Genomic DNA, 102,043 nt, shown 5'->3' on the forward strand with positions numbered 1-102,043 from the left:
CATGTTTACTGTCACAAAAATACAAATTCTATTATTTATTTTTCATTACAAATGATTAAATACGCATAATTAACTCATAATCAAAAAATTAACATTATTTCTATTTTACCAAATTTGACCAATTTCGTATAGTAGCATTGTTAAATTTGATCAATTCCGATATGCTTTTCTTGTATCAGCAAAAAAGCCACTGCATCTTTGCTCCAGGTAAAAACACAATGATATTTTATTTTTTGTATGTGTACAGTACAAAAACTTAAATATAAAAGCTGATCGGCAAAACCCCATGCCAGGGATTATATGGCAAAATTAATTATCATAAAAAACAAAATTATCATGAACAAAAAAATTAGAAATTCAGTTTTCGCAGGTGGAATGGCATTCGTATTTGCATTAAATTTTTTAGTACCTAATGTAGTTAAAGCACAAGGTATCGCCTATGGAGATCAAGTACAGTCTTCTAACACTTCACGCCAGGCGCTACCTCCGGGTTCAAGTGTATCTGCTGTTGCCGCTAGCGTTCTTCTTGCTGTAATGGTTGTTTCAGCTATAGTAGATGGTCTTCACGCTACAGATGATGTTTCAGCAAACGTCCAGAACTTAGACTAATAATGATTTAATGGCTCATTGTATTAATGAGCCATTTTTTTCCTGCCAGTTATGAAAAAAGCAATTAAAATATTTATCGTTACCTGTGTATCAATTTATTGGCTTTTTACATTTTTATATAATTCACCCAATAATTTTATAAAGATTGAGTATCAAAAAGAAATGAAAATATTTTCTACTTTTTTTGCTCAGAAATGGAGTTTTTTTGCACCTCCGCCGCAATTTAACTACAAACTTTATTTTACTTATCTGGATGAGAATAAAAATGAAATTGCAGCTTTCGAAGTCTATTCTTCAATTATAGAATCAAAACGAAATACAAGGCCATTTAATGGAAGAGCCGAAATGGTAGATTATACAATTTATGGATCTATAGAAGGTATCGTTAATACAATAGTGAAAGAAAGAACTGAAATAAACACCCAACAACCCGAGCTAAGTCTTAACAATGCCAATCTTCTGGCAGTACAAAAACTCAATGAAGCTCCTGAACAAGTTCAGGGTTTTCTTCTCTTGAAAGACTATGCGAAGATTGTTGGAAAAGATAAAATGTCTGCAGATAAGTTAAAGTCAGTAAAATATGTAACAATAAATATAAATTCCGAGGAAATTAAAAAGTTTGCTAACAGAGAAAGTAAAAAGCCAAATGTTGAATCTAAAGTAATTGCTTTCAGCCCATATCCTTTTTAAAATGAAAAAACTATTCCATTCAAATCACTATATATATCTTTCGATTTTCAGGATACTGATATCAATACATGTATTTAAAAAATATTTACAATTATTTTTCAATAAGGATCTCATCACCGATGCTACATTTTTGAAAGCAGCACCTGTTAATCCCATATTTCAGATATTTGGAATTCAGCAATCCACTATTTTTCAAAATATTAACATTATTCTTAGTATTATAATGTTGCTAAGTATTTTATTTGCCTTTGGGATTTTCAGATATTTCACTCCCTTATTGTTATATATTTCCGTTGAAATTGTTCAAAGAGCATATCCTTTTATATTAAATGGTGGTGATAATTTATTGAAATTTCTCTTACTGTACATGATTTTTACGGATTGCTACAGATATTTCACATTAAATAACAGTACCGGGCAAAAAAAAGACAGTATCAGCTATTTTGTAAATCAAATATCTGTTTTATCTATAAAAATTCATTTATCTTTGATTTATTTCGTTTCTGCCATATTTAAACTCAATGCTAAAGTCTGGTTCAGTGGTGTTGCCACTTATTATACTTTACAATTAGAAAGATTTAAGGGAACTGAAATGAATAATATACTAGCAAAAAATGGAATTTTTGTGACACTCTCTACCTATATTACTTTAATCTGGGAGTTAGCATTTCCTTTTCTTGCATGGCATAAAACCGGCAAATATGTGGTGTTCGCTCTTGGAATAATGATTCATCTGGGGATATACATTTTTATGATGATCCATGATTTTGAGATCCTATTTATGATGTGTTATGGTTTTTTCATAAGTGATGAAGAATGGAAAAAGGCTGGAGCCTATTTTCAAAAAATTACATTGCTATTCAAAAGAAAAATATTTAGTAAAGAATATGCTTAAGAGATATCTGAAACTGAGATTAAAATTATTATTTAAAGCATCAAACCAGAGTATGGATATTGGTGTTTTAGTGAGTATAATGCTTTTATTTTTATTTTTATTTAAAACGAATCATAATGGCTATTATGCATTAATTTCATCAACAGTTTTATTTATCATTCATTTTACGCGAAAGGATATTAATTTTTTAAAAAATATTTTAGGAAAGCAATTCTATATAAGCCTTGCATTAGAATATTTGATAATTTGGGTTTTTATAAATTTATTTTTCGTTTTCAAAGAAAATAACTTTATCTTTTTAGGAAATGTTTTTATATGTTTTGTTTTACCTTTTATAAAGCTAAAAAAATACATCGCAAATCCAGGATTTATTAACAAAATCCCTAATGCATTATTAGAGTGGAAAGCCTATATACGAAAGAATATTATAATTTTCTTTTCCTTTGTATTACTTTCCGGTTTCTTAGGATATCATCCTGCAACTTTGATAATATTAGGATTATGCTGGTTACATATTCTTTTGCATGTTTATTCGCTACAGGAAAATAAAGAAATTCTCATTCTGCAATTTTCAAGATTAAGATTAGAAAAAAAAATCATATACTCTTTTCTGATGTGCCTGATGATCTCAATTCCTGCTGTAATCAACTTTGCGTTTTTAAATCCTTTGCAAAAAGATTATATAATTTATTTCATTCTTTATGTTTTTCTTTCAAATTATGTTATTGTTATTAATAAGTATGTAAATTATAATGAAAAAGTAAAGGTAATCCATGTTAATGATGCAGACTTTTTCAAATTTACACTTATTATTGGATTACTAATTCCAGCAATAATTTATATAATACACAACAGAAAATCAGCCTTAAAGAAAATTGCAAAGTATGTTTAGTATACAAAATATCACATTGAATTATAACTCCAAAAAAGTTTTAGACAACCTTAGTTTAAATATAAATGAAGGGAACATATTTGGTGTTCTAGGAAGAAATGGTGCAGGAAAAACAACTTTATTTGAATCTATTTTTCAAAATACAAAATACAATGGACAAATATTATTACAAAACCAACCTATAAATAAAAGAGATATTTCGTATTTGGAATCTGAAAATTACTTTTATCCTTATCTGTCAGTTAACGATATTTTAAATCTGTTCATTCATGAGAACGAAGATGAAAAGGTAACAAAACTTACAAGTTTCTTTAATATTCCAACAGACTCTATTGTTGAAAAACTTTCATTAGGAACAAAGAAGAAACTTGCCATCCTTTGTAATATTTTAATTGATAGACCCATATACTTATTTGACGAGCCATTTAACGGACTTGATTTTGAAAGTGTCGAAAAGTTCTATTTTATCATTGATGAACTAAAAAAAAGAAATAAGATCGTTTTAATAAGTTCTCATATTATGGAAACTCTTACAAATTGTTGTGATCATATCGGACATTTACAAAATGGAAAATTCGCTAAAATTTATCTTTCAGAAGAATACCATTTAATAAGAACGCATCTTACAGAAGATATTCAGAAAGATTGGGTCTCTTACATCAACATTTAGCATTTAAAAACTAATTTCTATGGACAACAACCTTCTTTCATTGGAGTATATTTTTATTACTTCAATAGTTATCGCTTTATCCTTTACAGGATGTATTTATGGCATTGCATACTCTATTTCTTATGATAATTTTAGTATGACTGCCGTTGCTTTTTTTCCTATTCTTTCAATGTTTATTGCCTTTGTGCTTGCTGCTACTATTTTGTTTCTGTCATTAAAGAAATATAAGAATGAAAAAAAAGTAAATCATATCGCCAATTTTTATTATGTGACTTGTACATTTATTCTTAGTGGCATCATGATTTTTTTGATCGATGTTTTCGTGTATGCTTTAATTGATAAAACTTTATCTTTAAAATATGCTGAAACTTTGCAAATGATATCCAGACAATATGCGGTAACCTCAAAAAATATTGATTACGTGAAAAAAATTCCATTTATTCTTCAAAGTGGAATCATGATATTTACAGGCCTGTTGGCAGGGTCATTTTCGTCGTTATTCATTTTATCACAATATAAAAGCCTAAAAAAACAGCCAGACTTACAATCCATTTAAAAATTCACAAAATGAAAGTTATTATTTATGATTCTGAATGTAAGTTTTGTACGAGGTTTTCTCAATGGAGCCAATCTCATGTTAAAACGCTGGAAATTATTTCTGTAAGAAGCAAAGAAGCAAGAAAAATTCTTCGTGATAAAGGAATAAAGTTTATAGATCTCCAAACAATCTATTTTGTGAATGATAATGAAGTTTGGGTACGGTCAAAGGCAATATTTGAAATATTTGCACACTTTACTTCTCCCTGGAAAATTATTTCTTTTTTCTCTTTTTTACCTAATTCTTTCACGGATTTCTGGTATAAAATTTTTGCAAAATACAGATACAACTTTTAAAAATAAACCTATGAAATACTTATTGATACTACCGTTATTCTTTTTAATAACTATCAAAACCAAAGCTCAGGAGATCAATCGTTTTTTCTATGAAGTACAATATAAACCTAAAAAAGATTCTACAAGAAATGAAACTGCAATGATGGTTTTAGATATTAAAAAAGATCAATCGATCTTTAAAGATTATCAATTAATCGTTTCAGATTCAATCTCCAACGAAGTATTTAAAAAAATGCAAAAAACAGGCATTTACGAAAATCAGTCAGCACCTCCGAATGTCAGATTTACCTATTCGGTAACAAAAAAATATCCTGATATGGAAGTTCAATATACTGAAGATATTATGAACGGATTAACTCCTCTTACCTTTGGTTATCAGGAAAAAATAAATTTTGATTGGAAAATTCAGAAAGAAAAGCAAAAAATCGGTGAATATAATGCCCAAAAAGCAATGTTAAATTTTGCGGGAAGAAAATGGATTGCCTGGTTTTGTCATGATCTTCCTTTTAATGATGGTCCCTATAAATTTAATGGTTTACCTGGACTAATTGTAAAAATAGAAGATGATCAAAACAATTATTCATTTACCTTAAAAGGAAATAAAAAAGCGAAAGATAACAGTGAAGATTCCCTTATTAAAAAGTTCACTAATGGTAATGTGAAAATAGTAGAAAAAGTAAAATTTACAAAAACATTCGAAAATTACAAACAAGACCCTTTAGCTGCTATGAGAAATGAGTTAACTCCTCAATTATTAAGTATGACAATGCCTGGAACTGATATGAAGGTAAAAGACTTCATTGAGAAACAAGGGAAAGAAATAAAAGAATCTTACAAGCTAAACAATAATCCTATTGAAAAAGAATAATAAAGTATTTAATAAAAATTATATGAAGGGCAGTATTGCCCTTCTTTTTTTAAAGAAGCTTTTATTAAACCTGATTCTATACTCAGTGCTATGATTTTTGGAAACAAAAAAGCACCTACATTTCTGTAAGTGCTTGATTTAAAAAGTGGTCCCACCTGGGCTCGAACCAGGGACCACCTGATTATGAGTCAGGTGCTCTAACCAACTGAGCTATAGGACCTCAAAACTTGGTTAAATTTTGTGTTTGCAAAAATAGTAAAATTTCTTTCACTACAAAACTTTTTATTGCTTTTCTTGGCAAAGTTCTACCAGCACGCCGTTGGTAGACTTAGGATGAAGAAATACAACTAATTTGTTATCAGCACCTTCTTTCGGTTCTTCGGAGATAAACTGAAATCCTTCTTTTTTTAATCTTTCTACTTCCTCAAGGATATTTTCAACCCCAAATGCGAGATGATGGATACCTTCTCCCTTTTTATCAATAAATTTAGAGATCGGACTTTCTGGATTACTGGCTTCTAGAAGCTCAATTTTACTTTCTCCTGTTTCATAAAAAGAAGTAACCACACCTTCCCTTTCTACGGATTCTTTTTTATAGGATTCTTTCCCTAATAATCTGGCAAAAAGCTCATCAGAAATACCTAAAGACTTTACAGCAATACCAATATGTTCTAGTTTCATAAATACTAATCAATATAATTAAATCGTAAATTTGATACTGTAGTTGAATTTCAAAGTATCAATTCAAACAAAAGTACTAAATTTGCAGAAATTATGGAAAGTAACAGACAAAGAAAAGTAGCACAGATCATTCAGGAAGACTTCGCGGAGCTTTTCCGCAAACAGGCTTCAGAAAGCAAACAGAGCATATTGGTATCTGTTTCAGATGTAAAAGTAACTGCCGACTTAGGAATTGCCAAGATTTATTTAAGCATTTTCCCACAGGAATTCCGTACCGCTGTGATGAAGGAGATTGAAGAAAACAAACCTCAATACAGAAACTTCATTGGCCAGAAAATGGCAAAGCAGGTTCGTATTATTCCACAACTTAACTTTTACCTGGATACCGCTCTTGATGATGTTGAAAGACTGGAAAGAGAATTAAGAGGCGAAGGCGACAATCCTGTTTTATAGATCTTGAAGAATATTGCATTTTACATAGCGTCCAGATACCTTTTGGCTAAAAAAGGGAGTACTGCCGTTACGTTCATTACGTGGCTGGCAGTAGGTGCCATGACGGTTGCTGTGGCTGCAATGTTCGTCATTATTTCGGTTTTTTCAGGACTTGAAGGCCTGAACAAAGACCTTATTTCCAATCTTCATGCTGACCTTACTTTAAAAAGCACTTCCGGAAAAACGATCAAAAATCTTGATAATGTTGCTAAAATTCTGACCAGCAATAAAGAAATCAGCAGCTTCTCCCGTGTTATTGAAGAAAAAGTATACATCAGTTTCAACGGAAAGGGTGACATTGCTTACTTAAGGGGGGTAGATTCTGCCTATGTGAAGGTAAATCCTATTAATAAAGAGGTATTCTATGGAACTTATCCAAGTTTCAAATACTCCAATGAGGTATTAATGGAGAATAGTCTTGACAACAGGCTTTCAATTCCTGTAGATTCTTCCAATCATTATGCAACAGTCTTCATGCCGAAACCAGGAACGGGGATTATCAGTAAGGAAGAAGATATCTATAATAAAAGAGATATTCTGGTAACAGGTGTATTCCCTGGGAAAGACCAGCTGGACAGTTATATTGTTTCTCCTATTGAGCTTACAGAAGAATTGCTTAATCTTCCTAAAAAGTCAGCTTACCAGATTGTTATTAAACTGAAAAATCCGGAAAATGCAGATGCAGTAAAACAAAGCCTGCTTTCTTCACTCGGAAAGAATATCGAAATCAAAACCAAGGAAGAGGAAAATGCCGCTTTCTGGAAAATGATTAACACAGAAAAACTTTTTATTTACCTGATCTTTGCATTGGTCATCTTTATTACCACCTTCAATCTTGCCGGAGCAATTATTATCCTTCAGCTTGATAAAAAAGAGCAGGCAAAATCATTGATATCACTTGGTTTTCCTTTAAGCCATTTGAGAATGACCTATTTCTATACCGGACTCCTGATTGTTATTTCAGGTGTGATTACCGGATTAATTCTCGGAACAGCACTTTGCTACTTCCAGCTTTACACAGAATTCTTCAGAGCCAATGAGGTTCTGCCATTCCCAGTGAAAATTGTAGGAAAAAACTATCTTATCGTAGCCCTTACAGCTTCCCTGTTTGGAATCACTATTTCATGGTTTTTTTCAAAAATCAGCAAGGAATATATTACTAAAAACTAATATACCGACTTTATATATTACATACAATTAACATACTTCAGTTTCATTTTTTCGTATCTTTACGCCCCAATTTTAAAAAATGAAACAACTTTTATCTTTCTTTCTTTTAAGCGTGACATTTATTGGCGCTTTGGCACAGGCTCCGGCAGGATATTATAATCAATCGCCAAGCTTAACAGGTGCAGCTCTTAAAACAGCCCTTAAAACCATTATCAGTAATGGACACATAGACAATGGTTATGGTGGCCTATGGACAGGATACGCTACCACAGACCGCGATTATTTCTATGAAAATGACGGAACAATTCTGGATATTTATTCTGAAAATCCAAATGGGCCGGATCAGTATAATTTCACATATGGCCCTACAGATCAATGTGGATCGGCAGGATATTCTAATGAAGGTGACTGCTACAACAGAGAGCACGTTATCCCTCAGAGTTTATTTAGCAGTGCTTCTCCTATGGTAGCTGATATTCATTTTATCCGGGCTACAGATGGAAAAGTAAACGGAATGAGATCCAACTACCCTTTCGGAATTGTTGGTAACACTTCTTTCACCTCTAAAAACGGATCAAAGCTAGGCACATCTGTATCTGCAGGATATGCAGGTACTGTATTTGAACCCATTGATGCTTTCAAAGGTGATATTGCAAGAATGATTCTTTATTTTGTAACAAGATATGAAGATAACCTTCCCGGTTTCTCTACGGGTGATATGCTTGGCAGCACAGCATTTCCAGGGCTACAGCCTTGGGCACTTAACCAGTATTTAATCTGGAATGCAATGGATCCGGTATCTCCGGAAGAAATTGCAAGAAACAATGCTTCTTATACTTATCAGGGAAACAGAAACCCTTTCATTGATCACCCTGAATATGTTACCCAGATCTGGGGCGCTCCGGTTGTTGATAACCAGGCTCCTACAGCAGCAACCAACCTTGTTGCCAGCAATCCAACTTCAAACTCTATTGCTTTAAGCTGGACAGCCGCTACGGATAACGTGGGAGTAACTTCGTACCAGATTTACGCCAACGGAACATTAAAAACTACAGTTTCAGGTACTACAACGTCTACTATTGTTTCAGGGTTATCACCACTTACTCAATATACATTCTATATAATTGCTAAAGATGCTTTCGCAAACTCTTCTCCACAAAGCACAACAGCTACAGAAACCACTCTTGACACACCTGCCGGAGGAGGAAGCTGCGGAACTGAAAATTTTGAAATGATCACCGGCCCTGTAAATACATACATGACAGTAAACTGGACCAACAATGGAATTTCATGGACTGCTACGGACGCAAGAGTTGACCAGACCATCAATAATAAAGCTATTACCATAAAAAATGGAACTTTAACAAGTTCAACTTTCTCAGGTGGAGTTCAGAGTTTAACATTAACAACTCAATTGAAATTCTCCGGAAGTGCAGGATACTTTAATGTTCTTGTAAATGACGTCAATGTAGGAACTATTCCTTACAGTAATGTTGTTACTACAACTACCATTAATAATATAAATGTAAGCGGAAATGCTGTCATTAAACTGACCAATTCTTCTCTTACCAACAGAGTTGCTCTGGATGATCTTAGCTGGACATGTGCTACAACATTAGCAACGGCAGAAACTAAAAATGACAAATCAGCATTTATTATTTACCCCAACCCGGTAAAAAATAATGAATTATCTGTAAAAGGAGAAAACCTTGGCAAAATTTCAAAAGCTGATATCTATGATCTTTCCGGGAAATTAATTGAAACAATTACCAACCCTTTCAGACATTCAAACAAGATCAACCTTAAAGGTTTGGCTAAAGGAATTTATATTCTGAAAACAGATAATTTCTCTACTAAATTTATCGTAGATTAATTATTAAAAAATATTTCAAACCAAGGCCGGATTTTTCCGGTCTTTTTTTTACTTTTGATCTATGGATTCCAATAAAAAATTAGGATTGATAGGCAGAAACATTTCCTATTCTTTTTCTAAAAAATTCTTCGAAAACAAGTTCCAGAAGCTCATGCTGAAGAACTTCTCCTATGATATTTTTGATCTGAACGAAATCAGTGAAGTAGAAAAACTTTTTGCTTCTCCGGATCTGTTAGGATTCAATGTAACCATTCCTTATAAAGAGAAAATAATTGATTATCTGGATGAATTAAGTGATGAAGCTGAGAAAATAGGTGCCGTAAACTGCGTTCTTATTCAGGATGGAAAAAAAACTGGTTACAATACGGATGCGTTCGGTTTTGAAAAGACGCTTCTTTTACACAAAAAACCCACACAGGATAAAGCTTTAATCTTAGGAAACGGAGGCGCTGCAAAGGCAGTAAAATATGCATTAGACAAACATAATATTCCATCTGTAACCATTTCCAGAAGTACAGAAATCAATTTTGAAAATCTTGATCACGAAACCGTTGCTGAGCATAAAATTATCATCCAGTGTACACCGGTAGGTACTTTCCCGAATGTGAAAGACTGTCTGAATTTTCCTTTTGACGGACTTTCTCCAGATCATCTGGTTATCGATCTGATTTACAATCCCAACTACACCCAATTCATCATCAATGCCTCTGAAAAAGGAGCAAAAACCGTGAATGGATACTATATGCTTGAACAGCAAGCAGAAAAAGCCTGGGAAATTTGGAATTTTCAAAAAAAATAACATAAATTAGTGCTTTAATTGGCCTTTCAGCTATATTTAAAGGATATTAACGCCACTCACATAAAAGATTTGCTATGACTACAGAAAACAATCTTTCTGAAAACGAAGAAAAGAAAAATCCAAACGAAGTATCTCAGGACCCATCAGAAAACACCGTTTCTCATGATGCAAACCAACATGAGGATGATGCTGAGCACCTGGATGAACATGAAGAAGAAATCTCCCTTGCCGATGCTTTAAAGGAAATGGAAAAAATCATCAACACTCCCAACGCCGGAGAGAATTTCAAAAGATTCAACCAACTGAGGGAAAAAGCAAGTCATTATATCCATGATGAAGTGGAGGACAAAAAGCATGAATATGTAGAAGCCGGAAATCCTGCCGAAAATTTCAGCTATGAACACCCTTCTCAGGCTAAGTATTCTGCACTGGTCAATATCTTCAGAGAAAAACATGACGACTTCCAGAAAGGACAGGAAGAAGAGCAAAAGAAAAATCTTGACCATCGTCAAAACATAATCGAAAGACTTAAAAATCTATACACCAGCTCTGAACCAGGAATTAATCTTTTCAGATCTATCCGTGAGATTAAAGAAGACTGGTCAAAAGCCGGACAGGTTGCCAAGTCTGAATTCAAAATTCTTAACAATAACTATTTCCACCACCTGAATCAGTTTTATCAGATGCTGGATCTGAATAAAGAGTTTTTGGAACAGGAATACAGCCACAACCTGGAAAAGAGAGAGCATATCATTGCCCGTGCTAAAGAACTGGAAAACGAACCGGTAATTCAGAAAGCGTTAAATGAGCTTCAGTATCTTCATAAACTATGGAAAGAAGAAGCGGAACCTGTGGCCGAAGAGTTCCGTGAAAAGACATGGGAAGAATTCAAAGAAATTTCCAATAAAATTCACGAAAGAAAATCTGAACTTTCTGCTTCTATTGAAAAAGAGCAGACGGTTAACCTTGAAAAGAAGAATGAAATCATCGCTGAAATCAGGAAACTGTCTGAACCTTCGGAAACACCTAACCACAATTACTGGCAGAACGCCATTAAAAGAGTGGAAGATCTGCGTTCTGAATTTCTGAAGACAGGAAGTGTTCCAAGAAAACTTTCCAACCAAAACTGGAATGATTTCAAAACAACTTTAAGAGGCTTTAATACAACGAAAAACAATTACTACAAATCGTTGAAAGGCTCTCAGCAGACTAACCTTGAAGAAAAATTAAAGCTGATCCAGACGGCACAGGACAATATGAATAATGAGGAATGGGATATTGCCGTTCCGTTATTCAAAAAACTTCAGGAAGACTGGAAAAAAATCGGCCACGTTCCCAAAAGCATGACCAATAAAATCTGGGATGAATTCCGTGATGCCTGTAATGCATTCTTCAACAACTACAGAGAGAAAAGCAATACTTCTACGGACAACTGGAAAGAAAACTATAAAAACAAAAAAGCCCTTCTTGATGAATTGAAAGAGGTTTCCAATGAAGAAGGCAGCATCGAAAAAATCGAGCAGATCAAGACTTCATGGAATAACATAGGAAAAGTTCCAAGAGATAAAATTTCAATCAACTCTGAATTCAACAAAACATTGAGAGAGAAATTGAAAATAAACAAGATCAACGAACTTGAACTGAAAGAAGAAGGCCTATCTGAAAATCAGCTAACCGATAAAGCAAGAAAGATCAAAAATCAAATATCTGATCTTGAGGCAGAAATCGTTAAACTGGAAAACAACCTTTCTTTCTTCAACAAACCGTCCAGAGAAAATCCTCTGTTAAAAGACACTTACAATACCATTGATGAGAAAAAAGCTCATCTGGAAACGTTAAAACAAAATCTTCACAGCATTATCAGTGGAGATTAACAGATAACAAAATAAATAAAGGCGGAGCAAAGCAATTTGTCTTCGCTTTTTCTTTTTATACATATGAACAACGACGAATTTTATATTAAAAGATGCATCGAGCTGGCCCAAAAAGCTCTTGGCAACACCTACCCTAACCCTCTTGTTGGAAGTGTGATTGTTCACAACGGAGAGATCATTGGCGAGGGATATCATCACAAAGCAGGAGAAAATCATGCGGAAATCAATGCGATCAATTCCGTTAAAAATAAAAAACTAATCCCGGAATCAACAATTTATGTATCTCTGGAACCCTGTGCGCATTATGGAAAAACTCCGCCCTGTGCTTTAAAAATTAAAGAACTGGGATTAAAAAAAGTGGTGATTGGCGCTATGGACTCTCATGATAAAGTGAATGGCAAAGGGAAGAAAATCTTTCAGGATGCAGGCATTGAAGCCGTTTCAGGAATGCTGGAAAAAGAATGTATTAAACTCAACAAGAGATTCTTCACTTACCATGAAAAGAAAAGACCTTATATCATTTTAAAATGGGCAGAATCCGGTGATGGCTTTCTTGATAAAGATTTTAAACCTACTGCCGTTTCCAATACACTGGTCAATCAGTTCGTTCATCAATTGAGAGCCGACGAACATGCTATTTTAGTGGGAACTCAAACTGCTTTAAATGACAACCCAAGCTTAACAGTCAGAAATATAGAAGGAACAAATCCAATCAGGATTTTAATTGATTTTGATCTGAAAGTTCCTGCCAGCTTTAATATTTATAACAATGAAGCAAGAACATTGGTTTTAAATTCTGTGAAAGAAGGCACTGAAGGACACGTTCAATTCATTCAAATCAATAAGGATCATTTTCTGCCGGAACTCATGGAAGCACTATATAAAGAGCAGATACAATCAGTTATTATTGAAGGCGGCCGTTTTACCCTGCAAGAGTTTATCAATACCAATCTCTGGGATGAAGCAATAGTAATTAAAAATGAAAATCTCATCCTTGAAAACGGAACAAAAGCCCCGGAATTTAATTATACAATAACAAAAACAGAAGTATTCAGAGATAATATCGTTTCATTCTACAATTTAAAACAAAACTATTCTATCACCGATAAATGAAATAAATTCTTTACATTAGTTTTACCAAATTAAAACTACCATGAAAAATTTGAAAAAATTATCAAGAACCGGTTTAAAAACAATCCAGGGGGGAGTTTTTGTAATATGTACACTCCCTAATGGACAACCTACCAGATGCAGAGATCAATGTCCTCAGGATTTTTGCGGTACAACAAGTTATATGTGCCTGATCCCGATGGATCTTTGCGGAGATCAAATGTAAGACCGTAATTTTATATCAAAAAACAGATAAGCCGTCAAGATTTGACGGCTTAATTTATGATTATGGTGCAGAATAGTAAAGCATTTAATATTTTTGCATAAACAAAGCAGGAACCTCCAATGACGTTTGAATACAAAACCATAGAAAAGCCTATAGAAAATACTCTTTTAAAAGAAAAAGGAAGCAAATTCATCGGATTTGCTTACCCGGTAAATAATGAAAAAGAACTAAAAGCAGCCTTGGAAAAGATAAGAGAAGAACATCCGAAAGCTACTCATCACTGCTATGCTTTCAGAATGGGATTAAATGGTGAGAATTATCGCGCCAATGATGACGGTGAGCCTTCCGGAAGTGCGGGATTACCTATTTACAACCAGCTTCTGGCTCATGAAATTACAAATGTTCTTGTCATTGTTGTTCGTTATTATGGAGGAACTAAATTAGGTGTTTCAGGGTTGGTGAAAACCTATAAGGAATCTGCCAGGATCACATTAGAAGAGGGCAGTATTATCACCAGAGAACTGGAAACAGAAGTAGAGATTCAATTTAAATTCAATCAGCAGAATACGATTTTCACCCTGCTTTCAAAATTTGATGCTAAAGTTTTGAACTTCGATGCTCATGAAAACTGTATTCTTACTGCATCCCTGAAACTGGCTCAAAAAGAAAACATCTCAGAAAAACTTTCTGAGATGCAATATGTTTCATTTGAATTTAATGATTAATCCCTTCGTCCACCAAGAAGCAAAGATCCCCAGTAAAGAAGCTGTGCCAGAGAACCTAATGCGGCTACCACATAAGTTCTTGCTGCCCATTTCAAACTATCCTGTACTCCTACGAATTCTTCTGCAGTTACAGTTCCCGTATCCTTAAGCCACTTCATTGCTCTGTTACTCGCATCGTATTCCACGGGAAGTGTTACAAAAGCAAAAAGCGTGGTCATTGCAAACATCGCTACGCCAATGGCAAGAACAGTTGTATTTCCATTTGGATTCTCAATTGTTCTTGACGCAGCCATTACCGCGATACCCGCGATAAGAACAAACTGCATCAGATTAGAACTTATATTCACAATAGGAACCAACTTTGATCGTAAATTCAACATGGAATATCCTACTGCATGCTGCACTGCATGTCCGCACTCGTGAGCTGCTACTGCCGCCGCCGCCGCGTTTCTCTGCATATAAACTCCTTCAGAAAGGTTCACTGTTTTATCTGCCGGATTATAGTGGTCCGTCAATTGTCCGGGTACCGATATTACCTGAACATCATTTATTCCGTTATCTCTCAACATCTTTTCCGCTACCTCTTTGCCCGAAAGGCCATTTCGAAGGTGTACATTGGAATAATATTCAAATTTCGATTTCAATCTGGACGAAACCCACCAGCTCACCAACATCGAAATACCAATAATGATATAATAACCCCCCATTTTATATAAATTTTGTGTTTAATTTTACCCATAATCATATAAAAACTGTGCCAAAGTATACAATATTATTATTTATATTTGTCCTTTAATTCCTCTCAAAAAACATGTCTACAGTTTCAATTATTGAAGTAAAAACAGCGGGTCAGCTCAAGCAATTCGTAAGATTTCCAATGGATTTGTATAAAAACAATCCCTACTATGTTCCGTCCTTTATCAATGACGAAATCAACATCTGGAATGCTGATGAAAATCCTGCGCTTCAATATTCTGAGGCAAAGCAGTATCTGGCCTATAAGAATGACAAGATTGCAGGAAGAATTGCCGTTCTGATTAATCATAAGGAAGAAAGAGAATTAGGCATTAAAAAGGTACGTTTTGGATGGATCGACTTTATTGATGATGCTGAAGTTTCAAAGGCATTAATTCAAAAAGCAGTTGATTATGCCAAAGAAAAAAATATTGATAAAATTGAAGGACCTATGGGGTTCACCAATCTTGACAAAGCCGGGATGCTGGTAAAAGGTTTTGATCAGCTGGCAACTATGATTGGGATTTACAACCACGAGTACTATCCAAGACATCTTGAAAATCTGGGGTTAATCAAAGAAAAAGAATGGGTGGAGTTTGAAATCATTTTCCCTGAAACCTTGCCTGAAAAAATCCACAAGTTCAATCAGCTTATTTCTGAAAAGTATAAACTGAAGGTTTTAAAATTCAAAACAAAAGAAGAGATTATTCAGTATGTAGATCCGATGTTTGATCTTCTGGATGAAACGTACAAACACCTTTCTACCTACACGCCTATTTCAGATGAGCAGCGTAAGACCTACAAAGAGAAATATTTTAAGCTCATCGATAAAGATTTTATTGTATGTATCGCTGATGAACACAACAATTTGATCTCATTTGCTATTACCATGCCTTCTTATTCCAAAGCACTGCAGAAATCCGGTGGAAAGCTGCTTCCATTCGGCTGGTGGCATTTCCTGCAAGCAGGTAAGAAAAATGACAGGGCTAACTTCTACCTGATCGGCATCCATCCCGACTATCAAAGAAGAGGAGTTACTTCTATTATTTTCAAAGAAATCTGGAATATCTTCAGAAAAAAGGGCGTAAAATACCTGGAAACCAACCCGGAACTGGAAGAAAATAAAAGCATTCAGCTCTTATGGCAGGATTACAATCCGGTGAATCATAAAAGAAGAAGAACGTATTCAATGGAAATCAAATAATTGATACTGTAATTTGTACAACGTAAACTTAAAATCTAAACTTTGAATTTTATGAAACCACAACTTATCATATTTGCTGTTTTAATCGCTGGATTTATCAGTTACAATGTCTTTTTCCAGTCACCTGATGACAAAACAAACACCGTAATCAATATTCTTTTTGCGAGTATTCTTTTTGGATACATCTCCTTTATGGCCTACACTCTTCTTAGAAAAATGAAAAAATAAGACCATAAAACAGCATCAGTGCGTGGTTTGATATGAACCTCTATTCAGTTTCAATGAATTCAAAATATTCCAAATGCAGAGAATGAGGGCCCATTTTTCCACAGTTTCTATAAAAAAAAGGGGGAAAAGACGATAAAAAAATAATCATAAAAAGCTAATTTTTATTGATTCTAAATTACCGATTTAACTCATTTTCATCCGACTTTTAAGCTGATAAATTTCATGCTTTCTTGTTTATTCGCTAAATTTGCAAATTGAGATAATAATGCAAAAATGAATTTACCTGAAAGTTATATTCCAATCCTTATCCAGGCTGGTGTAGCAGTAGGATTTGTAGCTGTTTCTTTGCTTGGGGCACATTTCTTAGGCCCACAGCAGAAAAAAGGAAACTCTGTAAAAAACCAAAGCTGGGAATGTGGGGTTCCTGTAGAAGGAAATGCCAGAACACCGTTTTCTATCAAGTACTTCCTGACTGCGGTATTGTTCGTACTATTCGATATTGAAATCGTATTCTTTTATCCTTATGCTGTTAATTTCAGAGAGTTCGGTATGGAAGGATTCCTTGCCGTACTTACATTCGTTGCAATTTTCTTCGTAGCGTTTTTCTACGTCTGGAAACGCGGTGCGCTGGATTGGGATAAATAAAGTAATTATAAATTTTAAATTAAACATTTTAGATGGTGATTTTAAGTTATACCGGTAAGAATTAATTTAAAATCTAAAATTTAAAATCTAAAATCATCTACAAGATGTCAGATAAAAAACCAGTAATAAGAACAGATGCACCTGCTCCCGAAGGCTATGAAGGAGAAGGGTTTTTCGCAACAAAACTGAGCAGTGTAATCGGGATGGCAAGAAAGTTTTCGCTTTGGCCGTTACCATTTGCAACCTCTTGTTGTGGTATCGAGTTTATGGCTACCCTGAACCCTACATATGATGCTTCAAGATTTGGTATGGAAAGAAACTCTTTCTCTCCAAGACAGGCAGATATGCTGATGGTTTGCGGAACTATATCAAAGAAATTAGGACCTGTCCTGAAAGAAGTGTACACTCAGATGGCTGAGCCGAAATGGGTGGTAGCAGTGGGAGCTTGTGCTTCCAGCGGTGGTATTTTTGATACATATTCTGTACTCCAGGGAATTGATAAAATTATTCCGGTAGACGTTTACGTTCCCGGATGTCCTCCAAGACCTGAACAGATCATTGAGGGCGTAATGCAGGTACAGGCTCTTGCGGAAAGTGAAAGCATAAGAAGAAGAGACATGCCTGAATATCAGAAATTATTAGATTCTTACAACATAAGCAACTAAACGGAAATGACAAACGAATTTGTATTAGAAGCAATCACAAGAGAATTTCCGGAATCTGTTATTTCAAGTTCAGAACCTTATGGAATGCTGACCATTGAAGTGAAGAAAGAAGATATCAAGAAGATTATTCATTATCTGAAAGATTCATCACTGGAATTTAATTTCCTTACGGATATCTGCGGTATTCATTATCCTGAATTCCCTGAAAAGGAAATTGGTGTTGTCTACCATTTGCATAATATGATGGCCAATTTCAGATTACGTCTGAAAATCTTCATGTCCAGAGAAAATATTGAAGTAGATTCTCTTGTAGATCTTTATGTGGGAGCCAACTGGATGGAAAGAGAAACGTATGATTTTTATGGGATTAAATTTAAAGGACACCCGGATCTGAGGCCTATTCTGAATATGGAAGACCTGGGATACCACCCAATGTTGAAGGAATATCGCCTTGAAGACGGTACAAGAACCGACAAGAACGATAGCATGTTCGGAAGATAAAAAATAATGCAATAAGCAGTAAGCAGTAAGCATTTAGCTTAAAGCCTATAGCCTATCGCCTAAAGCATTTAAATTATGAAAGATAACTCATTATCTAATATATTAAACCAGTACGAAAGTAAGGAACAGATTGACGGACAATTATATACCCTGAATCTGGGACCTACCCACCCTGCTACGCACGGGATTTTCCAGAATATCTTAACGATGGACGGAGAGAGAATCCTTCACGCTGAGCAAACAGTAGGATACATCCACAGAGCATTTGAGAAAATTTCCGAAAGAAGAAACTACTCTCAGATCACTACCCTTACGGACCGTATGAATTACTGTTCTGCACCCATCAATAACTTAGGTTGGCACATGACCGTAGAAAAACTGATTGGCGTAGAAGTTCCCAAGCGTGTAGACTATATGCGTGTTATCCTGATGGAGCTTGCCAGAATCGGTGACCACCTGATCTGTAACGGGGTAACCGGGATGGACTCAGGAGCAATTACAGGTCTTACTTATATGTTCATCGAAAGAGAACGTATTTATGATATGTATGAGCAGATCTGCGGAGCCAGAATGACTACCAATATGGGAAGAATCGGAGGATTTGAAAGAGATTTCACGCCTAAGTTTCATGAGTTGTTGAAAGACTTCTTAAAAACTTTCCCGCCAAGATTCAAAGAATTCTGTACTTTATTAGAAAGAAACAGAATTTTCATGGACAGAACCATCGGTACAGGAGCTATCTCTGCCGAACGAGCTTTAAGCTACGGTTTCACAGGTCCAAACTTACGTGCAGCAGGTGTAGATTACGATGTTAGAGTTGCACAGCCTTATTCTTCATACCAGGATTTCGACTTCATTATTCCGGTAGGAACTTCAGGAGACACTTACGACCGTTTCATGGTTCGTCAGCAGGAAGTCTGGGAATCCATCAAAATTATCAAACAAGCATACGAAAATCTTCCGGAAGGGCCATTCCATGCGGATGTTCCTGATTTTTATCTTCCTGAAAAGGCAGATGTATATCAGAAAATGGAAGCATTGATCTACCATTTCAAAATTGTAATGGGAGAAACCGATGTACCGAAAGGAGAAGTTTACCATGCTGTAGAAGGTGGAAACGGAGAATTAGGTTTCTATCTTGTGAGTGACGGAGGAAGAAGCCCTTACAGACTTCACTTCAGAAGACCATGCTTCATCTACTATCAGGCATACCCTGAAATGATTACAGGTTCTGTAATCTCAGATGCTATTGTAACGATGTGTAGTATGAATATTATTGCGGGAGAATTAGACGCATAACTGGAATTATAAATTTTGAATTATAAATTATAAATTGATTTTAGACCATTATTCAGTTAGAATTTAAAATCTAAAATCTAAAATTTCAAAAATGAGCGAAACAATAGCTTTTAAACCGGAAAGTTTAGCACAGGTACACAAAATTATCGCAAGATATCCTGAAGGAAGACAGAAATCTGCTCTTCTTCCTGTACTTCACCTGGCACAGAAAGAATTCGGAGGATGGTTAGATGTTCCTGTGATGGATTATGTTGCCGGACTATTAAGTATCCAACCGATCGAAGTATATGAAGTGGCTACTTTTTATACCATGTTCAATATGAAGCCGGTAGGTAAATATGTTTTGGAAGTCTGCAGAACCGGACCTTGTATGGTTTGTGGAAGCGAAAAAATCCTGAATCATATCAGAACCAAACTGAATATTAAAGACGGAGAGACTACTGAGGACGGTATGTTCACTTTAAAACCAGCTGAATGTCTTGGAGCATGCGGGTACGCACCCATGATGCAGCTTGGAAAATTCTTTCATGAAAATTTAACGATAGAAAAAGTAGATGAAATCCTTGATCTTTGCAGACAGGGACAAGTTGCTTTAGACTAATAGAAATTTTAAATTCTAGGTTTTAGATTTTAAATTATTCACTTAACGTTTAATCATAATTAATGCAAAAAGCCCAAAGCTAATTGCAATAAGCAAATAACAATGAGTAAAAAACTTTTACTTAAAGACGCACATATAGAAGGTATCCGCTACTTTGAAACCTACCGTAAACAGGGAGGTTACACAGCTGCTGAGAAAGCCTTGAAAATGACTCCTGACGAAATTCTTGAAGAAGTAAAAGCTTCAGGACTAAGAGGTCGTGGTGGAGCTGGATTCCCAACAGGAATGAAATGGAGCTTTTTGGCAAAGCCTGAAGGCGTTCCAAGACACCTTGTTGTGAATGCGGATGAATCTGAACCCGGAACATTCAAGGACAGATATCTGATGGAGTTCCTTCCTCATTTATTGATCGAGGGAATGCTGATTTCTTCTTACTGTTTAGGTTCCAATACTTCTTATATCTACATCCGTGGAGAATATTCATGGATTCCGGATATCCTTGAAGAAGCTATTGAAGAAGCCAAAGCAGCAGGATTTTTAGGTAAAAATATTTTAGGAACCGGTTTCGATCTTGAAATCTATGTACAGAGAGGTGGTGGAGCATATATCTGCGGTGAAGAAACTGCTTTGCTTGAATCCCTTGAAGGAAAAAGAGGTAACCCAAGATTAAAACCGCCATTCCCGGCTGTAAAAGGTCTTTGGGAAAGACCAACGGTGGTAAACAACGTTGAATCTATTGCGGCAGTAGTTCCGATCATTGATATTACAGGTGCTGAGTATGCTAAAATCGGAGTGGGAAGATCTACAGGAACGAAATTAATTTCTGCTTGTGGAAACATCAACAAACCGGGGGTATACGAAATCGATATGACGATCACTGTGGAAGAATTCATCTATTCTGATGAATATTGCGGTGGTATTAAAGACGGTAAAAGATTAAAGGCTTGTATTCCCGGAGGAAGTTCTGTTCCGATTGTTCCGGCAAACTTATTGTTGAGAACCGTAAACGGAGAGCCAAGATATATGAACTATGAATCATTGGCAGATGGTGGTTTTGCTACCGGAACCATGATGGGTTCAGGAGGTTTCATCGTTTTGGATGAAGACCAGTGTATTGTAGAACATACCATGACCTTGGCAAGATTCTACAACCACGAAAGCTGCGGACAATGTACTCCTTGCCGTGAAGGAACGGGATGGATGTACAAGATTTTAAAGAAAATCGAGAAAGGAGAAGGAAAAATGGAAGATATCGATCTGCTTTGGGATATCCAGAGAAAAATCGAAGGAAATACGATCTGTCCATTAGGTGATGCAGCGGCTTGGCCAGTTGCAGCAGCCATTCGTCACTTCAGAGATGAATTTGAGTGGCATGTGAAAAACCCGGAATTGTCTCAGACACAAAACTATGGATTGGCACATTATGCAGATCCTATCCCGGCTGTTGAAAAGAACGCATAGGTAAGATGAAAAAATTATTGGTTGTCGGCTTAATGATGTCGAATTTTGTATTTGCACAGAATAAGAAAACTGATACTGCAAATTATAACAGATCTGTTGAAGAGGATTTGTCATATTTAGTGAACGAGAAAGAGCAGATTAAAGCTGAGAGAAAGGAAAAGCCTTTACCATTAAGCAAAAAAGGTCAGGTTTTCGTATTTTACGGATGGAACAGAGCGGCTTACAGCAATTCTGATATCCACTTTAGCGGAAACGGATACGATTTTCAATTGAATAATGTAACCGCAAAAGACAGACCTACAAAATTTGGAATTGTCTATTTTGATCCAAGCTGGTTTACCGTAACACAGTATAATTTCAGAATAGGATATTTCATTAAAGACAATTTAGCATTGGTACTGGGGATAGACCATATGAAATATGTAATGGATCAGAACCAGACTGTAGGTTTCAAAGGTCATATTTCAGATCCAGAATATGCAGCAATGGTTCAGAACGGGCAGGTTAATCTTGCAGATGAGAAGTTCCTTACTTTCGAACATACTGATGGACTTAATTATGAAAACTTAGGTCTTGAGAAATACAAAAACCTTGTTCATAAGAAAAATATAGATTTAGTATGGTCTTATGGAGCCGGAATCGGGTTTATGTTTCCGAAAAGTAATGTAAAACTTTTTGGTAACGAAAGAAGTGACCGCTTTCACGTTGCTGGTATGGGAACCGATATCAGATCCAGTCTTAACTTGGTATTCTGGAAAAACTGGATGCTGAGATTAGAAGGAAAAGCAGGTTATATTAATATGTGGGACATTAAAACCACTTTGAATAACAAGCCGGACAAAGCACGTCAGGATTTTGTTTTCGGACAGGTTCTTGGAGGAATTGGATATACATTTAATACAAAGAAATATAAATAACAAAGCCTATTGCTTAACGCATAAAGCTTAAAGCATATCATATGAGCGAAGAAGTTAAAAAATTCAAAATAACTATAGACGGACAGACTACTGAAGTTTTGCCTGGTACTTCTATTCTGGAAGCTGCAAGACAAATCGGTGGTAAATCTGTACCTCCTGCAATGTGCTACTACAGCAAGTTGGAAACCAGTGGAGGAAGATGCAGAACTTGTCTGGTAGAAGTTTCTAAAGGATCTGAAGCAGACCCACGTCCTATGCCAAAATTAGTAGCAAGCTGCAGAACTAATGTAATGGACGGGATGGAAGTAAAAAATCTTACTTCTGAGAAAGCTCAGGAAGGAAGAAAAGCGGTTACCGAATTCCTTTTGGTAAATCACCCGCTGGACTGCCCTATCTGCGACCAGGCAGGAGAATGTCATCTTCAGGACTTAGGATATGAGCATGGTGTGGAAAACACAAGAACAGAATTCGAAAGAAACACTTACGAAGCTGATGATCTTGGGCCGAACATCAAACTAAATATGAACCGTTGTATTCTTTGCGCAAGATGCGTACTGACAGCCAACCAGCTTACAGAAACACGAGAACACGGTATCCTTTTCAGAGGAGATCACGCTGAAATTTCAACGTATTTAAATAAAGCTTTAGACAATGACTTCATCGGAAACGTTATTGACGTTTGCCCTGTAGGAGCATTAACAGACAGAACAGCCCGTTTTGCAAGCAGAGTCTGGTTTACAAAACCTATGAATGCTACTTGTAAGTGTGATAAATGTTCCGGAAAAGCTGTAGTCTGGATGAAAGGTGACGAAATTGTAAGAGTTACCGCAAGAAAAGACCAATGGGGAGAAGTGGAAGAATTCATCTGTGATACATGTCGTTTTGAAAGAAAAGCTTTATCAGACTGGAACATCGAAGGTCCTAGACATATTGACAGACATTCTGTAATTTCATTGAATCACTACGAAAAGCCAAAAGATGAGCTAAGAGTTTTAGACAATCCGATGGCTAAAGAAATCAGTGAAAAAGACGAAAAATAGAATAGTTGGAAGTTAGGAAGCTGGAAGCTGGGAGTTTAATAAATCCCCTAAATTTCAGTTTTAATTTTAGCTGTTTTAATAAAATATAAAAAATTTGGTAATGTGATGAAGAGTTGATGCCACGACGTGATAAACTTCCAGCTTCCAGCTCCCATCTTCAAACATTTAAAATAAAAAATGGATTTACTTACATTTAAACTTATACTTGTACTAGCGCTTTTCCTGCTGTCACTTACGATTGCAGCCTACTCTACATGGGCAGAAAGAAAAGTTGCCTCTATCATGCAGGATAGAATTGGTCCCAACAGAGCCGGACCTTTCGGATTGCTGCAGCCTCTTGCTGACGGTGGAAAATTCTTCTTTAAAGAAGACTTTACGCCTGCCAATGCAGAAAAATTCCTTTTCGTATTAGGGCCGGCTTTGGTGATGTTTATTTCATTGATTACAGGAGCTGTGATTCCTTGGGGTAAAAGTTTAAATATTGCAGGTACTTCTTTTGATCTTCAGGTAGCTAATATTGACGTTGGTGTACTTTTCATCATCGGTATGGCTTCCATAGGGGTTTACGGAATTATGATCGGAGGTTGGGCTTCGAACAACAAGTATTCATTATTAGGTGCTATCCGTGCTTCTTCTCAGATGATTTCTTATGAACTGGCAATGGGACTAGCACTTCTTTCAATCATCATGATGGCTGGAAGTTTAGACTTGAAAGAAATTACTGAAAGTCAGACTACCGGAAAATTATGGGGCGTTATTCCTTGGGTTTCAGGATTGAACTGGAACATTTTCTACCAGCCGATCGCTTTCCTTGTTTTCTTTGTAGCAGCCTTAGCTGAAACCAACAGACACCCGTTCGATTTACCTGAGTGTGAATCTGAATTGGTAACAGGATACTCTACAGAATACTCTTCCATGAAGTTAGGTTTATATATGTTCGGAGAATATGTGAACATGTTTATCTCTAATGCTTTCATGGTCGTTCTTTTCTTCGGAGGGTACAACTATCCTGGTATTGAATGGGTAACTCAGAACTGGGGAGAAAACACAGCAGGAATTTTAAGTATCGTAGCATTCCTTACGAAAACAGTAATCGGAATTCTGATCTTTATGTGGATCAGATGGACACTTCCAAGATTCAGATATGATCAGTTAATGCACTTAGGATGGAAAACTTTAATCCCAATGGCATTGGTAAACCTATTAATTACAGGAGCTGTAATTTTAGCGTTTGGAAATTAAATTATCTAAACCTAACAGATTTTTGAAACCTGTTAGGTTTGTGTAAATATTGAATATTAAAAATTAAGATAACAGACAAGATTAGTCTAAAATCTGGTGTCTAACATCTAATATCTATAATTAAATGAAACTTACAAACAGATCAAAAGTTGTTTCCAATAAAGAAATGACCCTTGCTGAAAAAATCTACCTTCCTGCCATCTTTACAGGAATGGGGATTACATTTAAGCATGCTGTAAGAACCGTGATAAAGGGTGCTCCCGCAGTATATTCGTATCCGGAAGTACAGAAACCAAGAACGACTATCTGGAGAGGCCAGCACGTTTTGAAAAGAGACGAGGAAGGCAGAGAAAGATGTACAGCTTGCGGACTTTGTGCGGTAGCTTGTCCTGCAGAAGCCATTACAATGACTGCTGCTGAAAGAACTAAAGAGGAAAAAGGTCTTTACAGAGAAGAGAAATATGCATCAGTATATGAAATCAATATGCTAAGATGTATCTTTTGCGGTATGTGTGAAGAAGCCTGTCCTAAATCGGCCATCTATCTTACCGACAGATTGGTAGACGTGGAAACCAACAGAGGTTCTTTCATTTACGGAAAAGATAAATTAGTTGAAAAAATAAATGAAAGGATTGATATCACAACAAGACAATCCGAGAAACAAAAAAATGCGGTAAAATAATGGATCAGTTTTTATTTTTCTTGGTGGCGTTTTTAGCAGTGGCAAGTGCTGTTTACTTTGTATTTGCAAGAAATCCTCTTTATGCTATTTTGTCATTAATTGTTACGATGTTTTCAATTGCCGGAATGTACATTCTTCTCAATGCACAGTTCCTGGCAATCATCCAGATTATTGTTTACGCAGGTGCTATCATGGTACTTTTCCTTTATATCTTAATGATGCTTAACCTTAATAAACAAGACGAAAGTAAGAAGAACAATACTTTAAAATTTGTTGGAGTTTTTACGGCAGGTCTTCTTTTGGTAGGTGTATTGGGAGTTTTCAGAGGAGTAAAAGACAATCACATTGTTGTTGAAAATGTAGACAGAGGGGTTGGTCTTACCAAAAATCTGGGTAGACTTTTGTTTAATGAATATGTTTTACCGTTTGAGCTTGCTTCCATCCTAATTCTGGCAGGTATTGTAGGTGCGGTATTAATCGGTAAAAAAGATTTATAAAATTATGGGAGAAGTAAATACATTTATACAAAGCATCCCTTTGGACTACTTCATCATTCTTTCCTCAGTATTGTTCTGTCTGGGAGTAATGGGAGTATTGCTTAGAAAAAATGCTATTGTGATTCTGGGCTGTGTAGAGCTTATGCTGAATTCTGTAAACCTTTTATTGGCAGCTTTTTCAGCATACAAAGGCAACGGCGACGGACAACTTTTAGTTTTCTTCATTATGGTGGTAGCAGCTGCTGAAGTAGCAGTAGGTCTGGCAATTATTGCGATGCTATATAGAAACACCCGTTCTGTAGATGTGAGTATATTTAATAAATTAAGAGGATAAGAATGGAGAATCTAGTATATGCAATAGTACTTTTACCACTTTTAGGGTTTCTTATTAACGGGCTGTTCGGAAAAAATCTTCCCAAAATATTGGTAGGATCTTTGGCTACTTTGATGGTTTTTGGATCTTTCTGTATTGCAGTAAGTATTTTCATGAATTTCAATTCTGAAAGCCAGCCTGTTATTGTAAAAGCTTTTGAATGGTTTAGAGTAAATGGAGTTCAAATCAATTTTGGATTCCAGATAGATCAGCTTTCTTTAATGATGGTAATGATCATTACGGGTATCGGTTCACTGATCCACTTATACTCTATCGGATATATGAGTCATGATAAAGGATTCTACAAGTTTTTTACTTATCTGAATCTTTTCATCTTCTCGATGTTACTTTTAGTAATGGGAAGCAACTACCTTATCCTGTTCATCGGATGGGAAGGTGTAGGTCTGTGTTCTTACCTGTTGATCGGATTCTGGTATACCAATGAAGAATACGGTAAAGCGGCAAGAAAAGCTTTCATCATGAACAGAATTGGTGACCTTGCGTTATTGATCGGTATCTTCATGATCGCTTCTCAGACCAATGCTGTAGATTATCTTTCTGTAGCAGAAAACGCTTCAAAATTTGAATTGGACGGAACAGTGATCATCTTTATCACAGCGAGTTTATTCATCGGTGCTACCGGTAAATCTGCTCAGGTTCCATTATATACATGGTTACCGGATGCGATGGCCGGGCCAACACCAGTATCAGCGTTGATCCACGCAGCAACAATGGTAACAGCGGGTATCTATTTAGTAGTAAGATCCAACTTCTTATTTACTTTAGCACCTACTGTGCAGGGAGTAATTTTATTCATCGGATTCTTAACGGCTGCTTTAGCAGGATTCTATGCTCTTCGTCAGAACGACATCAAAAAAGTACTGGCATACTCTACCGTTTCACAGCTTGGATTTATGTTTATCGCTTTAGGTCTGGGAGCGTATACAACGGCTATGTTCCACGTAATGACACACGCATTCTTTAAGGCCTTGTTATTCTTAGGTGCAGGTTCAGTAATCCACGCTATGAGCAACGAACAGGATATGCGTTTCATGGGAGGTCTTAAGAAATATATTCCTCTCACCCACGCTACATTCCTTATCGGAACATTAGCCATCTCAGGTTTCCCTTTATTATCAGGGATGATCTCTAAAGACGAAATTTTAGTAGCAGCTTTCGCTAAAAACCCTGTTTACTGGGTAATCTTATTTGTTTTAGCGGCAATGACTGCAACCTATATGTTCAGACTTTACTATTTGACATTCCACGGAGAATTCAGAGGTACTGAAGAACAGAAACACCACTTACACGAAAGCCCGTCTAATATGACATTACCATTGATCGTATTGGCTATTCTTTCTGTAATCGGAGGTTTTATCAACCTGCCACACTTCATCGGTCACGGGCATTATGCTAAACTGATGGAATGGTTAAAGCCAGTTCTTACAGAACAAAGCTACAGCCAGATGGAAGCTACTCTTTCAGGAGTACCTTTTAATACTGAAATGATATTATTAGCAGCAACAATCCTGATGTTCTTCACTGTATGGTTCATCGTTAGAAATACTTATGTAAGTAAGAAAAAGATGGCTGTTGCAGAGGAAAACTATACCGGATGGGAAAAGCTTTCTGCTAAGAAATTATACGTTGACGAACTTTACAACGCATTGATTGTAAAAACTGTTGAAGGATTAGGACGCGGAGGAAAAATGTTTGATAAGGGTATCTTAGACCGTTTTGTAAACTTTGTAGGTGATGGTGCTGAAGACAGCGGAAAAGCTATGAAGCGTGTACAGAACGGAAATGTAGAGACATATATCCTTATCATGTCTTTAGCGGTGGGAATTATATTAATTGTTAACTTTTTATTACAATAATAATGTCTTGTTTGTTATTAACATTATTACTATTACCTCTAGTAGGTTCGGGATTAGTTTTTGCCTGGAAGAGTAATTCCAGCAAATATTTGGCGCTTGGAATCGCATTGGTACAAATGCTCCTTACGTTCTATATGCTTTCGGATTTTGATTTTACTCCGACAGTAGACAGCGTATTGCAGCATGAGATCAATTATCCATGGTCACAATTTATGAAGAGCTCTCTTCACTTCGGTGTTGACGGAATGAGCATGCTTCTTTTATTACTGACCAATATTCTGGCTCCAATCATTATTTTATCATCTTTCAACGAAAGTGTAAACTACAGAAATACATTCTACGGATTGATTCTGTTGATGCAGTTCGGTCTTGTAGGGGTATTTACTTCTTTAGACGGATTGTTGTTCTACATTTTCTGGGAAGTCACTTTGATTCCAATTTGGTTCATCGCCGGACTTTGGGGACAGGAGAATAAAAGGTTCGAGTTCACTACGAAATTCTTCGTATATACATTCGTGGGATCATTATTTATGTTAGCCGGATTGATCTATGTGTACAACCACTCTGCATCATTCGCTTTAACAGATTTATATAATGCCCAGCTTAACGAAGTACAGCAGACTGTGGTATTCTGGTTTATTTTCTTTGCTTTTGCAGTGAAATTACCGGTATTCCCTTTCCATACATGGCAGCCTGATACCTATACCTACTCTCCTACTCAAGGATCGATGTTATTATCAGGGATCATGCTGAAGATGGCAGTATATGGGGTAATGCGTTATTTACTTCCAATCACTCCGCTTCCGATAGCAGGAATTTCCGGGCAGATTGTGATTATTCTTGCCATTGTAGGAATTGTTCATGGTGCTTTGATCGCTATTATCCAAACGGATATGAAGAGAATCATTGCGTATTCATCTTTCTCTCACGTAGGATTGATGGTAGCAGGGATCTTCGCTTCTGCAGTAGTTACTCTTAGAGGAACTTTCAATGTGGAAGGAGCTGAAGGAGCATTGGTACAGACTTTTGCCCACGGTATCAACGTAGTAGGATTATTCTACTGTTGTGATATTTTATACAAGAGATTTAAATCAAGAGACATCAGACAGATGGGTGGTTTAGCTAAAGTAGCTCCTAAGTTTGCTGTATTGTTCCTGATCATTATATTAGGTTCAATGGGAGTTCCATTGACCAATGGATTCATCGGAGAATTTATTTTGTTGAAATCAGTATATGATTTTAACGGAACAGCAGCAGTAATTGCTGGTCTTACGGTAATTCTTTGTGCGGTGTATTTATTGAGATTCTACGGAAAAGCAATGTTTGGAGAAGGAGATGAAGCCGTTTTAAGTACAGCAAAAGATTTATCGAGTGTAGAGTTTTCTGTATTGGCAAGTTTAGCGGTTTTTGTGATTTTACTAGGTATTTTCCCACAACCGGTAATTGACATGGTGAGTAGTTCGGTGAAGTTTATCTACCAATCAATGGTAAGTTAATTTGATATTTTAAGAAATGAGTGTTTTAATTATTGTTTTCCTAACGGCAGTTATTGCGTTATTTTCAGGAGTTTTTGAACAAGGAAAATTCGCAAGATACATTGGGATTTTGGGATTAATCATTGCATTGTATGTAAGTTTTATGCCGGAATGTTCGTTCTTCGACCATTACAAGCATATGTATGAGTACAGTGACAATACCGCATTATTCACTAAAATATCAATCGTAACAACTTTATTGTTATTCTTCCTTGGAGGTTTTGCATTCAGCAATCACAGAAGCCACCAGTCGGAATTATATGCATTGATGCTATTTGCATTATGTGGAGGGATCATCCTTTTCGGATACCAGAACCTGGTAACGATGTTCTTAGGAGTTGAGATCCTTTCTATTCCATTATATGTAATGGCTGGAGCTAACAAAACTGATTTGAGATCCAACGAAGCTTCTATTAAATATTTCCTTATGGGTGCCTTTGCAACAGGTTTCTTACTGTTCGGGATTGCGTTCATCTACGGAAGTGCAGGAAGTTTTGATCTTTACAAGATTCATGATTTTGGAGTAGCAAATGCTGGAAATGTAATGTTCATCTTAGGGGTATTACTGATTCTTTGTGCATTGGCATTCAAGGTAGCTCTGGCACCTTTCCACATGTGGAGTCCTGATGTATATGCAGGTTCACCTTCATTAATCACAGCATTCATGGCGAGTGTGGTAAAGATCTCAGGATTCTTTGCCCTGTTCAGATTGATGACGCTTGGTTTCGCTGGGGTAACCCACGAATGGATCAATGTTTTAGGAGTATTCCTAATCATTACTTTGCTTTTGGCAAACGTTATGGGTCTTGCTCAGACGAATGCAAAAAGAATGCTGGCATACTCTTCAGTTTCCCACGCAGGATATATCGGGTTGGTATTCTTCGGAATGACAAGCCTTTCTACTTATAACCTTGCATTCTATTTATTTGCTTATTCTTTATCTACAGTAGGGGTTTTCATGTGTCTGATCTGGGTAGAGAAATTAAAGAGAGAAACCTCTTTCGGAGCATTCAAAGGATTGGCAAAAACCGAACCTTTATTAGCCACTGTAGCAACGATCTCTATGCTTTCAATGGCAGGAGTTCCGTTAACAGCTGGTTTCATGGGGAAATTTGCTTTATTCTCCCAGGCTATGAACGGTGCTGCTTTCTTAGTACTGGTAGCTGTGTTAGGTTCTGCCCTATCTATTGCTTACTATTTAAGACTGATCATTGCGATGTTCTTCTTTAAAGAATCAACATTCAAATCGTCAGAAAAAGTAACCCTTACTTACAACATCATCGCAGTAGTTGTTATTGCTTTGATCATTATCCTTGGAGTTTTCCCGGATTTATTTGCAAGAATGTTCGGATTGTAAAACCTGAATTCTAACATATAAAAAAGCACAACTTCTCAGTTGTGCTTTTTTATGTTCATATCTGAATAATGAATATCACAAAATAGTATTTTTTATTCAAATTATTCAAAAAAAAAAAACACAATTTACTAATCAGTAACATTGATCATCATCCGTTCAAAAAAACAGCAAAGAATAGTAAAATACGTTATAAAATTTCCGAAATGCATAAATAAATTATGTACGATAAAATAAAAACATCCTCCTATTAATATTCTCCTTTTTTCATAACTTTACTCTAAATTTTTCAGCTCTTGGCTAATCTCTATAAAAAAGACTCTCCCTTTCAGGTTTATATATCATTCAAAAAATATTTGGATGTTCTGGAACATATCCGATATAATGACAGACTGGAATACAGAGTCAATTATGCAGAGTCTCTGATTGAGAGTACAAGAAATTTCAAAGAGCTCAGAGAAGGCTTTCAGGACACCGCCCTTCTTGAAAAATACGAAGACCTCATCAGACTGCTTCTTGCTGATCTTTTCCCAACAGGCCTTACCAGAAACGAAATAAAAGCGGCAAGCATTCCGCTTTCCAACATTACCTTCAACTATACTGAAAGGTTTAAAGATATTCTGAAAGATGCCGGAAAAGACTTCGAAATAGAACTCAGGAATATTTCAGATAATGAATTTTATGTGTTCTGCTGCTGTCTGATTCTTCAAAGCTATTTCAAAAAAGATATTAAAAGCATGCTTCCGTTTTATTATGACATTCCCAACAAACAGGGAATCATGAAGCATTATAAAATTACGGTCAATTCCGATTTTACGGAAATTATGCCTACAGAAGATGCCAAAATTCCATCGGATGATGTTCTGGATATGCTGCTGGAAAATCTGGATGACTTTAAACTGTGGAAAAAGTATTTTCCATCTCAGTCCTGGATATTGAAAGGATTTACTATTATTTCACTGGTAGACTGTACTTCTGAAGTAGCCCTTTCCGATCTGAAATCAAGCATGATTGAAATTGATCCGGAAGATATGAATCCCAACGAAAACCTGACCGAAATTTTCAAATCCTATTTTGATGTTCCTGAACTCAGCTTCGGGTTGATGACTTTCAACAAAAAGGAACAGAAACTCGATAAACTTCCGATTTACGAAAGCCTGCTCACGAATCATATCCTGGATTTCTGGATCAATGCATTTGATGAAGAGACGCGTAAAAGTACCTTTGATAATTTAAATCATAATTCAAAGCCTGTGGTTGTTTCCAATGTAAACAACCTGGACGAGAATGTCAAGCTGCTTCCTTCCTTCAGTATTCTAAAGGACAATAATATCAACAGTTTCATGGTAATTCCCATCATGAAAGACGGCGAACTCCTTGCGATCATGGAATTCACCTCTCCTATTGCCGGAAGTTTCAATGGCTTGAAACTGAAAAAACTGGAGTTTTTCACTGATATGGTTCTCTTCTCTCTGAACAGATTCTACTTTGAGAAAAATTATCAGATAGAAGCCATTATTCAACGTGAATATACAACCATCCACGACAGTGTGGTATGGAAGTTCAGAAATGAAGCTGAAAAATATTTTACGGCATCACTTGGAAAGAAAATATATACCTTAAAGCAGATCGCATTCAAAAATCTTACTCCGCTATTTGGAGTTTCGGATATCCGTTCTTCTTCGGAAAAACGTTTTAATCTGATGCTGCTGGATCTTAATCAACAAATTGAATGTCTGAATGAAATTTTAATACTCACGAATTCCGATTCGGAAAAATTTGTACTGGCTTTGGATGTTTTTGAAAATGAGATCAACAATGAGATCAAAGCAGATACGGAACAGCGTTTTCAGAGGTTATTAAGAGAAGAAATCCATCCTTTTTTACAAGGAAAACTGGAAATTAAAACATCCAGAGAAATAAAGGCAAAGATTAAAGACTATTTTTCGCACATTTTTACCTCTACGGATCTGTTTTATCATCACAGAAAAAAACTTGATGACTCTATAACGCTTGTAAACAGAAAGCTGGCCGATATGCTGGATGAAAGCCAGGAAAAGGCACAGGAAATTTTTCCACATTATTATGAAAGATTTAAGTCTGATGGTGTAGAACACAATCTGTATATTGGTTCTACCATCGCTCCTGAGCTTCATTATACTTCGAAAGTAGTCCACAAACTGAGATACTGGCAGCTGAAAACCATCTGTAAAATGGAACTTGAATTTCAGTCGTTCAAAAAGTATCTTCCTGTACAGCTGGATATTGCCTCACTGATCTTTGTATATAATGAAAAAATAGATATCCGCTTCAGAATGGATGAAAAACGCTTTGATGTAGACGGAGCTTACAATTCGTATTACGAAATCATCAAAAAACGTCTGGATAAAGCCCATATTAAAGATTCTTCAGAACGCATCACTGCTCCCGGAAAAATTACCATCGTCTATTTCGGAATGGAAAATCAGAAGGAATACCTGGACTATATTTCCAAACTCCAGAAGAAAGGAGTTTTACAAAATGATATAGAATTTTTAAGAGTGGAGGATCTTCAGGGTATTACGGGATTGCTGGCACTGAGAGTGTCTTTTACACTTCCGCAGGAGTAATGATTATCAACGCCGTAAGCATCATGCTCCTTTATTTCATCATGAAAAGCTTTAGTTTGGCATATCTTCAGTCAATCTTATAAAAATTCCGGGTGATTACTTTTTATCTATATTTTAATTAAAGACTCAGAAAAGCAGCCCCGAAAGATAAGACGGATATAATAATCCCTGCCATAAATATCTTATAGGTAATGGATAAAAGCCTGTATTTCCTGTTAAGAACTTTTCCCAGATAATACAGATCCTTCACCATAGAATCATAGATATAATCCCTGTCTTTAATAAGATCTTTCATGGCATTGTTATAATCGTCAAACAACATCTGCTGAAAGTTTCCAAAAAACAGCAGGTTTACTTTTCTGTTGGCAATATCCTGAGAAGTAAATGTTGATTTGGTTACATTCGGTTTTGTAGAGAGAATCGCAAATATAATCGTCAGTACGCTGGACAGCAATAATATGAAGCTTGGAAGAATCAGATGTGAATTCTTAGGAGCATCCAGTTTCGGAACCAGTACAGAAAGACAAACCGAAATAATAATTGCGTTCACAGATAAAAGAATATTGGCTTTACTGTCTGCAATATCACTTAATCTTGTATGATTGTTCAGTGTAACTCTGAATAAGGTATCCACACTTCTGTCCGATTTTTCTTTTTCTTTTTTGCCCTCCGAAGCTTCCTTTTTGTTTTCTTTTTTCTCTTCTTCTTTTTCCAGCTTCTTTTCGATCTTTTTGATATTTTTCTTTTTCAAAGGCTCCCAGTTCTCTTTGGCGTAATCTGTATAAAAAGTATGCTTGTTTTTCAGCATATCAAGATTTCCGGCATTCCATTCTTCATTGGAAAAGCATCTTACGTTGGTCAGTTCCCATTCTTTTCTCAAAGCATCAGAAATTTCACTGTAATCATGGCCTGCAAAATGGCTGAAGTCTGCGTCCTTTACAATTTTTTCCAGTAAGTTCTGAGGTTCGTAGTGTATTTTCGTAGCCAGAATCAGTTTTTCAACGTCTGCAATATAGTCTTCAGAATAATTTTCCTGGTGTAAAAAGGCTTTCATCACCTCTACACTCCTTTCCTCATGGTTCAGGGCACATTCTATATACCCTGTATCATGAAACCATAATGCTACAAGTACCTTCTCCTGATCTTCTTCAGAAACAGGGGTATTTTTCATGATTTCCTCAGCCTTATTGACTGTATAGGCAGTATGGATAAAATTATGATAAAAATATACCGAAGATAACTTATCTTTGAATAAGATTTCAACATAATTTTTAGCTTTGTGTAGAATGCTCATTCCTGAATTTTTGTTAATGTAAATTTATGAATTTATCCTTTAAAACTCATCTAAAAAATACTTCTATTGTTCTTCGGACGGTAATGTCCGCAGGAGCTCTTTATTCCTGTGCTACCTATAACGTGCAAAAGGGCAAAAACTTATTTGAAGTTAAAGATTCCGAAATAAAATCTGAAAATGATTTTAAACTCTTTCTTATTGGAGATGCAGGAAACTCAGATGAGCCTCAGGCACAAAAAACATTGAATTTACTGAAAGGCAAACTGGATTCTGCGGATAGTAATTCTATGCTGATCTTTCTGGGTGATAATATCTATCCTAATGGTATGCCCAAAGAAACAGACAAAGATTACTCCCTCGCAAAGCAAAAACTGGAAAACCAGCTTTCCATTACCAAAAATTTCAAAGGAAAAACATTAGTAATTCCCGGAAATCATGATTGGTATAGTGGATTGGAAGGGCTGAATACCCAGGAAGGACTGGTTAAAAAATATCTTGATGATAAAAAAGCTTTCCTACCCAAAAACGGCTGTCCTATTGATGATATCAACGTTTCTAAAGATATAAAGCTTATTGCCATCGATACAGAATGGGTGATTGCCAACTGGGATAATTATCCGGGAATCAACAAAAACTGTAATATCAAAACCCGTGAAGATTTTTTCACAGAGTTCAAAGATCTTATCATTAAAAATCAGGGCAAAAAAATAATTGTTGCTTTACACCACCCTATCATCAGCAGTGGAACCCATGCAGGTTTTAATTCTGCAAAATCCCATCTCTTTCCTTTAAAGAGTAAAGTTCCTGTTCCTGTAGTAGCAAGTGTAATCAATGTATTAAGGAGTTCCTCGGGAGCCAGCCCTGAAGATATTAATAATCAACATTATGCAGATCTGGCTAACAGACTGAAAAGTATTGTCCAGGATAAGGAAAACATCATTTTCGTATCTGGTCATGACCATAATCTGCAATATCACGAAGATGGAAACTTAAGACAGATCATTAGTGGAGCAGGCTCAAAAACAGATCCGTCTACCATCGTGGAACAAACAGACTTTTCTTACGGAGGTAGTGGTTTTGCGGTTTTAAATTTCAGAAAAGATGAAAGTACAGATGTGGAGTATTTTTCAACTAAAGATGCTCAGCTCCAAAAACTGACTCATATTTCCGTGATATCCAAACCGGATGTATTCATCAATAATTTCCCCAATTCTTTTCCTGCCACATTCTCTTCAACCATTTACCCTGTACAGCTTACTGAAAAAAGAAAGTTTTACCGCTGGCTTTGGGGAGATCATTACAGAAGATATTACGGAATTCCCATTGAAGCGCCAACCGCTAATCTTTCCGAATTAAACGGAGGGTATATTCCTTTCCGGGAAGGCGGAGGAAACCAATCCAATAGTTTGCGTCTGAAAGCTAAAGACGGACAGGAATTTGTTATGCGTGGAGTAAAAAAAAGTGCGATCCGTTTCCTGAACAATATGGCTTTTCAGAAAAGTACATTAGGAGAAGAACTCGCAGATACATTCCCTGAAAAGTTCCTGCTTGATTTTTATACCACCAATCATCCCTTTACTCCATTTACGATTGGAAATATGTCAGAAAAACTGGGTATTTTCCACAGTAATCCAAAACTGTATTATATTCCTAAGCAACAGGCTTTGGGAAGATATAATGAAAACTACGGGGATGAAATGTATATGATTGAAGAACGGTTTTCTTCCGATGCGAAAACATTAGCTGATCTTGACCATGCAAAAGATATCGTTTCCACGGATGATGTACTTAAAAATCTTAGCAAAAGCGATAAATATTCTGTGGACAGAGAATCTTATATCAGAGCAAGATTATTTGATATGCTTATCGGCGACTGGGACAGACATTCCGACCAGTGGAAATGGGCAGAATATGAAGCGGGTGATAAAATAATCTATAAACCTATTCCTAAAGACAGGGATCAGGCATTCAGTAAATATGACGGCGCAGCCTTTAAAATCATCATGAATGTTCCTGCCATCCGCCATATGAAAACCTTTACAGAAGATATCAGCAGTGTAAAATGGCTTGCCATGGAACCTTATCCGATGGATCTTGTTTTCTTAAAAGGTGCAGACCAGAATGAATGGGAAACCCAGGCAAAATATATTCAGGAACATCTTACTGATGCAGATATTGATGATGCTTTCCATAATCTTCCGAAAGAAGTACAGGATGACACCATTGCCGAAATCCAGAGAAAACTGAAAATAAGAAAGACAAAATTACAGACCTATGCCGCCCAGTATTATGATGTACTGCTTAAAAAAGTTCCTTTGGCGGGAACGGTACATCCTGATAAGTTTGTCATCACCAAAAACGGACATTCCGTGCTTGTTCAGCAATATTATCTAGGCAAGAACAAAGACCAGAATGAACTTGTTTTTGAAAAGACTTATCATGATTCGAAAACAAAAGAATTGTGGATCTACGGATTGGAAGATGATGATACTTATGTAGTAACAGGAAGTGGAAATCCTAAAATGACGATCCGGCTGATTGGTGGATACAATCATGATACCTATAATGTTGCAGATGGCAGAAAAGTAAAGATTTATGATTTTAGATCTCAGAAAAACACTTATAACACAGGCAATGCAACCAGGAATATTACAGATGATTATGATATCAACAGCTATAATTATAAACACCCTAAATATAATTCTGTTGCAGGGTATCCAAACCTGGATTACAACCCGGATGATGGGGTGATTGTAGGAGTTCTGGCCAATTATACAGTGAATAATTTTATACGTGATCCTTTCACTCAGAGACACAGCTTAAAAGCTAATTTTTATACGGCAACTGCAGGATTTAGCCTTACGTACAAAGGTGTATTTAAAAAAGCAATCTCAGGCTGGGATATTAACCTTGATGCATTTTATACCACTCCAAGGTTCTCTCAGAACTTTTTTGGGCTTTCGAACGAAAGTGATTATGACAAGGAGGATACAGAAAGAGAATACAACAGAGCCAGAATTTCCAAATTCAACTTTGCTCCTTCTATCTCTCAAAAAAGCTGGATGAACCTCAGCCACCAGTTTCAACTGACTTTTGAAGATAATAAAGTACAGAGAAAAGCGGACCGATTCATCAACCAGTCTCCGGATGTGAGACCTGGTGTATTTAATAGCCAACAGTTTGTGGGAGCCAATTATACCTTTGGCTATAAAAATGCAGATAATGCAGCCTTCCCTACTCTTGGACTGGAATTTATGCTGAATGCAGACTGGAAAGCAACTCTTTCTGATTTTAATAAGAATTTCGTAACGGTAAAAGGAAAACTTGCCATTGACCACAGGATTGATAAAAAAGGAAAATTTGTATTCGCCAATTCCAGCAATGTGATGTGGATTAATAATAATAATTTTGAATTCTATCAGGCCGCTGCTATCGGAGGAAATAATGGAATGCGAGCCTTCAGAAACGAAAGATTCTCCGGAAGATCCTATTTTACCAATAACTCAGAAATCCGGTGGGATTTTGGAAGGGTAAGAAATAATATTGTTCCTGCCAACATGGGAATTCTTATCGGATATGATATCGGCCGTGTATGGAATGACAATGAGAACTCCAGAAAATGGCATCAGTCTGCTGGTGCAGGTGTATGGCTGAGTATTGTGGAAATGATGTCTGCAAGGTTGAATTATTTCTATGGTTCAGATGGCGGAAGAATTTCTGCAGGAATAGGAATGAAATTTTAATTTGTGCCATTAAAAAGAAATTAATTCTAATTTCCGGGCTGAATACTGCTATTGCAAACAAAACATAAATCACTGCTTAACAATATGTTAAAATAATTCAAACTGAGTATTTGAAAAAAACTTCAATTTTAATAAAATTTAATAATTCAAACTTTCAACTCACATTTTTTACTGATAAAATAAATATGGCTTTTAAATAAGAGTCATATTTTCAGCTATATAAGTAAAAACAAGACATAGTTCAATATGTTTATGAATTCCTTAAAAAACAGACATTTTAAAAACATTTTATATTTGTGCCAATTAAAAAATCAACAAATGATGAAAAAAAAGCTATTGTATATGGCATTATTTTCTATGTTCATACATTTAAATGCACAGATAGGGATTGAAACATCAACTCCCCAAAATACTTTACATGTCAATGGCTCACTTCAGGTAGTTAAAGACCTGAATGTAGGCGGAGATGATAAAACAAGAGGTAATTCCGGAAACAAAGGCGAGGTCTTAATGTCAAATGGAGTGGGTAATGCTCCGGTATGGAAAACGATTGAATCTGAAAACTTCTTAAAGGTAATATATGTGGGAAACAAAACAAACATTAGTCCCGCAAGCGGAAGCTATACGGGTACTCATTCTACTCCGGTTAATACTCATGAAAGTTATTCACAGACTTATGTTTTCAATGTAAGCAATAAGATTGATACTGCTTATTTAACGTATAATTCTACCACCGGACTTTTCACAGTAGTAAAACCGGGATTTTACAATATTGTTCCTTATGTGACGTATGATCTCAATTTAAATCCATCAGGGCAAACTGCAGGAACAGCCAATTCCTATATCCAAAAAGTATCACCTACCCTTACAACTCTTGCAGGAATATCAACAGGTCATGGAGAGCGTACTACAGGATTGAATCATAATCTTTCCTCCATTAATTTTTTCAATACAGGAGAAACCTTCAGAATACGCTGTCGTTATACCCAGGATTTCAGATTATCAAGCGGAAATATTCATATCTCTTATCTTACTCCTTAAACACTATAAACTTCAATCACTTCAATAATATTCATCTATTTAAAAACCCCACATATTTCTCTTGTGGGGTTTTATTTTATCTTTTATGGAAATGGAAAGTACAATAGTACTTGTCCGTTGACATCATATTTATAGGTCCAAGTTTTTTTCGATATTTTTGGGGGAACACTGCTATTAGGATTTAATCTTTCAACAACAGATTCTTTTGTTCTGAAATTATTAGCAGATAAGCTTTTCTCATAGAAAACATCATTAATGAGATAAAGTTTTTTAAATGGATTTGCAGCATTATCAAAATCAGAATAAGTAGTAGTGGTTCGTTGATAAGTTACCCCATTTCCTGTTTCAAGCATCTCAGATTTGATAAGGTTATTTTTGTCGTCGTAATAATATGTTGTAGCATATTCAGTATTGGCTGCATTATTAAATTTTATAGAAGTCTTTTCTACTCTATCCTGCTCATAGGTGTAAGTTTTTGTATATACTATGGGAGAATTCCCTGTGTCTTTATTAACATAATAATATTCAGCTTTTTGGGGTCTGCTGTTTTCCATATAATACAGATATTCATCATGTTTGGAAATGCCAGCAAATTCTAAAACACTTACCTTTATTTTGTTACCATTATAAGATAATTGAGTAGTTAATTCGGAGAAAAACATGTTAAACATTTGAAAGAATACGGGCAAAAATCGTCCTTTAACATTGACTAAATTTCCGTTTTCATAAGTAAACTCATAGTATTCTTTAGGGTTAGGTACTGTTCCTACACCATCCGTATTATATACATAAGCTTTTTCTGTATGTACAATTGGAGATGGAGTATCTTCGGTCGTGTCATCACTGTTGCTGCAGGAAAACAAACTCAGCACAAGTGAAAGGTAAAGTAATTTTTTCATGGTTGGTTAGTTTATTTTTTATAAATATATATAATTTAATTTAAAGAAAAAGTATACACATTTCCACCTTCATTCTTCCCTTTCTCATCGGCAATCATTAGCGTTTTATCATCAAAGAATACCATAGCTTCTTTTTGGGAATTATGATTCAAAGGGATTTTCTGAATTTTTGCAGCACTGAAATTGTCTGCTGTAAATCCAGTAAGAACGTGTACATTTTTATGGGTCAGCAATACAATTTTATCTTTTGTACTGTTGATGGTAGCAGATGTAATAGCTGCATCATTATACCCTCCATCAAGTTTTAATGTTCCTATTAACTTCGCTTCAAAATAACCTTCTTTATTGGGTACCTGGAATACAAGGAAAGTTCCGTCAAAACCTTTGCTTCTGTTTTTGGTGAATAAGTAAAAATTCCCGTCTATTTCAACAAAAGCTTCACAGTCATACAGCAAATTTGATTTTTTTGGAGGAAACTCAGTCTGTCCCTGATAATGAAATTTTGTGGTCTGAACAACTTTAGTAACAATTTGTTTACTGTCTTTCAAATCTGTTTTTAAGATCACCAGATCCTTTCTGTTATTATCATTATTACCAAAATCTCCGATATAAATATTTCCCTGAGGATCAGATATAATATCTTCCCAGTCTGTATTTTCAGCATTTTCTACCGGTATTTTTGCCAGCATGTCGCCTTTATCACTCAGCCCGTATATTGCATTTTCATTTCCTCTGTCCTCTATTGCCCAGATTGTTTTCTTATCTTGCGACAAAGTAATTCCGGAAACTTCCTTCAACTTTTTAGGTAAGGTAAACTGAACTTTCAATTCATCCTCATTAGTGGGAGAATTCTGAGCTTTTGGATTGCAGCTTAATAAAAGCAAAGCAGGTAAAATAAGCAAACGTAACATATCTATTTTTATTATTTTAATTGAGTGTAAGAAGCATTAATTGTTCCCATCAGGAATTATGAAAGTTTTTTTGCTTTTTCCCAGAGAACGTCCATTTCTTCCAGAGACATATCTGCCAGTTTCAGATCCTGTTCCTCAGCCAGACTTTCCATCTTTTGAAATCTTGAAATAAATTTGAGATTGGTTCTTTCCAAGGCAGAATCAGGATTGATTCCTGAAATTCTTGCATAGTTAATCAAAGAGAAAAATACATCACCCAACTCCTGTTCTTTCTTATCCAGATCAGTCTCCGCATGAAATTCCTGAATCTCTTCATCTACCTTTTTCCATGCATCTTCTGCATCGTGAAACTCAAAACCTATTCCTTTCACTTTATCCTGAATTCTGTAGGCTTTTACCAAACTAGGCAGACTTTTCGGAACTCCGCCTAAAATAGACTTATTTCCTTCTTTCAGTTTCAATTTTTCCCAGTTCTGTTTCACTTCTTCTTCATCTTTCACTTCAGTATCACCATAGATATGAGGATGGCGGAAGATCAGCTTTTCATTAAGTGAATTGATGACATCTGCTATATCAAAACTTTCTTTTTCAGAACCAATTTTAGCATAAAAAACCAAATGAAGCAAAACATCACCCAGCTCTTTCTTTATTTCCTGTAAATCATTCTGCAAAATAGCATCTGAGAGTTCATAGGTCTCCTCAAGGGTAAGATGGCGAAGAGACTCTAACGTTTGTTTCTGATCCCACGGACATTTTTCACGCAAGTCATCCATAATATCCAGTAATCTTCCGAAGGCCTCCAGTTTCTCTTGTTTCGTATTCATTGTTTGAAAATTCAATCTTATACAAATGTAAGGGATATTCGGACATCATTACAAACGTTGGAAGTAAAAGTTGCGAAGTGCAGAATCCTGATAGATTCGATATGGAAACCTAACAGATTTTCAAAACCTGCTAGGTTTGGAATACTAGCATGTAATTATCTTTTGTTTGAAAAAACAAAAAACCTTGTCCGGAATTTCCGGACAAGGTTTTATATTTTAATTCAAAAATGAATTATCCTTGTTTTCTGTGTGTGCTTTTCGGAGCTGATTTTGCAGCTGAAGTAGCTTTTACTTTTGGAGCAGCAGGCTTTTCTGCTTTTGGAGCTGCTTTTTTAGTATCTTTTTCAATGCTTACTTCTTCTGCAGCAGGTTCACCTTCTAAAGTTTCAGGCTCTGCTTTTACAAAGCTATCAGGAGTGATGTATCCTGCTTTGTGAAGGATGTTGTACCATTGAGCCAATTTCTTGATATCAGAAGCGTATACTCTTTCTGTATCATAGTTAGGAAGAGATGCCAACATGAAATCTTTCAAATCTGCCTCAGAAGATTTGTGAGAAATAGTTTCCTTATAATTGTTGTTTTTAGCAATATTTTCAAATACTTCAAATAACGGAACTTCTTTCTCAAATGTAAACATGGCAATATTGTCCAATAAACTTACCTGGCTTGAGTTTCCAATGCTTACTTTTTTCTTGTTGGTAACATCTTCAATGATGAATCCGTTTCTTAATTGAGAAACTAATTTGAAAAGTCCTGGTTTTCCAGAAATTGAAATTATTTTTTCTAACAGCATAATTTTATTTTTTGTAAATTCTGCAATCAGCACTGGCTTTTTGCTTTTTATTATTCGTTTTAATCCTTATTTAATTACTTTGGAAATCTCATTTTGTAACCGATGTTTACGTCACCCTGAGAGATTTTAGTCAGCTTACCTTTTACCAGTTTCTTCTTCAGAGCGCTAAGGTGATCGGTAAACAGAACTCCTTCAATGTGGTCATATTCATGCTGAATTACGCGGGCTCTAATATCGGAAAAAGTTTCTGTATGTTTCACAAAATTTTCGTCATAATATTCAATAACGATTGTTCCTTTTCTTTTTACATCTTCCCTTACATCCGGAATAGAAAGACAGCCCTCATTGAACTTCCATTCTTCACCTGATTCTTCAAGAATCTGAGCGTTGATGAATACTTTTTTGAACTCTGCCAACTCATCTTTAATATCTTCATAATCTTCATCTTCTGCAAGAGGTGTTACATCTATCACAAACAGACGGATATCCAAACCAATCTGTGGCGCTGCAAGACCTATGCCATTTGCGCTGTACATGGTTTCGAACATGTTATCTATCAGTTCCTGTAATTCGGGATAGTCTTTTTCTATATCTTTTCCTACTTTTCTCAAAACAGGATCCCCAAAAGCTCTTATCGGTAATATCATCTTAATCTTTGTTCTAAAAAATTCTGCAATATGATGGTTGCACTTACTTTATCTATTAACCCTTTTTCCTGCCTCTTCTTTTTGTTTTTTCCACTTTGGGAAATAAAGAATGAAGCCATTTTGGAAGTAAATCTTTCGTCAAAACGGTGAACCGCAATATCCGAAAATTCTTTTTTAAATTCTTCTATGAATTTTAAAATATCCGTTTCTATTTCTGAAACGTTTCCTTTCAAATCTATGGGAAGTCCAATTACGACTTCATCGACCTTGTTTTCATTGAAATATTTTTTCAAAAAATCCATTAGAGAACGGTTCTCTACAGTCTCCAGCCCACTGGCTATAATCTGCATATCATCCGTTGCAGCGATACCACAACGAGCCTTTCCGTAGTCTATTGCAAGGATTTGTCCCATAAGTCTGCAAATTTAGTAAAATTTACTGATTTTATTCATAACGCAGTTTTTTTATATAAATCATGTTTTATTCCATTATTTTTTTTATAATTTTAATCTTCCAAAAAACAATTATATGAAGAAACTCATCCTCGTAAGACATGCAAAAAGCGACTGGCCGGAAGAAACGGAGGACTTTGACAGACCTTTGGCAGACAAAGGTCTGGAGGATGCTATGCACATGTCCAGATTCCTGAAAAACAATAATATTTCCATTGATCATTTTGTGTCCAGCCCCGCGGTTCGTGCACTGAACACCTGTAAAATTTTTAATCAGGCGTATCAGTTAAATTGTTCAACTGATGAAAAATTATATAATCCTTCGGAAAGAAGTTTTGAATCTGTAATTTATGATCTGGATGATAACCTGAATTCGGTAGCTTTCTTCTCACACAATAATGGAATTTCCAATTTTGCCAATTCCATTTCTGAGGATATTTTCCATTTCCCCACCTGCGGAGTGGCTGGTTTTGAGGTAGACTGTGAATCCTGGTCTGAATTTGATGGGGCTAAAAAGAAACTGCTGTTCTTTTATGAGCCTGGGAAAATATAATTTTACATCCTTATTTTTTTATGTCACAATAATTACTCTTCTTTTCTCATGTCAGAAACAGAACAAAACTTACTATGAGTCTATCGTAAAGAATGACATAAAACTTTCCTCTTCCCCCAACCCCGGAAGCTGGAGGTAAAATCATGATGAACATTTCCAAACATTTGAAGGTTTTCAGAAATTAAAAAAAATAAAACCCGAACCTGGAAAAAACACCATCTATCTTCAGCCTATCGGAACTTTTGATGAACTTCAGAAAAAGGAAATAGCTCTCACAAAAGAATACTTAAAAATATATTACAAGCTGGAAACAAAAATACTGCCTGCTCTGCCTAACACCATCTTTCCTGAAAAAGTGAAAAGAATTTCAAACGAAGGACAGGAACAGATTCTGGCAGGATATGTGCTGGATAGCATTCTGATCAAAAAAAAGCCTAAAGATGCTGTAGTCCTGATGGGAATTACCGAAAAAGACCTTTTCCCAAAACCGGAATAGAACTACGTTTTCGGACTGGCTTCTTATGAAGATGGTGTAGGAGTAACTTCGATGTATAGATTTGCCAATGGTCATTTAACTGATTCAAATTTTAATGAAAGTCTTTTAAGATTAATAAAAATCAGTTCACACGAAATCGGCCATATGTTTGGGATCAGCCACTGCCTGAATGCCAACTGTGTGATGAACGGAACCAATTCATTATCGGAAACTGATTATCACCTGGCAAGAGCCTGCTCGTTATGTCAAAGAAAACTGAATTCAAGCGTCCATTATGACAATAAAAAAAGACTTCTTGAATTAAAAAATTTCTTTGAAAAGCAACATTTTAACACAGATCTTTCCTTAGCACAGCAGGACCTTAACCTCCTTCAGTAAAATATTAGTGTTATTTGTGAACAATTAGCGCAATTCGTGTTTGAGCAACAAAAAAGAACGGACCAATGCCCGTTCTTTATAGAATATCTTTTATGCTTTCGTTTTTTACTTCTTCTTCAAATCCAGATCATCAAAATCAAAACTGAAATCTGTTACGTCAGAAATTGCTTTTAATCTTGCAGATTCTGCTTTTCCGGTTTCATCATAATTGAAAATAATGTAGGCATCCGCATCATAGCTTCTGTCGTCCCATTTGATAATGAAAGAATTATTGGAATAAGGAAGCAGCTCTCCTTTTAACCTTGGAGAGTTTTTGCACGCAATTCTGTAGCTATTTCCCTGTTGTGTAATTTCTACATCACCAAACCATACATCATTGTAAGTTCCTGTAAACTGTTCTGCTTTTGGCTGTAAAGATTTTTCTTTTTTAAAGGCTTCAGATTTTGCAAAAGCATCTTTCTTCTGTTTATTGAATTCAGCTTCCATTTTAGACATTCTGTCGCCATAGGTTTTCAGCCAGTTTCTGTCTGCTATCCCAAGATAAGAATCTTTCACGGTATTCGTAATGGTATTGAAAGCGGCTCCGGACTGTTGGTTCGTCAATACTACAATTCCCAGTTTCATATCCGGAATTAAAGTAAACTGTGTCACCGTTCCGATCAATCCTCCGGTATGCTGTACCTGTTTGTGTCCTTTAACATCGCTCAAAAACCATCCTAAACCGTATCCATAGAAACTTGTGTCATAAGGATTTTTTGCAGCCACTCTATCTGGAATCTGCAGACTCCAAAGTTGTTGAACATTCTTATCCGAAACCAGTTTTTTACCATCTTTTGTGGTGAAATTATTCAACAGACATTCTGCCCAGGTCGTCATATCTTTGATATTACTCATAATTCCTCCTGCTGCATTACCTGTTTCGTTCCAGTCGTGAGGAACAGCAATTGCTTTTCCATCTACCGGAGCGTGCGCATCAATTTTGTTTGCTATAGCTTTTGCTCTGTTATAACTTCCGAAACTTGAAGTCATTCCCGCCGGTTTCATAATTCTTTGCTCAATAAATTCTGCCCAGCTTAATCCGGAAACTCTGTGAATTACTTCTCCGGCAACAATAAACATGATATTGTTATAATCCAGTGTTGTTCTGAAAGGATTTTCAGGCTTCAGGTATCTCACGTTATGAACAATATCATTAACTGTTAAGCTTCCCCCTTCCGGAAAAAACATAAGATCTCCCTGCCCTAGTCCTAATCCCGCTCTGTGCGTGATAAGGTCTTTGATCGTTACATTTTGAGAAACGTAAGGATCATACATTTGAAATTCAGGAATATACTTTGAAACTTTATCATCCCAGTTCAGTTTTCCTTCATCCGCAAGAATTGCTAATGCCACACAGGTAAACCCTTTGGAGTTGGAAGCAATTCCCACTAATGTATTATCGTCCATAGGCTGCTTCGTAGTAAGAGAACGAACTCCAAAGCCTTTGGAATAGGTTACTTTTCCATCTTTTACAATTCCTACCGACATTCCGGGTACATCAAAGGTTTTCAGGGTGTTCCGGATCAGCTCATCCAGCTTTTTTTCTTCAACCTGCGCATTGGCCAATCCTACGGTCAAAAGAAAAATGAAAAAAGAAAGTTTCTGTTTCATTGTTTATTTTAATTTTCCCAAATTTACTAAATATTAAGCGATGCTAATTTTAGCCGTGCTAAAACTTTACGATAAATCAGCAGTATTCATGAAAAAGCCTATTTCTATCTGTATTTTCTCTCTTTTCACTATCAGTGGTATCAAAGCCCAGGACAGAACTTCTAATCCTTTGCTTTTACAAACCTGGAATTTAAGTAAAATGGATACTTATATCTATACTTATGAAAAGCAGGATGGTTTTGAGGCAAGAAGAGAAGGGATCAGATTTCAGAAAAACGGAAAAATTACAGGGAATCTGATTAAATCTACTTTAAGGTATGATACTTTGGAAGAACCTGTTACTAAAAAAAGTGAAAAACCAGACCGTTATATCGGGAGCTGGAAAAAAGCTTCAGATTCTACAGTGACTCTGGTCTTTCCTTCCAATACCAATATGACTGGTACTTTTGTTATTTCAAAGCTTACGGAAAATCAACTAAAACTAAAAAAGGTTTTCAGTGCAGCTATTGAAATGAAACTGGATTCTATCAGAAAAACAAAAAATATTACTGATTAGGATCTCCTGTGAATTGATAAAAGCTTCTTTATATTTGCAGTTTTAAAAATGGCAGTACATGACAAAAGTTCTTCTCCTTTCCGATTCTCATTCTTATATAGATGACCGGATCCTGGAATATGCTTCTCAGGCCGATGAAGTATGGCATTGCGGAGATTTCGGAAGTCTGGATGTGATTGAACAGCTTGAAAAAATAAAGCCTCTGAAAGGCGTTTACGGAAATATTGATAATGCCAAAATTCAGGCTGAATTTCCGGAAGTCAACCGTTTCTTTTGTGAAAACCTGGAAGTGTTGATGATTCACATTGGGGGTTATCCTGGAAAATACGCTCCACTCACTAAAAAAGAAATTGCTGAAAAAGCACCGAAATTATTTATTTCAGGTCATTCTCATATTTTGAAAGCAATGTATGATGAAAAAAACAGTCTTCTCCATCTGAATCCCGGCGCGTGCGGAAAACAGGGATGGCATAAAGTAAGAACGATGATGCGTTTTGTGGTGGACGGTGAGGAAATCAAGGATCTGGAAGTTATTGAACTGGGATCAAGAGTGTGATAAGTGAGAGAGCTTGAGAGTTTGAAGAAAAAGGAGTTTGTGTTCATTCGTTTTACTTTCTACCTTTGCACAAATATTGGGTTCAGACAAGTCTTAAAAAAATATGAAGATCGGTGATAAGGTTTCGGTAGTGGACGAGGATTTAAGCGGGGTAATTACTTCCGTGAAAGGAAATATTGCCGTTTTTAAAGATGAATACGGATTTACCCATCAATATCCCAAAGAAAAACTGGTTCCTAAAGATTCGGATCTCTATGAAAATATCAGAGTCGTAAGAAAAGCCGAGCCTAAAAAAATCATTTCTAAGAAACATCAGAAAAATCATTTGGTTTTAGACCTGCATTTTCATAATTTGGTAAAGAATCCCAATGACTATGACAGCTTCGAAAGACTATTTATACAAAAAGAAAGACTGATTGAAGTGATTGAGTTTTGCAGAAAGAACAACCTGAAAAGACTGGAAATTGTTCACGGCATTGGTGACGGAACGTTGCAGAGGATGGTTCGGGACGTACTGGAAAGCCAGGTTAATATTGATTTTTATAATAAGGAAATACTTCACCATCAATCGGGTGCGGTAATGGTAGAATTTCACTAAATTTGCAGGAATTGAAATATGAACGTACTTAATTTACTTTTTACCAAAGACGGATTGATCTATCAGATTGTTAAGAACAAAAACATTCTGGAGGAAAAGTCTTATTTCGTTACTGAAGAGACACCAGCCAATCTTATTGATCAAAAGCTGGATGAAGTTCTTATTAAGCAGCGCTATGAAGAAATCCATGTGATTTCAGCTTTTAATCATTTTACCCTGATGCCTGAAGGTTTTTCTGAGCATGAGGTAGGATTTGACCTGATCGCTTTCAACGCTCCGACTGACAGAGAAAAGGAAGAGCTGATGCTTTCTATTAACAAAAAATTCAATATTCAGTTTTATTATACTTTTCCGAAAAACTATTATAAGAAAATAAAAGAGCTGGCTATACCGGTTCATTTTAATTTCTCCGGAGAAAAGTTTCTAAGTTCAATTAATAATAAAACCAACAAGGAAATTCATATCAATCTTTATCATAACCAATGTGAGTTTTTTGCGATTGACAATAAAAAAATAATCCTTTATAATAACCTTGATGTCAACTCAGAAGTAGATTTCCTTTACTTCATTATGTTTACATTGAGTAAGATAGGTTTTGGAATCAATGAAACCAGCTTTTATGCTTATGGAGAAACTACGGAAAATGAAACCTTCATTTCCGAACTTCAGAAATTTGTTAAAAACCTGAAAATTGTTTTTGACAATATTCCAAACAAGAATTTTATACTTAACTAGGTTGCAGGCCGCAGGTAATAGGAATTAGATCCTAAACACAATCACCTGCCACCTATAATCTACAACCTAAACCCTAACAAAAAAATATGTTCAGAATAATATCAGGCAAATGGAAAGCCAAAAAGATTGCCGCTCCTAAAAACTTTGATGTAAGACCTACTACCGATTTTGCGAAAGAGGCTTTATTCAGTATTCTGGAAAACAAATACGATATGCAGTCCATCTCCGTACTTGATCTTTTTGCCGGAATTGGCTCTATTACCTTTGAATTTGCTTCCAGGGGATGCCAGAATATTACTTCTGTGGAAATGAACCCAAAACATACTGCATTTATCAACACTACAGCTTCTGAGCTTGACATGGCGCTTCAGATCAATGTACAGAGAGGTGATGTATTTGATTGGCTTAAAAAATTCAGAAATAAAAAGTCATTTGAGATCGTTTTCTCTGATGCTCCTTTCGAAATGGAAGAGAAAAAGTACCACGAGCTGATCTCTTTGGTTTTAAACAATAAATACCTTAAAGAAAATGGAGTTCTTATTGTGGAACACCAAAGCCGCATGAAGCTGGATCATCCCAATTTAATAGATACCCGAAAATACGGAAACGTAAGTTTCAGTTTTTTTGAACCGAATAAAGAAGATAATCAGGAACTTTAATTCCTGATTATTTTTTTTGATATGACCGGAGATTCTTCGCCCCATTTTGTTATCGCTTCCAAAACAGGTAATAAAGTTCTTCCAAAGTCTGTTAATTCATATTCTACCACTAAAGGAGGTTTTTCTGTAAAAACTTTTCTGTCCACAATTCCATCTTCTTCCAATTGTTTTAACTGTAAACTCAATGTTCTTTCCGTAATGGTAGGAATGGATTTTCTTATCTCATTATAACGTTTAGCCCCGCCAATAAGATGGTGCAAAATTACTGCTTTCCATTTCCCTCCTATAAATTTCATTGTGACACTGGTACAGCAGGGATAGGATTTATTATCAATTGTATACATTTTTTATACTATCATTTTTTACCGTTATTGCAAAGTTAGTAAACTTAAATTAATTTTGTAACTATAAAAATGATAGTATAAAATTATGAACTTTTTAGACAAAATGAAAAAAAGGTATACTGTAAAAAAGTATAACCCACAGGGAAAAATCAGTGAAGAACAAATTGCAACGCTTCAGGAGATTTTAAATTTAAGCCCCTCATCCATTAATAGCCAGCCCTGGAATTTTATTTTTGTAAATGATCCGGAACTGAAAAAACAATTGGGAGATAAGTCTTATTTTAATAAAGAAAAAGTGTTGGATAGCAGCCATGTTATTGTTTTCCAAGTGATCAAAAACATTGAAAACTTTGAAAAGCAAATTGAAGAAAACCTTCCGGAAGGCTCGGTTAATTATTACCGAACGATGGTAAAGCCTAAAGGAGAAGAGGCTATAAAATCATGGCTTGGGCATCAGGTTTATTTATCTTTAGGAGTGCTTTTATCTGCCTGTGCAGCAATGGGAATAGATTCTACTCCAATGGAAGGAATTGAACCTGAAGAATATGATGTTATTCTGAATAATGAAAAATATGAAACGTTATTTGCAGTAGCTATTGGGGAAAGAGATGAAGCAGATGCTAATCAGCCTAAATTTAATCCAAAGAAAAGACTGAATGCTGAAAAGGTAATTGTGGAAGCGTAATTTAAACACGAATTTCACAAAGAACACAAATAAAAAAGTCTGCTCTAAATAGCAGACTTTTTATTTATAATACTTTCAATTCCAAATCAATTGTTTTTCCGAAGAATTTCTTAGAGATTTTCTCAAAGTTCTTGGTAATATCCGAAAGATAGAAATGATAATTGGGTTTTGAGTTATGATCATTTAAGAGATTGTACTTATCCAGAATGATCTTTAGATGATTGGCTACAATATTCGGAGAGTCTATCACACGGACTCTGTTTCCGTAATACTGTTTGATTTCATCTATTAAAAGTGGATAATGGGTACAGCCCAAAATCAATGTTTCAATATTTTTTAGTTTATTATTACTTAAATAATTATAAATAATAGCGTGCGTGATCGGATGATTTTTAAAACCTTCTTCAATAGCAGGAACCAATAATGGTGTAGCCAGTTCGTCTACTTTGATCCATTTATTATGCTTTCGGATGCTCTTTTTATACAATCCTGAATTCACAGTTGCTTTGGTGGCAATCACTCCTACATTAGTATGGATTTCATAAGATACCTTTTCAGCAACAGGATTAATAACGTCTATGACCGGAACTTTTCCTGCAACTGACTGCATAACCTCATTCAAAGCATTAGCCGTTGCCGTGTTACAGGCAATTACAATCGCTTTACAGTTCTGCTCCAGCAGAAAATTGGTAATCTTGGTAGAGTATTCAATAATCGCATCCTTGGACTTTTCTCCGTAAGGAAGGTGCTTTGTATCTCCAAAGTAGATCAGATCTTCGTTAGGAAGAAGTCTTTTGATTTCTTTGGCAACGGTAAGACCTCCTACCCCGCTGTCGAAAATTCCGATAGGCTGGCTTGGTGAAAGATGTGAATAATCTTGTTTTTTCGTTTTCAAATGAGCTGAAATTTTATACAAAAATAATGAATTTTTAGTATACCATATACAACAAACTGTTATACAATAAACAAATCCGAAGCAATTCCATCGGCCATAAACCAATGCTTTTCAGGAATTTTCAAATGGTCATTTTCAATAAGTAAAATTCCGTCTTCTATTTTCGGTTTGATTTCTGCTTGAAAATGCTCCAGTTCTCTATCTGAGAATTTATTTTTTAAACTTTCCAAATCTACGCCCCAAATAGTTCGTAAGCCGATCATGATCATTTCATTAAACTGATCTTCTTTGGAAAGAATTTCTTCTTCTTTGGCTAATAATTTATCATTAAGCTTTTTGATGTATTGCTGATTATTGGCTACGTTCCAGCTTCTGACATCAAATCCGTTATAAGAATGTGCCGAAGGACCAATTCCAAGATATTCCTGGTATTTCCAATAAGCAGAATTGTGGCGTGAATAGAAGCCTGGTTTTGCAAAATTGGAAACTTCATAATGTTCAAAACCATTATCTTTTAAAAAGTCAGATAAATAATAGAATTCTTTGTTTTGTTCTTCTTCTTTAGGGCTTTTTATTTTCCCTTTTGATATCCAGTTTTCTAATGCCGTTTTGGGTTCTACCGTCAATGCATAGGAGGAAATATGAGGAACTTCCAGAGCAATGGTTTTATTCAGGTTTTCTTTCCAGATCTCAAGATTGGAAGTGGGTGAACCGTAGATCAGATCAATACTCAGGTTTTCAAAACCAAAATCCTGAGCCCTTTTGATAGAACTTTCTGCCTCGGAAGCACTGTGAGCTCTATTCATCAATTTTAAATCTTCTTCAAAAAAACTTTGAGTACCAATGGAAAGTCTGTTTACAGGGGTTCCAGCCAGCTGTTTTAAGAAATTCTTATCCAAATCATCCGGATTGGCTTCCAGCGTGACTTCTATATCTTTTTCAAAACTGAAATATTTTAATACTTCATCTATTAAGGAACTGATCTCATCTACAGAAAGAATAGAAGGAGTTCCACCTCCAAAATACAAGGATTTCAAGTTTTTGTTCTGCAACTCATCTTTTCTCAATAGTATTTCAGTTTTCATGGCACGAAGCATTTCATCCTTAAAATTCAGGGATGTTGAAAAATGAAAGTTGCAATAGCTGCATTTTTGTTTACAGAACGGAATGTGAATATACATCATAAAAAAAGCTCTGAAAAATTTCAGAGCTCAAATTTATTTAAATTAAATTAATTAGTATCTAAATCCTCTAGCATTAATGAAGTTGTCAAAGTTATAACCCAGACCAATCATGAAGCTGTTTCCTCCATAACTCTGGATGTCAGACAATCCAAGGTTATAAGTAGCTCCAATCATGAATTTGTTGAATCTTACTTTTACAATTGGAGAGATACTCAGGTTCTGATTGTCAAATCTGTTCTGAACCGTTCTGTAGCTTACCCCGAAAGAGAATGCGTTGATCTCATTAGAGAAAGTCGCCATTAAGTTCCAGTCGATCATTCTCGTTGAGTTTGTATTAAGGTTAATCAATGCTGATGGTGCAATGGTAATATTATCAGCAATGTTCCAGTTGTATCCTAAATTTAAGAAGAATTTAATTGGAGAAGGCTCATAGTTGTTTACGATAGAAGCATCATTACTTAATGCGATATCATTTACGGAAACACCCCCGAATAAGCCTCTGTAGGTAGCCGCCAAACCGAAGTTGGCATACACCATAAAGATGTTACTTTCTTCCCCTCTTAATAGTGGATCACCACCTTCTTCCGTATTGATTTTTGAATAGTCAAAATTCATATTATAGAAGTTAACACTTGTACCGAAAGAGAACTGGTCTTTTCTGTCTCCTTCACTACTTAGCGGAATAAAATATGAAGCACCAGCCGTGATACCACCCGCAGAGATCGGTCCGTTACTGTCTCTGAATACGGAAATACCAGCACCTACTCTATCAAAGATATTCGCATTAATCCCGATTGACTGAACATTAGGAGAATTACTGAATTTTGAAAATTGTTGTTGATAATTGGCGTTGAGCTGTACGTAATCTGTTTTTCCGTATTGAGCTGGGTTGAACAGGAACTCACCATCCAAAAGATATTGCTGATAGTATGGTAGTGATTCTTGTGCTTTGTATGCATTTGACAAAAGAGCTAAACATACGATAGCATATAGTTTTCTCATAACAAATCTTGATTTCAATTCAACAAATATAAAAAAATTCTCAATATATTTTTAGTTTTCTAAATAATTTCTCCATTTTTTTACAGCATCCGCCATATCTTTGGGCATTGGGCTTTCAAAATATAATTCCTTTTTTGTGGTTGGGTGTATAAATCCAAGGGTATGGGCATGAAGGGCATGTCTTGGCAAAATTTCAAAAACATTTTTAATAAATTGCTTGTATTTCGGAAGATTTATCCCTCTTAAAGGCGTATGTCCTTCATATCTTTCGTCATTAAACAAAGTATGCCCGATATGTCTGAAATGTGCCCTGATCTGATGTGTTCTTCCGGTCTCAAGTTTACATTCCACCCAGGTCATATATTTGAATCTTTCAAGGACTTTATAATGCGTCACTGCATGTTTCCCCTGGCTGCCATCTTCATAAACAGACATCTGCATTCTGTTTTTAGGATGCCTTCCGATATGACCTCTGATGGTTCCCTCTTCATCCTGCATATTTCCCCACACAAAAGCCCAGTACAGTCTTTTCGTAGTTCGGTTAAAGAACTGTTTTGCAAGGAAGCTCAATGCATATTCATTCTTGGCGATCACCAGTAGTCCTGAGGTATCTTTATCAATCCTGTGAACCAATCCTACCCTGTCAAGATCAGATTTCTCCCCGTTCTTTTCAAAATGAAAAGCCAGTGCATTCACCAATGTTCCGTCCCAGTTTCCGAATCCGGGGTGTACCACCATTCCAGCTTCCTTATCCACAACAACAAGGTCATCATCTTCATAAACGATATTCACCGGAATATCTTGTGGAATAATGACATTCTCTCTAGGAGGGTGGGTAAGCAGTACAGAGATCTGATCTCCCGGTTTTACCCGGTAATTCTGCTTTACTGCAGTTCCGTTCACTATCACATTTCCGGCTCTGCAGGTCTGTGAAATTTTATTTCTTGAAGAATTCTGCCTGTATATTAATAGGAACTTATCTATTCTTAAGGGTTCCTGCTTGCTGTCAACAGTGATATTAAGATGCTCATACAAACCTTTATTTTCCTCGTCAATATCGATATTTTCGATACTGTTGGAATCTAACAATTCTTCATCTAAAAAATCTTCGTTATCTTCTGACATTGTTTTATTTTTTTTTACACAAAAGGCCTCAACATTTTGCAGTTGAAGCCTCTGTTTATTTATAATAATTTTATATTAATCTATTTGCACTTTAGCTTTTTTAGGCTTTTGAGCAGGCTGCTGTGTCGTTGCTGAAGCAGCCGGTTTCGCTGTACTTCCAGCTGAAGGAGTAGTGGTAGAAGTTTTAGGCTTCTCTGTATTTTGACCTGCAGGTTTAGAAGTTGTAGTCTGAGGCTTTGGAGTCTCAGTTTTCGGCACTTCTGGTTTTGGAGTTTCTCTTTTAGGAGCAGAAGCCGGTACAACCGGAGCGTCATAACTTGGCTCACTGTGTACTTCTTCATATCGGACCGGAGGAAGTGAAGTATCCACTTTCATACGATAGATAGAATTCAACTGCTCTACTTTTGCTCTTAATTCTGCCGGAGTTTTCTTACTTGCCCAAAGGTCGATCTGCATTCCCTGATCACGAACATCTCCGGAAGCAGGATCCTGATAATAGATAATATCAGACTCATCTTTGCCTCCGTCTTCATGATCTACCAATCCTACTTCAAACATACTCCTGGCAATTACAGCTCTCGCTTCTTTTACCGTAAGTCCAACTACATTAGGAATGGAAATATTTCTCATAGGCCCGGAACCAACCACTACATCAATCGTTGAGAATCTTGGTAAGCGTGTACCCGGATTTACAGCATTTCCTTTATATAATATTCTTAAAAGAGCGTCCTTCTGAATACTAGGTTCATAAATCGTATCACCAATTTTAAGACCTACCTGATCCAGTCTCTGGAATGCCAGTCCGGAATATTTATTGATTACATTAGGAACCGCAATAGGAGCCCATGTTCTTGGATTTACCTTAAGTGTTATCGTTCTTCCGTCTTTTACACGGGAACCTGGCGCAGGATATACCTGTAACACCTGGAATGGTCTGTATTTAGGATCGTAATTGGCACTGTCTACTTCATATTCCAGCCCTGTATCATCTAAAATTTTAACGGCATCATGTACCGATTTATTTACAATATTGGGAACAGGAATTTCCTGACCGTGATTCGTATGGTACTCCAACCAGCGAAACGTAAGCCATACAAGACCCACGAAAATACCGATGGCTACTACTAAATTCAGTAAAACTTTCCAATTGAAAAGTGATTTAAGCATACTTAAAAATACTTTAATTATAACCGCAAATATAGCTAATAATTTTAGAATGGACTTTTTATTTAACACAATTCATTTTTGATTTTAAAATTTGCTGATTTCCCATATTGCATTGCATAAAATGATTAAATTTGCCTTAATTGATACTATATGGTTATGAACAAAAAAAGTGTTGCCGTAGTTATGGGAGGCTATTCTGATGAATACGTCGTTTCCTTAAAAAGCGGACAATTGATTTATGATTCTTTAGACAGAAATCTCTATGACGTATATAAAGTAATAGTTCTTAAAGATGAGTGGTATTTTTTAGGTGAAAATGATAAAAAATATCCCATCAACAGAGGAGATTTTTCGGTGACTTTAGATAATGGAGAAGTCTTAAAATTTGATGTTTGTTTTAATATCATCCACGGAACTCCGGGAGAAAACGGAATTCTTCAGGCATACTGGGATGCCATTGGACAAAAATATACCGGGTGTGATTTTTACCAGAGCGCCCTTACTTTCAATAAAAAAGACACCCTTGCTGTATTATCAAAATACGGAATTCCATCTGCTAAAAGTATTTATTTAAGAAAAGGTGAAGACATCAATGTGGATGAAATTGTAGCAGAACTGAATCTTCCTTTATTTGTAAAACCCAACCAATCCGGATCTTCTCTCGGTATTTCCAAAGTAAAAGAAAAATCCGAACTCATTGCTGCTACTGAAATTGCATTCAAAGAAGATAATGAAATTCTGATTGAAAGCTTCCTTGACGGGATGGAAGTTTCCGTAGGAGTTATTGATTTCAAAGGTGAAACCATTGTTTTGGGAATTACAGAAATTGTTCCTACCAATGAGTTCTTCGATTATGAAGCAAAATACGAAGGGGCATCTGAAGAAATTACGCCTGCAAGAATTGACGAGGAAACTACAAAAAAAGTGGAAGAAATCGCCAAAAGAGCTTACAATTCATTAGGAATGAGTGGCTTTTCAAGAAGTGAATTCATACTCATGAACGGGATTCCTTATATGCTTGAAATGAATACCAATCCGGGATTCTCTCCTGCAAGTATTCTTCCTCAGCAGGCAAAACATTACGGAATTTCCATTATGGATCTTTGCGGAAATGAAGTTGAAAAAGCACTTAATAAATAAAATAGAAGTTAGAAATTAGAGGTTAGAAACGAAATAAACATAAAGCTTTTAACTGATAATTCAAAATTCAAAATCATAACTCGTACAACATGAAAATTGCTGTTTTCCCAGGGTCTTTTGACCCGATTACATTAGGACATTATGACATTATAGAAAGAGCGGCACCGCTTTTTGATAAATTAATCATTGCAATCGGACAGAATTCTCAGAAAAAATATATGTTTCCTCTTGAAAAAAGAAAGGAATTTATCCAAAACTCCTTAGCAGAATTCCCCAATGTGGAAGTAGATTCATTCGAAGGCTTAACAGTAGATTACTGCTTTGAAAAAAATGCTCAGTATATCATCAGAGGATTGAGAAACCCTGCCGATTTTGAATTCGAAAAAGCGATTGCCCATACCAACAGAACTTTAGCTCACAAAAAGCTGGAAACAGTATTCTTACTGACTTCTTCAGGAAAATCTTTCATCAGCAGCAGCATTGTAAGGGAAATCATCACCCACGGCGGCGAATATGAACTGATGGTTCCGGACTCTGTGAGAGTGGAGAGATAAAAAAATATAATTAATGAGCGATAAATGATAATTGATATAATGGCCAAGAATTTGCTTAAGCAGAAATCATTCATCAATTATCATTCATCAATTATCATTTATCAACAATCATTTATAATTATATATGCACGAACAGTTCAATTTTGCCATAGAAGTCCTGGGGACCATTGCCTTTTCCATGTCCGGAAGTTTCGCAGCAATGCAGAAACGACTTGATCCGTTCGGGGTGCTTATTATTGCATTTGTAACTTCTGTGGGAGGAGGAACGGTAAGAGATTTATTACTGGACATACCGGTATTCTGGATGCATGATATTCTGATGTGTACCCTGATTCTGGTGACCAGTATATTTTCAATGATATTCAAATCTCTTGAGAAAAACTTTAAAGTAACTTTATTTATCTTCGACAGCTTCGGGCTTGGCCTGTTCACCATAATCGGTGTACAGAAAGGACTAAACGCAGGAATCCATCCTATGATCTGTATTGCATTGGGAACCATTACAGGCTGTTTCGGAGGGATCATCCGGGATATACTGCTCAACAGAATTCCATTAATTTTCAGAAAGGAAATTTACGCCACAGCATGTATCGTAGGCGGAGCAGCATTTTTATTGATGACCAGATATACAATGCTTTCCTATACTTTTATACAGATCTTCACTATTTTACTCATCGTTGCTATTCGAACATTTGCGGTAAAATACCATTGGCAGATACCTAAGTTTTATGGGTATGATCAGAATTCGGAAATGTAACCTTGTGAAACGATTACCTCTTACCATTCTTTCATTTTCTTTATTCTCCTGCCAACACGAGAGTCAATTTGATCTGAATAAAGATCTTTATCACTTTTCCGAAAGAATGGAAAACGGAGATACTGTTAGGATCATGACTGATCTTTCAGCCTGCATGTTCTTCGCATCTGAAACTTATACTTTTACCAAGCAGCATGACACTCTGTTTCTGGAGAAATACTCTGAAATAACATCATATGGTAAAACGACCCAAACTTTACCTAAAATACCTTACAAAGTAAAAGCAAGCGATCCTTTGTCTTTTGAAAATTATCTTAAATTTCTGAACAAAGAAGATAAACCGCATGAGAAAGGAGATTTTCCTTTGATTACTGTAACCTATAAAAAACAAAATCGGAAATTTTATGATGACGGACTCCAAGATAAATTTATGAAGCATGATAGTTTGTTTGCCGTTAAGGAAAACATTTACCCAAAAGACCCATTTTTTAAACAGGAAGCACCACCACCGCCTACAATCATAAAAAACAAAAAGTCCTGAAAAATCAGGACTTTTTATAGTATATGTTAGGTTGACTAGAAGAATTTTCCTCTGTTTCTCATATTCGGGTTATGCATATGCTTCTGCATGGTCGGCATTTTCAACTGATCTTTCATCATTTTGATCTGATCGGTCATCATTCCAGCACTGTCCAGTCTTTTTGCTTCTTCCAGTAATTTCTGCCCTTCCTGTTTTCTTCCTTTGGAAATAGCGGCTGCCGCAAGATTCAAAGTAGCCATTGCTCTGTCATGCTTCATATTCAAACCATACTCCAACGCTTTCTTCATGAAAGGTTCTACTTTAGCAGGGTGATCCTGAGCTTGTGTCAATCCTGATAAATAGTGAAAATATCCGTATTGAGTTTTATGAAGCTGAGTTTTATAATCTGTAATTTTTGACAGCCATTCTCCGGCTTTCTCCATATTTTGCTTTCTCAATTGCCAGAATGCCAATAGAATATATTCATTTTTAAAGAATAGTAAGATCGGAAATGCAGCCAATAGGAAGACAACAATACCCCACCCAAGATTTCTCGTGAAGAACATCATATAAAGTCCCAGTAAAATAAGGACTGCTGCTACTGCAATTTTTATGTATTTATTCATTATTAAATTTTAAAAGTGCAAAGATAATAAATTTAAGGCTTAAAGTTCAAAAAGTCAATGGTGAATGGTCAATTCGCTGCGTTTGTTAATTTTGTAACTGCGGAAAATTCACGATTCCCTTTACTAAGCAAAAATTCATTATTGACCTCTATGCTTCTTTGTTAATTTTTTCAAACGTCTGGAAACAAAAATCATAACCATTCTTTTCATCTTTCTCATAGCAGATTTCATTGGTCATTTTCCAGATTTTAGGATCTATTTTCGGAAAGAAAGTATCAGCATGAAGGTCCGCTTTCACCAAAGTAACTTCAAGCCTGTCCACAACATCCATAGTCTGTTCGTAGATATTTCCGCCACCGATAACAAAAACTTCCTCATCGATCTTTTTAGCAAATTTCAAAGCTTCTTTGATGCTTCCTACGATAAGAATTCCTTCTTCAAACCAGTCTTTCTTTCTTGACACAACAATATTGGTACGGTTCGGAAGGGCTTTTCCAATACTTTCATATGTTTTTCTGCCCATAATCACAGGATGCCCGGAAGTAATATCTTTAAAATGTTTCAAATCTTTTGGAAGATGCCAAAGCAACTGGTTTTCAAAACCAATTTCATTTTTCTCTCCCATTGCCACCACTATTGTTGTCATTCAAATAATTTTTTACAAAATTAGCACATAATTTGTATATTTGGTTAGCACAAAAAATTTAAAAAAATAAACTATGAAAAATAAAGGATGTCTGGGTGCAGGAACCATCGGTATTGCCCTTCTTATTATTGTTGCTGTTCTTTTCTTCTGGGGAAAAAGCGGATATAACAGTTTTGTTAACAAAGAACAGACTGTAAACGCAAAATGGTCGAATGTAGAGACCGTTTATCAGAAAAGAGCCAATCTTATTCCTAATCTGGAAAGAACCGTAAAATCCTATTCAAAATTTGAACAGGAAACTTTAACACAAGTTGTGGAAGCTCGTTCCAAAGCGACTTCTATCAATATTGACCCTACAAATATGACAGAAGCTGATTTGGCTAAATTCCAGGCAGCACAGGGAGAATTATCGGGTGCATTAAGCAGATTGATGGCCGTGGTAGAGTCTTATCCTAACCTAAAAGCAGACCAGCAGTATATCAACTTCCAGAGAGAGTACACTGCTATTGAGAACAGCATCAGAACTGAGACGGTTTATTATAACGATGCTGCAAAGGATTACAATACTTCCATCAAGACTTTCCCGAATAATATTCTGGCGAATTTCACCAACTTTAAAGAAAAACCTTATTTCAAAGCTGACGCAGGTGCTCAGAAAGCCCCTGAAGTATTCAAATAATAATGGGTAATTTCCTAACAAATCAACAGATCGCTTCCCTTGTGGAAGCGATTCAGTCTGCGGAAGATCATTCTACAGGAGAGATCAGGGTACATATTGATTCCAATACGGAAACCCGTGATGCCAGAACAGCATTTGATGTTTTCAAGAAGCTTGATATGGATAAAACTGCTGAAAGAAACGCAGTGCTTTTCCATGTCAATTTTGAACAAAAATATCTTACCATTATCGGAGATATCGGAATTCATGAAAAAGTAAAACAGTCTTACTGGGATCATCTTCACGATTATATCACCGCTGAATTTGCCAAAGGAAATTATTATAAGGCGCTGAAAAGTGCCATCCTGGAAACGGGACTTGAACTCAAAAAACATTTTCCTGTAAAAGGAGAAAACCCAAACCAACTTCCAAATGAAATTACGTTCTCTTAAAATAGTATTTTCATTTTTACTACTTTGCTTTTACACTTTTGTATCAGCACAGTACACCATTCCCGAAAAACCCTCGGTACTTTACCCTGTTTTTGATGAAGCCGGATTACTTTCCCAGCAGGAAAAAGATGCACTTAACAATAAACTGATCAAGTTTGCAGATTCTACCTCAACGGAAATTGAAGTAGTGATCATCCGTTCCACCAAAGGAGAAGATGTGAATTTTCTGGCAACCATGTTTGGGGAAAAATGGAAAATCGGAAAAAAAGGTGTTGATAACGGAGTGGTTTTCCTTATCGCGACAGAAGACAGAACCATGTCTATCCAACAAGGACGCGCTGTAGAGCAATACCTTACCGCTTCAGTAGCAGGACAAATCTTAGATTACATCGTTACTCCAAAGTTCAAGAAAGGACTTTGGTATGAAGGCATCAACGGTGGAACCTCAGCGATTATGGAAGCTGTTGAGGGAAAATTCAAACCTGTAGCCACCACAGCTCCTTCCGGTAATGGAAGTGCTTTTAAAGTTCTTATCATTGCTTTTATTATTTTCATCATTATTGCTATCCTATTTGGTAACAGAGGTGGCGGACGTGGTGGAAACAATGACGACGATGATGATGTCATCATTACCAGAAGAGGACGCAGAAACTATCCTGGAGGTTTTTTCCCATTCCCTGGAAGCTTCGGAGGCGGAGGATTTGGTGGTGGAAGTTCCGGAGGAGGCGGAGGCGGATTCGGAGGCTTCGGAGGTGGTGGAAGCTTTGGAGGCGGTGGCGCATCCGGAGGATGGTAAATAAAGAAACAATTTTAAATTATATAAAAATCAGATCATCACGATCTGATTTTTTTATTTAAAAACATAAAATAATGCCAATTCTTTAACTTTTATTAATACTAAATTGATATTTAGATAGTAAAAAATTAATAAAACCTCATAAAAACCACCTTTTATTCAATATTTTTTTATTATATTTACTGAAAACAGGATTATGAAGAAGACGCTGGTAGTATTTGCACACCCTTATCTGGAGCATTCCAATTCGAATGTAGAGCTCATCAATTTCTACGTTCGCCATCAGCATTATACCCTTAGAGATCTTTACGAAGAATATCCTGACTTTCATATCGCTGCTTTCCGGGAAAGAAAACGTCTTAAAAACTATGAACGTTTTGTTTTCCAGTTTCCCCTGATATGGTTCGGAATGCCACCGCTTCTCAGATTATGGATTGATGAAGTTTTCGACAGAGACTGGCTGAAAGAGGGCGAACATAATCCACTCGAAGGAAAAGAAGTCTATATTCTGGTAACCACAGGCGGAAAAGAAAGATCTTTCAGTAAAACCGGCACTTATCAATACACCATAGATGAACTGATCAGCGGGCTTATCGTTTCATTAAGGGTTTTCAAAGCAGATATTAAGCATATTAAAATTGTATACGAAGCCAACAAGCTCTCTAAAAAAGAAATCATTTTACATAAAAAAGAATTTACAGAACTACTCAATCAATAGCATATGGAATCCAGCTTAGCGATGAACACATTAATTTTCCTCGGTGTAGCCATCATCATGGTTCCATTGGCAAGAAAACTAGGGTTAAGTTCTGTAATCGGCTATATTTTAGGAGGAATCATTATAGGTCCTTATGTCCTTAAACTTACAGGAAACAACGTCAATGATATTATGCATGCCAGCGAGTTTGGCGTTATAATGCTTTTATTTTTGGTAGGTTTGGAACTGGAACCCCGCAAATTCTGGGAGATGCGAAAGAAAATAATGGGATTGGGACTTTCACAGATGGCACTTACGATTCTCTTGCTTTTCTTAGTATTCACAAGTGTAGGTTGGAGAGTAGACAAAGCGATTGCCATTGCCATGTGTTTCGCGCTATCTTCTACAGCAATTGTCCTCCAGACCTTACAGGAGAAGAATAATCTCAAGACTACTGCGGGAGAAGCTTCATTCTCCACCTTGTTATTTCAGGATATTTCTGTGATTCCTATTTTGGCGATATTGCCTATTCTGGCCAATTATAAAGCCAAGCATCATGATAATGAAATCCAGATTCTGATCCAAAAACTGCCGGAATGGCTTCAGGCCGGAACGGTAATTTTTGGAGTAGCATTATTGATTCTACTCGGAAGATATGTATTTGTTCCTTTTCTGCGCTATGTTTCAAAATCGGGAATGTCAGAGCTATTGACAGCTTCTTCGTTATTTCTGGTTATTGGGGTTTCGGAACTGATGGTGGTGATCGGCCTTTCACCTGCTTTGGGAGCTTTCCTTGCAGGAGTAATGCTTGCCAACAGTGAATTCCGTCATGAGCTGGAAGCGCAGATTGATCCTTTCAAAGGACTGTTACTGGCTGTTTTCTTCGTGAGTGTGGGATCAACTATCAATTTTAATATTATCCAGAAAGATCCTTTATTTATCTTCAGTACTGTTTTTGCTGTGCTGGCTGTAAAATTTATTGTCTTATATGCTATTGGAAAGTTTTTCAGGATAGATACTTCCCAAAGTCTTTTTTATGCATTTGCCCTTTCACAGGTGGGAGAATTTGCATTTGTACTGCTTAACTATGCTTCGGATCTTTATCTTTTAGGGCCGGAGATGAATGCACAGATGATGGCTGTCACTGCCATTACAATGTGTATCACTCCTGTTCTCCTAATCATCAATGACAAGTTTATTACTCCAAAATTTATTACAGAAATCCCGGAGGAAGAGCATGATTATAATATTCTCGACAGCAATGTTAGTCAAAAGAAAATTATCATTGTAGGTTTTGGGCACTTTGGAAGCACCGTGGGACGTCTTTTAAAAGCCAATAAAATACCCGCTACCGTTTTGGATCGTGATTCTGATCGTGTTAAATTGCTCAGAAGCTATGGTTTTAAAGTCTATTATGGAGATGCCACCCGAATACCTATTTTAAGAGCCGCAGGAATTGAAGATGCTGAAATTCTGGTTTTATGTCTGGATGATTCCGATGATAACAAATTCATTGCAGAACTTGTGCGGGAACATTATCCCAATGTGAAAATTTTTGTAAGAGCGAAAAACAGGATCGATGCTTATGATTATCTAAACAATGGAGTTAATCATATCTACCGCGAAACATTGGGAACAGCGGTGGATATGGCGGTGGATGTACTTCATGAAACAGGAATGAGGAAATATGCCGCAAGACGTCTTGGACAAAGATTTATGGCTATTGATAAAGCTTCTGTGAGAAAACTTGCAAAAATGAAGGAAAATAATGATGACATTACGCTATTTACCACAAAAGAAATGCTCCAAAGGGAGGAGGAATTGTTGGCGTATGATAATCTTAATTTTGATAATAAAAACTGGGAAGATTCCTCATCCGCCGATGAAGAAGATGAGGATGAATCCCAGGATTAGTTTATTGGATATTTACACTTCCACCACTGCTTTCCTCTTTGCTCACGCTCTTAAGCTCTCCTTTTTTAGAAATATCCACACTTCCACCGGATGAAGCGCCTGCTTTCACACTGGAAACAGCACTTATATGAATACTTGCTCCACTGGAAGCATCTGCTTCTACCTCATCAGCAATAACATTTTTAGCGGAAATACTGCTTCCTGAAGAGGCACTTACATCTGCTTTTTTTGCTTTTCCTGAAAGGTCAAGTGTTGATCCTGATGAAGATTCAATGTCAAGGTTTACTGCCCAGACTTTCCCATCGAAACTACTGCTGCTGCTTACATTGATATCCATATCATTAGCCTCCAGATCTCCGGAAATACTTCCTGCACTGGATGCTTCGATCTCTGTTTTCTCCTGGGTAAATTTATCTTTTATAATGATTCTCGCAGCCGAATCCGCAACAAGTTTAATAAAATCTTTTGTATAAATTTTAGCTGTCACTTTGCTGATGTTCATCACTCTGATTCCCGGCTTATAATGAATGTGCAGTTTTCCGCCATCATTATCTACAAGAATTTCATTGATGATGCTTTGAGGTGCAGAAATTTCTACTTTTTCTGTTTCAGATTTTATAACTTCTGCTTCAATGGCCTGTGAAACCTTAATTTCATCAAAATCTCCATTAAATTCTTTATGCTGTATCGGGCCGCTTTCCTTGCTCACTACTTTCTCTACCCAATTACCATTGTCTCCTTCCCTGTTTCTGTTCTCATGTTTATCATTACACGAGGCTAAAGCCACTAAGGCTGAAAAAATAAATAAAGTACTTGTTTTCATGCTTATTCCTTTTGTTAATTTTTTTTGTGGATATCTTTATTTAAATAACAACTAATTTATAAAAAATATTACATTACATTTGAAAATACTGTAATGGTCTTCAAGAGAGATTTTTTGGAAAGACTTTTCACCTCTGAAGGTACTTAACTGATTCATTGTACAATACCCACAAAATGACGTAAAGAAATACGTTCGCCAAAATACATTCTATGATACAAGTTTTTAATATCTTTATGCTTTAATAACAACTATATTTATGAAGAATATTTCATCGGTATTATTAATTTCTGCCTTGGCGTTCAATCAATCTTGTACTACAATGAAACAGACCGATATTCAACAGGAGCTTCCTGCACCTGATCCCTCTTTATCTTCAAATCCTTTTATGAAGAAGAGCAAGCTTCAATACGAAGCACCGGAGTTTGACAAAATCAAAAACGAACACTTCAAACCTGCTTTTAACTACGGTTTAAAGCAACATGAAGCTGAAATTATAAAAATTGCCAACAATCCGGCTGCCCCTACTTTTGAAAATACCATCGTTGCCTTGGAAAAAAGTGGTGAAGTGCTAAGAAGAGCACAAATTGTATTTTCAAATCTTACCAGTGCTAATACGAATCCTACATTACAGGCTTTAGATGAAGAATATGCTCCTATTTTTGCAGCACATTCTGACAAACTGTACCTGAATGAAAATCTTTATAAAAGAATACAATCCATCAAAGAAGATGGTCTGGATTCTGAAAGTAAAAGACTGGTACAATATTATAAGCAGAATTTTGAAATTGCAGGTGCTAACCTTTCTGCTGCTGATAAAGAAAAACTAAAGCAGCTCAATCAGGAGCTGGCTTCTCTTTCTACCCAATATGCCAACAAATTATTGGAAGCTAGAAAACAAGGAGGTGTATTTTTCTCCGATGCGAAAGAACTGGACGGACTTTCTGCCGATGAAATTGCAGCTGCAGCCTCTGATGCTAAAACGGCAGGACAACCTGGAAAATATCTTCTGGCTTTACAAAACACTACACAACAACCTCTTCTTCAAAATTTAAAAAACAGAACGACCAGAGAAAAGCTATTTAAAGCTTCATGGACCAGAGCTGAGAAAGGAGATGCCAACGATACGAGATCAACCATCGAACAGCTTGCTAAATTAAGATTAAAGAAAGCACAGATTTTAGGTAAGAAAAACTTTGCTGAATGGAAGCTTCAGGATCAGATGGCAAAAACCCCTGAAGCAGCTACTAAGCTGATGAACCAGATTGCTACTCCGGCAGTGGAAACAGCAAGACGTGAAGCAAAAGATATCCAGGATCTTATTGATCAGCAAAAAGGAGGCTTTAAAGTAGAACCTTGGGACTGGAATTTCTATGCTGAACAGGTAAGAAAAGCTAAGTTTGATCTTGATGAAAGTGAAATAAAACCTTATTTTGAAATCACAACTGTTCTTGAAAAAGGGGTTTTCTTTGCTGCTGAGAAATTCTACGGACTGACTTTCAAAAAGAGAACAGATCTTCCGGTTTATCACCCGGATGTAGTAACGTATGAAGTCTTCGATCATGATGGAAAATCTATTGCCATTTACTATCTGGATTTTTATACAAGAGATTCTAAAAACGGTGGAGCTTGGATGAGTAATTTTGTGGAGCAGTCTTATTTATTAGGAACAAAACCTGTCATTGTTAATTGCTATAATTATCAGAAACCTGCTCCGGGAAAACCTTCCTTAATCAGCTATGACGATGTTTCAACCATCTTCCATGAATTTGGTCACTCTATTCACGGAATGTTTGCCAGCCAGAAATATCCTTCACTTTCAGGAACGAATGTACCGAGAGATTTTGTAGAATTCCCATCTCAGATCAATGAGCACTGGGCTTTAGATCCTGTTGTTCTGAAGAATTACGCTGTACATTATGAAACAAAACAACCTATTCCACAGGCTTTGGTAGATAAGATCAAAAAGGCATCTACTTTCAACCAAGGGTATATGACTACTGAGTTGGTTTCTGCTGCTGAACTCGATATGGATTGGCATACGGTAAGCAATGAAAATCAGTTTATTCCTGTTTTAGACTTTGAAAAGCAGTCTTTAGCCAGCCATGGATTCAATTTGGCAACCGTTCCGCCGAGATATCACACTCCTTATTTTGCCCACATCTGGGGAGGCGGATATTCTGCAGGATATTATGCTTATTTATGGTCTGAAACTTTGGATAATGACGCATGGGAATGGATCAGTAAAAATGGAGGATTAACCAGAGAAAACGGTGACCGTTTCAGAAAATATATTCTTTCCGTAGGAAATTCTGTAGACCTGAACCAGGCATTCAGAGATTTTACGGGACACGATCCGGATATCAAGCCTTTATTGAGAAGCAGAGGGTTTATTAAATAAATTAACGGGAAGCATTCTTTAACTAGAGTGCTTCTTTTTTATGTTTCGGCTAAAGCCATGGATTTTTATTTGCTTATTTTTTAACGGGCTAAAGCCCGTTTCTATTGATATTCATTATTTTTGCATTTCAAATTTTAAATGTAATATATGAACTGTCCATGCTGTTCAGGAAAATCCTACGAGGAATGCTGTAAACCTTATCATACGGGAGAAAAATATGCTCCAACGGCTGAGGCTCTGATGCGTTCACGATTCTCTGCTTTTGCCATTCCGAATGGTGAATACCTGATGGAGACGACCCTTCCCGGAAAAAGAAAATACCATAATAAAAAAGACTTACAGGAATGGGGAGAAATTAACCAATGGACAAAACTGGAAATCATCCGTACTCCGGCTTTAAATCATGTAGAATTTAAGGCTTATTATACGGATCAGGAGGGTCATCAGCAGGTTCATCATGAGTTTTCTGTTTTTCAGAAAATGCATGAACGCTGGTATTATGTTTCCGGAGAATTTTTGGATTAACAAACAGGTTGAAGAAATGTAATGCAGACAATGCTTTGCGTAGAACCACCCCGTCAAAAATTCATAGAATTTTTGACACCCCTCCGGAAGAATGCCAAGCATTCAATAACTATTTGTACCTTAAATAAAAATAAGCCAAAGAATTATCTTTGGCTTATTTTGTATCATGTATATACTATATTATCCGACTTTTTCGGACATTTATTTTTTTAGTGAGCTTCGTTTCCGTCAACTCCGTGAGCGTGGCCATGTGCCAATTCTTCTTCTGTTGCAGGACGGGTGTTTAAAACTTCCACCTGGAAATCTAAGACTTTACCTGCCATTGGGTGGTTAAGGTCTGCTACTACAACTTCCGGAGTAATTTCTACTACAAAAGCCTGGAAGTTATTCCCTTGGTTATCTGATAAAGGTAAAATAGCTCCTACAGGTGGAAGTCCTGATTCGTTGAACATTTCCACAGGTAATTGTGCAATAGCATCCGGTTGTCTTTCACCATAAGCTTCCTCAGGCTGAATTGTAAAGGCAGCTGTATCTCCAGCTTTCAAACCAAGGATATTTTGTTCAAATTTTGGAATCATCATTCCCACACCATACAAAAATGTAAGCGGATTTTCTGTTGTTGTTTCTTCTACAAGAATCTTACTTCCATCTGGTTCGATAGTGTGAAGTATATACTTTACAGCTACAACGTGATTGTTTTCGATTGTCATATTTTTTCTTTTTTTCGTGATGTTGTTTCACGATTAATGGTACAAATATACTCTTTTTGAAATGATTCAGTGAACCTGGAAGCCGGGGGATGGAAGAAGGAAGCTATGAAAGGCATAAAGAAAGACAGATCTTCTTTTTTAGCCTTTATTTTTTTTACCCTCCTCTCTCTTTTTCTGTCTCAGGACAAAAAGATACAGGTTTTCTACTTTTGTTCTTGCCCACGGTGTTTTCCGCAGAAATTTCAGGGAAGAGTTTATACTTGGGTTGTCTGTAAAACATTTTATATTGATCTGTTCGCCAAGCCTTTCAAAACCTTGATAGTATTCTACAAGTTCTTCAAGGATAGCATCCAGTCTTTTTCCGTGTAAAGGGTCTTTGGACTGTTGTTCCATATTCTTTTTTATTTTTTTGAATCTTGAATATTTTTATTTTCTGCCTTCTTATTTTTTTCCAGTTGATAATTAGCTATCTTTTTAAAGTTTTCGGTTTTCATTACAAATGCCCTATTCGATTTATGATTCCATATACTAGCATATTTTTTTGAAACGGTGGTATAGGTTTCCCATCCTGTAAGATTTTGGTACAACATGAGTGTACAAATATCTGTAGGAGTAATCTGCTGCCAGTTATCCAAAACATGAGAATGAACTCCACTTGCATCACTTCCTTTGTTCATATCGTTTATATCATGGACAATTATTCCTTTATGTAGTTTTTCAACATTTTTTATTTCATCATTATTATTGAAAGTCAGCAGATAGTCATTTCCGAAAACAACTACATTATTTACAGAAGCTCCGGTTAAAACATATACTTTTTTAGAATCGTTCTTAATGATAGGAACCAGATTAAAGTTTGTATTATTATAATGCTTAAAAATAGTGTCATTGTTTATTCTGGCTAGAGCTTTCTGCCTGATGTCAAAATAATCCTGTTCAACAGCACTGAAATCCCTTTCAGACAAATCAATTTTCGCATTAGCTGTATTATAATTGGTAGGGAAAGAAATTGTAGCTACCACTTTATTCTGCTTAGAGAAGAAAATACATTTAGGTACATCGTCTAAATAAGAAAAATATCCTCCTATATTTTCCATATTTCTGTAATTCTCTTTTACGATATCTGTACCATACCAACTTGCCATTTCACTACGATATAGTGCTACTCCTTCTTCTGTTACCTCCTTTGATATTTTCTCAAGATCTTGAGCATTAATAGATATCCCTAATAAGGTCAATATTATTATTAAACAAAACTTCATGAATATTAATTTTCATCAAAAATACTAATAAAATAAATCTGCCTGAAAAAGATTTGTGTCGGGTTCAAATTTAATCATCAACCTATAATTTTTATATTTTGTTTCTTATTTTTGAAGAAGCTATTTTTCACCCATAAAAATGATCTGTTACCAAGTATGAGCAAAAATAACGAAGCAAACAGGAAAAAAAACAAAAAGAAAATTGATCAGAAAAAACGTAAAATACAGAATGCAGAATCAGAACGGAAAGCAAGATTAAAACAGATCCGGGAAGATTTCAAAGCCAGAGAAGCTGACAATAAACTATAAATTGTTTTTATCTGAAGTAAGGGAAACCTTATTTTTTTAAATGAAGTATTCTCTATATTTACATTGTAATACCTGCAAATAATTCTCTACCCAACAAGTTGAAAATTACGTTGCATATACTCTTTTTAATTCTCAAATTTAAATTATGAAAATCCTCCACACTGCCGACTGGCATTTGGGTAAACGCCTCGACCGTTTTTCAAGACTGGAAGAACAGGTTCTGGTGATGAATGAAATTGTTCAGATTGCTGACGAACAAAACGTGGATCTGGTTTTAATTGCCGGTGATCTCTTTGATAATTTCAATCCAGGTGTAGAGGCTGCTGAACTTTTTTATAAAACCTTAAAACGTTTATCCCTGAACGGAAAACGCCCTGTGATTGCTATTTCCGGTAATCATGATTCTCCAAACTTAATCGATGCTCCTGATCCTCTGGCAAGGGAATGCGGAATTATTTTAATAGGCCATCCCAAAGCGGAAATCATACCTTTTGGTACAGAATATTTCAACATCACCCATTCCAAAGAAGGTTTTATCGAGCTGAAAATTGAGGGGATAAATTTTCCGGTAAGAATTCTCCACACACCTTTTGCGAATGAAATCCGGTTAAAGGAATATTTTGGTGAAAATAAAGAGGAAGAAATCAACAAGGTTCTTTCACAGACATGGAAAAATCTTGCGGATCAGTTCTGTGATGATACCGGAGTGAATCTTCTGACGGCTCATTTGTACATGAATAAAAGAGGTGCGGAAATTCTGGAAGAGCCGGAAGGAGAAAAACCGATTAAGATTGGGAATGCAGATCTGATTTTTTCTGACAGTATTCCTGAGCAGATTCAATATACGGCGCTGGGCCACCTTCATGGTTTTCAGAATATCGGAACCAAGGAAAAGCCTGTTATTTATTCATCTTCTCCTTTGTGCTACAGTTTCAGTGAAGCCGGACAAAAGAAGTATGTTTCCATTATTGATGCAGAACCTGGAAAAGCAGTTTCCTACGAGAAGAAACTCTTGAAAAGCGGCAGAGCTTTGGTCAGAAAAACATTTACCTCCATTGAAGATACCGTACAATGGCTGGGTGAAAATCCCAATACATTTATTGAACTTACGCTGGAAAGTGAAACTTTTTTAACAGCTGATGAAAGAAGGTTAATTTATCAGTCTCACAACGGAATTGTTCACCTTATTCCAAAAGTCAGAAATCTGGAATTGGGAGAAAACCCAACCCATGAAATCAATTTAAGCCAGGATATTGATATTTTATTCAAAGATTATTTTAAATCTAAAAACGGCGGGCAGGAAGCCAATGAAGAACTGATGAATTTGTTTAACGAAATTTTAAATGCATAAGCCATGATCCCTGTACAATTAACGATCGAAGGACTTTACTCATACCAGGAGCGCCAGACGATTGATTTCAGAAATCTTACCGAAGCGGGTCTGTTTGGGATTTTCGGGGCGGTGGGTTCCGGAAAATCTTCGGTTCTGGAAGCCATTTCGTTTGCTTTATATGGGGAAACGGAACGTCTGAATATGCGTGATAAAAGGGCTTACAACATGATGAATTTAAAATCAAACAGTTCTTATATAGAATTTGATTTTGTGAATTATGAGAATAAGCTTTTCCGGGCTGCCCGTGATTTTAAGCGAAATTCAAAAAAGTTCGAAGAAGTAAAGCCTAATGCGGTTACATTTTATGAAAATATCAATGGCAAATGGCTTCCTTTGGATCACTCCAATGCGGAATCTATTATCGGATTAAGCTATTCCAACTTCAAAAGAACCATCATTATTCCGCAGGGACAGTTCAAAGAATTCCTTGAATTGGGTGCTGCAGAGAGAACAAATATGATGAAGGAGATCTTTAATCTTCAGAAATTTGATCTTCAGAACAATGTTTCTGCACTCAATGTAAAAAACAGATCTGAACTGGACCAACTGGAAGGACAATTAAAAGGTTTTGAAGAAATCAACGAAGAGAAAATCAACATTCAGAAAGAGCAGCTTGCGGAGGAACAGAAAAAACTTACAGAATCAAATAAAAAACTGGAAAAGGTTACCCAAGCCTACCAACAGCTGAAAAACTTAAAAAGCGACTTTGACAGTTTACAGCAGAATAAGGAAAAATTCAGCAAACTTTCTGAAGAAAAGCCCCAGATGGATGCTCTGGAAGCACAGGCAGAATTATACGACCGTATTTTCAGGATTTTCAATCCATTGATTATTGAGAAAAATAAACTCTCAAAAGAGATTGCTGCGAAACAAAACGAAAAAGAACAGCAGATTAAAGCATGGCAGGAAACTGAAAAGACTTTTACGATCGTAAAGGAACAGCTCACGGCTCTTGAACCACAGTTTAAAGCATTAGAACAATCCAGAATTCAGGAAAATGATCTGAGCCTCATCATTCAGATCCTGAAATTTTCTGAAGAAATTAAAGTTCTGAATGAAAGAACTCAGAAAGGTTCTGAAAAAGTAAAAGAAGTGGATCTTCATAAAGAGAAAATTCAAAAAAAGATTGATGAACTTTCAGCACAAATAAAAACTTTAAAGGAACAAAAACTTGATTCTGTGCTGCTTTCTGAAGTAGGCAACTGGTTTATTCAGCAAAAGAACCTAAAAAAATCACAGCAGGAACAAACCGAAAAGATTGAGAGACAGCAAAAACAGATCGGAGAAATTGCAGAAGAATTGAAACCTTTTGCTTACAACGAAAATTATAAAGAAGATTTCAAAAGCAGAAAAGAAACCTTAGAAACCCAAAAAAAGGAACTTTCCCAGAAACTGGATCATCTCAAAATTCAAAAAGAACTTTCCCGTTTTGCCAGTGAGCTTCATGATGGGGAAAACTGTCCTCTTTGTGGTTCTAAAGAGCATCCGCATATTGTGGAATTTCATGATGTGAATACTGAACTGCAGGAAATTCAGGAGAAAATAACATCTGTAGAACAGGAAATAACTGTTCTACAAAAGAAGGAAGCAGAAATGGATAAAATTCTGGACCGAAAAAAAATCTTTGAAGAGCAGCTTATTTCGGAACAAAAAATTGTCCTTCAGATTCAGAAGGATATTGAAAATCATCTGCTGAATTTCACCTGGAAGTCATTTTCACCCGACAAGGAAGAGGAATTTGAGAAAAAACGTTCAGATTCGTTTACGCTGGAGAAAAAGATTGAAGAAACGGAACGTACTATAACAGTTGAAAGGGAACATATTGACAGAGAAACCAAAACACTGGAAAAATATAAGCACGCCCTGGAAGCTTTCCGTCTGGAAGAAGTTTCGAAACAGGAGCAAATCAATATCAGCCGTTCCGGCCTTAAAATTCTCGACTGGAATCTGTATGCTCAAAATGAAATAAAAGAGATTGAGGAATCTTATCAAAAACTTGTACAATCTAATAAAGAGACTGAAGAAAATTACCGGAAGGCGGTAGAACAGGAAAAAATTCTTTCTCCAAAACTGGCAGAGCAAAAAGCAATTGTCAGCCAGTCTGAAAAACAAATTACAGAACTTGAGAAGGAAATTTCCGGTAATGAAGAGGCGATTGCCAAAGCTTTGACAGATCAAAATTTCACAGCATTTAAAGAAGTTGATAATATTTTACTGCAGGAGATCAATATTCAGCTGGTGAGAGCCAAAGTTCAGAATTTCAGAGTTGAATTCGAAGCTTTAAAGAAATTCATCACTGAGTTGGAAGTAAAACTGAAAGATCTTTCATTCGATAACGAACAGTTTTCTCTTGCTGAACAGCAGTTCGTTGAAGCACAGAATGAGCAGAAAAAAATCAGCGATTCCGTAGTCACAAAAACCGCAGAAATAGACAGGCTGGAAAAAGAGTTTGTGAAAAAAGAAACCCTTTTAAAAGAACTGGCAAAGCTTCAGAAGCGTTCAGAAAATTTAAAAATCATGATGAACCTGTTTAAAGGTGCAGGTTTTGTACAATATGTTTCGTCTATTTACCTGAGACAGCTTTGTGACCATGCCAATGTCCGTTTTCACCGGATGACAAGAAACCAGCTGAGTCTTCAGCTGAATGAAAATAACGATTTTGAAATCATTGACTACCTCAACGAAGGGAAAAGCAGAAGTGTAAAAACACTTTCCGGAGGACAGGCCTTTCAGGTATCCTTGAGTCTGGCGCTGGCACTGGCAGAAAGTGTTCAGGCCAATGCGCAGGCCGAAAAGAATTTCTTCTTTATTGATGAAGGTTTTGGAACGCAGGATACGGAATCGGTGAATATCGTTTTTGAAACCCTTACTCATCTGATGAAAGAAAACAGGATTGTGGGTATTATTTCGCACGTTGAAGAACTGAAAGAAAAGATTCCTACCGCTCTTAATATTATCAAGGATGAAGAAAGAGGAAGTCTGATTGAGATTGTTTAATACCAGATTTACAACTACAAAAGCCACAAAAGAGATGTTCTTATGTGGCTTTTGCTATCAATAAAGTTCCCAGTTACAGTCCTTTTACAACGGGTTTTACTTCTTTTCCAAACAATTCAATAGATTTCATCATCACATCATGAGCAGGATCTCCCACATCCATATGCCCGATAAATCTTGTAATTCCGAAAATTTCCTTCATATACGCAATCTTATCTGCTACTTCAGCCGGGCCGCCGATAAACAATGCACCGTCTTTGCTTCTTCCCCCATCATACTGCGCTTTTGTATAAGGAGCCCATCCCCGGGAAGCACCTATCCTATCCATCTGAGATTTATAATTATGGAAATATCCATCCGCTACTTTCTGATCATCACTCACAAAAGTATGTGAATGAATGGCAATCTGCATTTTTGAAACATCGTGTCCCGCTTTTTGGTATTCCTGCTTATAGAATTCAATCAGATTTTTAAACTGGATTGGCATTCCTCCGATGATGGCTACCACTAAAGGCATTCCAAGCTGCGCTGCGCTTAATACAGACTGCGGAGTTCCTCCAACAGCTCTCCAGATGGAAAGTTTTCCGTCATTTTTTGCTCTTGGATAAACAGTTTGGTTCTGCATAGGAGCACGAAGTTTTCCAGACCAGCTTACGTTTTCTTCAGCATTGATTTTCAGCAATAATTCTAATTTTTCATCAAATAACTGTTCATAATCATTCAATGAATAACCGTAGAGAGGAAATGATTCTATGAAACTTCCGCGTCCCACAAATATCTCTGCTCTTCCGTCTGAAATTAAATCCAGCGTTGAAAAATCTTCATATACCTTAACCGGTTCCGAAGAACTCAAAACAGTAACTCCACTGGCCAGTTTTATATTTTTTGTAACACTTGCTGCTGCTGCCAAAACGATTTCCGGAGAAGAAACAGCATAATCCGGACGGTGGTGTTCTCCCATTGCGAAAACATCTATTCCTACCTCATCCATGAATTTTACCTGATCCAGTATTTCGCGGATCTTAATCCCTGCATCTCTATATTTTCCGGTAGACTGGTCTAAGGCCAGATCTCCAAACATTCCTATTCCTAATTCCATATTGTTGATTTTAGTCATACAAAATTACCACTATGAAAAATCAAAAACATTGATGTTTGTTAAGATCGAAAAGTTACTTTTTTAAAACACAAATAACACTAATGTATCACCAATAAAACGAAAGTGTCATTGCAAACAAAGCGAAGCAATCTCAATCAAGTTATACAATAACATTAAGGTAATATCAAAAAAAAATCCAGCCGTTCCCGCTGGATTGTAATATTATTTTTTCAAATATAGATCAAAATAATCTGTTATTTTCTGCATCAGGTGAACCCTGTCTTTCCCGATCACATTATGGGGATGTCCCGGATAGGTAAAGTAATCAAGCTGAACTCCGTTATCAACCGCTGACTTGATGAATTTTATAGAATGCTGCCACACTACTACATCATCCTGTGCTCCATGGATCATCAATAACTTCCCTTTCAGATTTTGTACTTTATCCAAAAGATTGGCAGTAGCATATCCTTGTGGATTTTCCTGTGGAGTATCCATATATCTTTCTCCATACATGATTTCATACATACTCCAGTCAATTACAGGTCCGCCTGCTACTCCTACTTTGAATACATCCGGTTTACGAAGCATAAAACTTGTTGTCATAAATCCTCCGAAGCTCCATCCATGGATTCCCATTTTGTCTCCATCTACATAAGGAAGAGATTTTAAGTATTCCACCCCTTTCATCTGATCGTTCATTTCTGTAGTTCCCAGATTTCTGAATACAGCCTGCTCAAACTTCATTCCACGGTTAGAAGAACCTCTTCCGTCCATTGTGAAAATGATGTAACCGTTCTGAGCCATATATTCGTACCAAAGGTTTCCTGAAGCCGGGAAGCTGTTTGTGATCAGCTGTAAGTGTGGCCCGTTGTACAGATAAACAATAGTTGGGTATCTTTTATTAGGATCAAAATTGGTAGGAAGAATGATCTTTCCGTACAAAGGAGTTCCGTCGTCAGCCTTTAATGTTACATTTTTAATTTCCGGTCTCTGGTAATTCTTTAATGGATTTTCAGAAGTAAGGATATTTGTAGATTTTAAATTGGCTGTATTGATAATGTTGGCAACTCTTGGTGAATTGGCATTGCTGTAAGCGTCATAGAGATAATTTCCGTCACTGCTCAAAGTTCCGATGTGCATTCCTTCTGCATCGTCCAGCCTTTGCATCTTGAAGTTGGTCCAATTTATTCTGTACAAATGTCTTTCCAGAGGAGTTTCTTTAGTGGAGGCAAAATAGATTTCCTTTTTCTTTTCATTAAATCCTAAAATATCGGTTACCAGCCAGTCACCTTTTGTGATTTGTGCTATCAATCCTTTTTCAAGACTGTAATGGAACAAGTGGTTGTATCCTGTTCTCTGGCTCTGCCAGATGAAGTCTGTGTTAGAGTTCGGGAAGAAAGTAAGCGGATGCTGTGGCTCCACATATTTACTGTCTGTTTCTTCGAATAAAGTTTTCACCAATTCTCCTGTAGCAGCATCATACTGATTCATTTTCATATGATTCTGGCCTCTGTTCAGCACCCCTACAAAGATGTATTTTGAATCTGGACTCCATGTAACGGCCGTTAGATACTGATCTTTTTCACCTTCCACTTTTAAGAAAGTAGTAGATTGATTTTTAATATTGAAAACGCCTAATGTCACCTGATGAGAAGTCTGGCCAGCCATTGGGTATTTAATATTGTGGTTTACGGCAGGCGTTACAGACCAGTCGATGACCGGATAATCTGCTACCATACTCTGATCCATTTTATAGAAAGCTACGCTCTCCGAATTCGGAGCAGGGAAAATTCCGGTATCAATTCCGAATTCATTTCTGTGAACCGCCTGTCCGCTAATTATATTTTCATTGCTCTCATTGGTTACAGCAATCGTTTTTCCGTTCCTGTTTACAAATAAATTATTCTTTGCTGTGAAGGCAAAAGTATGACCGTCACCAAACATTTTCACATTCGCAGCATCCTGATCGATGGCAGCTGTATTTTTAATTTTCCAGTCGTTTCCTGATTTTTCAATCCACGACATTTTGCCCTCTGTAGTAAAGTACCCATTGGAATTTCCTGTAAATTTAATGGGTGGAACAGCTTTCAGCTTATTGTTGGAAAGATTTCTGTTCAGTTGGCTTAATGAAATCAGCGTATCCTGCTTATTCGTTTTCAAATCTGTAATCAGATAGCCGCCTTTCACTGCCTGAATGTAAGATTTTCCGTCTGCAGCCCATGAAAACTGGGAAATATTTTTTACGGCAAGGTTGGTTCTCATCCCATTGACAGCCTCCGCCATGGTAAATTTCTGGGTCTGGGCAAATGCTGAACTTCCTAAAACCAGCATTAATAAAGAAAATTTATGTAATTTCATTGGATAAAATTGAATTCTCCAAAAATAAGAAATAAAAACCATTCGTTAAGAAACGTTAAATTAAAACATTCATAAAATGGAATTCATACATTCAAAGGAATTATTTCTTAACTTAATAATAAATTTTGACCTATCCCTTTTAGTAATAATAGCTTCGACAGGCTCAGACTGACAAGGCTCAAAAATATCGACTGGTATTCGGATTGTCACCCTGAGCCTGTCGAAGGGACTCATCAATAAGAAAATCTTTGTTAATTATTAATTAAAGGGATAGGTCAATAAAATTTTTAAAGGCATTATTAGCATAGGCGAATGATGGATCGTGAATGGTCAATCTGCTTCGTTTGTCAATTTTTAAATTTTTGAACACCTATAATCATTCAATATTCACTTGCGAAGCAAAATTGACAATTGATCTTAAAAATCTCATTTCTTATCCTATATCAATGACTTGTATAGGTACGCTGTCCTAAATTTGCATTATTAATAACAAACAAAAAATACAAAATACAATGGCAACAAAATGGATTTTAGACCCTACGCATAGTGAAATTACTTTCAAAGTAAAACACATGATGATCTCTAACGTAAAAGGAAGTTTCAGAACTTTCACTGCTGAGATTGAATCTGAAGACGAATTCTTTGCAAATGCAAAAACTACTGCTACAATCCAGACGGATTCTGTGTTCACCAACAATACAGACAGAGACAACCACTTAAAGTCTGCAGAGTTCTTCAATGCTGAAGTACATCCTACAATTACTTTTGAATCTCAGGCATTAAACAATTCTATTGTTGGAAATCTTACCATCAACGGAATTACAAAACCTGTGAATCTTGATGTAGACTTCGGAGGAATTAATGTAGATCCATGGGGAAATACAAAAGCAGGTTTCTCTTTTGAAGGAAAAATCAGCAGAAAAGATTTCGGATTAAACTGGAATGCAGCTCTTGAAGCAGGAGGTGTAATGGTAAGCGATGATGTAAAAGTAGCTGGTGAATTACAGTTTGTAAAACAGGCATAGTAAATAACATATATTTTAAAAGGTTCAGGGATTTGTCTAAAAGCCTTGGACCTTTTATTTTTTATAATCTTCAATATTTATGAACCTCAGCGATCTTCAAAATATAAGCAACGGTTTTAAAAGCACACAGAGAATGCCTGTTTTATTTCTTGGACATGGTTCACCAATGAATGCCATTGAAGAGAATCAATTTGTACAGGGTTTCCGGAAAGCTGCTTCAGAAATTCCTAAACCTAATGCAATTCTCTGTATTTCTGCCCACTGGTATACAGACGGAACTTTTGTAACGGCTATGGATATGCCGAAAACCATTCATGATTTTTATGGCTTTCCAAAAGCCCTTTTTGATGTGCAGTATCCCGCTCCCGGCAGTCCGGAACTGGCCAAAGAAACCGCAGAGCTTCTTCTTCCTGTAAATGTGGAAGAAGACCACAGCTGGGGACTGGATCACGGTGCATGGTCGGTTATCAAACATATGTACCCCGAGGCAGATATTCCTGTTATCCAGCTGAGTATCGATCATACAAAACCTCCTCAGTATCATTATGATCTTGCAAAAAAGCTGAATAAACTTCGTGAAAAGGGCATCCTGATTATCGGAAGCGGAAATATTGTTCATAATCTCCGCCTTATCGACTGGAAAAATATAAATACAGTGGGAGCCGGCTGGGACTGGGCAGTAGAAGCCAGAGAAAAAACCAACAACTGGCTTCTGGATGGAAATTTTCAGAATATTATTGATTATCAGAAACAGGGAACTTTCTTACAATATGCTGTTCCTACGCCTGATCATTATCTTCCTTTACTGTATACTTTAGGGTTAAAAGATCAATCCGAAGACCTTGCGTTATTTAACGATGAGCTTATCGGTGGATCATTAAGTATGACAAGTGTAAGGATCGGATAGCCATCTCTATATTAAAAACAAAAAAGGAAATACCTCAGCTGAGATATTTCCTTTTCTTTTATAAGGCTATTATTTATTGCACGGCTTTTAAAACATTGATGTTTCCATAACCATAGCTTGAATTCACATTAGGATAATAGGTTGCAGACTGTCTCATTTTAGTAAGAACCTGATCTCTTGTCCATGATGGATTTTTAGCCCAAACCAGCGCTGCAATTCCCGCCGTAGCTGCAGTAGCTACCGAAGAACCACCCACATAATCTGCCTGGCCGTTGTAATAGCTCAGAACCGGAACAGTATTTCCTGAAGCTCTTTCCATCTGGAAGGTAAAATCAATCTGGCTTCCTGAATGGCACACATCACATTTCTGATTGGAAGTATTCTCTTTTACACCGGTTATCGCCTGAGTTTCCGGCATTGATGCAGGAAAAATTACTCCAACAAAGCTGGTAAAGCTGGTTGAAGTACCTCCGGCACAGAAAATCAGTTTCCCTTTAGAATAAGCATACTTGACACCGTCCTCAATTTTTCCAACGGAGAAGATGTGCCCCATTGACATTGAGATGATCTTCACATTGGTATTGTTACCCAGTTCCGTGAAAGCTGTTTTTACAGCAGTCTGCTCACTGGATGTTTCAAGAACAACATTTTCTGCTGCTCTGTAGGCGATCAGATTGGCATTATAAGCTACTCCTACAGGTAATCCTGCATTATTTCTGGGAGCTGCCATTACCGAAGCCATTTTCGTTCCGTGCCCGCACTGATCTCCGGATCCGTCTGAGTTATACACTCCGTATTTACTGATTGTTCTTCCCGAAGAAGCTCCACTATTAAAACTTCCTCCCAATAAAGACTGTTCTGGTGAAACTCCCGTGTCAATAAGGCCTATTGTAACACCTGCTCCGGTACTGTAGCTCCATGCATCAGGAATATTGTGCTTAGCAAAAGCCCAGGGTATCTTTGCACTTGGCGCCGTTGAAGTATAATCTGCAGTGCTTAATGTAGATGATGAAAATCCGCATCCCGACGAACCGCTTCCTGAAGATTTTGCAGCTGCATTATATTGAGCTTCAAATTCAAAATAATGATAATCTGCAGGTTCTACATATCGGATGTTTTTCATTTGTCGAAGAGCGGAAACAGTTTCTTCATTTTCTATCACAACATCCATCTGATTAAGATACTGATCTGAAAGAAGAAGGAAATTTCTCTCTTCTTTTCCTTCATATTTTTTGATTACAGAAAGAACTTCTTTTTCGATATCATTACTGTTTGGAGATTTACTTCTGTCGAAATCATCTTTTGAAGTTCCAAAACCGATAGATACCATTTTATTTCCACGGAAAATAGCACTCCATACGAAATGATCAGATTCATTCTTCCAATTAAAAGTACCGTCCGTTTTAATTGCCTGATTGATCCTTTCATTGATCTGTTTTGCTGTCAGCGGATCTTTCTGAGACATTTCAGTTCTTACATTTTCGTTCTGAAGATCTTCTCTGGAACACGAGTTTAGGGCAAAAAATATTGCCAGTAGGAATACAGTTTTTTTCATATGTTATAATTTTGATTAGAACCACAATATAACACTTTAATGAGAATTAAAAATTTAAAAAAAATGAATTTAGCATGACATGAATATTAAATTATAATACTTTCTCGTAGCAGACACTTTGCTCTATTCCAACATATTGCCCATAATTGGATATTTTGTAAAAACCGTTTTTCTCATACACAGAGATGGCGCTTTTAAGGTCCCGGGAAGTTTCCAATATGGCTTTTTTAAAGTTCAATTCTGCTGCCCAGCCTGCAAGTTCTTTTACAATAGTGGAACCTAATCCTTTTTTTCTGAACTCCGGATGGGTAAACATCCTTTTTATTTCTACGCTATCTTCTGAAAAGGGCTTGAATGCTCCACACGCTGCAGGAATACCATCTATATAAGCTACGAGACAGTTTTTAATGGTATCAATTGTATTGAACTGAGCAAAGAAGCCATCATCTTCTCCATTATGCTCAGCTAAAGTAGCATCAAGGGATTTTACAAGGTTTTGAAAATCTGTGTTGGCGGAATCTGTTCTGAGTATATGCATTTAGTTTGATTAAAATATTAATGAAAACAAAAAAAGCTCCCATTTCGGAAGCTTTGATTTTATTTGAGTTAATTGACAATGAATTTTCTTTCATTGATCAACTCTGCAATTGCTAACATATCTTTCCCAATCAACCTGTCATCTTCCAGCTTGGCAACTTTGGAACGAAGAATAGTGAAGTTTTCTTCAATTACTTTAGAACATTTTGCAGGTCTTCTGAATTCAAGTCCCTGAGCGGCAAACATCAGCTCAACAGATAAAATATTCACAAGATTTCCAAGCACCTGATTGAATTTTCTTCCTGAAATACTTCCCATAGAAACATGATCTTCCTGTCCTAAACTTGTAGGAATAGAGTCTGCCGATGCAGGGAAACATAATGTCTTATTCTCTGTAACCAAGGCTGCTGAAGTATATTGAGGGATCATAAATCCGGAATTCAATCCTGAGCTTTCTGTTAATAATCTTGGAAGTCCATACTTTCCTTCTAGCAATAAGTAGCTTCTTCTGTCTGAAATATTCCCCAATTCTGCGGCGGCTAAGGTAGCATAGTCTAAAGGAAGTGCCATCAGCTGTCCGTGGAAGTTTCCGCCTGAAATAGATTCTTCAGCACTTAATACAATCGGGTTATCAGTAACGGAATTTAATTCTGTTTCTGCCATTCCTTTAAGGTGCTCAAAAGCATTTCTGCTGGCTCCGTGAACCTGTGGTACACATCTCATGGAATAAGGATCCTGAACTCTTTCACAATCTTCGTGAGCTTTTAAATTTTCTGATCCCTTTAAGAACTTAAGCATTCTTGCAGCTACTTTTTTACTGCCTTCAAAAGGTCTGATCTCGTGAAGCTCTTTTTTGAAAGGGCTTGCAGAACCTCTGTACGCTTCAATACTCATGGCCGCAGTCATATCCGCCAGGTCCAGTAAATATTCAAATTTCTCAAGTCCCTTGATTGCATGAGCAAGGATAAACTGCGTACCATTGATCAATCCTAATCCTTCTTTGGGACCTAAAGGTAATGGTTCAAGGTCGTGTTTTTTAAGAATATCTATTGTTTCGAAAACCTGATTTCCTTCCCAAACCTGTCCTAAACCAAGCAAAGGCAGTACAAGATGTGCTAATGGAGCAAGATCTCCTGAGGCTCCTACAGATCCCTGTTCAGGAACCACCGGAATGATATCTTTCTCAAGCATCAGAATCATTCTTTCAATTACTTCCAGGGAAACGCCTGAAAATCCTTTCGAAAGAGCATGTACTTTGGCAATCATCATAATCTTGGAAAGCTCTTTATCAATAGGCTTCCCTACACCCACTGCATGAGAAATGATCAGGTTATATTGTAACTGAGCGGTTTCGTCCGCTGAAATTTTAGTATCACATAATGGTCCGAATCCTGTATTGATTCCATATACACATCTGTCAGACTCTACTATTTTCTGTACGTTTTTCTGAGATTTTAAGATTTGTTCTTTTGAAGCTTTATTAAGCTTTGCTTTATTTGGTTTTTTACAGATTTCCAGAACATCATGGAAAGTAAAAACATCTACTCCGTATATCATTTCTAAAAAATTTTCTTAAAATTACGCATTTCACCATTACTGTTAAAACTAAATTCAGAAGAAGCTTATTTTTATGTAAAAAATCTGAAAGGCATCTTCATTTTCTATATTTCATACTACATTATTCGTACAAAGCATATGATTCCGGCTCAATGGATTTAATAAACTCAGAAGGAGTTTTGTTTTCTATCTGTTTAAAAGCTCTGTTGAATGTTGACTGATGCTTAAAGCCTGCTGTCATATAAATATACATCAAAGTATATTTGGGATAATTTACCTTTATTTCCTCCTTGATGTAGTTAATACGGTATGAATTGATCAGGTTTTTAAAATTCATTCCGGTATTAATGCTTATGGCTCTTGAAATATAGGTGGTGTTGATCCCAAAATTGTAAGAAAGATCCTGAATGCTGTAATCATGCTTTTTCCAAGGCATCTGATGATCGAGATAATCAATGATTTTTTTGTAAATTTCATTATACATTTCTGTGTTTTTCTCCAGTACATCATTTGTATCTTCCGCTACTGAGGTAAATGCATATTGCGGACCATCAGTAAAACTATTCCGAACGATAAACTTTTTCTCCGTAATCTTGCTATTGTAAAAAATAAAAAACAACGCGACTACAAGGAAAGTAAATAATATTTTAAACTTACTGAACTCTAAAGCACTTTCATTTATAAGCACAGGAAAAAAAGACTGTGGTATTATGGTAAAAAAAATAAGAAAGACTCCAATAATAAGTGTACTTAATACTAAAGCGCGGAATCTGTATAAATTATACGTCCCCAAAGGCAGTAATGCAAAAAACAGAATGATTTCCGGGGCTTTTTTCCAGAATAAAAACAAAATCCCATATAAAAAAATGGTCTTTACAATCATATAATAATTTAGAAAATACTTCAGCACCTGATATTCCAATCTGTAAATAATCATAGTTAGCATAGACAAAAAAAGCAGAATACCCAGCATGATGAAAGCAACAAGATTTTGTCCTTCACAATAAAAAACAACTGTGTGAACAGACAGCACAACAAGAAGCAGAAGATTGTAATGAAAATAGTACATCTTAAGCAACTGATCCAGGGATGAGGGACCCGAATCAAGGAACTCTTTTACATTTAATTTCATAGGTTTTATGTTTCAGAGGTTATCATTTTCATAAAGGTAGAGATTTCATTTCACAAGCACGAAATAATTGCCAACGAAAACGACAATAGCAATCAATTTATAAATTAACTAATTTAAAAATTTAAAAATCAGTCATTTACAATTTATTAAGTTAAATAATAAAACTATAAAATTTACATAAAATGGTTTATATAAACACCTAAATTTGCAATACTATTAATGAATCTCTAATCATATTCTATTATTTTCCTGAAAAATGATTATTAAAGTCAAGTGAAAATATGTGTTCAGGTTGGGATAAATACCACAAGTGTTGAATTAAAATTTATTGATGATGTCTTTTGATATAAAAAATATCCACATCGGAAAAATCATCCGGCAAAAAGCAGAGGAAAAAGGAATTGAAACCAAACGGATACAAAATTTTCTCAACTGTTCAGAAAACGAAATACAGAAGATGTATGAAAATCCAAGCATTGAGACCGATCTCCTATTGAGATGGAGCAAACTGCTTAAGTACGATTTTTTCAGGATTTATGTGCAGCACATCATATTATTTTCACCACCTGAAAAAATACAAACTGTAAAGAAGCAAAAACAGTCTGTCCCTGTTTACAGGAAAAATATTTACACAAAAGAAATTATAGATTTTATCCTGGAACTGCTGAATGAGAAAAAGAAGACCAGAACACAGATTATCGGAGAGTATAGAATTCCTAAAACAACATTATACAAATGGATAGAAAAATACAATCACTCAAAAAAAATCTAGCCGCTCCTGATTACAGGAAGATTTATACCGATATGATTGAAATGAAATACCAGGAAAAGAAAGAAAGCTGTAAAGCTCTGCTGGATAGACCTAATATTTCTTTTCTGGAAATTATAGAGATTGAAAGAAAATTAATGGGTGTAAATATCTCTGGTCCGGAGGACAATGGAAAATTCAGGGCGTATGATGACAAAGCTATTATTCAGATCTTAAAATATCAGAAAAAGAACAGATTAACGAACATCGATCTTTCCAGAGAATTTAAAATCAGCAGAAACTCTATTGCAAAGTGGAAAAAGATGTTTGTTGAAATATAACCTTCCATAATAACGAAATCTTTCGTCATGATAAAAATAAAATCACCAGATCGCAAATGGATCGCAAGCTTTTCGAAAAGCCTGCTGGTGATTATATTCTTATTCCTATGCCAGAAGGCAAAAACACAAATTTATATTGGTGAAGGAACCTGCGTTTATGTACTGGATGATACTGCACTCGACGCTGAAGCCATTTCTGTGGAAGGAAAGGGAAAATTGATATCCAATAAAACAGCAAATGATGAAAAGGCTGTAAAAGTTGCTTTACAGGTTAAAAAAAACAGGCCAGACGAGCAAATAAAGAAAAGCGAGACCAAATCAAAAAAAGAAAAGCAATATGAAAAGATTGTAAAAAATTCATATATCTTTCAACAAAAGAGAAATAATTCGCAAATTAGTGTTGAAACCTCTTCTTCATGCTGTTTTGTTATTCCATCTCCTTTAACTATAAAAAAAATAATACATCCCGTTTATTTTGCAAAAAATTCTCTTGAGTTATATGTCTATACCAATCATGCTGTAAATCCAAATTTCAATAACTCAAAGATAGGCTCTTCAGATCATAAAAAAAGATTTGATATAAGACCTCCCCCACTATATTTTGTTTACCCTCGATAATAATAACAAAATAATTTATCTTCAATTAAAAAAAATAAAAATGAAAAAAATATATTTAGCTTTACTAATGGCTATAGTTTCCCCTTCTTTTGTTTTAGCACAAGTAGGCATTAACACTCCCACTCCGGAAGCCACACTTGATATCCGCGCAAAAAACCACACCAGTTCAGGGCCGGGTGCTGTTACTGCAAACGATGGTATTTTAGTTCCAAGAGTGAATGACCTTGCCGTTAATGGAACAGTTAACGGACAGCTCGTGTATCTTATCACGAATGCAGGCACTTTTTCACAGGGATTTCACTATTGGAATGGTACGGTATGGAGTCCTCTCGACATGACCAATGATGCTTGGACCAACGATATAACTTCATCTAGCGTTAAGATCGGTACAAAATCGGACGGCACTGCAAGAACTGCCGGAACTGAATTTGTTGCGACAGACACAGGAAGAGTAGGAATTGGAACTACCGATCCTAAGGTAACATTACAGGTAAATGGTCTAGCTTCTACAGCAACTGTTCCTGACGGATTTACAACACCGAGATTAACCCGCTCTCAACTTTCCGCAAAAGACGCTTCTTACGGAACAGACCAAAACGGAACTCTTGTTTTTGTAACTTCATTAGACGGATCTGCCATCAATAAAGTTTCTAATGTAACTTCTGTAGGTTTGTATTTTTACGATTCTCCAACAAACAAATGGTATAATGTGCGAAATTCGTCTTCCGGCCATGTAGAAGGATTCAAAATCATTACCGGAACATACAGCCCTGCAACACCTTATACCATTCAGCCAGATGATTACATCCTTATTCTGAGATTCAACACAGCGTCTACCGGAGGAGCTTCATCTGGCAATATCGGGAACACGAGTCCTTTTATTAATACAACGGCGAATATGATTTTGCCGGATCCTACCACGTGTCCGGGAAGAATCCTGCATTTCATTAATGACAGCGACAGGCTTGGTTCCAGCACAGGAGAAAGCGCGTTTACAAATTATCCCATGCTTGGTGCTATTACCGAGACCAACAGTTACAATACCAAAAGTTCATCATTGAATTATGAAGTCCAGACCGGGCAGAATTATTCGCAATGGAGAATTATCAGCGATGGTACAAGATGGATTTCTTTACAGGTCGTAATTGTATAACACAAATATCAACAACACAAATCTATGATTAAAAGAGAGAGGCTGTCTTTAAAAAGCAGTCTCTTTTTTTATGGGAAATCAACACTTCCGAAAAGCATTTGTTTTCTGCTGTTTTTTTTCTGAAACTAAATTCCTTAATTTTGTTATATGAATCCTTCTTTAGAACTACAGCTCAAAACTTTACCATCCGAACCCGGCGTTTATCGTTATTATGATAAAAACGAACAGCTTTTGTATGTTGGGAAAGCTAAAAATCTTAAAAAGAGGGTTCTATCTTACTTCAATAAAAACCTTTCCGGATACAGGATCAAAATAATGGTCAGCAAAATCCAGAGACTGGAAACCACGATTGTCAACAGTGAATATGATGCTTTGCTATTGGAAAATAATCTGATCAAGGAGTATCAGCCGTTTTATAATGTCATGTTGAAGGATGACAAGACCTATCCATGGATTTGTATCAAAAATGAAGATTTTCCTCGAATTTTTCTGACCCGAAATATGATTAAAGACGGATCAGAATATTACGGTCCGTATGCAAAAGTACGTCCTGCAAAAATATTGCTGGATACTATAAAACACATTTATAAGCTTAGAACATGTAACCTGAATCTTTCTCCAGCCAAGATTGCGGATGGAAAATATAAAGTCTGTCTGGAATATCACATCAAAAACTGCGAAGGGCCATGTGAAGATCTTGAAAGCAAAGAAGATTATGACGAAAAAATAGATGCCATCCGCGGAATTATTAAAGGAGATTTCCGGAAAGCAAAAGATTATCTGGTGAATCAGATGATGAAACTGGCTTCCAGTCTTAAATTTGAAGAGGCTCAGATTATTAAGGAAAGACTGGATATTCTTGAGGATTATCAGGCCAAAAACACCGTAGTAAATGCCAATATTGATGATGTAGATGTTTTCGGAATGACGAGTGATGAGACCGCTGCTTATGTCAATTTCTTTAAAATCAGAAACGGGAATATCATCCAGAGTTTTACTACTGAGATCAAAAAGATTCTTGAAGAAACCGATGAAGATATTATGGAGGAAGCTCTGATTGAGATTCGCCAGAAGTTTTCTTCCGATTCTAAAGAAGTTCTTTTACCATTTCATCTTTCTGTAGAAATCCCAAATGTAAAGCTGATTGTTCCTAAGGTAGGAGACAAAAAGAGAATTGTAGAGCTTTCTGAAAAAAATGCTAAAGAATACCGTCTTGAAAAACTGAAACAGGTTCAGATTGTAGATCCTGAAAGGCATACCAACAGAATCATGGCCGAAATGCAGAAATTGTTGAGAATGCCTGTAGAGCCAAGACATATTGAAGGTTTTGATAACTCAAATATTCAGGGAACGAATCCTGTGTCTGCATGTGTTGTTTTTAAAGACGGAAAACCGAGTAAAGCAGATTACAGAATTTTCCATCCTAAAACAGTGGAAGGACCAAACGATTTTGCAACAATGGAAGAAGTGATCTACCGCCGTTACAAAAGAATGCTTGATGAAGGAGAAAGTCTTCCTCAGCTGATTCTTATTGATGGCGGAAAAGGGCAACTGTCTTCTGCTGTAAAAAGCCTGAGATTACTAGGTCTTTATGGAAAAATTACTATTGTAGGGATCGCTAAGAGACTTGAAGAAATTTTCTTCCCGGAAGATCCTATTCCTTTATATCTGGATAAAAAATCTGAAACATTAAAAATCCTTCAGCGTGTCCGTGACGAAGCTCACCGGTTTGGGGTAAAACATCACAGAACGAGAAGAAAAAATTCTACTATAAAATCTGAACTGGAAGAAATTCCTGGGGTGGGGGAAAAAACTATTGAACTGCTTCTGTCTAAATTAAAGTCTGTAAAACGTATCAAAGAGGCCAATCTGGAGACTCTGGAAGAAATTTTAGGGAAAAGTAAGGCGAAAGTAATCTGGAAATTTTTTAATACCAATTAATTATTGCGTGGTACCTACTGTTAAATTTTCTTAATAAAAATCCTCTCTTCATAGGATTTTACGGCTATTTGCTATTTCATTAACAGGGGATAAAAAAATCAATTATTTTTCAACATAAAATGAAATAAATCAATAAAAAAGACATATTAATAAATATTTTACTAAATAATAGCATTATTTATATTTTATTCGTAAATTAGTATTATCAACTAATGACGATAATACTATGAAAATGATCTCTAATTTATCAATCTTTTAAATTTAACATTATACATCTTTATGATAATCGTTTTTTCTAAAAAAGATAAAACCACTTTCAAATTTCCGGAACTATGAAAAACACATCAGCATATATATTATAAAAGGCTCTTTTTTTCAAGAGCCTTTTATGTTTTTATTTCTGCTTGTGAAAATTATTTTGCCACAAATACTTCTTTGGAATACCTTCCGTCTGCCAGCGGAATATCTATCACAATATTCCTATTTTCAAAATATCCGATGGTGGTATTCCCATCAGCCATTTTTACAAGGAAAACAGAGCTCTTTGAAGTTGCTTTGAAAACAGCAAACGGTACTGAGCTTCCGGATTTTGCCAGAATAAACTGATTAGGCTCAATCTGTATTTTCTGAAGATCCAGTTTTCCGTTTGAGTAATCGCTCCCCTCCTGATTTGTTGTTGATGCCACAGGCTCAGACTGTGAGGAATTCTGAGCAGCATTACTATTGTTAGCAGCAGGCAGCATTTCTACCGGGTTGGAGAATGCTACATATGTTAAAGCCTGCTTCAATGCATCAGGAAACCCCTCTTCAAATTCTTTTATATCTGAACGTCCTTTAGATTCAAAAATCACCTTTTTGTTGCAGTCTCTGAACTGTAGAATTACTTTATTTGTAAACAAGCTCTTATCATTCAATACTTCAGCATTAGCTACATTACATGAATTATTTTTAGCCTCAGATGGCCATTTATCCATAGCCTCAGTTAAAATTTCATATTTCTTTTCCTGTAACACTTTAGCAAGATAAGCTTCCAATCCGAAACTGCTATTCTTAAAGGTTTTAAATTTTTCAGGAATCACCACATATCTATAGTCGGTAATCTTTTGGGTAAAAGCCAATGTTGAGCTTACTACCAACATCAGCATTAATAACTTTTTCATTTCTATAGTTTTAATCGTTTCTGAATGCTCCCATATCCAGTTTTAAAGAGAAGAAATTGGAATAGAAATTAGATCCGCCAATCCCCGAATTCGTAATGGCATAATCCAGCGTTAGCCCTCTATATCTGATCCCAAGACCCGCACTTGGCTGGAAAGAAACTTTTCTTTTAAGATCCTCTATATCTGTAATAGACTGGAATCTGTTGATCCCCAATCTTACAAAAATCATTTTCTGATAGCCTAATTCAGCTCCGGCATATGGACTGATACTGGCAAAGTCGGTAGAAATTAATGACGCTGTTTTAGCAAAATCCACATTGATCCCGGCTTCCGGTAATACATAAACACTGCTATTGATTTCGAATAATTTGCTGGCACCTACATTGAGTTTAGGCATTGTAAGTTCCAGTTTATCTTTAGGAGCAGGGTTGAATTCCTCACCGTTTACAACAGTAGAAAGTTCTTTCTGATTGATCGTCCAGAAGTTTACGGTAGTGGTGATATCTCTAACCATTCCTCCAAACTTCCAGCCGTTATCTGCCTTATAAATTGCTCCAACATCGAACCCAAAACCATAACCACTCGCAAATTTACCCACATTTCTATAGACAATTTTAGCATTCACCCCAACATCCAGTTTAGGATTCCCTCCCGGTCTGAATGCATAAGAAAGAATAGCTGCATAATCGGATTGGGAAAACTTGGTAATTTTATCATAATCAATGTTCCCTTCAGAATCGATCATCTGAGTTGTATTCAAAATATTATCTACCCCAAGTCTTACTACGGAAACTCCAAATACGCCTTCTTCAAGTACTTTTGCATAAGCCAGATAATCATACTTTGCGATAGACTCAAAGTATTCAGCATGCATTGCCGCTCCCTGCCAGTCTCTTTCAACAGACATCAAGCCTGCCGGGTTCCACATAGGAGAATATACATCATCCTGGTTGCTAATTACCGCCCCTCCCATAGCAAGCCCTCTTGCTCCAGCTCCGATATTTAAGAACTCATTGGAATATTTCCTGATAATCTGAGATTGAGAAAGCCCAAACAACAGTGAAAATGCAAGTAAAAAATATTTTTTCATCATATAAATTTGATGCTTAGTTTAAGTTTTTAGTTTTTCTGGCTTTTATTAATCCATTTGCAATGATTGCCAGTATCATAACACCTGAAGCGACATAAAATATCGGGCTCATATGTTCTGATTCCCCAAAGATAAAAAAAGCTAGTATAATTCCGTAGACCGGCTCTAAATTAACTGTTAAAATTAACGTAAAAGGTGATATATATTTCATTAAATTAACAGATTCCAGCATTGGAAAAGCAGTAAAAACACTGGCTAACAAGCATATTAACGCCAGATCACTATAGTTTATTTCGTTCATCTGAAAAATTTGCCCCGAAAGCAAATAAAATATCATTAAAATAAACCAACCACAGAAGATTTCATAAAAAATTATGTTTCCAGAACTTGTTTTCCCAAACATCTTACCATTAAAAACAGAAAAAACAGTACCGAATACAGCACTCAGAATTCCATAAATAATGCCTTCTTTAAAATGAAACTCTGTCTTAAAGATCAATAATATACAAGCTACGATAACACTTCCCATTACCACTTCAGATACATCAATCTTTCTTTTAAAAATAACAGGTTCCAGAATGGAGGCAAAAAGTGTAGATAAGGAAAGACAGCTTAGCGCAATAGAAACATTGGAAACTTTAATAGAATAAAAAAAGCAATACCAATGGAGTGCCATGGCAAAACCTATTGCCGCCAGCTGAAAAAATATTTTTTTAGAAACCTTTATGCTTTCTTTTTTAAAAAACCTGATAAATACATACAGAAAGATAGAAGCAAACAACATTCTGTAAAATACAAGGATCTGGGCATTGGCTTGAATCAATTTTCCTAAAATTGCAGTGAACCCCCATAAAAAAACTATTAAATGCAACCTGAAAAGTGCCAATTTATGCATAACCTAACCCCTTTAAATTTTTAACGTGCAAATTTACAAATAGCAAACGCAAAATATTGATAAAAAGATAATTTTAATCTAAAAAAAGTTAAAAGAAATTAAAATAATAACTACACTGCCCAAAAAAACCCTGAAAATTTGTTAAACTTTCAGGGCCTTCAAATAATAAACTATTAAAAAAATAAACTAGGAACTTAGAGTATTTTGCAGAGAATACCATCTCTGTTACTCTAGTGTAAAGTTAGAAAAAATATAAATTATTTAAAAATATTTTTTAGTTAAAAATTTCACAATTTACTAGAAACCAAATAATTAAACATCTGTTTTACTTCCAATTTATATTCCTCATAAAAATAGTATCTTTAAGCGTAAAAAATTGAAAATTTTATGGACATCGAATTCAATAAACGAGAAGATCAGAACAGATTAAAATTATCTGAAATAAATCGCTTACTCACCGAAATTAAAAAAGGTGGTGGTGAGAAGAGGCTTCAAAAGCTTCGTGATGAAGGAAAAATGACAGCAAGAGAAAGAATAGATTATCTTCTCGATAAAGATTCAGATTCCATAGAAATTGGAGCATTTGCAGGATACGAAATGTATCAGGAGCATGGAGGATGCCCTAGCGGAGGTGTTGTAGTGGTTATTGGCTACGTTTCCGGAAGACAGTGTATTATTGTTGCTAATGATGCTTCTGTAAAAGCCGGTGCCTGGTTTCCTATCACAGGAAAGAAAAACCTGAGAGCACAGGAAATTGCTATGGAAAACAAACTTCCAATCATTTATCTGGTAGACTCTGCAGGAGTTTATCTACCTATGCAGGATGAGATATTTCCGGATAAAGAGCATTTTGGAAGAATTTTCAGAAACAATGCTAAAATGAGTTCCATGGGAATCATCCAGATATCAGCTGTTATGGGAAGTTGTGTAGCCGGCGGCGCCTATCTTCCCATCATGAGCGACGAAGCTATGATTGTGGATAAAACAGGCTCTATTTTCCTTGCAGGAAGTTATCTGGTAAAGGCCGCTATCGGAGAAAGTATTGATAATGAAACATTGGGTGGAGCAACTACCCACTGCTCTATTTCAGGTGTTACGGATTATAAAGCCAAAGATGATAAAGATGCTCTGAACAGAATCAAAACCATCATGAAATCTGTAGGAACTACTGAAAAAGCAGGTTTTGACAGAATAGAAAGTTTCCCGCCAAGAGAAAATCCTGAAAATATTTTCGGAATTATGCCGGTTTCAAGAGCTGAACAATACGATACCTATGAAATTATCAAGTGTATTGTGGATAACTCCGAGTATGATGAATATAAACCAGACTATGGTAAAAGTATTATCTGCGCAACAGCAAGAGTGGACGGCTGGTCTGTAGGAATTGTAGCCAATCAGAGAAAGCTTGTTAAAAGCGGTAAAGGAGAAATGCAGTTCGGAGGAGTGATCTACTCTGATTCCGCAGATAAAGCAACCCGATTTATTGCAAATTGTAATCAAAGAAAAATCCCTTTAATTTTCTTACAGGATGTTACCGGATTTATGGTAGGTTCAAAATCAGAACATGGCGGTATTATTAAAGACGGAGCTAAAATGGTAAATGCGGTTTCCAACTCTGTAGTTCCTAAATTTACGATCATTACAGGCAACTCTTATGGAGCAGGAAACTATGCAATGTGCGGAAAAGCTTATGACCCAAGATTAATTGTTGCATGGCCGTGGGCAGATTTAGCGGTAATGGGAGGTGCACAGGCTGCCAAAGTACTGGCTCAGATTCAGGAATCTACCTTAAAAAAGCAAGGAAAAGAAATCTCAGAAGAAGAGCACAACGAAATTCTGGATACCATTTCAAAGAAATATCAGAAACAGACTGAATCCACCTACGCAGCAGCAAGATTATGGACAGATGCAATCATCAATCCTGCCGACACAAGAAAATGGATTTCTATGGGAATTGAAGCTGCTAATCATTCTCCTATCACTGAGAAGTTCAATCTTGGAGTCATACAGGTATGATATAATTGTTATCCTTTTCAATAAATTAATCCCTTATCATATTGGTAAGGGATTTTTCATACGTATTAAATAAATTGACAATAAATAATTTACAGCCTCATATCTAATAGACAAAAGCTTATATCATATAAAAAGTAAAAAAATAAAATTTACAGATAATAGTATATGATCATTTTTTATATTTTTAATATTGATAATTACAGAAAATTATACATTAAAATCAGCATTGAAAAGAAAAACACAACTCAATAAATACTGACAATCAATACGTTACATTTGCATTTGTGCTATTGTACTATATTTTTTTTATATATTGCAATAAGCAAATGATGAACAAAATGAAACAATTAAATACAAGACATCCCTTGGCTGTTGGCGTTTTTTGTTTTCTATTGAGTACAAACCACCTAAGCGGTCAAAATGCGAAGAAAGATTCTATAAAGAATAAACAAATTGATGAAGTTGTTGTTACTGCACTTGGGATCAAAAGAGATCAGAGAAAACTAGGCTACGCCATTACCAAAGTAGAAACCAAAGACATTACCCAGGCTGGTGTCGTTAATCCTATGGAAGCCCTTCAGGGTAAACTTCCGGGTGTAGAAATTACGGCAGGCTCCGGAGGCCCGCAGTCCAGTGCCAGGATTCAGATCCGGGGAAATACATCATTAGGCAACAATAATCAGCCTCTGATAGTAGTTGATGGAGTAGTTATTGACAATGGAGTAACGGGTGCGGACTCCTGGGGTGCGGGTTATGATTTCGGTAATGAAATGAAAAACCTGAACTCAGATGTTTTTGAATCCGTTTCCGTATTAAGAGGAGCTGCTGCATCTGCTCTTTATGGCTCACGGGCTGCTAACGGGGTTATTGTCATTACAACCAAGAAAGGAAAAGGAACAAATGGATTGAGTGTCAGGATAAATTCTTCTCTTACTACACAGCATGTCTATGGCGGTCCCAGGTTTCAGAATGAATTTGGCGCCGGTATTGGACCCAGTTTTTCAACGGATGCTGACGGAAACCGTTTTATCGATCCAAACAATTTTTTTTATAGCTACGGGCCAAAATTTGACGGAAAACCAGTACAGGATATTGATGGCAGGACCATTCTGTGGAATCCCCAGCCGAATAACTATAAGAATATTTATCAGGTAGGGTTTGATCGTAAAAACTCATTTGAACTCTCAGGAGGAAATAAAAAATCTACTATTTTATTCAATTATACCAATCAGGAAGCAGACGGTATTCTTCCCCGTAATAAGTTTATCAAAAATGCCTATTTTATCCGTGGAACCCATCAGTTTAGTAAATATTTGCAGGTAGATGCAAGTTTCAACTATAACCGGTCTTTCGGGCAGAACCCCGTACCTCAGGGAGGAAATGAAAGTCCGCTCTTCAGCTTTATCTATGGCACTCCCAGAAGTTTTGATGCGGTTTATTGGAAAAGCAATTATATGGATCCTGTAAATGGAGGAATGAAACTAGACAATGCAGATCCTTACGGTATGGCATCTACTTATTTTAATATTTTCCAGAATACAAGAACCCAGAAAGAAAACAATTATATAGGCAGGATCGAACTAAAATCCCAGCTAACAGACTGGTTAAACTTAATGATAACCGGCAACTTCAATAATTATAATTTTCTGAATGAATCTAAAATACTTGGAGAAAGCCCAGGATTTAATGGCGGTGGCTATAGTATTTTGGAAGGAAGAAAGGAACAGTATACTACGAAATTTTTATTGAATGCCAACTTCAAATTGTCGGAAAATCTTACCCTTAATGCATCTGTTGGTGGAGAAGATTTCAGATCCAAATACAAAGCCACAAGGCAATGGACTAATGGAGGACTTAATTCTCCGGGCGTTTTCCAGATCCAGAACTCAATAGATCCGGCAGAAAGTGAGGTCTATTATACTGATGGTAATCAGTCCCCAAAAAGAATTCAGGGCCTGTACGCTTTTGCTAATTTCGGATGGAAAGACCAGCTGTTCATTGATATCACAGGCCGTAATGACTGGTCTTCCACACTGGCATATCCTGATGGACATGGAAGTATAAGCTATTTTTATCCTTCGTTTGTGGGAAACTGGATATTTTCCAATTCTTTTAAACTTCCAAATTGGATAAATTCCGGAAGCCTTAGAGGAAGTCTGGCATGGGTTGGAAGAGATACTTCACCATACAACACAAGCTCCGGCCTTTACTACAGACCTGATCCTTTAGCTTACAATTCCCCCGATGGAACCCGCATTCCGTTAGTTGGCTTCAATAGTAACTCGCTTGCGAATTTAAATTTAAAAAATGAATTGAGCAGATCTGTAGAATTTGGATTAAATATGTCTTTCTTCAGTAACCGGCTGGATTTTGATGTTTCCTTTTATAAAACCAATACAACCAATCAGCTGTTAACTCTTTCCTTACCGCAAGAATCAGGACTCCGCCAGCAGCAGATTAACGCCGGAAATCTGCAAAACCAAGGTATAGAGGTAGTTGTGAACGCCATTCCGGTAAAACTTCCCAACTTCAAATGGAATACCACAGTTACATTCTCTCAAAACAGGGATAAACTTATTGAGCTGTATCCCGGTGTTACTGAATATGTATTAAACTGGGGTATGGGTACTGATGTAAAAAGTATAGCAATACCTGGCCAACAATATGGTTTGATACAAACCCAATATGCCTATGCCAGATATCAGGCACTGGATGCGAATGGTAATAAAATTGATGATCCCAGAAACGGAATGAAAGTTCTTAAAGCTGATGGTTCTTATCTGAGGTCAAATTCCTACCAAAATCAGGAATATACTACAGTAGGGAAATTAACTCCTGATTTTTTAGCCAGCTTCAGAAACACTTTCAAATATAAAAACTTATCTTTAAGTGTACTGATAGATGCAAGAGTAGGTGGTGATATTCTTTCTGCAACCTACAATTATGGTGTTCAGTTTGGCAACCTTTCATCCACATTAAAGTACAGGGATGAGGAAAGAGGAGGAATCAAATATATTGATTCACAGGGCAACACTCAATATGGGGTAATTCCTGATGGAGTATTTGGCCAAAATTCTATCATAAAGGATAAACAAGGAGTCACCAGAGATGTAAGCGGTATGACTTATCAGGAAGCTTATGAAAAAGGGTGGATCAACCCAGTAAAAACATCTTCCTACTACAACAGATTAGCCTCATGGGGAAATGGCATAAGGGAGCAGGCTATATTTGAAAATACATGGGTCTCCCTACGTGAAGCACGCCTTACCTATTCCTTTAAACCTGAAATGATCAAATCTCTTGGAGTAAATACCCTGAACCTATCCCTTATAGGCAGGAACCTATTTTATATTTATAATAAATTACCGGATGGAATAAACCCTGAAGGAAAATATTCCAACAGTGCAGGCAGCTTTGCGGAATATGGAGGCTCTCCTATGTCCAGATATTTTGGATTTAATCTGGATTTCTCATTCTAAATATTATAAAAAATAATCAAAAATGAAAAAAATACTTATACTTATTTTACCACTTCTCTTTTTCATATCCTGTACACGCGATTTTGCTGAGATTAATACCAATCCTGTAGATCAAATAAATGCTACCCCTGAAGAACTTCTTCCTTTAGCCATTATGAAAGGATATAATGCGAGTTTCGAATACTATTACGATTATTACCGTAGAATTATGCCATGGACCCAGACCCTGGTTCCCAGTACGGGTAATTCTTCACAGTTTATGAGTGACGGTTCCAACATGAATCAGAGGAAAGATATTTTTTATGGAGATCATGGTGCTTTACTTACAGACATCATTTATAAAATAGATCATATGCCCGCTGAAGAACAAAAAAAATACGTGAACATCAAAAGCATTGCCACAATTTTAAAAGTTTATTATGCATGGTATGTAACAGATGTGAATGGAAGCATGGCCTATACAGAAGCTTTTCAGGCACGCTATGGAGGTACACAGACTCCGGTATTTGAAACACAGGAACAATTATATGATGTTTTTGACAAACAGCTGAATGATGTTTATACGGCCATACAAAGCGCAGATCAATCTGTACAGATAAACCCCGGAGACAAAGATCTGTTTTTTAACGGAGATATAAGCAAATGGAAAAGGGTTGCCAATTCGTTAAGATTGAAAATTGCATCAAGGCTTATGAAAAGAAATCCAGCCAAACTGACCGCCATTGCTGCACAGGTTTTATCAAGGGATGAGATTAGCAGTACAGCATCAAGCTTCCTTTTACGCGCCAGAAGATTTACAGAGCATGGTAATTTTAATCCTGTAGGAATGTCTGCCTCAAAGCCTATGGTTGATTTCATGAACGAAAATAAAGATCCCAGAATATCTATCTTTTTTCAGCAGAATGATTATTCCCAAGAAAATATAAATAAACTTGTAGCTGCCGGTAAAATGAAAGCCACTATGGAAAATCAGCGTTATGTTGGCGGCCCAGTAAGCCCCAATATGGTTTCAGCCGATATGAGCCGTTATTATACTTCAGCAAAAAGATTATTAAATGGCGTAAATTATGATACGATTTCCAGATTGCAATATAGAATCTGGAGGCCGGAAAATACTTCAAAAGGTATTATTGGAACAGGAAATGCTATATTCCCAATTCTTACCTACGCAGATTATTCTCTGTTGAAAGCAGAACTTACAGCAAGAAATCTTATTCCGGGTAATACAAAAGATCTTTACGAACAAGGAATCAGAGCGTCTATTGAAACCTATAACTATATTGCCAAAGAAGCACTGGTAGATGATTACAAAATAGCGAGTGATGCTGATATTATAGCTTATCTCAATGAAGCACAGATTAAATTTACACCGTCATTGGCATTGGAACAGATTATCATTCAGGAATATTTAAATTATTTTAAACAGCCTAATGAAGTATGGTCCTTGATCAAAAGAACCGGAATACCTAATATTTCAACTGCTCTTAAGCTGGAAAATCCAATCAGTGAAGCCGGAATTCTATTAATAATGCCTAGAAGAATTGTTCTTCCCACTCCTTCAAAAGATAATCTGAATTATCAAAATCAAAAGAAAGCATTGGAGCAAATGAAACAGGATCCTGAATTTGGAGCCAGTGAAAGTGATATACAAGGCCGTATATGGTGGGATAAGAAATAAATGTACTGCCAACAATTAGAGAAAAGTTAATTTAAAAAAAATTTTTCTATTTGTACTCTATAAAAAACACATTATACAATCTTCATAACTATTTAACTAATTGAAAGACCACCTAAACCAATAAAATTTATTGATTAGCAATAGGATCTTTACAATTTATTGTCGTACTAAGGATCTGATCCGCCATAACTTACAATCTTCATAATCTTAGGCTATTGGATCCTTATACGACTATAACTTTGGAGTTGGGTAATGAATAATGAATTTTAAGGATTCCAAAGGGTATGTATAAATTCTTTATTTAATTGTTTCACTTGCGCCGCTTCTTTCTACTGTGTCATTCCGCAGGAATCCAGGCTTGTTTATTAGAAGCTTATATTTTGTTACAGAATATAAAATAGATTGTTCAGACTCCTATGGAGTGACAACTGGAGTGTATACTGTCCATCATAAG

General features: G+C 36.2%; 100 protein-coding genes and 1 tRNA gene. 69 read left to right on the forward strand and 32 right to left on the reverse strand.

Features of this window, described 5'->3' with window-relative positions; translation table 11 throughout:
- Window positions 1-336 precede the first annotated feature (336 nt).
- From EK417_RS00235 to EK417_RS00270, 8 genes are all read left to right on the forward strand, one after another.
- The gene (locus EK417_RS00235; RefSeq protein WP_136521035.1) at window positions 337-609 is read left to right on the forward strand and encodes a hypothetical protein; all 273 of its coding nucleotides are present in this window, start codon (window positions 337-339) and stop codon (window positions 607-609) included.
- Between the two features lie 162 nt (window positions 610-771).
- Window positions 772-1,299, forward strand: a complete 528-nt coding sequence (locus EK417_RS00240; protein WP_136521036.1) for a hypothetical protein — start codon at window positions 772-774, stop codon at window positions 1,297-1,299.
- Between the two features lies 1 nt (window position 1,300).
- A complete protein-coding gene (locus EK417_RS00245; protein WP_076597209.1) occupies window positions 1,301-2,194 on the forward strand; it encodes an HTTM domain-containing protein in 894 nt (297 codons plus the stop codon).
- The gene (locus EK417_RS00250) at window positions 2,109-3,086 is read left to right on the forward strand and encodes a hypothetical protein (RefSeq protein WP_076597208.1); all 978 of its coding nucleotides are present in this window, start codon (window positions 2,109-2,111) and stop codon (window positions 3,084-3,086) included. The genes EK417_RS00245 and EK417_RS00250 overlap by 86 nt, the downstream gene beginning before the upstream one ends.
- Complete coding sequence (locus EK417_RS00255; protein ID WP_110368346.1) at window positions 3,079-3,756, forward strand: ATP-binding cassette domain-containing protein; 678 nt, start codon at window positions 3,079-3,081, stop codon at window positions 3,754-3,756. The genes EK417_RS00250 and EK417_RS00255 overlap by 8 nt, the downstream gene beginning before the upstream one ends.
- A gap of 19 nt (window positions 3,757-3,775) precedes the next feature.
- Window positions 3,776-4,312, forward strand: coding sequence for a hypothetical protein (locus EK417_RS00260; RefSeq protein WP_110368345.1), 537 nt, complete (start codon window positions 3,776-3,778; stop codon window positions 4,310-4,312).
- Window positions 4,313-4,323: 11 nt separating this feature from the next.
- Window positions 4,324-4,650 (forward strand): thiol-disulfide oxidoreductase DCC family protein, encoded by a 327-nt coding sequence (locus EK417_RS00265; protein ID WP_076597205.1) that lies wholly within the window; start codon window positions 4,324-4,326, stop codon window positions 4,648-4,650.
- The gene (locus tag EK417_RS00270; protein WP_228408066.1) at window positions 4,625-5,518 is read left to right on the forward strand and encodes a GLPGLI family protein; all 894 of its coding nucleotides are present in this window, start codon (window positions 4,625-4,627) and stop codon (window positions 5,516-5,518) included. Before EK417_RS00265 ends, EK417_RS00270 begins: the two co-directional genes overlap by 26 nt.
- 146 nt (window positions 5,519-5,664) lie before the next feature.
- Here EK417_RS00270 and EK417_RS00275 read toward each other — a convergent pair.
- Both EK417_RS00275 and mce read right to left on the reverse strand, forming a co-directional pair.
- Window positions 5,665-5,738: transfer RNA gene (locus EK417_RS00275), tRNA-Ile, on the reverse strand.
- A gap of 62 nt (window positions 5,739-5,800) precedes the next feature.
- Entirely contained in the window at window positions 5,801-6,199 is a 399-nt protein-coding gene (mce, locus tag EK417_RS00280) for a methylmalonyl-CoA epimerase (protein WP_076597204.1), read from the reverse strand.
- A gap of 93 nt (window positions 6,200-6,292) precedes the next feature.
- Between mce and rbfA the strand changes: the two genes are divergently transcribed.
- From rbfA to EK417_RS00315, 8 genes are all read left to right on the forward strand, one after another.
- Window positions 6,293-6,652 carry a 30S ribosome-binding factor RbfA gene (rbfA, locus tag EK417_RS00285; RefSeq protein WP_034693455.1) on the forward strand — a complete coding sequence of 120 codons (360 nt, stop codon included), beginning with the start codon at window positions 6,293-6,295 and terminating at the stop codon, window positions 6,650-6,652.
- A gap of 3 nt (window positions 6,653-6,655) precedes the next feature.
- On the forward strand, window positions 6,656-7,861 hold the full coding sequence (locus EK417_RS00290) for an ABC transporter permease (RefSeq protein WP_076597203.1): 1,206 nt from the start codon (window positions 6,656-6,658) through the stop codon (window positions 7,859-7,861).
- A 79-nt stretch (window positions 7,862-7,940) separates the two neighbouring features.
- Complete coding sequence (locus EK417_RS00295) at window positions 7,941-9,734, forward strand: endonuclease (protein WP_110368343.1); 1,794 nt, start codon at window positions 7,941-7,943, stop codon at window positions 9,732-9,734.
- Between the two features lie 61 nt (window positions 9,735-9,795).
- Complete coding sequence (locus tag EK417_RS00300; RefSeq protein WP_076597201.1) at window positions 9,796-10,533, forward strand: shikimate dehydrogenase family protein; 738 nt, start codon at window positions 9,796-9,798, stop codon at window positions 10,531-10,533.
- A gap of 74 nt (window positions 10,534-10,607) precedes the next feature.
- Entirely contained in the window at window positions 10,608-12,407 is a 1,800-nt protein-coding gene (locus EK417_RS00305; protein ID WP_076597200.1) for a DUF349 domain-containing protein, read from the forward strand.
- A 63-nt stretch (window positions 12,408-12,470) separates the two neighbouring features.
- Window positions 12,471-13,520: a bifunctional diaminohydroxyphosphoribosylaminopyrimidine deaminase/5-amino-6-(5-phosphoribosylamino)uracil reductase RibD gene (gene ribD, locus EK417_RS00310; protein WP_136521037.1), complete on the forward strand. Its 1,050-nt coding sequence runs from the start codon at window positions 12,471-12,473 to the stop codon at window positions 13,518-13,520.
- A gap of 40 nt (window positions 13,521-13,560) precedes the next feature.
- Window positions 13,561-13,743, forward strand: a complete 183-nt coding sequence (locus EK417_RS21745; RefSeq protein WP_076597198.1) for a bacteriocin-like protein — start codon at window positions 13,561-13,563, stop codon at window positions 13,741-13,743.
- Between the two features lie 119 nt (window positions 13,744-13,862).
- Window positions 13,863-14,468, forward strand: a complete 606-nt coding sequence (locus EK417_RS00315) for an IMPACT family protein (RefSeq protein ID WP_110368341.1) — start codon at window positions 13,863-13,865, stop codon at window positions 14,466-14,468.
- Here the strand turns inward: EK417_RS00315 and EK417_RS00320 are convergent.
- Window positions 14,465-15,175, reverse strand: coding sequence for a zinc metallopeptidase (locus EK417_RS00320; RefSeq protein ID WP_076597196.1), 711 nt, complete (start codon window positions 15,173-15,175; stop codon window positions 14,465-14,467). The genes EK417_RS00315 and EK417_RS00320 overlap by 4 nt on opposite strands.
- Window positions 15,176-15,279: 104 nt before the next feature.
- On the opposite strand from EK417_RS00320, the gene EK417_RS00325 reads away from it, so the two are divergent.
- From EK417_RS00325 to EK417_RS00405, 18 genes are all read left to right on the forward strand, one after another.
- Window positions 15,280-16,407, forward strand: coding sequence for a GNAT family N-acetyltransferase (locus EK417_RS00325; protein ID WP_136521038.1), 1,128 nt, complete (start codon window positions 15,280-15,282; stop codon window positions 16,405-16,407).
- A gap of 51 nt (window positions 16,408-16,458) precedes the next feature.
- Window positions 16,459-16,635: a hypothetical protein gene (locus EK417_RS20940; protein WP_168801911.1), complete on the forward strand. Its 177-nt coding sequence runs from the start codon at window positions 16,459-16,461 to the stop codon at window positions 16,633-16,635.
- A gap of 273 nt (window positions 16,636-16,908) precedes the next feature.
- Entirely contained in the window at window positions 16,909-17,280 is a 372-nt protein-coding gene (locus EK417_RS00330; protein ID WP_034693436.1) for an NADH-quinone oxidoreductase subunit A, read from the forward strand.
- Window positions 17,281-17,384: 104 nt separating this feature from the next.
- Window positions 17,385-17,945 carry an NADH-quinone oxidoreductase subunit B gene (locus tag EK417_RS00335; RefSeq protein ID WP_002983540.1) on the forward strand — a complete coding sequence of 187 codons (561 nt, stop codon included), beginning with the start codon at window positions 17,385-17,387 and terminating at the stop codon, window positions 17,943-17,945.
- A gap of 6 nt (window positions 17,946-17,951) precedes the next feature.
- Complete coding sequence (locus EK417_RS00340; protein ID WP_076597194.1) at window positions 17,952-18,446, forward strand: NADH-quinone oxidoreductase subunit C; 495 nt, start codon at window positions 17,952-17,954, stop codon at window positions 18,444-18,446.
- A gap of 75 nt (window positions 18,447-18,521) precedes the next feature.
- Window positions 18,522-19,745: an NADH dehydrogenase (quinone) subunit D gene (nuoD, locus tag EK417_RS00345; protein ID WP_076597193.1), complete on the forward strand. Its 1,224-nt coding sequence runs from the start codon at window positions 18,522-18,524 to the stop codon at window positions 19,743-19,745.
- A gap of 91 nt (window positions 19,746-19,836) precedes the next feature.
- Window positions 19,837-20,346 carry an NADH-quinone oxidoreductase subunit NuoE family protein gene (locus EK417_RS00350; protein WP_076597192.1) on the forward strand — a complete coding sequence of 170 codons (510 nt, stop codon included), beginning with the start codon at window positions 19,837-19,839 and terminating at the stop codon, window positions 20,344-20,346.
- A 102-nt stretch (window positions 20,347-20,448) separates the two neighbouring features.
- A complete protein-coding gene (gene nuoF / locus EK417_RS00355; RefSeq protein WP_002983547.1) occupies window positions 20,449-21,807 on the forward strand; it encodes an NADH-quinone oxidoreductase subunit NuoF in 1,359 nt (452 codons plus the stop codon).
- Between the two features lie 5 nt (window positions 21,808-21,812).
- Window positions 21,813-22,724 (forward strand): hypothetical protein, encoded by a 912-nt coding sequence (locus EK417_RS00360; RefSeq protein ID WP_110368339.1) that lies wholly within the window; start codon window positions 21,813-21,815, stop codon window positions 22,722-22,724.
- A gap of 41 nt (window positions 22,725-22,765) precedes the next feature.
- The gene (locus tag EK417_RS00365) at window positions 22,766-23,764 is read left to right on the forward strand and encodes an NADH-quinone oxidoreductase subunit G (RefSeq protein ID WP_076597191.1); all 999 of its coding nucleotides are present in this window, start codon (window positions 22,766-22,768) and stop codon (window positions 23,762-23,764) included.
- A gap of 177 nt (window positions 23,765-23,941) precedes the next feature.
- Window positions 23,942-25,006 (forward strand): NADH-quinone oxidoreductase subunit NuoH, encoded by a 1,065-nt coding sequence (nuoH, locus tag EK417_RS00370; RefSeq protein ID WP_076597190.1) that lies wholly within the window; start codon window positions 23,942-23,944, stop codon window positions 25,004-25,006.
- A 124-nt stretch (window positions 25,007-25,130) separates the two neighbouring features.
- Entirely contained in the window at window positions 25,131-25,688 is a 558-nt protein-coding gene (locus EK417_RS00375; RefSeq protein WP_040996950.1) for a NuoI/complex I 23 kDa subunit family protein, read from the forward strand.
- Window positions 25,688-26,185: an NADH-quinone oxidoreductase subunit J family protein gene (locus tag EK417_RS00380; protein ID WP_034693417.1), complete on the forward strand. Its 498-nt coding sequence runs from the start codon at window positions 25,688-25,690 to the stop codon at window positions 26,183-26,185. Before EK417_RS00375 ends, EK417_RS00380 begins: the two co-directional genes overlap by 1 nt.
- A 4-nt stretch (window positions 26,186-26,189) precedes the next feature.
- Window positions 26,190-26,519: an NADH-quinone oxidoreductase subunit NuoK gene (gene nuoK / locus EK417_RS00385; RefSeq protein ID WP_002983557.1), complete on the forward strand. Its 330-nt coding sequence runs from the start codon at window positions 26,190-26,192 to the stop codon at window positions 26,517-26,519.
- Between the two features lie 2 nt (window positions 26,520-26,521).
- Window positions 26,522-28,435, forward strand: coding sequence for an NADH-quinone oxidoreductase subunit L (nuoL, locus tag EK417_RS00390; RefSeq protein WP_136521039.1), 1,914 nt, complete (start codon window positions 26,522-26,524; stop codon window positions 28,433-28,435).
- 2 nt (window positions 28,436-28,437) lie between these two features.
- On the forward strand, window positions 28,438-29,931 hold the full coding sequence (locus tag EK417_RS00395) for a complex I subunit 4 family protein (RefSeq protein WP_136521040.1): 1,494 nt from the start codon (window positions 28,438-28,440) through the stop codon (window positions 29,929-29,931).
- 16 nt (window positions 29,932-29,947) lie between these two features.
- Window positions 29,948-31,327: an NADH-quinone oxidoreductase subunit N gene (locus EK417_RS00400; RefSeq protein WP_110368337.1), complete on the forward strand. Its 1,380-nt coding sequence runs from the start codon at window positions 29,948-29,950 to the stop codon at window positions 31,325-31,327.
- Window positions 31,328-31,620: 293 nt separating this feature from the next.
- Window positions 31,621-33,933, forward strand: coding sequence for a GAF domain-containing protein (locus tag EK417_RS00405; RefSeq protein WP_110368336.1), 2,313 nt, complete (start codon window positions 31,621-31,623; stop codon window positions 33,931-33,933).
- Window positions 33,934-34,051: 118 nt separating this feature from the next.
- Here the strand turns inward: EK417_RS00405 and EK417_RS00410 are convergent, their stop codons facing one another.
- Complete coding sequence (locus EK417_RS00410; protein WP_076597184.1) at window positions 34,052-35,227, reverse strand: Pycsar system effector family protein; 1,176 nt, start codon at window positions 35,225-35,227, stop codon at window positions 34,052-34,054.
- A gap of 26 nt (window positions 35,228-35,253) precedes the next feature.
- Between EK417_RS00410 and EK417_RS00415 the strand changes: the two genes are divergently transcribed.
- Entirely contained in the window at window positions 35,254-38,970 is a 3,717-nt protein-coding gene (locus tag EK417_RS00415; protein ID WP_136521041.1) for a metallophosphoesterase, read from the forward strand.
- Between the two features lie 318 nt (window positions 38,971-39,288).
- Complete coding sequence (locus tag EK417_RS00420; RefSeq protein ID WP_136521042.1) at window positions 39,289-40,011, forward strand: hypothetical protein; 723 nt, start codon at window positions 39,289-39,291, stop codon at window positions 40,009-40,011.
- 83 nt (window positions 40,012-40,094) lie between these two features.
- Here EK417_RS00420 and EK417_RS00425 read toward each other — a convergent pair whose 3' ends face one another.
- The 6 genes from EK417_RS00425 to ruvX all read right to left on the reverse strand — a co-directional run bounded on the left by EK417_RS00425 (window position 40,095) and on the right by ruvX (window position 44,498).
- Complete coding sequence (locus EK417_RS00425; RefSeq protein ID WP_136521043.1) at window positions 40,095-40,910, reverse strand: hypothetical protein; 816 nt, start codon at window positions 40,908-40,910, stop codon at window positions 40,095-40,097.
- 35 nt (window positions 40,911-40,945) lie between these two features.
- Window positions 40,946-41,821 carry an SdiA-regulated domain-containing protein gene (locus EK417_RS00430; protein ID WP_136521044.1) on the reverse strand — a complete coding sequence of 292 codons (876 nt, stop codon included), beginning with the start codon at window positions 41,819-41,821 and terminating at the stop codon, window positions 40,946-40,948.
- Between the two features lie 56 nt (window positions 41,822-41,877).
- A complete protein-coding gene (gene mazG / locus EK417_RS00435) occupies window positions 41,878-42,645 on the reverse strand; it encodes a nucleoside triphosphate pyrophosphohydrolase (protein WP_076597179.1) in 768 nt (255 codons plus the stop codon).
- A 232-nt stretch (window positions 42,646-42,877) separates the two neighbouring features.
- Entirely contained in the window at window positions 42,878-43,438 is a 561-nt protein-coding gene (locus tag EK417_RS00440) for a DUF5606 family protein (RefSeq protein ID WP_076597178.1), read from the reverse strand.
- A 74-nt stretch (window positions 43,439-43,512) separates the two neighbouring features.
- Window positions 43,513-44,085 carry a peptide deformylase gene (gene def, locus EK417_RS00445; RefSeq protein WP_076597177.1) on the reverse strand — a complete coding sequence of 191 codons (573 nt, stop codon included), beginning with the start codon at window positions 44,083-44,085 and terminating at the stop codon, window positions 43,513-43,515.
- Entirely contained in the window at window positions 44,082-44,498 is a 417-nt protein-coding gene (ruvX, locus tag EK417_RS00450) for a Holliday junction resolvase RuvX (protein ID WP_076597176.1), read from the reverse strand. Before ruvX ends, def begins: the two co-directional genes overlap by 4 nt.
- Window positions 44,499-44,613: 115 nt before the next feature.
- Here ruvX and EK417_RS00455 point away from each other — a divergent pair, with 115 nt between their 5' ends.
- The 3 genes from EK417_RS00455 (at window position 44,614) to EK417_RS21340 (ending at window position 45,964) form a co-directional block, all read left to right on the forward strand.
- Complete coding sequence (locus EK417_RS00455; protein ID WP_062675602.1) at window positions 44,614-45,090, forward strand: SixA phosphatase family protein; 477 nt, start codon at window positions 44,614-44,616, stop codon at window positions 45,088-45,090.
- Window positions 45,091-45,445: 355 nt separating this feature from the next.
- Entirely contained in the window at window positions 45,446-45,586 is a 141-nt protein-coding gene (locus EK417_RS21335; RefSeq protein ID WP_228457861.1) for a zinc metalloprotease, read from the forward strand.
- Window positions 45,587-45,637: 51 nt separating this feature from the next.
- Window positions 45,638-45,964 (forward strand): zinc metalloprotease, encoded by a 327-nt coding sequence (locus EK417_RS21340; protein WP_228457862.1) that lies wholly within the window; start codon window positions 45,638-45,640, stop codon window positions 45,962-45,964.
- Window positions 45,965-46,069: 105 nt separating this feature from the next.
- On the opposite strand, the gene EK417_RS00465 is transcribed toward EK417_RS21340, so the two are convergent.
- Complete coding sequence (locus tag EK417_RS00465) at window positions 46,070-47,614, reverse strand: serine hydrolase (protein ID WP_136521045.1); 1,545 nt, start codon at window positions 47,612-47,614, stop codon at window positions 46,070-46,072.
- 88 nt (window positions 47,615-47,702) lie between these two features.
- Here EK417_RS00465 and EK417_RS00470 point away from each other — a divergent pair, with 88 nt between their 5' ends.
- The 5 genes from EK417_RS00470 (at window position 47,703) to EK417_RS00490 (ending at window position 50,718) form a co-directional block, all read left to right on the forward strand.
- The gene (locus EK417_RS00470; RefSeq protein WP_136521046.1) at window positions 47,703-48,170 is read left to right on the forward strand and encodes a hypothetical protein; all 468 of its coding nucleotides are present in this window, start codon (window positions 47,703-47,705) and stop codon (window positions 48,168-48,170) included.
- A 58-nt stretch (window positions 48,171-48,228) separates the two neighbouring features.
- Entirely contained in the window at window positions 48,229-48,726 is a 498-nt protein-coding gene (locus EK417_RS00475) for a metallophosphoesterase family protein (RefSeq protein WP_110368329.1), read from the forward strand.
- A 103-nt stretch (window positions 48,727-48,829) separates the two neighbouring features.
- Window positions 48,830-49,324, forward strand: a complete 495-nt coding sequence (locus EK417_RS00480; protein WP_076597171.1) for a DUF8465 domain-containing protein — start codon at window positions 48,830-48,832, stop codon at window positions 49,322-49,324.
- An 18-nt stretch (window positions 49,325-49,342) separates the two neighbouring features.
- The gene (locus EK417_RS00485; RefSeq protein ID WP_136521047.1) at window positions 49,343-50,059 is read left to right on the forward strand and encodes a DUF3822 family protein; all 717 of its coding nucleotides are present in this window, start codon (window positions 49,343-49,345) and stop codon (window positions 50,057-50,059) included.
- Window positions 50,060-50,145: 86 nt separating this feature from the next.
- Complete coding sequence (locus EK417_RS00490; protein WP_105704096.1) at window positions 50,146-50,718, forward strand: RsmD family RNA methyltransferase; 573 nt, start codon at window positions 50,146-50,148, stop codon at window positions 50,716-50,718.
- Here the strand turns inward: EK417_RS00490 and EK417_RS00495 are convergent.
- Window positions 50,715-51,062 (reverse strand): winged helix-turn-helix transcriptional regulator, encoded by a 348-nt coding sequence (locus EK417_RS00495; protein WP_136521048.1) that lies wholly within the window; start codon window positions 51,060-51,062, stop codon window positions 50,715-50,717. The genes EK417_RS00490 and EK417_RS00495 overlap by 4 nt on opposite strands.
- Window positions 51,063-51,147: 85 nt before the next feature.
- Here EK417_RS00495 and EK417_RS00500 point away from each other — a divergent pair, with 85 nt between their 5' ends.
- On the forward strand, window positions 51,148-51,747 hold the full coding sequence (locus EK417_RS00500) for a nitroreductase family protein (RefSeq protein ID WP_136521049.1): 600 nt from the start codon (window positions 51,148-51,150) through the stop codon (window positions 51,745-51,747).
- Window positions 51,748-51,811: 64 nt separating this feature from the next.
- On the opposite strand, the gene murI is transcribed toward EK417_RS00500, so the two are convergent.
- From murI to EK417_RS00525, 5 genes are all read right to left on the reverse strand, one after another.
- Window positions 51,812-52,642, reverse strand: coding sequence for a glutamate racemase (gene murI / locus EK417_RS00505; RefSeq protein ID WP_105704130.1), 831 nt, complete (start codon window positions 52,640-52,642; stop codon window positions 51,812-51,814).
- 59 nt (window positions 52,643-52,701) lie between these two features.
- The gene (hemW, locus tag EK417_RS00510) at window positions 52,702-53,826 is read right to left on the reverse strand and encodes a radical SAM family heme chaperone HemW (protein ID WP_105704099.1); all 1,125 of its coding nucleotides are present in this window, start codon (window positions 53,824-53,826) and stop codon (window positions 52,702-52,704) included.
- A 51-nt stretch (window positions 53,827-53,877) separates the two neighbouring features.
- Window positions 53,878-54,828 (reverse strand): PorP/SprF family type IX secretion system membrane protein, encoded by a 951-nt coding sequence (locus EK417_RS00515; RefSeq protein WP_136521050.1) that lies wholly within the window; start codon window positions 54,826-54,828, stop codon window positions 53,878-53,880.
- A gap of 51 nt (window positions 54,829-54,879) precedes the next feature.
- Window positions 54,880-55,953 (reverse strand): RluA family pseudouridine synthase, encoded by a 1,074-nt coding sequence (locus EK417_RS00520; RefSeq protein ID WP_170872093.1) that lies wholly within the window; start codon window positions 55,951-55,953, stop codon window positions 54,880-54,882.
- Window positions 55,954-56,028: 75 nt separating this feature from the next.
- Window positions 56,029-57,120, reverse strand: a complete 1,092-nt coding sequence (locus EK417_RS00525) for a PASTA domain-containing protein (RefSeq protein ID WP_110368326.1) — start codon at window positions 57,118-57,120, stop codon at window positions 56,029-56,031.
- Window positions 57,121-57,276: 156 nt separating this feature from the next.
- Between EK417_RS00525 and EK417_RS00530 the strand changes: the two genes are divergently transcribed.
- The 4 genes from EK417_RS00530 to EK417_RS00545 all read left to right on the forward strand — a co-directional run bounded on the left by EK417_RS00530 (window position 57,277) and on the right by EK417_RS00545 (window position 60,112).
- On the forward strand, window positions 57,277-58,260 hold the full coding sequence (locus tag EK417_RS00530) for a D-alanine--D-alanine ligase (RefSeq protein WP_136521051.1): 984 nt from the start codon (window positions 57,277-57,279) through the stop codon (window positions 58,258-58,260).
- 89 nt (window positions 58,261-58,349) lie between these two features.
- Window positions 58,350-58,814 (forward strand): pantetheine-phosphate adenylyltransferase, encoded by a 465-nt coding sequence (gene coaD, locus EK417_RS00535; protein ID WP_076597162.1) that lies wholly within the window; start codon window positions 58,350-58,352, stop codon window positions 58,812-58,814.
- A 124-nt stretch (window positions 58,815-58,938) separates the two neighbouring features.
- Window positions 58,939-59,571: a trimeric intracellular cation channel family protein gene (locus EK417_RS00540; protein ID WP_076597161.1), complete on the forward strand. Its 633-nt coding sequence runs from the start codon at window positions 58,939-58,941 to the stop codon at window positions 59,569-59,571.
- 4 nt (window positions 59,572-59,575) lie between these two features.
- On the forward strand, window positions 59,576-60,112 hold the full coding sequence (locus EK417_RS00545) for a hypothetical protein (RefSeq protein WP_136521052.1): 537 nt from the start codon (window positions 59,576-59,578) through the stop codon (window positions 60,110-60,112).
- Window positions 60,113-60,147: 35 nt separating this feature from the next.
- On the opposite strand, the gene EK417_RS00550 is transcribed toward EK417_RS00545, so the two are convergent.
- Both EK417_RS00550 and EK417_RS00555 read right to left on the reverse strand, forming a co-directional pair.
- Window positions 60,148-60,717: a hypothetical protein gene (locus tag EK417_RS00550; protein WP_076597159.1), complete on the reverse strand. Its 570-nt coding sequence runs from the start codon at window positions 60,715-60,717 to the stop codon at window positions 60,148-60,150.
- A 148-nt stretch (window positions 60,718-60,865) separates the two neighbouring features.
- Window positions 60,866-61,363 (reverse strand): dihydrofolate reductase, encoded by a 498-nt coding sequence (locus EK417_RS00555; RefSeq protein ID WP_136521053.1) that lies wholly within the window; start codon window positions 61,361-61,363, stop codon window positions 60,866-60,868.
- Between the two features lie 73 nt (window positions 61,364-61,436).
- Between EK417_RS00555 and EK417_RS00560 the strand changes: the two genes are divergently transcribed.
- From EK417_RS00560 to EK417_RS00580, 5 genes are all read left to right on the forward strand, one after another.
- Window positions 61,437-62,042, forward strand: a complete 606-nt coding sequence (locus EK417_RS00560) for a LemA family protein (RefSeq protein ID WP_066690947.1) — start codon at window positions 61,437-61,439, stop codon at window positions 62,040-62,042.
- A gap of 2 nt (window positions 62,043-62,044) precedes the next feature.
- Window positions 62,045-62,473 (forward strand): TPM domain-containing protein, encoded by a 429-nt coding sequence (locus tag EK417_RS00565; protein ID WP_170872092.1) that lies wholly within the window; start codon window positions 62,045-62,047, stop codon window positions 62,471-62,473.
- On the forward strand, window positions 62,454-63,269 hold the full coding sequence (locus EK417_RS00570) for a TPM domain-containing protein (RefSeq protein ID WP_136521054.1): 816 nt from the start codon (window positions 62,454-62,456) through the stop codon (window positions 63,267-63,269). Before EK417_RS00565 ends, EK417_RS00570 begins: the two co-directional genes overlap by 20 nt.
- Window positions 63,270-63,465: 196 nt before the next feature.
- Window positions 63,466-63,987 (forward strand): NAD(P)H-dependent oxidoreductase, encoded by a 522-nt coding sequence (locus EK417_RS00575; protein WP_076597154.1) that lies wholly within the window; start codon window positions 63,466-63,468, stop codon window positions 63,985-63,987.
- Window positions 63,988-63,990: 3 nt separating this feature from the next.
- Entirely contained in the window at window positions 63,991-65,880 is a 1,890-nt protein-coding gene (locus EK417_RS00580) for a monovalent cation:proton antiporter-2 (CPA2) family protein (RefSeq protein WP_136521055.1), read from the forward strand.
- Window position 65,881: 1 nt separating this feature from the next.
- Here the strand turns inward: EK417_RS00580 and EK417_RS00585 are convergent, their stop codons facing one another.
- On the reverse strand, window positions 65,882-66,703 hold the full coding sequence (locus EK417_RS00585; protein WP_136521056.1) for a GIN domain-containing protein: 822 nt from the start codon (window positions 66,701-66,703) through the stop codon (window positions 65,882-65,884).
- Window positions 66,704-66,959: 256 nt separating this feature from the next.
- Between EK417_RS00585 and EK417_RS00590 the strand changes: the two genes are divergently transcribed.
- Window positions 66,960-69,101, forward strand: a complete 2,142-nt coding sequence (locus tag EK417_RS00590; RefSeq protein WP_136521057.1) for a M3 family metallopeptidase — start codon at window positions 66,960-66,962, stop codon at window positions 69,099-69,101.
- Between the two features lie 147 nt (window positions 69,102-69,248).
- Complete coding sequence (locus tag EK417_RS00595) at window positions 69,249-69,626, forward strand: YchJ family protein (protein WP_076597150.1); 378 nt, start codon at window positions 69,249-69,251, stop codon at window positions 69,624-69,626.
- A gap of 209 nt (window positions 69,627-69,835) precedes the next feature.
- Here EK417_RS00595 and EK417_RS00600 read toward each other — a convergent pair whose 3' ends face one another.
- From EK417_RS00600 to EK417_RS00610, 3 genes are all read right to left on the reverse strand, one after another.
- Window positions 69,836-70,336 (reverse strand): FKBP-type peptidyl-prolyl cis-trans isomerase, encoded by a 501-nt coding sequence (locus tag EK417_RS00600; protein WP_076597149.1) that lies wholly within the window; start codon window positions 70,334-70,336, stop codon window positions 69,836-69,838.
- Between the two features lie 138 nt (window positions 70,337-70,474).
- The gene (locus EK417_RS00605) at window positions 70,475-70,729 is read right to left on the reverse strand and encodes a VF530 family protein (RefSeq protein ID WP_136521058.1); all 255 of its coding nucleotides are present in this window, start codon (window positions 70,727-70,729) and stop codon (window positions 70,475-70,477) included.
- A gap of 8 nt (window positions 70,730-70,737) precedes the next feature.
- Window positions 70,738-71,598 (reverse strand): hypothetical protein, encoded by an 861-nt coding sequence (locus EK417_RS00610; RefSeq protein WP_181446062.1) that lies wholly within the window; start codon window positions 71,596-71,598, stop codon window positions 70,738-70,740.
- 156 nt (window positions 71,599-71,754) lie between these two features.
- Here EK417_RS00610 and EK417_RS20945 point away from each other — a divergent pair, with 156 nt between their 5' ends.
- From EK417_RS20945 to EK417_RS00620, 3 genes are all read left to right on the forward strand, one after another.
- Window positions 71,755-71,907 (forward strand): hypothetical protein, encoded by a 153-nt coding sequence (locus tag EK417_RS20945; RefSeq protein WP_168801912.1) that lies wholly within the window; start codon window positions 71,755-71,757, stop codon window positions 71,905-71,907.
- Between the two features lie 145 nt (window positions 71,908-72,052).
- On the forward strand, window positions 72,053-73,258 hold the full coding sequence (locus tag EK417_RS00615; RefSeq protein ID WP_136521059.1) for a metallophosphoesterase family protein: 1,206 nt from the start codon (window positions 72,053-72,055) through the stop codon (window positions 73,256-73,258).
- Window positions 73,259-73,261: 3 nt separating this feature from the next.
- Complete coding sequence (locus tag EK417_RS00620) at window positions 73,262-76,297, forward strand: SbcC/MukB-like Walker B domain-containing protein (protein WP_136521060.1); 3,036 nt, start codon at window positions 73,262-73,264, stop codon at window positions 76,295-76,297.
- Between the two features lie 73 nt (window positions 76,298-76,370).
- On the opposite strand, the gene EK417_RS00625 is transcribed toward EK417_RS00620, so the two are convergent.
- Together EK417_RS00625 and EK417_RS00630 are read right to left on the reverse strand one after the other, a co-directional pair.
- Window positions 76,371-77,396, reverse strand: coding sequence for an LLM class flavin-dependent oxidoreductase (locus EK417_RS00625; RefSeq protein ID WP_136521061.1), 1,026 nt, complete (start codon window positions 77,394-77,396; stop codon window positions 76,371-76,373).
- Between the two features lie 222 nt (window positions 77,397-77,618).
- Window positions 77,619-79,757, reverse strand: coding sequence for a S9 family peptidase (locus tag EK417_RS00630; protein WP_136521062.1), 2,139 nt, complete (start codon window positions 79,755-79,757; stop codon window positions 77,619-77,621).
- 512 nt (window positions 79,758-80,269) lie between these two features.
- Between EK417_RS00630 and EK417_RS00640 the strand changes: the two genes are divergently transcribed.
- Window positions 80,270-80,782: a YceI family protein gene (locus EK417_RS00640; protein WP_062675631.1), complete on the forward strand. Its 513-nt coding sequence runs from the start codon at window positions 80,270-80,272 to the stop codon at window positions 80,780-80,782.
- Between the two features lie 79 nt (window positions 80,783-80,861).
- The gene (ygiD, locus tag EK417_RS00645) at window positions 80,862-81,689 is read left to right on the forward strand and encodes a 4,5-DOPA-extradiol-dioxygenase (RefSeq protein WP_110368315.1); all 828 of its coding nucleotides are present in this window, start codon (window positions 80,862-80,864) and stop codon (window positions 81,687-81,689) included.
- A 73-nt stretch (window positions 81,690-81,762) separates the two neighbouring features.
- Here ygiD and EK417_RS00650 read toward each other — a convergent pair whose 3' ends face one another.
- The 4 genes from EK417_RS00650 to EK417_RS00665 form a co-directional block, all read right to left on the reverse strand.
- A complete protein-coding gene (locus tag EK417_RS00650; RefSeq protein WP_076597143.1) occupies window positions 81,763-83,244 on the reverse strand; it encodes a S8 family peptidase in 1,482 nt (493 codons plus the stop codon).
- A 91-nt stretch (window positions 83,245-83,335) separates the two neighbouring features.
- Window positions 83,336-83,782: a GNAT family N-acetyltransferase gene (locus EK417_RS00655; RefSeq protein ID WP_136521063.1), complete on the reverse strand. Its 447-nt coding sequence runs from the start codon at window positions 83,780-83,782 to the stop codon at window positions 83,336-83,338.
- Window positions 83,783-83,850: 68 nt separating this feature from the next.
- Complete coding sequence (gene hutH, locus EK417_RS00660) at window positions 83,851-85,338, reverse strand: histidine ammonia-lyase (protein ID WP_110368314.1); 1,488 nt, start codon at window positions 85,336-85,338, stop codon at window positions 83,851-83,853.
- A gap of 121 nt (window positions 85,339-85,459) precedes the next feature.
- Entirely contained in the window at window positions 85,460-86,470 is a 1,011-nt protein-coding gene (locus tag EK417_RS00665; RefSeq protein WP_136521064.1) for a helix-turn-helix domain-containing protein, read from the reverse strand.
- 334 nt (window positions 86,471-86,804) lie between these two features.
- On the opposite strand from EK417_RS00665, the gene EK417_RS00670 reads away from it, so the two are divergent.
- The 5 genes from EK417_RS00670 to uvrC all read left to right on the forward strand — a co-directional run bounded on the left by EK417_RS00670 (window position 86,805) and on the right by uvrC (window position 91,271).
- Complete coding sequence (locus tag EK417_RS00670) at window positions 86,805-87,242, forward strand: transposase (protein WP_317043160.1); 438 nt, start codon at window positions 86,805-86,807, stop codon at window positions 87,240-87,242.
- Window positions 87,206-87,559, forward strand: coding sequence for a hypothetical protein (locus tag EK417_RS00675; protein WP_076597138.1), 354 nt, complete (start codon window positions 87,206-87,208; stop codon window positions 87,557-87,559). The genes EK417_RS00670 and EK417_RS00675 overlap by 37 nt, the downstream gene beginning before the upstream one ends.
- A 27-nt stretch (window positions 87,560-87,586) precedes the next feature.
- Window positions 87,587-88,177, forward strand: coding sequence for a hypothetical protein (locus EK417_RS00680; RefSeq protein ID WP_136521065.1), 591 nt, complete (start codon window positions 87,587-87,589; stop codon window positions 88,175-88,177).
- A 40-nt stretch (window positions 88,178-88,217) separates the two neighbouring features.
- On the forward strand, window positions 88,218-89,330 hold the full coding sequence (locus tag EK417_RS00685; RefSeq protein ID WP_136521066.1) for a phage tail-like protein: 1,113 nt from the start codon (window positions 88,218-88,220) through the stop codon (window positions 89,328-89,330).
- A 147-nt stretch (window positions 89,331-89,477) separates the two neighbouring features.
- The gene (gene uvrC, locus EK417_RS00690; protein ID WP_136521067.1) at window positions 89,478-91,271 is read left to right on the forward strand and encodes an excinuclease ABC subunit UvrC; all 1,794 of its coding nucleotides are present in this window, start codon (window positions 89,478-89,480) and stop codon (window positions 91,269-91,271) included.
- A gap of 413 nt (window positions 91,272-91,684) precedes the next feature.
- On the opposite strand, the gene EK417_RS00695 is transcribed toward uvrC, so the two are convergent.
- Genes EK417_RS00695 through EK417_RS00705 form a run of 3 tightly spaced genes read right to left on the reverse strand, consistent with a single transcriptional unit; the run spans window position 91,685 to window position 94,416 of the window.
- A complete protein-coding gene (locus EK417_RS00695) occupies window positions 91,685-92,431 on the reverse strand; it encodes a hypothetical protein (RefSeq protein WP_136521068.1) in 747 nt (248 codons plus the stop codon).
- A 10-nt stretch (window positions 92,432-92,441) separates the two neighbouring features.
- Window positions 92,442-93,524, reverse strand: a complete 1,083-nt coding sequence (locus EK417_RS00700; protein ID WP_076597133.1) for a putative type IX sorting system protein PorV2 — start codon at window positions 93,522-93,524, stop codon at window positions 92,442-92,444.
- Window positions 93,525-93,537: 13 nt separating this feature from the next.
- On the reverse strand, window positions 93,538-94,416 hold the full coding sequence (locus tag EK417_RS00705) for a DMT family transporter (protein WP_076597132.1): 879 nt from the start codon (window positions 94,414-94,416) through the stop codon (window positions 93,538-93,540).
- A gap of 387 nt (window positions 94,417-94,803) precedes the next feature.
- Here EK417_RS00705 and EK417_RS00710 point away from each other — a divergent pair, with 387 nt between their 5' ends.
- The 3 genes from EK417_RS00710 (at window position 94,804) to EK417_RS00720 (ending at window position 101,589) form a co-directional block, all read left to right on the forward strand.
- Window positions 94,804-96,432 (forward strand): acyl-CoA carboxylase subunit beta, encoded by a 1,629-nt coding sequence (locus EK417_RS00710; RefSeq protein ID WP_076597131.1) that lies wholly within the window; start codon window positions 94,804-94,806, stop codon window positions 96,430-96,432.
- 338 nt (window positions 96,433-96,770) lie between these two features.
- Window positions 96,771-99,911 carry a SusC/RagA family TonB-linked outer membrane protein gene (locus EK417_RS00715; protein WP_136521069.1) on the forward strand — a complete coding sequence of 1,047 codons (3,141 nt, stop codon included), beginning with the start codon at window positions 96,771-96,773 and terminating at the stop codon, window positions 99,909-99,911.
- Between the two features lie 22 nt (window positions 99,912-99,933).
- On the forward strand, window positions 99,934-101,589 hold the full coding sequence (locus tag EK417_RS00720; RefSeq protein WP_076597130.1) for a SusD/RagB family nutrient-binding outer membrane lipoprotein: 1,656 nt from the start codon (window positions 99,934-99,936) through the stop codon (window positions 101,587-101,589).
- The last annotated feature ends 454 nt before the right edge of the window (window positions 101,590-102,043 follow it).

It is taken from the genome of Chryseobacterium candidae, from assembly GCF_004916905.1.
Taxonomy (GTDB): Bacteria; Bacteroidota; Bacteroidia; order Flavobacteriales; family Weeksellaceae; genus Chryseobacterium; species Chryseobacterium candidae.

Excerpts from the sequence above, each read along its gene's own strand:
- EK417_RS00715 (WP_136521069.1), top strand. The coding sequence starts at position 96,771 with ATGAAACAATTAAATACAAGACATCCCTTGGCTGTTGGCGTTTTTTGT.
- EK417_RS00265 (WP_076597205.1), top strand. The coding sequence starts at position 4,324 with ATGAAAGTTATTATTTATGATTCTGAATGTAAGTTTTGTACGAGGTTT.
- EK417_RS00705 (WP_076597132.1), bottom strand. The coding sequence starts at position 94,416 with ATGCATAAATTGGCACTTTTCAGGTTGCATTTAATAGTTTTTTTATGG.
- EK417_RS00395 (WP_136521040.1), top strand. The coding sequence starts at position 28,438 with ATGTCTTGTTTGTTATTAACATTATTACTATTACCTCTAGTAGGTTCG.
- hemW (WP_105704099.1), bottom strand. The coding sequence starts at position 53,826 with ATGATGTATATTCACATTCCGTTCTGTAAACAAAAATGCAGCTATTGC.
- EK417_RS00330 (WP_034693436.1), top strand. The coding sequence starts at position 16,909 with ATGAATTTACCTGAAAGTTATATTCCAATCCTTATCCAGGCTGGTGTA.
- EK417_RS00520 (WP_170872093.1), bottom strand. The coding sequence starts at position 55,953 with ATGTCAGAAGATAACGAAGATTTTTTAGATGAAGAATTGTTAGATTCC.
- EK417_RS00380 (WP_034693417.1), top strand. The coding sequence starts at position 25,688 with ATGGATCAGTTTTTATTTTTCTTGGTGGCGTTTTTAGCAGTGGCAAGT.
- EK417_RS00425 (WP_136521043.1), bottom strand. The coding sequence starts at position 40,910 with ATGAAAAAATTACTTTACCTTTCACTTGTGCTGAGTTTGTTTTCCTGC.
- EK417_RS00610 (WP_181446062.1), bottom strand. The coding sequence starts at position 71,598 with ATGAAGTTTTGTTTAATAATAATATTGACCTTATTAGGGATATCTATT.
- EK417_RS00710 (WP_076597131.1), top strand. The coding sequence starts at position 94,804 with ATGGACATCGAATTCAATAAACGAGAAGATCAGAACAGATTAAAATTA.
- EK417_RS00300 (WP_076597201.1), top strand. The coding sequence starts at position 9,796 with ATGGATTCCAATAAAAAATTAGGATTGATAGGCAGAAACATTTCCTAT.
- EK417_RS00500 (WP_136521049.1), top strand. The coding sequence starts at position 51,148 with ATGAACTTTTTAGACAAAATGAAAAAAAGGTATACTGTAAAAAAGTAT.
- EK417_RS00360 (WP_110368339.1), top strand. The coding sequence starts at position 21,813 with ATGAAAAAATTATTGGTTGTCGGCTTAATGATGTCGAATTTTGTATTT.
- EK417_RS00410 (WP_076597184.1), bottom strand. The coding sequence starts at position 35,227 with ATGAGCATTCTACACAAAGCTAAAAATTATGTTGAAATCTTATTCAAA.
- mazG (WP_076597179.1), bottom strand. The coding sequence starts at position 42,645 with ATGAATACGAAACAAGAGAAACTGGAGGCCTTCGGAAGATTACTGGAT.
- EK417_RS00620 (WP_136521060.1), top strand. The coding sequence starts at position 73,262 with ATGATCCCTGTACAATTAACGATCGAAGGACTTTACTCATACCAGGAG.
- EK417_RS00560 (WP_066690947.1), top strand. The coding sequence starts at position 61,437 with ATGAAAAATAAAGGATGTCTGGGTGCAGGAACCATCGGTATTGCCCTT.
- rbfA (WP_034693455.1), top strand. The coding sequence starts at position 6,293 with ATGGAAAGTAACAGACAAAGAAAAGTAGCACAGATCATTCAGGAAGAC.
- EK417_RS00590 (WP_136521057.1), top strand. The coding sequence starts at position 66,960 with ATGAAGAATATTTCATCGGTATTATTAATTTCTGCCTTGGCGTTCAAT.
- EK417_RS00570 (WP_136521054.1), top strand. The coding sequence starts at position 62,454 with ATGAAATTACGTTCTCTTAAAATAGTATTTTCATTTTTACTACTTTGC.
- EK417_RS00695 (WP_136521068.1), bottom strand. The coding sequence starts at position 92,431 with ATGAAAAAGTTATTAATGCTGATGTTGGTAGTAAGCTCAACATTGGCT.
- EK417_RS00615 (WP_136521059.1), top strand. The coding sequence starts at position 72,053 with ATGAAAATCCTCCACACTGCCGACTGGCATTTGGGTAAACGCCTCGAC.
- EK417_RS00480 (WP_076597171.1), top strand. The coding sequence starts at position 48,830 with ATGAAGATCGGTGATAAGGTTTCGGTAGTGGACGAGGATTTAAGCGGG.
- mce (WP_076597204.1), bottom strand. The coding sequence starts at position 6,199 with ATGAAACTAGAACATATTGGTATTGCTGTAAAGTCTTTAGGTATTTCT.
- EK417_RS00680 (WP_136521065.1), top strand. The coding sequence starts at position 87,587 with ATGATAAAAATAAAATCACCAGATCGCAAATGGATCGCAAGCTTTTCG.
- EK417_RS00685 (WP_136521066.1), top strand. The coding sequence starts at position 88,218 with ATGAAAAAAATATATTTAGCTTTACTAATGGCTATAGTTTCCCCTTCT.
- EK417_RS00335 (WP_002983540.1), top strand. The coding sequence starts at position 17,385 with ATGTCAGATAAAAAACCAGTAATAAGAACAGATGCACCTGCTCCCGAA.
- EK417_RS00320 (WP_076597196.1), bottom strand. The coding sequence starts at position 15,175 with ATGGGGGGTTATTATATCATTATTGGTATTTCGATGTTGGTGAGCTGG.
- EK417_RS21340 (WP_228457862.1), top strand. The coding sequence starts at position 45,638 with ATGTATAGATTTGCCAATGGTCATTTAACTGATTCAAATTTTAATGAA.
- EK417_RS00605 (WP_136521058.1), bottom strand. The coding sequence starts at position 70,729 with ATGGAACAACAGTCCAAAGACCCTTTACACGGAAAAAGACTGGATGCT.
- EK417_RS00630 (WP_136521062.1), bottom strand. The coding sequence starts at position 79,757 with ATGAAATTACATAAATTTTCTTTATTAATGCTGGTTTTAGGAAGTTCA.
- EK417_RS00595 (WP_076597150.1), top strand. The coding sequence starts at position 69,249 with ATGAACTGTCCATGCTGTTCAGGAAAATCCTACGAGGAATGCTGTAAA.
- EK417_RS00655 (WP_136521063.1), bottom strand. The coding sequence starts at position 83,782 with ATGCATATACTCAGAACAGATTCCGCCAACACAGATTTTCAAAACCTT.
- EK417_RS00555 (WP_136521053.1), bottom strand. The coding sequence starts at position 61,363 with ATGACAACAATAGTGGTGGCAATGGGAGAGAAAAATGAAATTGGTTTT.
- EK417_RS00250 (WP_076597208.1), top strand. The coding sequence starts at position 2,109 with ATGAAGAATGGAAAAAGGCTGGAGCCTATTTTCAAAAAATTACATTGC.
- coaD (WP_076597162.1), top strand. The coding sequence starts at position 58,350 with ATGAAAATTGCTGTTTTCCCAGGGTCTTTTGACCCGATTACATTAGGA.
- EK417_RS20940 (WP_168801911.1), top strand. The coding sequence starts at position 16,459 with ATGAAACCACAACTTATCATATTTGCTGTTTTAATCGCTGGATTTATC.
- EK417_RS00340 (WP_076597194.1), top strand. The coding sequence starts at position 17,952 with ATGACAAACGAATTTGTATTAGAAGCAATCACAAGAGAATTTCCGGAA.
- EK417_RS00580 (WP_136521055.1), top strand. The coding sequence starts at position 63,991 with ATGGAATCCAGCTTAGCGATGAACACATTAATTTTCCTCGGTGTAGCC.
- EK417_RS00485 (WP_136521047.1), top strand. The coding sequence starts at position 49,343 with ATGAACGTACTTAATTTACTTTTTACCAAAGACGGATTGATCTATCAG.
- EK417_RS00375 (WP_040996950.1), top strand. The coding sequence starts at position 25,131 with ATGAAACTTACAAACAGATCAAAAGTTGTTTCCAATAAAGAAATGACC.
- EK417_RS00245 (WP_076597209.1), top strand. The coding sequence starts at position 1,301 with ATGAAAAAACTATTCCATTCAAATCACTATATATATCTTTCGATTTTC.
- nuoL (WP_136521039.1), top strand. The coding sequence starts at position 26,522 with ATGGAGAATCTAGTATATGCAATAGTACTTTTACCACTTTTAGGGTTT.
- EK417_RS20945 (WP_168801912.1), top strand. The coding sequence starts at position 71,755 with ATGAGCAAAAATAACGAAGCAAACAGGAAAAAAAACAAAAAGAAAATT.
- ribD (WP_136521037.1), top strand. The coding sequence starts at position 12,471 with ATGAACAACGACGAATTTTATATTAAAAGATGCATCGAGCTGGCCCAA.
- EK417_RS21745 (WP_076597198.1), top strand. The coding sequence starts at position 13,561 with ATGAAAAATTTGAAAAAATTATCAAGAACCGGTTTAAAAACAATCCAG.
- ruvX (WP_076597176.1), bottom strand. The coding sequence starts at position 44,498 with ATGGGACAAATCCTTGCAATAGACTACGGAAAGGCTCGTTGTGGTATC.
- EK417_RS00670 (WP_317043160.1), top strand. The coding sequence starts at position 86,805 with ATGTCTTTTGATATAAAAAATATCCACATCGGAAAAATCATCCGGCAA.
- EK417_RS00430 (WP_136521044.1), bottom strand. The coding sequence starts at position 41,821 with ATGTTACGTTTGCTTATTTTACCTGCTTTGCTTTTATTAAGCTGCAAT.
- nuoH (WP_076597190.1), top strand. The coding sequence starts at position 23,942 with ATGGATTTACTTACATTTAAACTTATACTTGTACTAGCGCTTTTCCTG.
- EK417_RS00675 (WP_076597138.1), top strand. The coding sequence starts at position 87,206 with ATGGATAGAAAAATACAATCACTCAAAAAAAATCTAGCCGCTCCTGAT.
- EK417_RS00490 (WP_105704096.1), top strand. The coding sequence starts at position 50,146 with ATGTTCAGAATAATATCAGGCAAATGGAAAGCCAAAAAGATTGCCGCT.
- EK417_RS00550 (WP_076597159.1), bottom strand. The coding sequence starts at position 60,717 with ATGAATAAATACATAAAAATTGCAGTAGCAGCAGTCCTTATTTTACTG.
- ygiD (WP_110368315.1), top strand. The coding sequence starts at position 80,862 with ATGAACCTCAGCGATCTTCAAAATATAAGCAACGGTTTTAAAAGCACA.
- nuoF (WP_002983547.1), top strand. The coding sequence starts at position 20,449 with ATGAGTAAAAAACTTTTACTTAAAGACGCACATATAGAAGGTATCCGC.
- EK417_RS00240 (WP_136521036.1), top strand. The coding sequence starts at position 772 with ATGAAAATATTTTCTACTTTTTTTGCTCAGAAATGGAGTTTTTTTGCA.
- EK417_RS00525 (WP_110368326.1), bottom strand. The coding sequence starts at position 57,120 with ATGCTTAAATCACTTTTCAATTGGAAAGTTTTACTGAATTTAGTAGTA.
- EK417_RS00455 (WP_062675602.1), top strand. The coding sequence starts at position 44,614 with ATGAAGAAACTCATCCTCGTAAGACATGCAAAAAGCGACTGGCCGGAA.
- EK417_RS00440 (WP_076597178.1), bottom strand. The coding sequence starts at position 43,438 with ATGCTGTTAGAAAAAATAATTTCAATTTCTGGAAAACCAGGACTTTTC.
- def (WP_076597177.1), bottom strand. The coding sequence starts at position 44,085 with ATGATATTACCGATAAGAGCTTTTGGGGATCCTGTTTTGAGAAAAGTA.
- EK417_RS00585 (WP_136521056.1), bottom strand. The coding sequence starts at position 66,703 with ATGAAAACAAGTACTTTATTTATTTTTTCAGCCTTAGTGGCTTTAGCC.
- EK417_RS00600 (WP_076597149.1), bottom strand. The coding sequence starts at position 70,336 with ATGACAATCGAAAACAATCACGTTGTAGCTGTAAAGTATATACTTCAC.
- EK417_RS00235 (WP_136521035.1), top strand. The coding sequence starts at position 337 with ATGAACAAAAAAATTAGAAATTCAGTTTTCGCAGGTGGAATGGCATTC.
- EK417_RS00515 (WP_136521050.1), bottom strand. The coding sequence starts at position 54,828 with ATGAGAAAACTATATGCTATCGTATGTTTAGCTCTTTTGTCAAATGCA.
- uvrC (WP_136521067.1), top strand. The coding sequence starts at position 89,478 with ATGAATCCTTCTTTAGAACTACAGCTCAAAACTTTACCATCCGAACCC.
- EK417_RS00365 (WP_076597191.1), top strand. The coding sequence starts at position 22,766 with ATGAGCGAAGAAGTTAAAAAATTCAAAATAACTATAGACGGACAGACT.
- EK417_RS00540 (WP_076597161.1), top strand. The coding sequence starts at position 58,939 with ATGCACGAACAGTTCAATTTTGCCATAGAAGTCCTGGGGACCATTGCC.
- EK417_RS00350 (WP_076597192.1), top strand. The coding sequence starts at position 19,837 with ATGAGCGAAACAATAGCTTTTAAACCGGAAAGTTTAGCACAGGTACAC.
- EK417_RS00565 (WP_170872092.1), top strand. The coding sequence starts at position 62,045 with ATGGGTAATTTCCTAACAAATCAACAGATCGCTTCCCTTGTGGAAGCG.
- EK417_RS00665 (WP_136521064.1), bottom strand. The coding sequence starts at position 86,470 with ATGAAATTAAATGTAAAAGAGTTCCTTGATTCGGGTCCCTCATCCCTG.
- EK417_RS00625 (WP_136521061.1), bottom strand. The coding sequence starts at position 77,396 with ATGGAATTAGGAATAGGAATGTTTGGAGATCTGGCCTTAGACCAGTCT.
- EK417_RS00415 (WP_136521041.1), top strand. The coding sequence starts at position 35,254 with ATGAATTTATCCTTTAAAACTCATCTAAAAAATACTTCTATTGTTCTT.
- EK417_RS00325 (WP_136521038.1), top strand. The coding sequence starts at position 15,280 with ATGTCTACAGTTTCAATTATTGAAGTAAAAACAGCGGGTCAGCTCAAG.
- EK417_RS00470 (WP_136521046.1), top strand. The coding sequence starts at position 47,703 with ATGAAAAAGCCTATTTCTATCTGTATTTTCTCTCTTTTCACTATCAGT.
- EK417_RS00260 (WP_110368345.1), top strand. The coding sequence starts at position 3,776 with ATGGACAACAACCTTCTTTCATTGGAGTATATTTTTATTACTTCAATA.
- EK417_RS00305 (WP_076597200.1), top strand. The coding sequence starts at position 10,608 with ATGACTACAGAAAACAATCTTTCTGAAAACGAAGAAAAGAAAAATCCA.
- EK417_RS00420 (WP_136521042.1), top strand. The coding sequence starts at position 39,289 with ATGATGAAAAAAAAGCTATTGTATATGGCATTATTTTCTATGTTCATA.
- EK417_RS00315 (WP_110368341.1), top strand. The coding sequence starts at position 13,863 with ATGACGTTTGAATACAAAACCATAGAAAAGCCTATAGAAAATACTCTT.
- hutH (WP_110368314.1), bottom strand. The coding sequence starts at position 85,338 with ATGATATACGGAGTAGATGTTTTTACTTTCCATGATGTTCTGGAAATC.
- EK417_RS00255 (WP_110368346.1), top strand. The coding sequence starts at position 3,079 with ATGTTTAGTATACAAAATATCACATTGAATTATAACTCCAAAAAAGTT.
- EK417_RS00465 (WP_136521045.1), bottom strand. The coding sequence starts at position 47,614 with ATGAAACAGAAACTTTCTTTTTTCATTTTTCTTTTGACCGTAGGATTG.
- EK417_RS00400 (WP_110368337.1), top strand. The coding sequence starts at position 29,948 with ATGAGTGTTTTAATTATTGTTTTCCTAACGGCAGTTATTGCGTTATTT.
- EK417_RS00495 (WP_136521048.1), bottom strand. The coding sequence starts at position 51,062 with ATGTATACAATTGATAATAAATCCTATCCCTGCTGTACCAGTGTCACA.
- EK417_RS00640 (WP_062675631.1), top strand. The coding sequence starts at position 80,270 with ATGGCAACAAAATGGATTTTAGACCCTACGCATAGTGAAATTACTTTC.
- nuoK (WP_002983557.1), top strand. The coding sequence starts at position 26,190 with ATGGGAGAAGTAAATACATTTATACAAAGCATCCCTTTGGACTACTTC.
- nuoD (WP_076597193.1), top strand. The coding sequence starts at position 18,522 with ATGAAAGATAACTCATTATCTAATATATTAAACCAGTACGAAAGTAAG.
- EK417_RS00650 (WP_076597143.1), bottom strand. The coding sequence starts at position 83,244 with ATGAAAAAAACTGTATTCCTACTGGCAATATTTTTTGCCCTAAACTCG.
- EK417_RS00700 (WP_076597133.1), bottom strand. The coding sequence starts at position 93,524 with ATGATGAAAAAATATTTTTTACTTGCATTTTCACTGTTGTTTGGGCTT.
- EK417_RS00530 (WP_136521051.1), top strand. The coding sequence starts at position 57,277 with ATGAACAAAAAAAGTGTTGCCGTAGTTATGGGAGGCTATTCTGATGAA.
- EK417_RS00575 (WP_076597154.1), top strand. The coding sequence starts at position 63,466 with ATGAAGAAGACGCTGGTAGTATTTGCACACCCTTATCTGGAGCATTCC.
- EK417_RS00475 (WP_110368329.1), top strand. The coding sequence starts at position 48,229 with ATGACAAAAGTTCTTCTCCTTTCCGATTCTCATTCTTATATAGATGAC.
- EK417_RS00720 (WP_076597130.1), top strand. The coding sequence starts at position 99,934 with ATGAAAAAAATACTTATACTTATTTTACCACTTCTCTTTTTCATATCC.
- EK417_RS00295 (WP_110368343.1), top strand. The coding sequence starts at position 7,941 with ATGAAACAACTTTTATCTTTCTTTCTTTTAAGCGTGACATTTATTGGC.